Here is a 115,343-nt window from a genome sequence, read left to right on the forward strand (position 1 = left end):
GGCCTCATCAGGCCCATCCGCCTCAACAGCGGCGGTGGCATGATCCGTCGCCGCACTATCGCTGCACGCGCCCAGAATGACCGAGAGAATTGCGCCAGCTGATACCAGCCCGATTGGTCTATACATTCGTCTAACCCTCAGCCCTGTTCGTGTTGATCGCAGCGCTCTCCTGCGCGACCCATGATGTGCAATAGCCACTGGGGTTCGCCGCAAGATTATCGATGCCGCAGGTGCCGCAGCCACTCCCCGGCGACTTGAAGAAGGTGCAATTGGCGCAATCCTTCCCGTCGACCTTCGAGACCTCGACATATTTGCGACCGTCGCGCGCACTCTTCTGGGACGGTGTCAGCTGATCCGGCGCCGCGCAGCTCAGCGCCGCCTCACCCGATCCACCACAAGCCCCAAGCAGAGCCATCCCGGCGCCGGCAATTGCCAGTCCACCCAACACCTCGCGGCGCATCAGGCCGTTGCGCATCTTCAATTCTGCCATGGTCGATCTGCTCCCTGACTCGCGACAATATTGAGCCAGACGATCATGTCAATGACAACCGCACCAGTTAAATGTGATTTACTGGGATATCGACATGTTGGTGACACGACAAATAGCGCCATATGCAGCGTATAATGTACGCGTTTCTTGCGTTTTGCCACATGCACCATTTAAGCCGCAGCACTCGGTTATGGAATTTCAACGCCTTACGTCCTAGGTTCGTCTAGGAACTCGGCGAGGATGAGCGCTCTTGGTAGATCAGGATTGTTTGACGGTGGCAGACAAGGCGGCAGCTGACGCGCTGCCGAGCGCGACCCGAATCCTGCGGGCTGCGAATGATGCCTATAACGAAAATGCCGTCCTACCCCTGCGCCTTGGCACCGTGGCCGAGCAGGCAAATGTCAGCCGCGCGCTGATCTATTCCCACTTCCATGACCAGTATGAGCTGGTGCACAGCCTGCTTCTTTCGCATCTCTCGCTGATCGACCCCGCGATCTCAGCAGCCATGTCGAGCGAGACAGACTTTTCCGCGCTCGCGCACGCCCTCGCAGGCACCCTGTTCGATCACTACATCGCTCACGGCCTGATCCTCGCCAATGCGACGCAGGATGACTTCCTGAACCACAAGCTGCCCGCTCAATTAGCGTCGAGGCTATCGAGTGGGTTGAAAAATCTCGCCCAACATGCCCGCAAAGCATACGGTTTTGAGCGGCGCGAAGCCATCGCCGCAATCATACTCCTCGCGGTGATCCCGGAACAGTCTGCCCGTCTCGTCCGCATGGGACGTATCAGTGAGGATGTTGGCCGGGCCGGTGTTGCGCGCGGCATTCGCCTCGCCGTTCATACCTTCAGGCAGAGCTAGCCGAAGCAGGCTCGCCGCCAGCGCCCTCAATCGCGGACGAAATAAGGATTGGAAGACAGAGCCGTTCGGCCTGCTCAAGCTTCAAATTGTCTTCCGAGACCAGACCGCCGGCCCGCACCAGCAGCGCCGTCATGATCGACACAGACGCGATCGCTTCTTCAGTGTCGACATTCTTCTCACGCACAACCGACCGGATATGACGTTCCGAGGCGGGGGCGCGTATTTCGTCCCGCAACTTGTCGATCCGGTCACGCACTCCGGAATCCCTGACAAGGCGCTGGAGCAATGGCCCGCGCCTCGACACTTCGCGAAGATAGTTGATCGACGACAAGACCACTTTCGCAATCCGGGTGCCACCACGCTGAACGGAGGCACGGCGCGACATTTCAAACGCAACGACTTCCTCGAAGGCCAGATCAACAAGCAGGTCTTCCCGCGTCGAAAAGATATTGTGCGCCTGGGCCTCGCTCATGCCGAGCTGTTTGGCGATGGCCTTCAGGCTGATCTGATGGGTCCCGCTCGTATGGGCGATATCGCGCGCGCAATCGAGCATCATGCGGCGGCGCTCTTCACCTGACAGGCGCGTCCGGCGGCGCCGGTCACCTGCCGCGTCACCGCCGATCGTGACGACGCCATCTGGATCCGCGATCGATGTGGGCTTCTCCGCGCGTCCAGCTTCGCCCTTGCTGCGCCAGTAGCCCTTGGGCGGACGCTCAATTTCGAGGCGGTCGCAAATCTTGGCGAGCCCGTTTGGCGAAAGGCCAAACTCATCGGCAAGGACCGAGACCGGCCGCGACCAGACAAGGTCCAACAGTTCCGATCGCGTAAGCTCAATCTTTTTGCTCATCCGTTTTCCCTACACCCAACCGCCGCAAGGGCAAAACGCCTCTTGCACGCCACCTTCAAACCGGACGTAGGGTCATATCTGTGCCGCTCCCTCATGAGCCTTTAGGCTGACATCCAACAACAACAAGACATCAGGGAGAGATCGATCATGGACATTAAAGGCTATCCGCTCGAAGGGTTGAAAGTGCTGGATCTGTCCCGCGTTCTGGCGGGGCCCTTTGCGACGCGAATGCTGTCTGACCTCGGCGCCGATGTTATAAAGATCGAACCACCCGAAGGCGACGTGACCCGGCATTTCGGCAAGACCGATGACGGCGTTTCCGGCTTCTATCTCCAGCAGAATGTCGGCAAGCGAAATATCTGTATTGACCTCAAAGCCGACGGCGCCCGTGAGCTGGTGCTCGACCTTTGCCGTAAGGCTGACGTGCTGGTGGAGAATTTCCGCCCCGGCGTGATGAAGCGGTTCGGCCTCGATTGGGAGAGCGTGCACGCGGCAAATCCGAAACTGGTGATGCTGTCGATTTCGGGCTTCGGACAGACCGGCCCGGAAAGTGGCCGCGCGGCCTATGCGCCGGTCGTCCACGCGGAAACCGGTCTTATTTCGCGGCAGGCAGACATGAGCGGCGGCCCGGCCTATGACCTTCAATACTCGCTCGCCGACTCCTACAGCTCCTTGCATGGGCTCGTTGGCCTGCTCGCGGCGCTACGCGTCGCTGACCAGACAGGCATCGGCCAACACGTCGATATCGCGATGATTAACGTCGTCCACGCAACCGATGACTATGCCCATTGGGCGCTCGACAATGTCTGGCCAAAGCCTGCTGAAAACCTCGTTTGGGACGCGCCGGACGGAAAGAAGATCCTCATCTCATCTGACATGAAATGGATCTGGCGCGTCTTCTCAACCAAGGGCGGCGTGCAGGACCCGACGCCGGACGGCGCTGAGCTCGAAACGAAGGTCGCCGCCCGGCACAAGGCCGTCACCGAGCACATCCGCTCCTATCCAAGTTTCGACGCCCTCACCGAAGCGCTCGACCGGATGAATCTGGCCTGGGGGCTGGTGCGTAAATTTGGCGAGGAATCCTACGCCCAGAAGAGCGTCGGCCCGAATGGCATTCTCGTTGATGTCGTTGATGACAAGGGCAATCCGCGCCGCACGGTCCAGTCGCCCTACCGCTTCTCAGCCTCGAAGAGCGGCATTGAGACAGGTGAAAGGCCCCCGAAACGCGGCGAGCATAATGTCGCCGCGCTCGAAGACTGGCTGGGCCTGAACAGTGAAGACGTAAAACGCCTGACAGATGCGGGCGTCCTGCTCAGCGAGTAAGCAGGACACACCGTCTGGCTAGCTGATCATTGAGGTCATGCGGTTCTTGATGATGTCTTCCGCGTCGGAAACGATCCGATCGATGAGATCCTTCACCGTCGGGATATCATTGATGAGACCCTGGATCATGCCGGCTGACCAGATGCCATCATCCGCGTCACCCTTCTCCATCGCCGCGCGCCCGCGCGAACCGGCGACCAAGTGTACCACATCTTCAAACTTCGCACCGCCTTTGGATTCGATCGCGACGACTTCTTCGCTGACCTTGTTCTTCATCACACGCGCCGTGTTGTGCAGGGTCCGGAAGATGAGCTTGGTGTCGCGCTCCGTATTCTCGACCATCTGCTTCTTGAAATTCTCGTGGATCGGCGCCTCTTTCGTGACGCAGAAACGCGTGCCCATATTGATGCCATCTGCACCCAGCGCCAGCGCAGCAGCAAGGCCGCGCCCATCACCAAATCCGCCAGACGCCAGCATCGGCACTTTCACGACATTCGCGGCCGCCGGGATCAGGATGAGGCCCGGAATATCATCCTCGCCCGGGTGACCGGCACACTCAAAGCCGTCGATCGAGATCGCATCAGCCCCCATACGTTCCGCCGAGAGCGCATGGCGAACGGCGGTACATTTGTGGATGATCTTGATGCCGTGTTGCTTGAAGTGGTCGATATGTTCCTGCGGCTTGTACCCGGCCGTTTCGACAATCTTGATGCCGCCCTCAATGATGGCTTGTCGGTATTCGGCATAAGGCGGCGGTTTGATCGCCGGCAGGATTGTGAGGTTCACGCCGAACGGCTTGTCAGTCATCTCCTTGGTGCGCGCGATTTCCTTGGCGAGGTCTTCCGGCGTCGGCTGCGTGAGCGCCGTCAGAAAACCAAGTCCGCCTGCATTCGCGACCGGCGCAACCATTTCGGCATAGCCGACCCATTGCATGCCGCCCTGCGCGATCGGGTGCTCGATGCCGAACGCCTCTGTGAAACGTGTCTTGATTGCCATTCCTGTTCCTCCGGTAGTTTTTTCACGGGTCTGATGCCACTGCCCCGGTGATTGTAGAAGTCCTGACGCAGCGTGAAAGCCGACACTTTTCGTCATCACGCAAATGCTAAAGTGCGAAAAAGTCCGGCACTTGCAGTCTTGGCCAGGCATTTAGATCCGTCACTTCTTGACTTCGGCGGCCCGTGCCTCACCCCTCATCTTATCGCACGCAGTCCAGCACTCAGAAGGAGGGCCAATGCCAGCCTCACCCGCCCCATCGACAGCGAAAAGCCCGCTCAACCTGAATTTGGTGAGGGAGCAGCTTCGCAAGCTCGCGGCTGGCATCGAGAAGGATCCGCTGACGAACTCTGTCTTTGGCTATGCCCTGAACCTGTTGCAGGATCTCGAAAGTGGTCGGCGCACGCTTGGCGAGCTGACCGGCGTGGTTGACGAGCTACATTTCGAATTGCTGAAGGAGCGGGCGGATCGCTTCAGCGCACAGCATCAGTCTGTCGGCGTAGACGGCGATCCATGGGCATCGGTACGCCAGCAACTCGAAACGGCCGCAGGTAAGGGCGTCGACACCTTTCTGGACGGCGTCACGACGCTGAAGGGCGGCATCGTCTTTACGGCGCATCCGACGTTTGCGCTGTCGCGTCAGCTACGTGAAGCCTTCGCCGACTATGCAAGCGACCCGGACGCCGCCGCTTGCGAAACACTCAAAGCCGCCGCCATGGCCCCGAATGAGGACTGGCCGGACCAGATTACGCTGCTAAGCGAACATGCCGAAGTTCAGTCTGCCATCGCGAACGCCCGCGACGCGGCCAGGGCCTACGCCGCCCTGATCGTAGATGTTGCGCGCGACGCCTTTCCAGATCAGTGGCGAAACATTCGGCCCGTCCTGCCAACGCTGGCAAGCTGGGTCGGCTATGACCTCGATGGGCGAACAGACATTCACTGGTCCCAATCCATTGCCCTTCGGCTTTGCGAAAAAGCGATGCAGCTTTCATATTATGAAACCCGGCTGAGAGCGCTGGGCGACGACAAGACACTCGGCGATCTTGCCGACAAGGCCCGCGCAGCTCGAGATCACACCGAAGCTGCCGCCGAGCGCTTTGAAGGCGACTTGCAGAACGGCGACGTATTGGTCGAGGCTGCCAATTTCCTGACCGCAGAGAATGATGCCAAGCTTATCAAGGCTTCAGAGCTAACTGGGCCGCTCACAAAGCTTATCGAGGACGATGGCACACCCGCTGAGCTGGCCGCTGACCTGATCGTATTGCGCGCCGAAATCGATGCGCTGCAACTTGGCACCGCCCGGATTCACCTCAGGGTCAACGCCGCGCAGGTACGTACGGTGCTCTCCCGCGACCTTGGTCTCGAAACCGAGGATGAGACCCTCGGCCGGCTGGCGCTCAGCGAACTATCCAATATGGCGAAAGCGAACGCTGTTCGCCCGGTCAATTTCGCGGACCTCTTCCTTGAGCAGTCCACGGCACGCCGACAATTCATGATGTGCGCGCAGATCCTGAAGCACATCGATGCCGAAAGCCCGATTCGTTTCCTCATCGCGGAAAGTGAGAACCCGGCAACGGTCATGGGTGCCCTGCATCTTGCCCGCCAATATGGTGTGGACCATGCGCTGGATATCTCACCGCTCTTTGAAACACCCGAAGCGCTTGAAACCGGCGGGCGTTTTGTCGAGCGCTTGCTCGAAGAGCCTGCCTTCCTCGATTATCTCAAGGCGCGTGGGCATCTTTCCATTCAGCTTGGTTTTTCAGATTCCGGCCGGTTTATCGGTCAGGTCGCCGGCAATATGGCAATCGAGCGCATTCATAACCTCATCGGCCGCGCGTTGGGAGAAAAGCTGCCCGGCATCGGGCTTCTGGTCTTCAATACGCATGGCGAGTCGATCGGTCGCGGCGCTTATCCCGGCAATTTCGAACAACGTTTCGACCACCTCCTGACACCCTGGACGCGGGCTGGCCTGAAGCGGCGCGATATTCGCCCCATTCACGAAGTGAGCTTTCAGGGCGGCGACGGCTTTCTTCATTTCGGAACGACGCACCTCTCCGAAGCGACCTATGCTGCCTTCTGCGAACACGTGCTCGCCGACACCAGCGACGCGCTTGATGACCCCTTCTACAAGCAGACAGATTTCGTCTGGGACGCCTATCGCGCCTTGCGCGCCTGGCATGAATCCATGTTCGTCAACGATGACTACGCGCATCTTCTCGGGGACTTTGCGACCGGCTTTCTGGTCAAGGCCGGCTCGCGCCCCGTCAAACGTCCAGGCGGCGCTGCCGGGCCGTCAGCGATCCGCGCCATATCCAACAACGCCCTTCTTCAGCAGCTCGGCATTCCGCTGAACTCAGCCTGCGGCATCGGCTCAGCCACCCCGCGCGAGACAGACCGGATGATCGAACTGGTCAACGCATCGCCGCGCCTGCATTCCCTCGTCATGCTGGCCACCCGCGCCCGCATGCTGACCAGTCTGCCAACGCTTCGCGGATATGCCAGCGTGTTTGACCCGCAGGTCTGGCTCGCTGTCTCGCGGCATGGCGATATTGAGGCTGGCGAAAGTCTGCGCCAGGTCGCCAAAGCCGTCTCGGACTATGCGACCACGACCAGCCTGCGGCGTGTCGCCAATATTCTCAGTCTCGATCTTTTGAAGTTCGATGCATTGATCGCCGCCCTGGACGAAGCCCCGAGCGCCGATCAACGGCACGAAGAACGTCTCGAACTACATGCCCTCCACGCGATCCGTCAGGCGGTGATGATGTATTCGCTCAGCCTCGTTGGCGGGCTCAGCAATGTCTCCTCGCGCCACGACATCAGCCGCGAGGACATCCTGACGATGATCCTCGAACTACGCATCGACGAAGCCGTCGAAACGCTCGAAACTATCTACCCGGCTTCCAGAAATGATACGGACCTGATCGATGGTGTGTCCGAAAATGGCTTTGAATCCGGCGACACATCCGCCGCCGGCTATGATTCGATGCATCGAAATCTGATAGATCCGCTTCGCGTGTCAGGTGAGCTCATCCGCCGAATATCCGTTGCAAATTGTCATGCCTTCGGCGCCTGGGGATGACAAAAGCCTGTGCTTTCTGGCCTTTGAAAGCGTTCACTTCGCACGCCCAAACTGTTGCATTTGCAACAGACTCGATCATCTGGCACCGCTCACTGCTCGCATTCTCGACACTCGCCGGCAAAGTCTCGTTGATGGTGCGATTTATGCATTGATGCACCCTATGAAATGGAGTTTAGTTCACAACCAGAAGGGGAATTGGTGACTCATGACTCGATCACCGGGGCAAATGCCAGCTATCCCGGCTTCGATCTCCAGGATCGAAAGTCGACCGGCATTGCAGCCCTCGCGGTCACCGTCCACCGGTTTCCATATGTTTCCTGAGTTTTTAGGCGACCATGGTTTTACGCAGACGCATGGCTGCCGCTTCGCTTATATCGTTGGCGAAATGGCCCGCGGGATCGCGACACCCCGCATGGTCGTCGAAGCTGTCCGCGCCGGCCTTGTCGGCTTCTATGGAAGCGCCGGCCTGAAACCCGAAACAATCGCCGCTGGCCTTGATGAGATTGAGGCCGGCCTCGGCAAAGGTGCCCCGGCCTGGGGCGCAAACCTTATCCATTCGCCGCAGCAACCCGGATATGAACGCGCGATCGTTGACCTGTTCCTGGCGCGAGGCGTCGCGCGGGTCTCCGCTTCTGCCTTCATGCAGCTCTCGCCGGAGATTGTCCGCTACAGCGTGAAGGGCCTCAGTCGCAAACCGGACGGCTCGATTGCCCACACGACGCACGTATTTGCCAAGGTTTCCCGCGCTGAGGTCGCCCGCCAGTTCATGGCGCCCGCCCCGGATGCCTTGCTGAAGACGCTTATCGAAGCTGGCGACATTACAGAGGCTCAGGCTGAAATGGCCCGGCAAGTCCCGGTCGCGGCGGACATCACAGCCGAGGCAGATAGCGGCGGCCATACTGATAATCGCGCCGCCGGACCGCTCCTCTCCTCCCTAATTCAGGCCCGCCGCGAGACGTGTGAGCTTCATGGTCTCAATCCCGACGATATCCGGATCGGACTTGGCGGCGGAATTGGTACGCCATGGGCAGCTGCCTCCGCCTTCCAGATGGGCGCGGCCTATATCATCACCGGCTCGATCAATCAGGCCGCTGTTGAATCTGGCCTGTCGCTGGAAGGCCGCAAGCTGTTGGCTGATGCCGGCCCCGCCGATGTCGCGATGGCGCCAGCCGCCGATATGTTCGAGCAGGGCGTAAAGGTTCAGGTGCTGAAGCGCGGCACCCTCTTCGCGATGCGGGGCAATCGCATGCGGACGATCTATGACACCCGCGCCAGCTTTGAAGACTGCACGCCTGCCGAAAAGACCTTTATCGAGACCGCTCTTGGTGAAAGCTTTGAAAAGGCCTGGGCCCGCACAAGTGCTTTCATGGCGAGTAGCAATCCTCGCGAGCTTGCCAAGGCGGAGGCCGACCCTCGCCACAAGATGGCACTGGTCTTCCGGCGCTATCTCTTCTTTGGCGCGCAATGGGCGCGCGATGGAGATGCGACCCGGCTGCGCGACTACCAGATCTGGTGCGGCCCCGCGATGGGCGCCTTCAATGAGTGGGTCAAAGGCAGCCTGCTCGAAAAACTTGAAAACCGAAGCGTGAAGCAGATCGCGTGGAATTTGCTGGATGGGGCAGCAAAACTTTCCGCCCTGCAGGCACGCAGGGCCAGCGGTGAAAACATTCCACCGTCAGCCTTCGATTATCGGGCGGGGCTTTTCGATTAGAACTTGAACGAGGGGTTGTTCAAAAATGGGCAATAAGACAGGGCACAGGGGTGATATCGCGATTGTCGGCATGGGAGCCATGTTTCCCGGCCGCGGCGATACGCTTGGCTACTGGAAAGACATTGCAGAGGGCGTCGATACGCTCGGCCCCGTGCCAGCCAGCCACTGGCTGATCGAGGACTATTACGACGAAAATCCTCGCGCAAAAGACAAGACCTATGGGCGGCGCGGCGGCTTCCTCAGCCCGAAAGGTTTTGACCCCCTCGAATTCGGCATTCCGCCTAACCAGATCGAAGCCACAGACACCGCCCAACTGCTTTCGCTCATCGTCGCGCAACAGGCGCTTGATGAGGCAGAAGCTGCGACCGGCGGAACAATCGATCGCCAGCGCACCAGCTGCATTCTCGGCGTCGCCTCAGCCACCGAACTCGTCGGCCATATGTCCGGTCGCCTACAACGGCCCGCCTGGATCAAAGGCCTGCGCGATGCCGGCCTGCCCGAAAGCCAGGTTCAGGAGATCGCCGACCGTATTTCGTCCAATTTCTCCGAGTGGAAAGAAAGCACCTTTCCTGGCCTGCTCGGCAATGTCGTCGCCGGCCGGATCGCCAATCGGATGGACCTTGGCGGCAGCAATTATGTGACGGACGCGGCCTGCGCCTCCTCCCTATCCGCGTTGCATGGCGCCATTCATGAATTGCGCGCGGGTGATAGCGATCTTGTCCTCGCGGGCGGCGTCGACACGCTGAACGACATTCTGATGTACATGTGCTTCTCCAAGACGCCCGCGCTATCGCCAACAGAGGATTGTCGCCCCTTCTCTGCCCAGGCCGATGGCACGATGCTTGGTGAAGGCATCGGCATTCTGGCTTTGCGCCGTGTTGAAGACGCTGAACGCGATGGCAACCGCATCCATGCTGTCATCACCGGGATCGGCTCAGGCTCTGATGGCAAGGCGACCGCCATTTACGCCCCCCTGCCTCAAGGCCAGGCCCGCGCCCTGTCGCGCGCTTACGAGCAGGCCGGCTACGAGCCGCGCACAGTTGAGCTTGTCGAAGCGCATGGCACAGGCACCAAGGCCGGCGACGCCGCCGAAATTGGCGGTCTGAAGCTCGTCTTCGCGCCAGAAAATGATGATATCGAGGCCCCATGGTGCGCCATCGGCTCGGTCAAATCCCAGATCGGCCACACAAAGGCCGCGGCCGGGTCTGCCAGTATGATCAAGACGGCCATGGCGCTGTCCCGCAAGGCCTACCCGCCAACGATCAAGGTGGACCAGCCATCGGCCGCGCTTGCCGGATCGCCGTTTTACGTCAACCGCGACCTTCGCCCGTGGGTCCGCTCCAGCGATCACCCTCGCCGCGCCGCTGTCAGCTCCTTTGGCTTCGGGGGCTCCAATTTCCATGTGACGCTCGAAGAATATGTGGGCGAGGCTGCGGTTCAGCCAGCCCGCGTGCTACCAGCAGAACTGGTCATGGTCTCCGCACCCGACGCGGCATCTCTTGCCGCCGCCATTGAAGGCGCAGCCAAGCGGATGGTGTGGGAAGAAGACCTCGCAATCGTCGCCAGTGAGAGCCATCAGAGCTTCGATCCGGCGGCCACCTGCCGGGCAGCGATTACAGCCGCAGACATGGCTGAGTTTGAAACCAAAGCCAGCAAGATTGCAGGTCTCATCCGCGCAGGCACGGCGTCGTCCGCGCCGCCGCCACGAGGCACCAGCCTTTCGCTGAGCCCAGCAGCTCCCGGCAAGCTCGCCTTCCTGATGCCTGGTCAGGGCAGTCAGTATGTCGGCATGGGACGTGAGCTTGCCCTTGCCTTCCCTGAGGCGCTGGCCGCCTGGGACCTTGCTGCAAGCCACAAGAAGACCGGCAAACAGGCCTTACATAACCTCGCCTTCCCGCCGTCAGCATTCAGTCCTGAAGAGGCCGTCGCGCAGGCCGATACGCTGACCGCCATGGAGAACGCGCAGCCTGCGCTCGCCGCCGCAACGCTCGCCACACTCTCTATTCTCGGCAAGGCAGGCGTCCAACCGGACACCGCCGCCGGGCACAGCTTCGGCGAGATCATGGCGCTGCACGCAGCAGGAACGTTTGACGCAGAGGACGCGCTCACGCTCGCCAACAAGCGTGCAAAGCTGATGAGCAAGGCCGCCGCCGCAAGCGAAGGCGCGATGCTGGCAACCCAGGCGTCTGCTGAGACGCTGAAGCCCATCATTGCGGCGCATCCCGACGTCGTGATCGCCAATGACAATGCCCCCACCCAGACCGTTCTGTCCGGGCCTGTGGATGCCATCGAGGCGGCCCGCGTCGCGATAGAAGCGGCAGGTATCAAGGCGCGGCGCTTGCCCGTCGCCTCGGCCTTTCACTCGCCCATCGTGGCCGGAGCCGTAGCGCCCTTCCGCAAGACGCTGGAGAAAACAGACTTTACCAAAGCCGCGTTTCCAGTCTTCGCCAACGCCTCAGGCAACCGGTATCCAAACGCCTACGAAAAACAGCGCGATATTCTTGCCAAGCAGATCGAAAGCCCGGTTCGCTTCCGCGACATCATCGAGAGCATGCATGCAGATGGCGTGACGACGTTTGTTGAGGCGGGTCCCGGTACAGTCCTCACCGCACTCGTCGGACAAATCCTGCCCGGCAAGGCCGACGCCATTGCACTTGATGACAAGAAGGCAAGTGGCCTCGCGGCTTGTCTCGCCGGCCTCGGCAAGCTTGCCGTTCTCGGCCACAAGGTCGATTTCGCCGCTCTATTTGCCAATATGCCCGCGCCACAGCCGCGTAAGGCCCGGTCGAAATATGCCGTGGACCTCAACGGCGCCAACTACCGCAAACCCTATCCGCCTGAAGGCGGGGCAGCGGCCCTGCCAGCCCCCAATCCAGAAGCGCCAGCAACGCCTGAGCCCCAGCCAGCCAATTCGGAGCCTGCATCAATGGCTCCGCCTAAAGAGCCTCCTCCCAAACCGGTTGCCTCACCCGCCGCTCAGCCGGCACGCGCCCCCCTTCCCCAGATTTCAAAGCCCACCACATCAGGAGCTTCTTCCGTGAGCCAAACGCCATCTTCCCTCGCCAGTGACGCTGCAGAACGCATCCACGCCAATATGACGGCAGCTCATGCAGACTACCTCAACGCGCTAAAAGCGGCTCACACGCAGTATCTTTCTGCAACAGCAGCCTTGCTTGGGCAGGCATCCGTCGCCGCGCCCACAGATGCGCCTGCGCCCCGCCGTGAATATATAGCAGCGCCGCAACCAGCGCCCCAACCTCAGCCGGCACCTCAACCCCAGCCCGCGCCAACACCGGCACCTGTTGCGCCTAATCCCAACGGCAATGCACACGTCAATACGGCGCAGCCACAGCCGACGCCCACGCCAGCCCCTCGCCCTGTCGCCGCACCGGCGCCAGCGCCGCAGCCAAGCGTCGCCGCCGTTCAGCCCCCTGCCCCGGCAGCGGCCCCATCTCCCGCTCCTGCCGCTGACTTCACAAGTATCGTGACGGCGCTTGTCGCTGAGAAAACCGGCTATCCCGCAGACATGCTCGAAGCGGACATGGATCTCGAAGGCGAACTCGGGGTCGACTCGATCAAACAGGTCGAAATCCTGTCTGCCCTGCGCGAAAAAATGCCCAATCTGCCGGAAGTCGAACCGGAGCAGATCGCTGAGCTGCGCACGATCCGCAAGATATCCGAATTCCTTTCTCCGGCTGGCGCGGCCGCCGCAGCGTCACCGATTGCGACGGCGCCACCGGCCCCTGTCAGCAATGGAAATGGGAACGGCAACGGTCATCACGTGACGACCGCACCTGCCGCGCCGGCACCGCAGCGCGACATGTCAGAGCTGGTGCGCAATCTCATCGCCGACAAGACAGGCTATCCGCCGGAAATGCTCGAAGATGACATGGACCTTGAAGGCGAACTCGGCGTCGATTCCATCAAACAGGTCGAAATCCTCTCAGCGCTTCGCGATGCGATGCCAGACCTTCCTGAAGTCGCGCCAGAACAGATTTCCGAGCTTCGCTCTATCCGGAAGATCGCCGATTTTTTTCGCTAGGGGGCGCGCCAGCGCCTGAGCGCGCTGCCCGCCCCGCATCGCCGCAGGCAGATGCAGATCTTCTGCAAATGCGGACCGTTGCCTATGTCAGCCGCCAGGCCGTTGGACGGGTCACGCCGGGCTTACGCGAAGCCGGATTGATCGAATATATCGGCAATTATCCTGCCATTGCGCAGGTGGTGGTTCAGGCGATGCTCGAAGCAGGATTCGTCGTCCGGGAGGTCACTCAACCAAGCGGAAGCGCCGATGCGCTGGTGCTTGGGCATGGCCTCGCCGGCACGTATTCCGACAGCCATACCGGCGCGCTCGCGGCACTGTCGGCTCAAGCCGGACAGCTTGCAACAAAAGGCGGGACGGTCATTCTCCTGCAAGACACGGGCGGACGCTTCCAACCGGCCGATGAGCGCGCCTGGCGCGGCGGCCTCGCAGGACTCGCCAGAACGGCCACGCAGGAATTTCCGCTGGCAACAATCCGGCTGATCGATGTGGATTTTGCAGGGCTTGGCACGCGGCCTGCCGCCGACCGCCTTGTCGAGGAGCTCTTGAGCGGCGGCAATGCCGCCTGCGTTGGCCTGAACGCGAAAGGCCGACTGGTCCCCGACGAGCACCCGGCCTTCTTCCCGCCAAATCAGACCGCCCAGTTAACATCATCCGACACCCTGCTGGTGACAGGCGGTGCGCGCGGCGTGACTGCCGATTGCATCATTGAACTGGCGGCGCGCACCAAAGCGGGCTTCATCCTGCTCGGCCGCTCGGAGATCACGCCATGGCCGCAGGGCCTGCCACAGACCAATGACGAGAAAGAACTAAGAGGCCTGCTCGCCCGCCAGGCCAGCGCTGAAGGTCGCAAGGTCAAACCAGCTGACCTCAACCGAGACGCGCGCGCCTTGTTGTCGGGCGCTGAAATCCGCGCGACCTTATCCGCCATAGAACAGGCCGGCGGTCGCGCGCTCTACCTGCCGACAGACGTTGCTGACCCAGCCGCCCTGAAAAGCGCCGTTGACCAGGCCACGCAGCTTTTCGGCCCGATCACCGGCCTCGTGCATGGCGCGGGCGTCCTTGCAGACAAGCTGATCGCCGAAAAGACGTCCGAACAGGTCGCTCGCGTGTTCGCGCCCAAGATCGATGGTCTCGCCGCGCTCCTCTCAGTGCTCGACACCAGCACACTGAAGACAATCGCCTTCTTTTCTTCGGTCTCCGCCCGCTACGGCAATGCCGGTCAGGCCGATTACGCCATGGCGAACGAAATCCTCAACCGCATGGCCTGCTGGCTGAAAGCGAGCCACCCGCAAGCCGGGGTCACCTCAATAAACTGGGGCCCATGGGATGGCGGCATGGTCGATGATGGCCTCCGCGCAAAGTTCGCCGAGATGGGCGTGCCCCTGATCCCGCGCGATGCCGGCGCCCGCATCTTCGCCGATGCCGTGATGGCTGGCAGCAAATGCCCGGTCGAACTGATCGTCGGCGCTGGAATTGCCCATGACTAGGCCCCGGTTCGACCCCATCGCAATTGTCGGACGCGGCTGCGTCCTGCCCGGCGCGCTCAGCCCCGACGCGCTGTGGCAAGCCATTCTCGAGGACCGCGACCTGACGAGCACCGCTCCCGCCGGCAAATGGGGCGTCACCGACGCGGAACAGCACCAGCTCGGCTATCGCGGCGGCTTTGTCACTGGTTTCGACAAGGTCTTTGACCCATCCGCCTATGATCTCGACGATATCAACGCCGCCGATCTCGACCCGGTCTTCCAGTGGTTGCTCCACGCCGGCCGCGAAGCCCTGCTGGACGCTGGCAATCCGTCTGCAAAACGCTCAAAAACCGGCGTCATCGCGGGCAATCTTGGCTATCCAAGCCGCGCCCTGTCAGACCTTGCCGCCGACATCTGGATGGATGGCAGCTCCGCCGTCGCCTCCTACAACCGGTACAATACGGGCGGCCCGGCCCATCTGCTCGCGCGCGCCCTGAAAGCCAAAGGCCCTGCCTTCGCTCTCGACGCCGCCTGCGCCTCGTCGCTCTACGCCATCAAGCTCGCCTGCGACCGCTTACAGGATGGCAGCCTCGACCTCGTCATCGCCGCCGCCGTCAATGGCGCAGACAATCTCATCCTCCATCAGGGCTTCTCAGCCCTCAATGCGCTCAGCCCGACCGGCCGCTCCCGGCCCTTCGTCACTGGCGCCGATGGCCTCGTCCCTGCCGAGGGCGCAGCCGCCATCGTTCTCAAACGCCTTGCTGACTGCACCAAGGATGACCAGATCCACGGCGTCATTCGCGGCATCGGCCTCTCCAATGACGGCCGCCGAAAATCTCTGCTCGCCCCCGATGAGGGCGGACAGGCCGAAGCGATGCAGGCAGCGTGGGAGATGTCCGGTCTCGATCCCGCGCAGGATATCGGCCTGCTGGAAGCGCATGCCACGGGCACACCCACCGGCGACAAGGTCGAACTCGCCGCGACTGCCACGCACTTCGAAAACGCCGGAGAGCTTCCAATCGGCTCGCTGAAAGGCAATCTCGGACACCTGATAACCGCCGCCGGCATGGCAAGCCTCATCAAGCTGACCTTTGCGATCAATGAAGGCATCATCCCCCCAACGCGGCTCGATGGCGCGCCGCTCAAAGACTTTGACGGCGTCGAAATTCACCCCGCCAAGCGCACCTCATGGCCAGAGCAAAGACCGCGCATCGCCGCCCTCTCGAATTTCGGTTTCGGCGGCAACAATGCCCACCTCATCGTTTCGACGGTGGACGCGGTAAACACCAAACCGAAGAAGACAGAACGCTCCCACAAGCTGTCGCCGGTTTCCATCTGTGCGACCGGCCTGTCACTCGGCCCGGACAGAGGCGTCGCTGCCGTGCTTCAACGTATCCTGCGCCCACCACGCGCCCCGCGCGGCCCGATGCAGGAAACTCATGCCGATCCTCGTGCGCTGCGAACCCCGCCGTCAGACCTTGCCTCCGCCCAGGGCCTGCAAGTCGCGCTATGGGATGCTGTCGACGAAGCGCTAGCCCGCCATCCGGTTGAAGACGGCGCAAATGTCGGTGTCTTCACCGGTTTCTCCTGCGCACCTGAAGCCTCGCTCTGGATGCTGCGCGCCCGCCTTGCGCAAAGGCTTAGGCTTGTGCCGGAGACGCCAACAACTCAGGCAGATCGCAACGCCATCGCGCCGCCGCTGAAGCCCGGCGACGTGCTGGGCGCCATGCCAAATGTCTCGGCCAACAGGCTGAATGTGCGCGGCGACTGGCGCGCCCTCGGCTTTGCCGTGATGGAAGAGGAGAATTCCGGCCTCCGCGCGCTGGAGCTTGCCATCCGCGCGCTGGATGCTGGCGAAATCGACACCGCCATTGTCGCGGCTGCGGACCTCTCCAGCGAGCCAGTCCACAGCACCGTGACACAGGAAAAAGGCGGTGACGCGGCCGTCTGTCTCATCCTTCGCCGAAGCGACGGAAAAGACGACGGCGTCACACTGAAGTCGCTCAAACTGAAAGACAAATCGGCGACCGAGACACTCGTCGAAACCATCTACGGCCGCTCGCATGCCGCCGGCAGCCTCGCCCTCTTCGCGATCCACACAGAGTTGTTGCGCCGAGGGCTGGCGCTCTATCCGGAAGGCTCTGTGCCACGCCTGCGGAAGTCCGCGCTGCGCATTGATGCAGGTCATGCGCGGGCAAAACTCAAGGCAAACCCCAAACCTATGCCGGACTTGCTTCGCCCGTCCCCGCTCATCGCCACCTATGCCAGCGATACGCGCGCCGGACTGATCAAGGCGATGCAGGACGGGCTAGAGGCAAAGAGTGGTGCCGTCCGCCTCGCCATAGTCGCCGACAGCCCAGAAAAATTGCAGGCGCGCACCGAGGGAGCACTCTCCGCTCTAAACGCGGGTGGCGCCCCGGATGGCGAAGGCGTGCATTTTGGCGAAGGACTACCCGCCGGCGAGCTCGCTTTCGTCTTCACCGGCGCGGCGGCCGCCTATTCCGGCATGGGCCGCGACCTCTTCGCCGCGGTTCCGAAGCTCGGCTCGATGATGTCGCGCAAGTTTCCAGAAGCGCGCAATGTCGCCCGCTTGCTGGCGACAGATCTTTCCGGCGCCTATGACCAGTTGCGGGCCACCACCCTCCTCTCGCAGGCCCAGCATATGCTGCTCACGCGCCTACTCGGCCTCAAACCTTCCGTGGCCATGGGCCTCTCATCTGGCGAAACCAATTCACTCATCGCCTTCGGCGCCTGGCACGATGCCGACAGCCTGATGGGCACGATCGGCAAGAGCGGCATGTATGACCGCGACCTCGCCGGAAAATTTCGCACGGCTCAAAAAGCCTGGAACGACACCTCACCCGTCACGTGGGAAACCTGGCATCTGCAGGCTGACCTCCCCGCCGTCCGCAAGGCAGTCTGGGGCGAACCACGCTGCGATATCACCATCATCTATAGCGCGTCCGATATCGTCATCTCTGGCGAGAAGTCGGCATGTCAGCGCGTGATGAAGGCGCTCGGCGTTCCCGCCATTCGCGTGCCGCATGATCTCGTGGTGCACACGCCGATGATGGCCCCTTATGCCAAGACCTGGCGCAAACTGCATCGCCGCAAGACCAAGGCCCCGAAAGGCGTTCGCTTTTACGCCAACGCCACCGAAGCCGCCTATGAGCCGGACGCTGACACAGTGGCCGACATGCTGACCGGGCAAGCGATCAAGGAAGTCAACTTTCCGAAGACGTTGCGGACTGCCTATGCAGATGGCGTACGGACGTTCATCGAAATTGGCCCCCGCAACACGCTGACTGGCGCCATTCACGAGACGCTCGGCGAGGACGTGCTGGCCATTGCAAGCGATGAGTTTGGCAAACCGGCGCTCGCCTCGCTCGCCAATCTTGGCGCCAGACTGTTTGCCGCCGGACACGCGATCAAGGTGGACTGGCTGAAAGAGACGCTCGCCGACGCGTGCGCGAACGCCATCCCGATGAGATCGTCTCCGCCGGGACAAGTCAGCTTCCCGGCGCATATCACGCCGCCCACACGCCCTCAGCGGCCCGGCAATGCGCGGCGTACTCTGCCGCAAGCACCTGAAAGACCGCCATCAAACTTCAAGCCTGCGCCAGCGCTCGCCGTCACCGGGCGGCGCCTGCCAGTTGCGCCGGGCACAAGTTGGACGCCGCCATCCGTGCCGGTGGCCCGATTGGATCGGCCAACACCCTCGCCGGCCAAGCCGCAACCAGCCGCACCGGCCCCGAAGCCCTCTGTATCTGCAGCCCCGGCAACAACAGCGCGCCCATCAATTCAACCCTTGGAGCGACGCGTCCCGGTCGGACCATCCTTCACCCGCGCAGACATCGAGCACGCCGCCGCTGGCAATATCTCAGACGTCTTCGGCGAGGCGTTTGCCCCGCAGGACAAATACCGCCGTCAGGTGCGCATGCCGCGCCCGCCAATGCTGCTGTGTGACCGTATCACCGGCATTGATGCAGACGCGCTGGTGCAAGGCAAAGGCACGATCTGGACCGAGACCGATGTGACCGCTGACTGCTGGGCCGTCTGCGATGGCGTCATGCGTCCCGGCCCGCTGATTGAGGCCGGTCAGGCCGACCTTGCGCTCATCTCATGGATGGGCGCAGACATGCTCAACTGTTCCGACAGGGTCTATCGCCTGCTGGGGTGTGAACTGACCTTCCATGAAGGCGGCCTGCCACGCATCGGCGAGACACTGCGTTTCCAGATCAGCATCAAAGGCCATGCCGAGCTTTCGGGCGTGCGCATGTTCTTCTTCGAATATGACTGCTACGCCGATGACCGGCTGCTCCTGTCGGTGCGCAATGGTCAGGCCGGTTTCTTCACGGATGCCGAACTTGCCAACTCAAAGGGCGTCCTATGGGACGCGAGCAATGACCCAGCCCCGACAGCCAGCCCGCGCCTCGCCGATACGCCTGCTTCGGCCAAGCGTGCCTTCACCGCAGACGAGGTCGCCGCCTTCCGCAAGGGTGATACGTTTGCCTGCTTCGGCGCCGGGTTTGAGCGCGCCGCCCCGCATACGCGCCCTGCCCGCATTCCTGATGGGCGCCTGGCGCTCTTTGATGAAGTTGTCGCTTTCGACCCTGTGGGGGGCCCATGGGGGCGCGGATATCTGAAGGCGCGCCAGACAGTGCCGAACGATGCCTGGTTCTATGACGGCCACTTCCATGAGGACCCATGCATGCCAGGCACCCTCATGGCCGAGGCCGCCGTCCAGGCGCTCGAGTTTCATGTCGCCGCGCTCGGCCTGACGATTGATCGGGACAGCCACGGCTTTGAGCCTGCGCCCGGCGCGCCCGCCACCTTCTATTGCCGTGGCCAGGTCACGCCTGACGCCGACCATGACGTCACTTATGAGGTCTTCATCGATGAAATCATCGACGGTGAAGAACCCATTGTCTTTGCCAGCCTGCTCGCCCGCAGCGATGGCCGCAAAGTCTTCTACTGCCCCCGCTTTGGTGTTCGGCTGCGCCGACAATGGCCGAAGGCGTCCGGTCGCCAGCAAGTGCCGCACTACGTCAATGATCAATGCGATGTGCGCGGCGACGAAACCGCCCTGCAGCAATGCGGCTCCGGCGCACCAAGTGCCGCCTTTGGCTCAATGTATGCGCCGTTCGATACGCGCGGCGCTGTCCCGCGCCTGCCGCAGCAGCCTTATCACATGGTCAGCCGCGTCCTATCCGTGACAGGGCCTGCTGGGAAACAGGAAGCGGGCCTCACAGCCATCGCAGAATATGATGTGCCGCCCGATGCCTGGTATTTCGAAGACGGCGCCACGGGCTGCATGCCCTTTTCGGTCCTCACCGAAGTGATCCTCCAGCCCTGCGGCTGGCTCGCCTCCTATAGCGGCTTTGCCCTCTCAGGTGAGACCCGGTTCCGCAATCTCGATGGCAGCGGAAAGACGGCCCGGCAGGTGCGCCCCGGAGACGGTCTGATCCGCACGACCACGACGCTGACACGCTGTTCGCGCGTTGGCCCGATGACCATCGTCTTCTTCGAGCTTGAAGCCACGCTTGCCGACGGGACCCCGGTGGTCAGCCTGCAGACCAGCTTCGGCTTCTTCACCAAGGCCGCATTGGCGTCTCAAGCTGGCCTCAAGTCGACCGACGATGCCCGCGCCTTCCACGATGCGCCGGCGGACCCGCCAGACGAGTCCGAAACCTGCCTGCCAGTGTCTGCCCGCCGTCTGGACCTCTTCGACGTGATCGACCGGTTTGAACCAACGGGCGGCGAAACCGGCATGGGCCGCATCCGCGCGCGACAGGCCGTTGACCCGTACGCCTGGTATTTCAAGGCGCACTTCTTCTCTGACCCTGTTCAGCCCGGCTCCCTCGGGCTTGAGATGCTCGTCCAGCTGCTGGCCCGCGCCGCCGATCTGAAAGGCCTCGCCCATCGCTTCGACGAGCCTGTCTGGGAACCGATTGCCCCGGATGTTGACCTTTCATGGACCTATCGCGGTCAGGTCAATCCGACGGCAACGCAAGTGACCCCGATTGTCGAAATTGAATCGGTCGAAGAGCTTGATGAGCGAACCATCGTGCGCGGAAAAGGCACGATCTGGGTCGATGGTCTGCGGATTTACGAAATGCGCGGCGTCAGCGTCGAGATAGGGCCGAAAAAAGCACTGCTACGACACTCTGGCGCCACCCGGTTCTCGCGAGAAAATGGCGGCTGGGTCAATGCACATTGCCCCACCCACACCATCCCTGCTCTGCCGCTTCTCGCACAAGCCGGCATGGCGTTGCGGCAAGCGAAAGCGGCGGGATTTGACAGATATCCGATTGAATTGAAATCGTTTTCACCGCGTCGCTGGGCGAGTGTGAGTGCGTCTGGCCTCACCATAGAGATAACCGTTACCCCGGATGGACGCGCCGTCTTGAGGGGCCGAGACGGGCTTGGCGGCGACGCCGCCTGGTACACCGTCTCAAATGGCGAAATACACCGTCCTGTGCGCCCACCAGCGCCAAAAATCCGCGCGAAAAAGCATGGAAAGAAGCGCGCCGATCCCTATGCGTCTGCGGACCTTTTCCACGGCCCCGGCCTGCAGCCTGTCACAAGTATGCGCCGTGACCGGCATGGCTTTGAAGTTCTGCTAGACCTTGAAAGCGCAGAGACTCCCGGCGATCCATTTGACCCGGTCATCCTCGACGGCCTCGTCCACGGCCCCCCGCACGAAACGCCAGAAGAGTGGTTTCCGGCCGCAGAGAATTCCGCGATCTACCCCGTCCGGATCGAACGGCTGACAATTCTCTCCGACCTCCCTGAAACCGGCATCCTGACCGTCCGGGGTCAACCCGGAACACCCGACGGCGATGGCAATCTGCCAGTGATGATCGAGGCCTATCTGGGCGAGACGCTATGGGCGCGTCTCGACCTTGTTGAGAAGGCCTACCCGAAGGGGCCACTCGCGACGCTTAGTCCCCTGGACCGTAAGGCTTTTTTGACAGGCGCGTCGGCAGAAACTGTCGCTCCGCTGAGCCGCTTTCAAGATGGCCGCACCCTGCTCGCGCCCGCCGATGTGATCGCCTGCGACTGGTTACCCGGCACAGTTGCCGCCGCCTGGGGCGCTGAGGGACTTGTCGGGAGTGATCTGGTCAAAGCCGTTGCTGTGAAGGAGCATTTTGCTCGCAAATGGAAGATCCATCCGCAGCAGGTCAAACTCGACGCGCCCTTTGCCAGCGGCCCCGGTCACAAACGCCAGCGCTACAAGATCTCATTTACTACAGCAGCACGCTGCTGGGCCGTCGAGGACGACCCCTATGAGTGAGTTTGAACTCGTCACGGTGGATACGCGAACGCTGCCGCTCGTGCAGCATTTGCGATACCGCGTGTACTGCGCCGAAAAGCAATTCGCGATGCCGGGCGCCGACCATCAAGCGCGAATGCTGTTCGACGAAGCCGATCAGCTGGGCGTCACCTTTGCCCTGTTTGATGGGGCCGAACTTGTCTCGAGCGCACAGATCATTCCCGTCGATCCGCTCAATGCACCCGACAAGTTTGCCGTATTCGCGCTGGCCGAGGTTCTGCCCCATCCGGAAGCCAGCTGCGTGATCGTTTCAAAGCTTGTGACTGCGCCCGAGCGGCGGGGGTCCAAGACACTTGGACCTGTCATGCGGGGCGTTCTCGAATTTGTTGCCACCAACCAGCACCGCTACATCGCCATCCTCGCAGAAACTTCCATGCGGGAGTTCTATAAATCCATGGGGTTCGACGAATTGCGCGGCGGGATCGATGCCGCGCAATTCGGCATCGTGTCCTTGATGGTGTTTGATATGAAAGATGAGCGCCACCTCTCCGGCAAGTCGCTCGCCGGCTGGATGTTCAAATCCCTGTTTACGCGCTGAACGCCATCACGGCGACAGCGTCGCTTCCGACAGGAAGAAACCAGAGGCCCACCGACGTTTCATTGTCGAGAGGCCAGTCCTCGTCAGCGTCGCCCCTTAGAAAAACGTCCGGCACAAGCACGGACTTAGCGCCCCCTCGTAGGCCAACGCCGCGCCATTTGAGGACAGATTCTTTCGCGCACCACAGGCGATAGAAGCGGGCAAGGAGATCATCTTCATTCATGGCGGCCAGAACGCAGGCCCTCTCGCCCGGATTGGCGACCATATCCAGCATGGCCGCCACAGGGCGCTTAGCTTTTTTTTCGATATCCACGCCAACGCGGCCGGCGTCGCTGAATGCGGCAATGGCGAGCGGACCGGAACGCGACCAGCTGATGGAGGCGGACGGGTAGCTTTCGATTTCTGGTGCGGCATCGTCATGGCTCTGCAATTTCACATTCGAAATGCCAAGCTGCTCGCATGCGAGGTCTCGCGCCAGATGCCGGGCATGCAGAAAATCCTGACGTAATGGATCGGTCTTGAGCCGGGCGCTGCGCGCGCGCTCGAACTCATCCACAGGATCGAAGTCTCTGAGTGGCGCCGTCCGGTCAGAAAGTTTCCAGATTGGCCGCTGTGTCATCGCCTTGTTCAGGCGGCCTTGCAGTGCGACGTGGTTATCGAGTCGATGCAGTTGAGCAAGGCTGACATATCGCCCATTTTTCCGCCGTCCACGCAGCGCAAGGTGCGCTCATTCGATTCAAAACGGGCGACAACCGTCTCTCGTGCACGGCTAACACGGCTCTTCATTGTACCGGCCGCGCACCCGCAGATCGCGCCGGCTTCATCATAGGTCATCCCGGCAGCGACAACGAGAAGTAACGCATCACGCTGATCGGCAGGCAGAGCATAGATGATCTGCTCCATGCGGCCAAAATCCTGCCGCACTTCCTGCGACGCTTCGGTCACCAGAGCTGTTTCAGCAAATTCCGGATCGACCTGAACGTTCCGCCAGGCCCGGCGCATCATCATGTAATATTCGTTGCGGAGAATTCGGAAGATCCAGGGCCGCATGGGCTGGCTGGCATCAAAACTGTCGACCGCAGACCAGGCCCGCAAGCACGCATCCTGAACGAGATCATCGGCCAGCACCCTGTCCCGGCAGAGACTCCGGGCAAAAGCCCGCATCTCCGGCATGAGCGCCTCCAGGCGATCAACAAAACTCGGGGACTGTTCTCCAGCCGACACCATCACACTCCAATCCGGGCCGACTTATCGCCGTGTCCCTAAGACATCTTGCGCTCTTGCTCGCGCATTTTTTCGATGAGTGCCTTCAGCCTTGGCGGCGTTGGTTCATTCACCGTTTCCTTATAGACCTCGCGGAGCGCTTGCCCCACGGGTGGTTCCTTCATCCAGGGTGATGGCTGTCGGGAGGTGCCAGTCTTGGAGCTCCGGTCGGAAGCATTTTTCTTCGACAAGACCGAGTTTCTGATCAAGGGACACCTATTCCCCCTTCAATGCCATGACACCCCTTTGGTCGCAACTATTCCTGTAGCCGATAGAAGCCGGGAATCTCTTAATTTTCATCTAAGCAACTGACCCAAACTTTCATCAGGGGTGATATTTCTTGCGCCTTTGATGCGTCTTCTGGTCGCCATCGCTCCAGTCGGCTTTTCGGCGAACCAATATTGACGTTATGCTTAATGAGGCGTCTAAGGCCATTGAGCCGGAGAACTCTTGATGACCAACTCTGGAAAATCCAGGTCAGATGACCAGCGGCGATTTAAACGCATCAGTTCAATCAAGTCAGGACTTGTCCTGTTTGAGGACGAGTCAGCGCCGATACCGGTGAAACTCATCGACATGTCAGCCGCTGGCGCACGGCTCGAATTGGCAAGGCACCTGACGGCCCCGCCTCAATTCCAACTCGTCGTTCGCCCGGATGAGATTGGTGATCGAAAAGCGGTTAACTGTAAATTAAGGTGGCAAGACGGGTGCCAGGTGGGAGTCAGCTTTTACTAACGCTGGTTATTGGCGCATAGAGCATTAGCTGAACAGGAAAGGCGAAGATGTTCGCAAAACCTGTATTATTGATTGTTTCCCGGATCCGATTTGGCACGTATTTTCTTCATCCTTATCGCTGTTGTCATGCTGTCGCTTTCAAGCGCAGCCCAAACGGTCGACCTTGAATTCTCAGGAGACACGGTAGACGAGGATGTCAAAAGCGCGGTCCGTGAGGCCCTGCCAGAGGAAAGCAAGCCGAAGACCGCACTGGAAGCCCGCCGCCAGGGACGCCGCGCGACGAAGGCCATCAAGGCCAGGCTGAACAGTATCGGGCATTACGATCCAAAGATTGACCTTGGCATCACAAGTGAAGAGCCGCCAAGGGCGATTGTCCGCGTCGACCCAGGCCCACTTTTTACCATAGGCGAAGTGGACGTCACGTTTCGTGGAAGCAGCCCGAGTGAAGGCGAGAAACTTACTCTGAGAAGCGACCTGCCCGTTCGCGCCGGCAAGACCGCAATTCCCTCATCTGTTATCGATGCCGAACGATGGATCGTGAATTACCTTCGCGAGGAGGGCTATCCCTATGCGAAAGTTCTTGAACGGCGCGTTTTTGGTGATCGTGAAGGTGAAACCATCAGCGTCACCTATGACACACAGGCCGGCCCCAAAGTTGTGTTTGGCGAAACCATCTTCCCCACTGAGGGTGTCGTCACCAAGGCGAGTTATCTTCGCAAGCTGATCCCCTATGAAGAAGGAGATATCTACTCGCCCGACAAGCTTTCAGCTTTCAACTCGCGCTTGTCCGAAACGAGAATGTTCAAGGTAGCGCGGGCCAGTCTGGCCTCCAGTCCCACCGGGCTGACAGATACCGGCGCGGAAATACGAAATATCGAGGTCACACTGACCGAGCGAGCTCGCAATACGATTGCGCTCGGCGGGAGCTATTCCACCAGTGAAGGCTTTGGCGTGAACGCCGAATATACGCGCCGAAACCTTGCGGGCCGCGGCGATACCATCGTTGCAGACCTGACAGTCGCCGAGCTTGAGCAATCACTCGATGTTGTCTGGCGCAGACCAAACGAGTTCGGCTACGGGCGCGGACTGACCATCTCTGCCGGAATTGGTCAGGAGACAACGGACGCCTATGACAGGCAGTCGGCAACGATTGGTGTCGGCATCGAAGTCATCAAGAGCCCTCAGTTCACCTATTCCTATGGCGTACAAGGCGAAGTCGCGCACGAGAAAGACGAGTTCGGTGAACGCGACCTGCAAATCCTGTCCGTATACGGCGACGCCCGGATTGATAAGACCGACAGCCTGCTTGACCCGAGATCCGGCTGGCGCGCGAATTTGCGGGTCGAGCCGAGCTACACCTTCGGCGATAGCACAAATCCGTTCGTCCTGACCGTTGGCCAGGTCAGCGCCTATATCCCGTTCGACAAAGACCGGCGCTATGTGCTCGCTGGCCGCCTCAAGGCGGGTGCAACGCTCGGCGCAGATATTGAAAACCTGCCCGTCGATACGCGCTTTTATTCCGGCGGCGGCGGCAGTGTGCGCGGCTATGCCTACCAGGCGATCGGGCCACGGGCCGATGATGGGACACCGCTCGGCGGGACCTCGGTTATCGAGGCATCGATCGAAGGGCGCTATGCTTGGCGACCGAATATTGGCTTCGTTGCTTTTGTGGATGCCGGCAATGTGTCGACCAATCAATTCTCGGATTTTGGCGATGCACGATTGGGCGCTGGACTGGGTGTTCGCTATTCAACCCCCGCCGGCCCCATCCGGTTTGATATCGCGACGCCTCTGAACCCGACTGATTTCGACGATCCCATACAGATCTATATTTCGATCGGGCAGGCCTTCTGATGTCAGACCAAACGACCACCCCCACGAAACAGAAGCGACGCCGCCCAATCCTGAAATGGGGCCTGTTTGTGCTCGGCGGTCTGTTCGCATTGTTGATCCTGCTTTTGCTGTTCGGCCGGTATGCGGCGCAGTCCAGCTTCGGGCGCAATTTCGTAGAAGCTCGCATCGAGGCCGCTGCCCCTTCCGGTCAGGACATAGAGGTGGAGGATCTCACCGGCGACCTGCTGGGGACGTTCCGGATCGGGCGACTAACCATTGCTGACGAGCAAGGCATCTGGCTCGTCGCAGAAAATCTTCTGATGGACTGGAAGCCGCTCGCCCTTCGCAATCGTGCGTTGCGTGTAGAGGCGCTTGAAGCGGACCTTATCCATGTCCTTAGACGACCGCAGCTTGTGCCGTCTGACAAGCCTAAGAAAAACGGCGGCTCCATGCCGCTTCGCGCAGGCGATATCGAGAAGCTGAGAATTGGCGAATTTCGTTCTGACGAGGGCGTGCTGCCCCGCGCGCTTTCACTTGAGATCGACGGGGCTGGCCGCGTTGGCCTGAATGGAGGCACGACGCAGCTGTCAGTGCTGCCCCTGGATGGCAAGGGCGACAGACTTTCCGCGGACCTCAAATGGTCCGATGATTTCAGGCTACTCGGCAATCTGCAGCTTGATGGACCGGCTGGTGGCCTCTTTGCCAGCCTCGCCCGCCTGGAGGAAAGCCAGTCCATTTCAGCCACCATCAACGCCGAGGGAGAACTGCTCGACTGGCGCGCCGATGCGGACGTGTTGATCGATGCGGATAATGTATTTGCCCTCAAAGCTTCTGCCGAAGGCCAGACCATCAATTTCGACGCAATCGTCCATCCCGGATTGCATCCGCTGACCGCCAGCGTCGCCGAAACACTCGGTGACACGCTGGATATCAACGGCAAACTGATGCGCGAGGGAAAGACGCCGGTCCTCGATGTGACGGCCAACGCCGACGGTCTGGAACTAACCGCACTCGCCAACCAGACCGAGGACGGCGGCTATAATGCAGATATCAACCTCACCGCAGACACCCCATCGCGCTATGCAAAACGGGACAACATAAAAGTCGGCCGCGCCGTCATTAACGGCAATCTTGCTTATTCCGACGGAACGGCAAGGTTTGACGGCGACATGCGCGCTTCCAATGTCGATGTGCCGTCCTTCAAGGCGGGCGCTGTATCCGGCCCGGTCATTCTCATCTACGGCGATCAGGCCGTTTCGGTACGCACGACATTGACGGGCGAAGGCGCGGTCCTCCCCGGCACGGCGGGGCAGATCGCTGGCGCGCAGCCGATCGTGAAAACCAATGCCCGCTATGACCTTCAGAGCGGCACGCTTGAATTGCGAGAGGCAAATATACGCGGCGAGGCAGGCCGCGTGGCGGCAGCAGGGTCGGTTTCCTTGCGCCCTGCCCTAAGCGCCGATCTAGCCGGCAGTTTTCAACTGAACGGTGCTAAGGCCGGACTGGCTCGCCCAATCAATGCGGCAGGACAGTTTGAGGCCCAGCGCGCCGGCGGCGGCGTGACCCGCTTCAACACGCAGATCAACGCAACAAATCTTGGCGACTTGCCTGCCCCGTTAAAGGACTGGGCCAGCGACCAAGCCATCATAAACGCCGCGGGCACGCTTCAGTCAGACAATTCGGTCGACATCAACCGGTTCTCCCTGACAAGCGGCAGCCTGCAAGCCACCGGCAATGGTCAGCTCTCCAGCAATCAGGTTCTCTCAGCTTCGATGGACCTCAACGCTGGTGATGCATCGGTCTCGGGCTTCGATATTGACGGGATGTCCGCCCGCGCAAACGCATCCGGCCCGCTCGAAAATCTTGATTTCGTCGTCGCGGTGGACGTGCCGACAATGTCCCGCGGCGAGTTGAGTTTTACAAATCTTCGGCTTGGCGCAGACGGCAATTATGCAGATGGCGCGCTGGTGACGAACGCCTCGCTGGATGCAGAAACGTCAAATGGACCGCTGGACCTGACCTCTGATATCCGCCTCGACGGCGGCAACTGGCAGGTCAATGATCTTGAAGGTCACTGGGGTGATCTTGTTGCGGACGCCAGCCTCAGAGGCTCAGGCGGCGATGTTTCACAGATCAGGGGCGATGCAGACGTCAAGGGCTCGCTGCCGGATGGTCTTCCAGCCAAGAGCATTGATGCCAGTGCAATCATCAACGGCCAGACGCTCTCTCTCGACGCGACCCTGGAGACAGTGACGTTTGGTCCAACGCGGGCAGACGCCCTTGTTATTCGTGCGACAGGCCAGCCAGATAATGCCGACATTCTCATCGACATGGATGGCCGTTCGGAAATCAATGGACTGACCTACCCGACAAGCATTGACCTCGATGCCAATGTGAAAGGCGCAACACGTGGCGCCCTCGACGTCACGGCGTCACTGTCAGCCCTGATGGGCGACATTGGAATCACCACCGAAGACCCCATCCGGTTTACGCAATATGATGATGGATATGAGGCGTCAGCCCAGTTCGCAGCCCTGGGAGGCACGCTGGCTCCATCGCTGACAACGCGTGGAACCACAGCGATTTCGCTCAATGGCGAAGGCCTTCGCATCGCCCCCCTCATGTTGATCGCGGGACGTCCTGCGCTGGACGGCGCCCTGGATATAAACCTTGATTGGTCGGAGACGGAGAGCGGCGGGCTTTCCGGGCCCTTGCGCGCCGATATTGAAAGTGTCGCCCGCCCGGGATCTGACCTGCCACCAATCGATATTTTTCTGGAAGGTCAACTCACACCTGACCTTCTGGACCTCGTCGTTCGCGCACTCGACAATCAGGAACTTGAAGGTCGGATCGAAATCGATGTGCCGGTGAAGACATCGCCTGCCCCACCTTTTATCAGTCGGCAGCAAGGCGCCAGCATGCCGTTCACCGCCGCTATCGATGGCCAGATCGAAGCTATCACCGCTTTGCTCGTGCCACCTCAGATGCTGGTCCAAGGCGTGGTTGATGTGGACCTCAAAGGCACCCTGCCAAATCTGGATGAAAGCTTTACCGGCCAATTCAGCGTGCGCGAAGGCGTTTTTGAACAGGGCGAGCTCGGCCTTGTGATGAATTCGATCGCAGCAGATGCAAGTCTCGGCAACGGCGTTGTTACGCTAAACTCATTCAACGCAAATGGGCGCACCGGTGGCACACTCAGCGGCAATGGGACGATGTCGCTCGATGGGTCGGGCGAAAGCGATCTTGAGATCAAGGCAAACAAGCTGGTTGTCTCGGAACGGCGTGAAGGGTTCGCCAAGGTCAGCGGCACGATGACGGTGACGCAAAAGCCGGAACTTCTGGAAATCATCGGTGATCTCACCGTCGATGAAGGCGAGATCAATCTTGACCGCTTGCCGCAGGGCGGCCCGGCAACGCTTGATGTCTCATTCAAGCAGCCGGACGACAAAAAGGTGGAAGAAAAGCCGCAAGCGTCCACTAATCTCGACATTCAGCTCTCTGCGCCGGGCCGGATCGATGTTCGTGGGCGCGGGGTAAATGCTGAGTTGGCCCTGGATGCCGACATCAGTGGCCCGCTCGGCAGCCCCGTCATCACCGGCGAAGCCAGCATTGTGCGCGGACGCTTTGATCTGCTCGGCAAACGCTTTCAGTTCTCCGACAGCACCGTCCGCCTGTTGCCTGAACTCGGCAATTCAAGGCTGTCGATTACGGCGTCTCACGAAACCCGCGATGACATCACCGCCATTCTCAACGTCACCAATACGATTTCACGGCCTGAGATCCAGCTGACGTCAAACCCGGAATTGCCTGAAGACGAGGTTCTGTCGCGTGTTCTGTTTGGACGCTCGCCTTCACAGCTGACTGCCTTGGAAACCGCCCGGCTTGCAGCGGCCCTGGCACAGCTGTCGGGCGGCGGCGGCTTTGACCTGCTAGGCGGCATTGAACAGGCCCTCGGCCTCGACACATTTGATGTTGGCAGCGATGCCGGTGGCGGCGTGGAAGTCACCAGCGGCAAATACCTGTCCGAAGATGTCTATCTCGAAGTGCGTTCCGGCGCAGCCGGGGCCCCGGGCATCGGGATTGAATGGACCCCGTTCAAGAATATCGAGATCGAGGCCGCCACAAATGCTGGCGAAGAACAGGGCCAGGAACTCTCAATCCAGTGGAAAAAGGATTTCGATGATCCCCGCTGATTGTCATTTCTCCCAATAGTACGGGGTCCGCTTGCGATCACCCGTCAGCGTCTCATTCATCGATGGCGTCTCGTAAAGGCGGCCATTCTGCATGACGTGGGTGATTTTCTCTGTGTTGCGGATGTCGTCCAGCGGGTTCGCGTCCAGGATCACCAGATCGGCCAGCTTGCCGGCCTCCAGCGAGCCTATGTCCTTCCAGAAGCCGAGCGCCTGAGCGGGCGAAACCGTCGCCGTTTTCAGAACATCCAGAGGCTCCATGCCGCCGCGGGCGAAGGACCACATCTCCCAATGCGCCGCAAGGCCCTCTTCCTGTCCGTGCGCGCCGATAGACACCTTCACGCCGCGCTCGGCCAGCTTGTCAGCTTCACGAGCGGCGTATTGATCAACAAAATCAGCTTCGGGCGCCTTTGTGCGACGAACGTTTGCAGGCTGTAGAATATGCGGTGGCACGTGCCGCGAGAGAATCGGGTGGGTCCAGACATCCGTCTTATAGCGCCAATAAGGATCACCCGCGAGACCGCCATATGTGACGACCAATGTTGGCGTATAAGCCACTGAGGTCTGCGCCCAGAAGCTCAGCACGTCCTCATAGAGGACACGCTGGGGAATATTATGTTCAACCGAGGAATTGCCGTCCTGAATGAGGCTCATATCCATCGTGAACAGTGAGCCGCCCTCAGGGACGACGAGGAGCCCCTCTTCCTTGGCCGCCTTCACGACCTGCTGCCGCTGGTCCCGGCGCGGCTGGTTGTAATTCTTGATGCCGTGCGCGCCTTGCGCTTTCAGCCGGTGAACATGCGCGAGCGCGTCTTCATAAGTCTGGATATCAGCGAACCCACCCGGCGCTTTGGCACCATAGACGACCTCGCCTGTCGTATAGATGCGCGGCGCCAGTATCTCGCCCGCGCGCTGGAGTTCTGATGCGGCGAAGCTGTCGTCGGAATTGGAAGGATCAAAAATCGTCGTCACCCCCAGCGCCAGATGCGCGATGGCCGACCAGTTCTGGTTCGGGATAATACCGCTATCCGCGAGCGGCCCATGCGCGTGCGCATCAATGAAGCCTGGCACAATCGTCTTGCCCGAAAGATCCAGAACTTGCGCCGCCTCCGGCACTGTGACAGAGGCGCTATCGCCAATCTCGACAATGCGATTGGACCGAATGATGACAGTGGCGTTCTCGATGATGCCACCATCTTCGCCAGCCATGGTGATCACGCGAGCATTGGTAAGCGCGATCTGCCCATCCGGCTTGTCGGCCTTTGCCTGTATGGCAAGGGAGACGCCAGTAGTTGGCGGCGTGAACGTCTCTGTGTCTTCTCCGGCGGGTGCCGACCGGAACATGTCATCAAGGGACGCGCTGAACAGCTCCGGACCAAGCGTCCAGTTGAGCTGCTGGCCATCATCAGACCATGAGAAATAAGTTGCGCCGCCTTCGCTGGCTTTCACAACAGGAAGGGCTGAACCGGTCTTACCGGCGCCAACCGCCTGTGGGCCAGGCAGCAACGGCGTCACATAGGCCGCATAATTGTCCCGGAAGGCAACATGCTTGCCATCAGGGGCAACCTTCCACTCAACAACGAGATCGGCCTTGCTGTGAATGCGCTCATCACCGCCCGATAGATCCATGCTCGCAAAGGATGAGCCGCCCTGTTCGCGCTTGGCGAAATAGATCCGGTCATTCCGGTCTGCGAATTGCGGACCATAGCCGGAACGGCTGACGAGGCTTTGTTCTCCACCCCTCGCATCAATTGTGTAGATACCGGTCTCATCCGACCAGAGGTCTGAAAGGAGATAGCCCCCACCGCCGCGCTGGAACGCGATCGTGCGACCATCAGGCGAGAAAGACGGATTTGAATAATGGCCCGGACGTGTGGTGATTGTACGTGCATTGCCACCCGCAGCGTCCACCACTTTGAGTTGCCCAAGCCCATCATCTGTCCATGCGACATAAACCAGTTGGCGACCATCTTTTGACCAGGACGGGAAGAGCTCACGCTCACCGTCAGGCGAACTGGTGAGCCGGCGCGGCGTGCCCTTCGGCAGAGACTTTACGTAGAGTTTCCCAAGCGACTGGAAGACCACGCTATTGCCGTCTGGGGCAACTTCCACATAACGCGGCATCTGCGTCGAGAATGTGTCCGGCGCGACAGCGACCTCAGGCCTTGGCGGGTCAATAACATCGCGCGTATCGCTCACGCGGAACGGGATCTCCCGCGCGGCGCCATCCATACCGACTCTTTGTATTTTGCCACCCGCCCAGAACACAATCTCCTGGCTGTCCGGCGTCCAGTCCATGCTGGGATAGACACCGTGAACGGCCCAGGTCTCCTGCATGTCCTGATCGAGATCAGCGTACAGAGCGGTAATCTCTCCAGACTTTAAATCTTTGACGTACAATCCGGATTTGCCACGCTCGCGGCGAATGAAGGCAAGCTTTGATCCATCGGGCGAAGGTGTTGGGCGTACGGCGCCGCCCGCCCCCGACACGGCCGTTGTGACCTCACCATCTTCAATCGAGTACCGGTCAATTTCAAAAAGGGACCCATTGGAGTCCTGGGCATATTCAAAAATCGGTCCGGATGAGGCGTTTCGCGTATAGTAGACTTGGCTCCCATCAGAACTGAAGACGGGCTCACCAAGTTCTTTCTGGAGGGCATCGCTTGCTTTTTCGACGAGGGCGACGCCCCCACCGCCACTGACATGATAGAGCCATATCTCACCCGTTCCGAGCGATCGAGACGTGGTAAAATGTTTGCGCGCAGCGATATATTGGCCATCAGGGCTCCAGTCCGGCGCATTGAGGAGTCGAAAATCTTCTTTAGTTATCTGACGCTTATCGCTGCCGTCAGCATTCATCACCCAGATATTGTCACCACCTCCGCGATCGGAGGTGAAGGCGATCCGTTCTCCGTCCGGAGAGAAGCGCGGCTGCATCTCGAAAGGCAACCCTTCAGCGATCCGGGTCGCGGTACCGCCCGTGATTGGCATTGTGTAGATGTCGCCGAGAAGGTCGAAGGCAATGGTCTTCCCATCCGGCGACAGGTCAACATTCATCCAGGTGCCTTCGGTGACATCAATGGCAACTTCGCGGGCTTCCATTGGCGGATTTGCGACATCCCACTTCTCATCCTCCGGTTTGTCCTGCGCAATTGCGGCTGCGAGCGGCACGAGCGACACAGCAGCAATACTGATGAGATGACGCATGAAATTCCCTCCAGACTAGACACATCTTCACCGTCCTTCGTGCTGCACGGGAGTTCAAGTCATTTGTTGCGAGGTTTGCTGCGCCAAAAATTTAAGCAAAAAAAAGCCCCCGGTCGAAACCAGGGGCTTTATTTGGGTGCGGGAGGGCGCACCCAACAAAAGAGTAAGCTAGTAATTCCTTTTATTTCAGAGGGTTAGAGGTTTCCCTGCGAGCAACGATCATTCAAAGTTCCGGCAGGCGCCGGCTGATGCGTGCCAGAATATCGTCAAAGAGTGCAGGCTCCCTGTAGTAAAGCGCTCGTGACTTCGCATAAGCGTCCGCGTACGCCTTTCGCGTTTCTGCGTCGCTCAACAGAAAGGCTTCGTTCCTGGTGAGGTCCGGTTCATCTGCCTTGCGGAACCTTTTGGCCTTGTGGTCCTTGTACGCGTCTGTTCCGATGAACTCTTTCACTGAGGCGTCAGCGAGCAGGCAGTACACGTCATAATAGTGGCGCATGAAATTGACAGGCATGTCGCCGTCCGCCTGCTGCTTTCGGAATTTCGTTGAGATGGTCTGGAGCTTTTCGACAAAAGTATAGCCCGGCTCATAGCAAGGCACATCGACCGCGCGGGTGTCGGTCAGGTCTGCAATCCCACTCTCGACTGCAAGTTCGTAAGCCCAGGACGAAATCGTACATGGCCGGTTCGGCGCCACCTGGTCGAACCCGACTTCGAGCAGGATGCCTGCCTTCAGCCCTTCTGGCAGTGGATTCACCGACTCATACTTCAATCGAATGCCTGCGCCGCGATAGTGGCGTGTGTCGTCGAACTCTTCGTCGCGGACCACTTCGATAATGCCAGGAATTTTGATGGCTTCGGCCAGACCGTTGAAGAATTCGAGACGCGCCTTTACCTGCGCAGGCTTGTTGTGGTTTGGGCCATACTGGAGGTCGGTCTCTGGGTGGATCAGGATGTCGATGTCTTCCGAAAAACGGTCGATGAGGCCGTATCCCTTTGACAGCGAAGTTCCGCCTTTCAGCTCAAACTTATAGTCAAGCTGCTGCAGTCCCCAGAGGCAGTGCATCAACCAGTAGTCTTTTTCGATGAGGCCCGGATCGATAGTGTTGTTTCGCGCAGCAACAGCGATGAGGTCGGCAAAATCAGGCAGTGCGTGCAGGAGGGTCACGCGGCGGTTGCCTGATCAGGGTTCAATACAGGCTTGAGGAGCCTTGCAGCCCGCGCCGATCCGAAATCCTTCACCGCACGTGACAGTCGCGCGCGGTCCATACGTCGCGCACGCCTAAGTGCCTTGGGAAGCACTGCTGCCTTTTCCTCGGGAAGCCGATCGAGGTTGTGCAACAGATCCACCAGGAGGAATTCTTCGCTGAGGTTTGAAGGAACAGAGGTCCGCATGCGGAAGTCATAGCGTCGGCCATCCAGCTCGAAATGGCCGTGCCGTTTGCGATTATAAACTACCGGCTCATTGTAGAGCTGCGTCGTTCCCAATTCGAGGCTGTTATAGGCGTTTGGCGAAACCATAAGAAACCGGTCATCCCCCAGGAATGACTCAACCAGCTTCTCCGGCTTGGCGGGTGCCTGCCCGAACCGAGTTTTCTTCGGAGCCATATAGAGCCCTGCCCCAACCTTTTCGAGGCGTCCTTCGTCAAGCAGCTGTCCAACATGTCGATCGACAGCGTTTGACCAGGTCGCAAGCTCCTTGCGCCGGTACACCTGTCCGGGGCGCAATTTCCTTTTTAGTTTTGCAAGCGCGGTCATGTTCTGTCTCCATCACCCACAATATAGGGGTCATGCTCCATATTATGCAACATTTCTTATTAAAAAGTCATGCACAACAAAGACAATAAATACTCTCGACACAGGTGCAAGATATTGATTTTACGATGTTTTATAGAATGAGGAAGCAGGTCTCTTAATCACCGGAATGGCACAATCCGTACTAAACAAAAGGGTCTGGGGTCCAATTTATTTATGAATTGAAGCTCGTACGCAGCGAAACCAGGTTGCCCTTTCGCCAAGAGCCGACAATGGATTCCGAACCGCGAGTGACGCGCCCAGTAATCGTGCTTGAAATTAAATTAATTCAACGCACTATGGCACTCAAAACTTCGCTTGTTGTGCAGATTGTTTGCAATTTGTAGTGCAAACTGTGGTGCAGCCCTTTCGTGTTGTCAAAGTTCGACGCTGCCTATCAACGACATTCACATCGCTAACATGATTTGCTGGCCGTTCAAATTCGCGCTGGAGCGTAGCCATGCAACTTTTCGCTCGGGACTGACCCGCGGGTCTGGGTTGATCCTGCTCCGTTACGACAAACCTTGAGTGCTCAGAGGTTCTTTCTTGATTTAAACCCCTATGGGGTATAAGTGGTAGTCATGAACTTTGTTGTCGCAACTCTCGTGACGGTATTTTTCAGCCTGTCGCAGGTGCTCTGCGCGTGTCCCGTCGATATGTCGGCGACGAATAGCATGGCAACCGAGTTCACCGCTCATTCTCACCAGGCGCCCGCCGATGGGCCTGAGGCGCCCTGCGATGATGAGACTGATCACTGCAAGCTTCAGACAGCAACGGTCGCCCAAGCCGACAAGACGGCGAACCCGGTCCAGCACGTATTAGGCGATACGACGCCCATCGGGCTTGCTACACCCTCATGGCAACACGCATGGAAGCGCGTCGTCAATGTCCGCACGCCCTGGCCTGAGGTCCGAAGTTACCTGCTGCAACAAACGCCAGTCACATTGAAGGTGCGTTCCCTGAGCTGATTTCGTGCGTCGCTGCATTAGCAGCCCGATTGCATAAATTCACCTCATGGAGACGATTATGTTGAACAGACGACGTATGTTGCAGACGGTGCTCGGCACCGGCGCAACCTTGGGGGCAAGCAGCCTCCTGCCCGCTTGGGCAAAATCTTCCAGCAACGGAAACCTTGGTGTGCCCTCACTTTCGGGCACGCGCTTCGACCTCGAAATCGGGCAGTTCCCGGTCAGGCTCAACGGCAAAGTCGGTATGGCAACCGGAATCAATGGCACACTTCCCGGTCCGCTCTTGCGGTTGCGCGAGGGCGATGACGTTACAATGAACGTCACCAACCGGCTTGCCGAAGACACTTCGATCCATTGGCACGGACTGCTTGTCCCCTTCCATATGGACGGCGTGCCGGGCGTCAGCTTCCCGGGCATCAAACCGGGCGAAACGTTCAAATATCAGTTCAAGGTGCCGCAAAATGGCACTTACTGGTATCACTCCCATTCTGGTCTGCAGGAACAACTCGGCCATTACGGTCCGATCGTCATAGATCCGGCAGGTACAGACCCAGTGGCTTATGACCGGGAATATGTGCTCGTCCTCAGCGACTGGAGTTTCACGCATCCGCACCGGATCTTCGACAAGCTCAAGAAGAATGCCGAGAGCCTGAATTTCAACCGCCCGACCCTGTCGAACCCAACCGGACTTGGCGGCATGTGGGGGCAGATGCGAATGAGCCCGCGCGATCTCGCAGACGTGACCGGCGAAACCTACACCTACCTGATCAATGGCCATTCGACGGCCGATAATTTCAATATGGTCTTCCAGCCGGGCGAGCGGGTTCGCCTGCGCATTATCAACGCCTCCGCCATGACCCTCTTCAATGTCCGCCTCCCGGGCTTGCCGATGACGGTGGTCCAGGCCGACGGTCTGAATGTCCAGCCGGTTGAGACCGACGAGTTCCAGATGGGCGTGGCCGAGACGTATGATGTCATCATCGCGCCGACCGAAGCGCGCGCCTACGCCTTTGTTGCCGAATCGATCGACCGCTCCGGCCAGGCCGTCGCCACGCTCGGCCCGCGTGCCGGTATGCGGGTCGATGCGCCTGCGCTTCGAGCTGTGCCGATGCTGACCATGCGGGACATGGGAATGGCCCATGGAGACATGGCGGGCATGTCAGGCATGGGGAGAATGGATCATGGTCCGGACACCGCGACGGCCGGGGACGACATGAAAGGCCACGACATGGGTGCCATGTCGATGATGCCCGATCCTCATGGTCCGGCGGTCCAGCCCGTCAAGATTGAAGCAGATATAGAGCGCGGCCCCGGTGTCGCAAAAGTATCAGGCATGACGATGAGCCGCTTGGGCGAACCCGGTCTCGGGCTTGATGATGTCCCCCACCGCACGCTCACCTACAACCAGCTTCGCGCGCTCGACATGAATGAGGACCATCGCCCGCCTGGCCGCGAAATTGTCATTCATCTGACGTCGAACATGGAACGCTACATGTGGTCGTTCGACGGTGTAAAATTCTCCGAGGTAACCGAGTCAATCAAGTTCTACGAGGGTGAACGTGTTCGCCTGACGCTCGTAAACGATACAATGATGCCACACCCGATCCATTTGCACGGCATGTTTTTCGATCTCGTGAATGGCGGTGGTCATCACATGCCGCGCAAGCACACAGTAACGGTCAAGCCTGCAGACAGGGTCAGCGTCGACATCACCGCAGAACATGTCGGTGACTGGGCGTTCCACTGCCATCTGCTTTACCACATGCACGCTGGCATGATGCAGGTCGTCAGCGTCATTCCGCCAGCAGACGATACGACACCAGCTGAAAAAATGCCGGCAGGTCAGATGAATATGCCCATGGACCATCACGGCATGAACCATGGGGAGGGAAAATCATGATGAAACCGAATTTGGCAGCCCCTCTCCTCCTCGGCTTCGCGCTCTACGCGACCGGCAGCGCGTTCGCGGAAGACACAAATCAAACCCCGCCCTGGGATCAGGCCGACGCCATCTACGGCGAGGATGCAATGGCGGACGCTCGCCGGGACGTTCTTGCGGAAGGCGGAGACCAGAAGAGCTTCTACATCCTCTTCAACCAGCTCGAGGCTCAGATGTCTGACGAGGGCGACAGTTTGTACTGGAACGGACAGGCTTGGTATGGGGGCGATATCAACAAGCTCTGGTTCAAGAGCGAGGGCCGCGCCTCTCTGAATGGAGAGGGCGTGGATGATGCCGAGATCCAGGCGCTCTATTCCCGCGCGGTTGCGCCTTTCTGGAATGTTCAGGCGGGCGTTCGCTACGACATCGAACCGGATAGTCTCGCGCATGGGGTCGTCGCACTGAATGGTCTGGCGCCCTACTGGTTCGAAGTCGACGCTTCCGCCTTTCTCAGTGAAAAAGGCGATGTAACGGCCCGCATCGAGGCTGAATATGAGTTGCTCCTGACCCAGCGGTTGATCTTGCAGCCTCGGATCGAAGCAAATCTTTCCGCGCAGGACATACCGGAAAGGGAAACGGGCGCGGGACTTAGCACACTCGATGCCGGCTTGCGGCTTCGTTATGAAATCAGGAGGGAGTTTGCGCCTTATGTCGGCGTCGAATGGCAAAGCGCCTTCGGTGAGACACGCGACATGATCAAAGCCGCAGGCGGTGAAGGCGACGATATCGTCTTTCTCGTGGGCCTGCGGACCTGGTATTAGGAGAACAAAATGGGCGGTTTCATAGAACCCAATATTCACCCCGTGCTGGTGCATTTTACCTATGCCCTCGGCACATCTGCAGCCTTGGCATATGTGGCTGGCCTCCTCGTACCTGCAGGCCGCTGGCGCGACAGCCTTCGACCGGCCGCCGACTGGATGCTGGCATTGGCTGCCTTGGCGGTTCTGGCCACCATCGCGGCCGGGTTTCAGGCCTATTACAGCGTTGCTCACGATGCGCCGTCCCATGAAGCGATGACAACCCATCGCAACTGGGCTGTTCCCACGGGCCTCGCATTACTGGCCCTCGCCGGTTGGCGCTGGCTGAGAAGGGCCTCGTCGCCCGGCCCGGTATTTGCGATCAGTGCCCTGGCGGTGGCAGGTCTTTTGACGGTTACAGCGTGGTGGGGAGGCACAATTGTCTACAAGTACGGACTTGGCGTGCAGACCCTTCCTGAAGCCAGCGGGCCAGGCCACGATCATGATCATGGCGGCGGAGCCGGTCATGGCGACCAAGGCACCGTAAATTCAACAGACGATCATCAAGACGCTCACGGAGCGCCTCCATCCGACACGATGGATGGATCATCGGCGAGCGGCGATGGACATGATCACGACCATACCGACGGTGCAGCTGATCGAGAAATGTCAGGCACGGTCCCCGCCGGACACGACAACTCCGACGGCCATCACGACACCAAACCGGTCTCGACTGATGAACAGGCGATCCTGGATATCATGGCCGCGATCGAAACCGGTTGGGAGACCGGCGATGGCGAACTGTTCCGACAGAACTTTCTCGACTGGTCAGGCGCCCGGTACTTTGAGTCAGGCGGCGAGAATACTGGCCTGCTCGACCTTGTCGAAAATCATGTCGAGCCCGAAAAAGATACCATTCCGGATCTCGAACTCGACTTCTCGAATATAGACGTGCAATTCGAGGGAAGTGACTTTGCATGGGTTGTCGCGGACACAGCGATCAGTGGAACGTTCAGCTCCGATGGCGAACGCCTGGAGCGTATCGGGAAACAAACGGTGCTGTTCCGCAAGGTCGCCGGCACCTGGCAGGTCATTCACACGCACTCGTCCTCCCGTGCGCCGCGATAAGGAGGAAATCCAAACTGCCGCTTGCCGGCCAAGTTGAAAAGCAACCGGCAAGCGGCGATGATATTGAATATACCCCCTAGGGGTATTATACTATGACTGTCCTACTTGCTCTTGCCTGGACCGCTGGAGGTCAGAATGAAAATTATCCCCGTCGGACACTCGCTGTCTCTGTTCCTGCTCGTCAGTTATTTGCTGTGCGTCGGCTGGGGGAGTGTGACGCCGTCCAGCCTTCACATGCATCCAGCATGGCAGGATCTACTGCCCGGATTTGAGTTTGGAACGCTGACTGGTTTCCTGATCGGCCTTGTCGAGAGCTATCTCTATGGCTGGTACATCGCCGTTCTGTTCGTTCCCTTGTTCAACTTCTTCAACCGAAACAGCAGCGCATAAAAGTGATGCATACCCTCATCCTGTGAAGCACTCCTGCTGAAAGAGTCAGAGCCATGACCAACGACACTTCTCACGCCCATTCCGGACATGCGTGCCATCACAACGATCAGGCCGCTCCAGAGAAGCCCGATGATGCCTATGACAAGGTTCCGATCGGCTATGCCGGCACCGTCTGGACCTGTCCCATGCATCCGCAGGTACGCGAAACTGCCAATACAGGCTGCCCGATCTGCGGCATGGCGCTCGAACCGGAAACGGTGACGGCCGAGCAGGATACCAGCGAACTGGATGACATGACGCGGCGCTTCTGGGTCGCCCTTGTCTTCTCGGCGCCACTGCTCGCCTTTGTCATGGGCGAAATGATTCCCGGCAGCCCGCTCAGGCACTGGATTGATCCGACATGGAGTGTCTGGCTTCAGGCCCTGATCGCGACTCCCGTTGTCGTTTGGGCCGGCTGGCCTTTCTTCGTGCGCGGCTGGCAATCCGTGAAGCGACGCAACCTCAACATGTTCACCCTGATCGCGATGGGCGTCGGCGTGGCCTATATTTATTCCCTGGTCGCAACATTCGCGCCCGGCATATTTCCCGATTCATTCCGTGGGCATGGCGGCGCGGTAGCAGTCTACTACGAGGCGGCCGCCGTCATCGTTACGCTGGTTTTACTTGGCCAGGTGCTCGAACTGCGCGCGCGCAACGCCACCTCAGGAGCCATTCGTGCACTGCTGGAGCTTGCCCCTGCTACTGCGCGCAGGATTGCTGACGATGGCAGCGAACAGGATGTCGATCTCGCGGATGTAAAGTCTGGCGACAAGCTGCGGGTCCGGCCAGGTGAGAAGATCCCGGTCGATGGCGAGGTCGTCGACGGCCATGGGTCGGTTGACGAGTCCATGGTCACCGGCGAACCCCTGCCCGTCGAAAAAGCCGCTGGCGCCCGTGTGACCGGCGGCACGGTCAACGGAACCGGGTCGCTCGTTATGAAGGCGACACATGTGGGCGAAGACACGCTCTTGTCCCAGATTGTCCGAATGGTTGCCGCCGCTCAGCGGTCCCGAGCTCCAATCCAGCGGCTCGCTGATCTCGTCGCTGCCTGGTTCGTTCCGGCTGTTATTGGAATTGCAATCCTGACCTTTGTCGTGTGGGCCGTGTTCGGACCCGACCCGGCGATGGCTTTTGCGATCGTGAATGCCGTTGCCGTCCTGATCATCGCATGTCCCTGTGCGCTAGGTCTGGCAACCCCGATGTCGATCATGGTCGGCACGGGCAAGGGCGCGTCCAACGGCATCCTGATCAAGAATGCTGAAGCGTTGGAGACGCTTGAGAAGGTCGATACGATCGTGGTCGACAAGACCGGGACGTTGACGCTCGGACGCCCCGAACTGGTACGCGTCCAGCCAGGCGAAGGCTTCGACGAAGCCTCGTTGCTTAGTCTCGTAGCCGCGGTGGAACGTTTGAGCGAGCACCCACTTGCCGACGCGATCGTGCGTGGCGCAAAAGGCAAGGGCGCGCCTCACAAGGATGCGCACGGATTTGAATCCGTCACTGGCGAAGGTGCGCAGGCAAGCGTCGACGGCCAAACCGTCGCCATCGGCAACAGAAAGATGATGCAGCGGATCGGGGGCTGGTCTGACGACCTCGGGACACGCGCTGACCAGTACCGCACCGAAGGCCAGACGGTTATGTTCGCCGCCGTCGACGGAAAACCGGCAGGCCTTGTCTCTGTGGCGGACCCGATCAAGGAGACGACACCGGAAGCCATCAGACGTCTTCATGCCGAAGGGTTGAAGATTGTGATGTTGACAGGTGACAATGAGACGACAGCACGCGCGGTCGCCGACAAGGTCGGCATCGATGAGGTTCACGCCGACGTCTCGCCTGAAGACAAGCATCGGATCGTGTCCGAACTCCAGAAGAACGGTGCCCGCGTGGCCATGTGCGGTGACGGCATAAATGATGCGCCCGCGCTCGCTCAGGCGGATGTCGGAATCGCCATGGGAACCGGAACCGATGTGGCCATGGAGAGTGCCGGTGTAACGCTTGTGAAAGGCGATCTGATCGGGGTCGCAAAGGCCCGGGAGCTCAGCCACGCCACGATGCGCAACATCCGCCAGAACCTGTTCTTCGCGTTCTTCTACAATACGCTTGGCGTGCCGGTTGCCGCTGGCATTCTGTATCCCTTCTTCGGCTTGTTACTGAGCCCGATGATCGCGGCGGCCGCCATGAGTTTCAGCTCCGTATCTGTTATCGGCAACGCCTTGCGGCTGAGAACCCTTAAACTCTAATTTTCCGGAGCACAGACATGTCCAGACCACTTGCTATGAGCGCGCTCGGTGCGCTGATGATTGCAGCCCTGATAGCGGGCGTGATGCTCTTCTCCGCGTCACCCGCAGCCAACGCGCAAACAGTCACTGTACACAAGACGCCATGGTGCGGTTGCTGCGCCGCCTGGGTGGACCACCTGCATGACGAGGGTTTCTACGTCATCGTGAAAGAGGAAGAGGACCTGACACCCATTCGGTCACGGCTTGGTGTTCGGGATGAACTGATGAGTTGCCATACCGCAGAAGTCGACGGATATGTCGTTGAAGGTCACGTTCCCGCTCGGGAAATACGACGCTTGCTCGAAGAAAAGCCTGACGTCAACGGCGTCTCGGTGCCCGGCATGCCGCAAGGCTCTCCCGGCATGGAAACACCGAACGCGCCAGATCGGTATGATGTCATCATCTTCTCTGGAGAGGATGCCAGGACATATGCCTCCTATCGGGGAACGCAATTGGTCTCCGAACAGGCAAGACCATGAGTGAGGATGACTACAAGCAAGGGTCACTGACGCTGGCGGGCACCGTCGCCATGGGGACGGGCGTGATGATCGGTGCCGGCATCTTTGCCCTGACCGGTCAGGTCGCTGAATTTGCAGGCGACCTGTTTCCGCTCGCCTTCCTCACGGCAGCCATCATCAGCGGCTTCAGCGCCTATTCCTATATCAAGGTCTCCAACAAGTATCCTAGCGCCGGCGGCATCGCGATGATACTCCAACGCGCTTACGGCCCGTCTACCGTGACCGGAAGCGCCGCCCTGCTGATGGCGTTCTCGATGATCATCAATGAAAGCCTGGTCGCCCGCACGTTCGGTACGTACACGCTGCAGCTGTTTGGCGTCGAGGGCGGCATATTCGTCCCCTTGCTGGCAATCGGACTGATTATCCTGGCTTTCGTGATCAATATTGCCGGTAATCAGGTGATCGGCGGCGTATCGAAGGTCACGGCTATTCTCAAGATTGGTGGCATACTGATTTTCGCGCTTATTGCGATCTGGGCTGCCGGATTCAGCTTCCAGCCAGCAGCAGACGGTTTCGCTGACAGCACATCTGCCGGTGGGTTCCTGGCCGGCGTCGCGCTCGCCATCCTGGCCTATAAGGGATTCACCACCATCACGAACAGTGGCGACGAGGTGAAGCAACCGACCCGCAATGTCGGGCGGGCCATCATGATCTCACTTGCGATCTGCACTTTCATCTATCTCCTTGTCTGTTTCGCTGTCGGATCAACCCTCACTGTCTCGGAGATTGTTGCGGCGAAGGACTATGCTCTCGCCGAAGCGGCCCGGCCAGCACTTGGAAACTATGGATTGTGGTTCACAGTAACGATTGCGATCATCGCGACAGCTTCAGGCCTGCTTGCCAGCTTGTTTGCCGTCTCCCGCATGCTCGCCATGCTGACCGACATGAACCTGATTCCGCATAGACATTTCGGCATGCCCGGAACGGTACAGCGTCATACGCTCGTCTATACGGTTGTGGCTGCCGGATTGCTCGCGGCTTTCTTCGATCTCAGTCGCATCGCTTCGCTTGGCGCAATCTTCTATCTGGTCATGGATATCATCATCCATTGGGGCGTCTTCCGGCATTTGAGAAAGGATGTCGGCGCCGCACCTGCAATCCTTATCTGTGCGATAGCGCTCGATGCCGTCGTCCTGATCGCCTTCCTCCTCCTGAAGTGGCAAGCCGATCCAGTCATCATCCTGATCGCGGCTTTCGGCATGGTTGTAGTCTTTTCATTCGAGCATTTCTTTCTGAAACGTCTCCGCGACAATCCTCCCGGAGAGGAGTCCGGAAACGACCAGCACAAAGCCCATTCATGATCATTGCAACCTTGATCGGACTGCTCACTTTTGTGCTGGCAAGCACGGTGCATTATCTCGCACTGGCGCATCTGCACCGACGCCTGAACCATGAAGCGCGTTCAGGTCTCCCGATCGTTGTTTCGGGTATCGTAGGTGCAGGCCTGGCGCACCTCGCTGAGGCAGCGCTCTATGCAACCAGCTTTACGCTACTGGATGCCTTTGACTTGGGTGGTTTCAAGGGCGGGCAAGCGGACGGGTTCATGGACATATTCTATTTCTCCCTCGTCAACTACACATCGCTTGGGCTGGGCGATATCTATCCAACCGGACATTCGCGGTTCCTGGCGGGACTGGAATCACTCAATGGTTTCCTGCTGATTTCTTGCTCGGCATCCTTCATTTTCCTCCTGATGCGAAACCAAATGGATGGTCCAACTTCAGGCGGAATTCGAGCATCGGATTAACTCGGAACCTGTTCACACACTTCTCCGTTAGTCGTGGAAATACCCCACCACTGTATAAGGAGGATGTTGAAAGTGGATATGAAGAACAGTTATTGGCGGTTTGGCGCAATGATCATCACATCGATGATCGTGATGTTTGGGCTGATGTACCTCAACACCTATGCGTGGGAGCATGTTCGCTGGAGCGAAACGCGCTTCTACATGGCCTTCATCATGGGCGCCGCGATGGCCGTCGTGATGCTGAGCTTCATGCTCAACATGTACAAGGACAGCCGGATCAATTTCGGCATTTTCATTGGCGCTGCGGTCGTGTTCGTCCTGGCCCTCTGGCTGGTGCGCAGCCAGAGCACTGTCGACGACCGGTCCTACATGAAAGCGATGATCCCCCACCACTCCATTGCCATCATGACAAGTGAACGCGCCGGCATCGAGGATGTCCGTGTGCGCGAGCTTGCCGACGAGATCATCACGGCGCAGCGCCGCGAGATCAAGGAAATGGAATGGCTGATTTCCGACATCGCGGAGAATGGCCCGGCATCGACGGAAAGGGAGGCGGCGAGCCGCCCCGTTCCCCCCTTTGAAGGCACGCTCAATCCAGACGACGCTGCCGGGGCAGCCATCGCGGAGGACTAACGCGCCTTCCACGTCCAGTCAGACCCATTCGATCCCGAAAAGGAGCGAAACAGAATGAGACTTGAAAAGATCAAGACACAGGGCCTTGCCCACCTTTCCTACTTCCTGAGCGCCGATGGCGAAGCTGCGGTCATCGATCCGCGGCGTGACATCGACATCTATCTGGACCTCGCCCGTGAGGAAGGCTCTGTCATCAAGCACGTCTTCGAAACCCACCGGAACGAGGACCTGCTCTCAGGCGCCCCTGTCCTGAAGGAAGAGACTGGCGCAAAGGTCTGGCACGGGCCGAACCCTGAAAAGCCGATCCAGTATGCAGCCGAAACGCGGGAAGGCGACACGTTCGAGATTGGCGGCGCGCTCCTGAAGGTGCTTGAAACGCCCGGGCACACCGACGACAGCCTGTCCTACGTGCTTTATGACAAGAGCTTTGAGGAAGGCCCGGTTGGCGTGTTCACGGGCGATGCCCTGTTCATTGGCGATGTCGGGCGCACGGACTTCTATCCCGACCGCAAACGCGAAGTCGCCGGCCTGCTCTATGACAGCCTGGAGAAACTGATGAGGCTCGGCGACCAGTGCCTCGTCTATCCCGCGCATGGCGCCGGTTCGGTTTGTGGCTCGGGCATGGCCGACCGGGAGTTTTCCTCCATCGGCCATGAAAAGCTCAACAATCCGAGCCTGCAGATCGATGACCGGGAGGCTTTCATCGACGCCAAGGTAGCCGAGAACCACTACATCCCGCCATACTTCCGGCGCATGGAAGAGGGCAATATGGAAGGCACCGAAGATGCGCCGCCGGCGCCCCTGCCCGCCTCCCCGGCCAGGTTGCTCGATCCGGGCGATGCGGTCTGCCTCGATGTCCGTGGCATATTCGACTTTGCCGGCGGACACCGCACGGGCTCGCTCTGCATCCCGGATGACATGCTTGCCGCCTTCGCGGGCTGGTTGCTGCCAGGCGACAAACCGGTGCTGCTGGTAGCGCGCGATGACGACCAGGCGGTCGATGCGGCCACCACGCTTCAGCGGATCGGCTTCGACAATGTGAGCGGATTTGTCAGCGGCGCCATGCCCGTGGCGGTCCAGAACGGCCCGCTCGACACACTCGACTTCGTCGATACCGAAACCGTCGCCGCGCGCGTAGACAACCCGCCGGCTGGCTGGACCCTGCTCGATGTCCGGGCCATCGACGAATATGAGAGCGGCCATATCAAGGACAGCAAGCACGCTTATGTCGGCAAGCTGCCTGATGCGGCCAGTGACCTCGACCCGGACAAGCCCGTCACCGTCATGTGCGGAAGCGGCGCCCGGGCCACCATTGCCGCCTCGCAGCTCATGCGGAAGGGGTTCTCCGAGGTCGATGTCTATATCGGCTCGATGAAGGCGTGGACCGCAGCTGGAAATGCCATTGAGTGATGACTGTCAGTCCATCTTGGGCTGAACCTTTCGTTTCTGACGCATAAAGAGACTGGAAATTGCTTCACGAGGTCCCCATATGGATACCCTGTATGGGGTATTTGCCATGAAGACTGAAACCAAAGAGGCCGCGACCCGAAGGCTTGCCCGCATCGAGGGACAAGTGCGCGGCATCACGAAGATGGTGTCCGACGATCGGTATTGTATTGATGTCATTCGTCAGGTGCAGGCTGTGAAGGCCGCGCTTGTCGGCCTCGAGGCCGTTATCCTGGATGACCATATCGCAACGTGTGTGGATCATGCTCTGACCGGAAGCAATGTCGATGACCGGCGTGAAAAGGTCGAGGAACTTGTTGCTGTGCTTGGTGGCCGCAAGAAGTAGCGGCCTCACAGTTTGTTGAAATGAAAGTTTTAATCTTTTCACGTATTTGAACAATGATGCAGTTTGTGACCCGCCTCCTGACACTGTTTGCCGCTGCCTTCATGGCGGCTCATCCGGTCATGGCGTGTCCATTGATGGTCGGGACCTCCGAAACCGCGCCGACTGAAATGAGCAGCAATCACCCCTGTAATGACATGGCGATGGAAGCCATGGCCGACACCGGGCATACAGATCAGGCATCATCGTCTGATTGCCCCGCGGGATACGACTGTGCACCCATGCTTATCCAGGCGCACAGTGACGCCAATCCAGTTGCACCTGTTGCGAATGTAGACGCAGAATTTGCTGCGGTTCTCGCTAACCCACCAAAGGCATTCCTGCCAGAGCGCGAAACGCTAAAGACCGGGCCTCCACCTCGGCTGGATATCGTCCAGCACACGCCAATATCGCTAAAGCAGCGCTTCCTGAATTGAGAGCGATGACCTGCGGCCGCCACAGCAGCCCGTCGTCATCGCTTCTCACAATTCAGAAGAGCCCGTTTTATCATGCCCCACATTTCAAGAATGCTGCTGGTCGCAGCGTTTGCCGCTGTGCCCCTGGCGGCGGTTGCCAACGCTCAGAGCTTTGCCGAGCTTGAAGCCCGTCTCGAGGCCCATCCAAGCCTCTCCGCTCTCGGTTACGATGCCGAGGCCGACCGGGAGCGTGCTGTCGCCTCAACCGCACTCCCGGACCCCGTCGTATCCCTCGGGATCAACAACTTTCCGATTTTCGATCCCTCGTTCGACAGTTACTTGCCGACCAATAAAGCCGTTGGTATCCGGCAACAATTTCCGAGCTTCGCGGGCCGTGAAGCCCGCGCCGGTGAAGCCCGGGCGATGTCAGCACAGACCGAGGCGGTTCGCGATGCCCGTTATGCGGCCTTGCGCGCCGAACTCATCGCTCTTCTCGCTGACAAGACTAGACTGACCAGGCAGAGATCCCTCGCCGAAGCGCGAAACGCCAAATACGACGAGCTTGTCGACATTGTCGAGGCCGAGATCGATGCGGGCCGCCCGGCCGTCTATCGCCTTGCCGAAATTGAAAGCGAACGGGCAGAAGTTTCCCGGACGCTTGTTGATCTTGACCGGCAGGAAGCCGAGACCGATGCGCGCCTGATCGAACTCGTCGGACTGGTCCCTTCGACCGGCCTCCCTCCCCTGACTGAAAGAGACTGGTCCGGCGCAGCGCTTGAGTTCCACACCGTACGCATTGCCGACGCGGCCGTCCGCGTTACCGATTACGGTATCGACGAGGCCCGCGCGGCCTGGAAGCCAGAATGGGGGGCCCAGCTCACCTATCAACAGCGCGATGAAGGCGCGATGTTCGCGGGGGATGACTGGGTCTCCGGTATGGTGACTTTTACGGTTCCGCTCTGGGCCGAAAGGAAGCAGGCACCGAACTTGCGCGCCGCAAAGGCTGAGCGGGCCGGCGCCGAGCAACGCTACCAGGCTGCCGCGCGGAATGCGGCGGCCCAGTATGCGTCCCGGGACGCCATTATACGCGCGGCCGATGCCAGTATCGACGTGCTGCAGGTCAAGATTGCTGCCGTCGAAGACGAAGTCGAGGCCCAGCTGATTGCTTATGAATCCGGTGTTGGCGGTTATGCGCCGATCATCGACGGCGAGATCGCCATTCTCAAACTCCGGGCGGAAATCGAAGCTGAAACGGCCCGCAAGGCCGCTGCGATCGCACGCCTGAATGCCCTCCTGGTGACACAATGAAAAAGACATTCCTGATAATGGGCACCGCATCTGCCGCCCTCTTGCTCGCCGCATGCGGCGCACCGGGCGGATCACCGGGCGGCCAGGGTGAAAAACCGAACGCCTCGAGCGAGACGCAACGATACACCTGCCCCATGCACCCGCACTATATTTCGACCGATCCGGACGGCACCTGCCCGATCTGTGGCATGGACCTGGTGCCTGCCGACAAGACCCAGGAACCGACGAGCTCAACAGGGGAAATCCTGTACTACAAGCATCCCATGGGTAAGCCGGACACCTCGCCTGTTCCGAAAAAGGATTCCATGGGCATGGATTACATCCCGGTTTATGCCGATGACACCGGATCGGGCGTGGCCGTCTCGCCGGAAATGATCCAGACCATGGGGATCCGGACATCACCTGCCGAGACCAGGGATTTCAGCCGTGTACTGAGAGCCTTCGGCACGGTCGAGACCAATGAACGGCTCGAAAATGTTACCGTCTCGCGGCTAGAAGGCTGGATTGAGAATCTGGCGGTCAATGCCGAGGGCGACACCGTCCGCCCCGGCAGTCTCCTCTACCGGATCTACAGTCCGGACCTGATCGCCGCGCAGAAAGATTATCTGAACTCGTTCAGGATCGGTAACGAAGCGCGCATCGCGTCGGTTCGCCAGCGCCTGCGCTCCCTTGGCATGCAGAATGCGGCCATCGACCGGCTGACCGAAACCCGCCAGGTCATTGAACGTGTTCCGGTTTACGCAGAAGCCGGCGGCACGGTTGCCGAGCTCCAGGTCCGCAATGGCGACTATGTCAAACCCGGCACGCCTATATTACGCCTGCAATCCTATGCCGATGTCTGGGTCATTGCCTCGGTGCCGGAGAGCGATTTGCCTCTGGTGGAAACAGGCATGCAGGCCGAACTCGATTTTCCGAGCGCGCCCGATGCCCCCGGCAAAGGCGAGGTCGACTATATCTATCCGACAATCGACCCGAAAACCCGTACAGCCGACGTCCGGATCGAAGTGGACAATGCGTCGGGCTATCTTCGCCCGGGCGCCTATGCGGACATAAGGCTGAATATCGGCGGCCGACCGCGTCTTTCGGTTCCAAGTGAAGCCATTTTGCTCGGTAGCGAGGGCGCCCGTGTCGTCATCGCCGAAGGCAATGGCCGCTTCTCCGGACGCGCCGTGCAAACCGGCATTTCGGCCAATGGCCGGACCGAAATCCTGTCGGGTCTGGAAAGCGGCGACATGGTCGTCGCCAGCGGGCAGTTCCTGCTCGATAGCGAAGCCAACCTGAAAGAAGGCCTTGCCAAGCTGGAAGCTCCGGATGCGAGCGCGGCCAGTCCGGAAACACCGCTCTCCGATATTCCGGTGGAAAGTAAAGCCCTCGCCGAAATCGATCACTTCACTGACATGGCGCTCTACTTCCACGAGGCCCTGACAGACGGGTATGACATCGATCCGCTATTCGTGGACCCGGCGCTCGCCCTGGTGCCAGTGCTGCGGGACCGTTACGCGAACACGAAACTGGCACCGGTCATGGATGCTACGCAAACCGCTCTCGCCGTCGCGCAGGACGCCACGGACCGCGAAGACCTTGCCACACAACTCTCAGACCTGGTCGAGGCCTTGAAACCCTGGCTGCTGGAAGGCGCACCTCAGCATTACAGCGAGGCTGGTCTGGTGCTCTACCGGGACACCGCAACGGGCCGGTACTGGCTGCAGGAAGAAGCGAAACCAGCCAATCCGTACAGCGCAGATGGAGCCGAACGGATTGACTGGCCCAACCCGATGGCCGGCATGTCGATGACGACCAATGACAGCGAGACTGGCGCTGACCAGGCCCCTGGGCATTCGGGGGACAGTCATGACTAAACGAAACGACAGAGACCTCGCGGGGCAAGACCCCTCCAAATCATGGGTGGCAATGCTGATCTCCTGGTCGGTTTCCAACCAGCTCATCGTCCTCATGCTCGCCGCTGCACTGGCTGTGACCGGGTGGATGGCGATCCAGCGCACGCCGCTCGATGCAGTGCCGGACCTGACAGATACCCAGGTCATCATTCGCACCGATTTTCCTGGCCAGAGCCCGCAGATTGTCGAGGACCTCGTCACCTATCCACTATCGACGAACCTTCTCGGTCTGCCGAAGACCAAGGACGTGCGCGGCTCCTCAATGTTCGGCACCAGTTTTGTGTATGTCATATTTGACGATGATGTTGACCTCTACTGGGCCCGCTCGCGCGTTCTCGAAGCCTTGTCCCGGCTGGGGTCCGAACTCCCGGAAGGCGCCGTACCCCAGATCGGACCGGATGCGACCGGCGTTGGCTGGGTCTATCAGTATGCCTTGGTCGACAAGACCGGCAAGACCGATCTCGCCGAGCTGCGTTCACTCCAGGACTGGTTCCTGAAACTTGAACTCGCCGGAGTGGAAGGGGTCTCTGAAGTCGCTTCGGTCGGCGGTTTTGTCCGGGAATACCAGGTGCTACTCGATCCCAATCGCCTGAGAAGTTACGACCTGTCGATCACCCGTATCCGTGACGCGGTCCGCGCAGCCTCAAGCGAAGTCGGTGGCCGCGTGCTCGAACAGGGCGAAACGGAATATGTCATCCGCTCATCAGGCTATGTCGATGAGAAGCTTGATCTCGAACAGGTCGTGGTCAAGGCAGAGGATGGCACCCCCGTCCAGCTGAGCCATGTCGCCCGGATTGTCGAAGGCCCGGCCCTCCGGCGCGGCATTGTCGAACTCAATGGCGAAGGCGAAACGGTGTCCGGCATCGTGGTGATGCGCGATGGCGAGAATGCGCTGTCGGTGATCGAACGTGTGAAGGAGAAACTTGATAGTCTCCAGCGCGGCCTGCCGGAAGGTGTCGAGATTGTCACTGTGTATGACCGCGCGCCACTCATCGAGGGTTCGGTCGATTATCTGAAAGACAAGCTGATCGAGGAAGGCATCGCGGTTGCGCTCGTCATCCTGATCTTCCTCCTCCATGTAAGGTCGTCTCTGGTTGCCATCATCACCTTGCCGCTCGGAGTGCTCGGCGCGTTCCTGATCATGTCCTGGCAAGGTGTCACAGCGAACATCATGTCACTTGGCGGGATCGCCATCGCGATCGGCGCCATGGTCGACGCCTCGATTGTGCTTGTCGAGAATGCCAGCCGGAAACTGGCGGATCTGGGACCGAAACCCGATCCGAGCGTGCGCCGCCAGGCGCTGGTCGAGTCGGCTCAGGAAGTCGGCCCCGGCATATTCTTTTCACTCCTCATCATCACGGTCTCCTTCCTGCCCGTCTTTGCCCTGACCGGTCAGAGCTTCAGGCTCTTCAGTCCTCTTGCCTATACCAAGACCTATGCGATGGCCTTCGCGGCCATTCTGTCGGTGACACTTGTCCCGGTTCTGATGCTGTACCTGATGCGGGGTCGGTTCCGGCGCGAGGAAGCCAATCCCCTGAACGCCTTCTTCGTCTGGGCCTACAAACCGCTGCTCCATCTAGCCCTGAGGTTCAAATGGATCACGGTCGCCCTTGCGCTCGCGCTGACGGCCACCGTCATCGTGCCGGTCCAGAGGATCGGCTCGGAATTCATGCCGGCCCTTTATGAAGGCGAGCTCCTCTACATGCCGACCACCCTGCCCGGCGTGTCATCCACCAAGATGCGGGAGATTCTTGGCCAGACAAACCGCGTCATCAAGACCGTGCCAGAAGTCGATCGTGTCTTCGGCAAGGCCGGGCGCGCCGATACCGCAACCGATCCAGCGCCACTCACCATGATCGAGACCTGGATCAAGCTGAAACCGAAGGAGGATTGGCGGCCAGGTGTGACGGTCGAGGACATCACCGATGAGCTCGATGCCAAGCTGCAAATGCCCGGCCTCGTGAATTCATGGGGCTATCCGATCAAGATTCGCATGGACATGGTTTCAACAGGTGTGCGCACGCCCATTGGCATCAAGGTTACGGGCGATGATCTGACAGAGATTGAGACCATTGCCCGGGACATAGAAGCGGCCATTTCGGACGTACCCGGAACGCGCTCGGCCTTCGCCGACAGGGTCATGGGCGGAAAATATCTCGAGATCACGCCGGATAGGGGCGAACTCGCCCGGCGGAATATCGACATGGCAGCCTTCCAGTCCGTGATCCAAACCGCCCTGGGCGGCATGACACTCTCCCAGTCTGTCGAGGGCCGGGAACGCTATGACATCATCCTGCGCTATGATCGGCCATTTCGTGAGAGTGCCACAGACCTGGAAGAGATACTCGTGACCGCCCCGTCCGGCGCCCATATCCCTCTCAGCGAACTGGCGGACATTTCCTATGCGGAAGGCCCGCCAATGATCCGATCGGAAAATGCCAGGCTGACTGGCTGGGTTTTCGTCGATATCGCGGACCGGGACATGGGCAGCTATGTTGCAGACGCCGGACAGGTGATTGCCAACGCCGTCGACCTGCCTGCGGGATATGCGGTGGAGTTCTCCGGACAGTATGAACAGATGCAGGAAGCGAATGCGCGGCTGAAGATCGCCATTCCAGCTGCGATTGCACTGATCTTCCTGCTGCTGATGCTACATTTCGGTCGGCTCGACCGGACCCTGATCATCATGGCCAGCCTGCCATTCGGCCTGGTCGGCGGAATGTGGGCCGTCTGGTTGGCAGGCTACAATCTGTCAGTAGCCGTCGCGGTCGGTTTCATCGCCCTGGGCGGCATCGCGGTCGAGACAGCCGTCGTGATGCTGCTCTATATCGACGCGGAAGTCCGCAAGGCGAACCCGTCTGACAGGAGCCAGCTTTTCGCAGCTGTCAGCAAGGGCGCGGCCATGCGCGTCAGGCCGAAGTTGATGACGGTCACGACCATTTTTGCAGGTCTTGCCCCGATCTTCCTGACCGACGGCCTCGGATCGGACGTCATGCGCCGGATTGCCCTGCCCATGCTTGGCGGCATGGCCTCAACCCTCATCCTCTCCCTGATCGTGATCCCGGCCATCTACTACATCCGGGTCGGGCTGCAGATTCCATCAGATTTACCCCGGGCCGAACCGGATAACCGGGCCGGCTCATTCACCCCCGAAGGAGAAAAACCATGACGAGACACCTGTTGAAAATTCCGCTTTTGTTTCCACTGCTTCTGAGTAGCGCCATGCTGCCGGCGGCCGCGCAGGATCGCTCATCAGGCAGAATGATGATCGACGGCGGCATGATGGGTGGCGGCCTGTTCGGCACGGTGTTCATGCTGCTTGCTGTGCTCCTCCTCCTGCTCGGGATCGCTGCCCTCATCAAATATCTGAGGTCGAAATAATAGTCCCGTGTCCATCCACCCTATTCCCCCGTCCCGGCGCGCATCGGGGGCCTCTGTTGAAAGCCGCGCCTGACAATCAAAAAGGAAGAAAACGATGAAAACCCTCGTCAGAAAGACAGCAGTCACAGGCGCAATCCTCGGACTGGCCCTGATTGGTCCGGCGCTCGCCCAGGAGGCCGGCATGAAAATGGACAGCATGAAAGACATGGACATGTCCGGCATGAGCTGCTGCGGCGACATGGCGCCCGGCTTTGGCGTCATTAACGGCGTCGATCTGGATGCCCGAACCGTCAATATTTCACACGATCCGATCAAGAAGATCGGCTGGGGTGAAATGACAATGGACTTCGAGGTCGGCGGAATGGTTGCGCTCGACAAATTCGAGAATGGCGACAACGTCCATTTCATGCTCAAGCAGGACGACAGCGACAATTATGATATCGCCATGATGATGCCGATCGGCGGCGATCCGGATGCTTTCAAGCAATCCATGATGTCGATGATGAAAGGCGACGGCATGATGGACTGCAACATGGGCGGACACGGATCCATGTCCGGCATGTCAGGCAAGGATCATGACGACACCGATCACTAGCCGGTCCTCTGTTTCAAGCCAAAAAGATCGTAAATCAGGTTCCGGCCGCGTTCCGCGGCCGGAATGCCTGCGTCTCCCGATAAGTTCACCAGGAAATCCCAATGACTCAAAGAATTCTGATTGCTGCCTTCTTGTTAGGTTCCGTTTCCCTGACAGCCTGCAGTGACCCCGAAAGCCGAACGCCGCCAGCATCCGGCCCTGCGGACCAGACCAGGCCTGAACCGTTCGAACAGGCAGATGAAGCTATGCCCGGCGATACTGGACGGGCCACGGGCAGGATCACATCCCTTGATCGCGAAGACGGCCGGGTCACCATCGACCATGGCCCTTTCGAAGGCATCGCCATGGGCGCGATGACCATGAGTTTCGCTTTAATGGGCGATCTTGAGCTGACTGACCTCTCTGAAGGCGATGACGTGATCTTCCAGGTCAAACGGGGCCGGGACGGTTCTCATCGCATCATGGAAATTTGCAGCATTCCCGCGAATGGCCGCGACTGCCCGGACCAAGAAACGGTCTATCCGGACAACCCTCCAGATCAGTAAGGCGGCATACTCCGGCACTGTCCCCGATCGAGCTAAAGGGAAGACGATAAAGACCCGTTTCGCCATAGCGTCAAACTGGCATGCGCGGACCAAAAAGAATAACCGCAGCCCCGATCAGACAGGTTACAACCCCTATCAGATCCCAGCGGTCGGGACGAACCCCCTCAATGGTCCATAGCCAGATGAGCGAGGAAGTTATGTAAACCCCACCATAGGCGGCATAGGCGCGCCCGGCTGCAGACGCTTCCACCAGTGTCAGCAGCCAAGCGAATACAACAAGGGATATCATCCCCGGAACCAGCCAGAAAGCGGACTTTCCAAGCCGCAGCCAGGCCCAGAATGCAAAACAACCGGCGATTTCGGCGGCTGCCGCGCCAGCATAGATCAACAACGTCGCGCGAATATCCATGGCTGGGACGTTACCTGATCTGGCTGGACTGGCGAGGCCCCGTTGCGGTTAAAATTGGTTTCAGCCTGCGCAGCATGAAAGCTTCGCCACGTCCTTGTCGAACGTCTGTGCCGCCAATTTTAACCCTTCAACAGTTGTCAGGTATGGAAAAATTGTCTCGCCAAGCGCCTTGCTCGTCATGCCGAACTTCAACGCCATAGCCAGCGTCTGAATCGCATCAGACCCTTCGGGCGCCGCGATCTGTCCGCCCAGGAGGCGGTCGGTCTTCGCATCCGCGACCAGCTTGATGACGCCGCGGGTATCGCGGGCGGCGGCGGCGCGTGCCACGTGGTCCAGCGTCAGCACGCTGGTCTTGACGTCATGACCGGCTGCCTTCGCCTGCACCTCGGAAAGGCCGACGCCGGCGACCTGCGGATCGGTGAACACGACCCAGGGCATGGCCGCATTGTCATAGCGCAAATCCTGAAGCCCGAGCGCATTGTTGGCCGCCACCTTGGCCCCATAAGCGGCCATGTAGACGAACTGGTCGCGATCGGTGACATCACCCGCTGCCCAGACGCCAGGCCGCGTTGTGGCCATGTCGGCTCCGACCTTGATCGATCCACGCGCATCGGTCTCGATGCCGAACTCGCGCAAGCCGAGGTCTTCGGAATTGGCCACCCGGCCTGTGGTGGCCACAAGCCGCTGCGCGGAGAGGGTCACAGGCTTTCCACCCCGTTCGATTGTCAGCGTGACGCCGCCGTCACTCCGTCTCACCGATCGGTAGGACAGGCCGGTCTCGACCGCGACCCCCTCAGCCTTCAATGCGTCGGTCAACGCCTTGGCCACTTCCGGTTCCACGCCGGGCAGAAGGCGCGAACGCGTGACCAGTGTAACCTTGACGCCCAGCCGCGACGCCATCTGCGCCAGTTCACAGCCAATATAGCCGCCGCCCAGGACCAGGATGCTTTCGGGCTGATCGGGCAGGCTGAGAAGGTCCCAGGAATCGAGCGCCTCCACGGTCTCGATCCCGTCAATTTCCGGCAAGAAAGGGCGCGAGCCGGTGGCGATCAGAACCTTCGGTGCAGCGATGATCCGCCCGCCGACCTCAATCCCGCCTTCGATCAGGCGTGCGGCACCTTCCTCGATATAGGTGACATTCTCATAGGAAGGCAGCAGGTCGATGTATTTTTTCTGGCGCATCTCGTCGACCAGATCGGCCGTGCCCTTGACGACCGCCGACCAGTCCACGCTCTGCGCACAGGGCTCAATGCCCGGAAACCGTGCCGCCGCTGTACCAGCATGCACCGCTTCACCGGCCCGTATCATCGCCTTGGACGGCACGCAGCCGACATTGACGCAGGTGCCGCCGATGGTACCATGCCCAACCATGGCCACGCGCCTGCCGGCCTCGGCCGCGCTAATCGAAGCCGAAAACCCGGCCGAGCCAGCACCTATGACGATGAGGTCATAGCTGTCGTCGCCGTTTTTATTGACGGAGCAGCAATCGCCTGTCTTTACGGTTTGATTCATTATTTCTTCCTTGGCTTGTGACCAGGCATGGCGACGCGGCCTCGATCAAGTATTCAAAATCACACCATCGACCCGATGTCGGAGGCGTGGCCGGGATCAGGTTGAGGCCGCTGTCGCCGCATTCGCCTGCGGCGAAGACCGCGGGATCGCTCGTACGCATCGATGTGTTCACCTGGATGCCCCGCCGAGTGCACTCGGCGCAGGCAGCTTCAAGGTTCAGCCTGTCCATTTTTGGTACCCGGCCGGGGCTGAGGCACATGCTCATTGATGCAAAACAAGAAGGTGTCGCAATGACGGTACCGGCCAGACCCGTTATCAGCAGTTTTCGGTCAGTCCATTTTGACATCAAAGTGAAAGCCTTGTGTGAAAATCTGACGATGTATGCGAACATCGACTGGCAGGTGCCTCATCAGGATATTCCAGATGCTGCGTGTTCAACCGTCCGTAACGCTTGCCGGGTATCCTACATCGGTTGAAGCCGCAGCGATCAGCTCAGGCGTTGTCGCCGCCGTATCGTAAACCACTTCTGCGGTCCTGGCCGCATAATCGATATCGACAGATTTAACGCCCTCGACACGCATCATCGCTTTCCTGACAGCAATCGGACATGTCGCGCAGGTCATGTTTCCGATCGTAAAACGGGCTGTCGCCTGTTCGACCTCCACCGAGGCATCCGGAGCATTCTGCGCGCCGGCGACTGCGAGCCCCCCCGCGAGTGCCAGACCTGCCAGTCCGGCGATCATCCATGTGCGTTTCATACTTGTCTCCCTGGCTAGTAAAATAACGGTGCCCATACATCGATGGTCAAGGCCGCCAGCACGACAAGCGCGCCGCTCCACAGGGCGACCTGCTTGACGACTGACGACTGCAAACGGGCGCAATAGCTACCATCCTCGCAGACACTGGTTTTTCGAAAATAGACATCCCAGAACCCAGCCGCGAGAAATCCGATCGCGACCAGAAGAAAAAGGGGCTTGTAGGGTTCCAGCGCCGTCAACTGGCCAATCCACGCTCCGGAAACACCGAGACTGATCAGCACAAGCGGCACGATGCAGCAGGATGATGCAAGGAATGCCCCCAGCATGCCACCGGCAACAAGCCACCTTGAGCGACGCTCATTTGCTGGGCTGTTTTCCGTACCTGCCATGACCAGCTGTTCCCATTGCTTTATTGATCATGATCACGTTACGCTCTGTAGTTGGTACAGACACAAGCGGGTATTTCATCATGGCCATCACATCGCCGCGAGCAGCACTCAAACGGGCTGAACTGGCCGGGCGGCTCGGCTGCAATCTTGAAACGATCCGCTATTATGAAAAGATCGAATTGCTGCCCGAACCAGCCCGCACGGCAAGTGGCCACCGGCTGTATTCGAATGAAGATCAGGTACGACTGCGTTTCATATTGCGAGCCCGCAGCCTCGGCTTCTCCGTGGAAGATGTACGCTCGCTACTTGGCATCAATGATGGCAGGCCGAGCTGCGCGGAGGTCAGGGCGCTGGCAGAAGCACATCGGGGCGATATCCGTAAACGCATCGCCGATCTGAAGCAGATGGATCGACGGCTCGGCGAGATCATGGCTGGTTGCACCGGCGCTGAAACACCCGATTGCGCACTCACCGACAAACTGTTCGAAGATAGCTGACAAAAGGGGCTCCTGCATCTGCCGGAGATGCAAATGATGGACATCCACGACACCATCACCGCTCCGCATCGCCTCAATGACGGTACCGATGTCAATGTCCGGCGGACTGCCTAGCCACAACATGTGGATCGGCCCGCCGATTTCGCGGAACGACAGGCAGAGAATGTTACCGCGATACCGATCGTCACGAACGGATCGAACAGTATTCAGTCATAGATGAGGATGAGCGCGTCGCCCGCAACCACGGCTACAGATGCGAGTGCGTCGGACAGATTGTGAAGGAGGAGCGCCCGGATATTCACGCTCCCATTCTGCACCGAATAGATCAGGAGGGCTGTAAGCTCTGCAATGACCAGCGCAACACCGCCAAGAATAACGATCGTCCAGCCACCAACGGCGGGCGGATCAGTGATCCGTATGACAGTCTTATTGACCAGATGGCAATGGAGACCCGACGATCATCGCTCGCGGGATCAAGATCGTCATGATCATGTGCGTGGCTCAGGATCGGCCTCCTCTTCCAGCACCTTGCGCTTGCACTCGAGATACGCGCGTCGCCGCGCGTGTACCGCGTTTTTTACGCGGCTCTTTGGTGGTATCAGGCCGCATTCCTCCTGCACCTTGGCCGCCTGCTCACTTGAAAGGGCCCCCATCACGTTGTCGAGACTCTCGCAGCCGGCCAGGGCTGCGAGAGAAACGGACATGACCGCGAAGCGAAGTTCACGATGGATGAACATGCTCGGCCTCCAACAAGGAATGGTGCGCGTCGGGCTTTGGTGCGAACCAGCGGTGAAGGGCGGGTAGCACCAGCAAAGTTAGCACGGTCGAGGAGACCAGCCCGCCCATGACCACCGTGGCCAGTGGCCGCTGCACTTCAGCACCGACACCACTTGCGAAGAGCAGCGGCGCAAGGCCGAGCGCCGTCGTAAGGGCGGTCATCAGCACAGGACGTGCCCGCAAGCCTGCCGCCTCGACGGCAAGTTCATCGCGACCACGGCCCTCCCTGGCAAAATCATCCATGAAACTGACCAGCACCATGCCATTGCCGAGCGCGATACCGAACAGGGCAATAAAGCCGACCGTCGCAGGCACCGAGATCGGCAGGCCTGCAATCCAGAGCGCCATCGCCCCGCCGGTCAGCGCCAGCGGAATGTTGAGCAGGATCAGGATGGCCGATTTCATGCGCCCGAACGTCAATAGCAGGATCAGGAATACGATACCGAGCGTGATCGGGATCACGACCGCGAACCGCGCATTCGCTTCCTGCTGGAGTTCGAACTGTCCGCCCCATTCGACGCGATAACCAGCCGGCAGGTCGAGCTGGCTGGCGACCGATTGCTGCGCATCAGCGACATAGCTGCCAATATCGCGTCCTCTCACATTGAGCTGAACGGTGATGAATCGCTCACCATTCTCGCGCGTGATCTGACGTGGACCGACAATCTCCCTGATGTTTGCCACGCTTTCGAGTGGAACCCGTGCGCCGCTGGACGATTCCAGAATAATCCGTCCGATGGCCGCGGGCGTGTTGCGGTCCTCTTCGGCATAGCGCACGATGACGGGAAACTGGCGCACTCCCTCAAAAACGGCACCAGCCTCTGCCCCGCCGACGCCGGAACGCAAGGCATCGAGCGCCTCCTCCACGCTCAGTCCATACCGGCCGAGCGCAGGACGGTTGAGCGAGACCACAAGCTGCGGCGCGCCGGTGATCTGATCGGCCTGGACGTCGGTCGCCCCAGAAATTTCCTGAAGAATGGACTGCAAGTCCTGCGAGCCTTCGAGCAGGACCTCCGTATCCGGACCGAAGATCTTGACCGCCAGCTGCGCCTTTGTGCCGGTCAGGAGCTCATCAACCGACATGGCGATTGGCTGGCCGACATTAACCCTGACGCCTGGAAAGCCGCCGAGATTCTCGGAGATCGACGCCCGGAGTTCATCCGGGCTGATGCCATTGCGCCATTCGCTTCGGGGTTTGAGCGCCACGAAGGCCTCGATGCTGTTCACCGGGTCGGCATGCGCGCCGACTTCCCCACGGCCGATCCGGCTGACAATGGAACTGATCTCGGGGAAGGCTTCAAGCAGTCTTGTCTCGATGCGGGTCGACGTTTCCTTTGCTTCGGTTAGCGAGATGGACGGGGCCATCGTCACACGCAACAGGACATCGCCTTCCTCCAGCGCAGGCGTGAACTCCGAGCCAAGGCGTGTCGCTGAGAGGCCCCCAACCAGAAGCAGGACGCCTGCTAGCCCGACCGCCGCGAGACGTCGCCGGACGAAGAAGGCCGCAAGCGGCTTGATCAGCGAAACAAGCCGGCTGTCGCTCTCCTGGCTATTGCTCTTGGGCGGACGCATGAGGCCGAGCGCCATCGCCGGAGCGATGAGCGCGGCATAGATCAGCGACCCTGTCATGGCGAGCGCGGCAGAAGCGGCGAGCGGCCGAAACGTCTTGCCTTCAGTGCCCTGTAGCGAAAAGAGCGGCAGGAAGACAATGATCACCACGAGGACGGCAGCAATCAGCGGCGCGATCACTTCGGCGCTCGCTCGCGCGACCGTCGTGCGGCTATCTTCACCCTCGCGTCGTTCGCGCAAGCCGCGATCCACGTTCTCGGCGATGACGATGGCGCCGTCGACCATCATCCCGATGGCGATCGCCACCCCGCCCAGCGTCATCAGATTGGCCCCGATGCCGAGGAATTTCATCGCGATGAAGGCAAAGCCGACCGAGAAGGGTATGGCCATGACAACCACGAGGCTTGGACGCCAGCCGCCGAGGAACAGGAAGACGATGACGGCGACCAGGAGCGCGCCCTGCCAGAGCGCGGTCGTCACGGTCGCAGCCGCCTTTTTCACCAGCGTGCCCTGATCATAATACGGAACGGCTTTGACGCCATCCGGAAGCGACTGGTTGATCTCGTCGAAGCGCGCTTGCGCGTTCTCGATCACCTCAGACGTGTTTGTGCCATAAAGTTTCAGGACGAGACCGGCGACGGTCTCCCCTTCGCCATTGGCAGTTGCGAGCCCCTGCCGGACGCCGCCGCCGATGGCGACTTCACCGAGGTCGTTGACGCGGACGGTTCGTCCATCCACGGTCTTGACCGGCGTTTCACGCAGATCATCGAGAGATCGAGCGAGCCCGACCCCGCGCACCGTGTACTGTTCGGCGCCAATTTCGATGAATTGCGCGCCGGCCGTCCGATTGGCGCTCTCCAGGGCGGCAATCACCTCGCCGACGCTGAGGTCATAGGATGTCAGCTGATCGGGATCGAGGCGGACCTGGTACTGCTTCTCGAAACCCCCTAGTGACAGAACCTCCGTCACCCCTTCAACCGACTGGAGCGGATACTTGATCATCCAGTCGGCAATCTCGCGCAGCTCAACCAGCGACCGCTCGCCGGTCTCATCGACGAGCCGATAGTACATGATGATACCAAGGCCGGTCGAAATCGGCCCCATCTTGGGTGTGCCGAAACCGTCGGGAATGGCGTCGGCGGCCTCGCCGAGGCGCTCACCGACGACCTGGCGGGCAAAATAGACGTCCGTGCCGTCCTCGAAATAGATATTGATGACAGACAGGCCAAAATTGGATGTCGAGCGGATCTCGTCGACCTTGGGGAGGCCGGACATGGCCGTCTCGATCGGATAGGTGACATAGCGTTCGACCTCTTCGGGCGACAGGCCTTCAGTTTCGGTGAAGACTTGGACCAGAGAAGGTGAGGGATCGGGAAAAGCGTCGACAGGCAGGCTGCGAAAGGCAAACAGCCCCCCGATCGACAGGGCGAGTGCGGCAATGGCGGCAAGCAGCCGGCCACCCGCAAGGCGGTGCATCAAATTGATCATTTTGCGGGTCTCCTAGTGTGCGTGGCCGTCGCCGAAAGCGTCTTTTTCAAGCTGCGCTTTCAAGGTGAAGGCGCCCTCGGCAACGAATGCTTCGTCGGCCTCGAGCCCGGAAATGATCTCGGTATAGCCCCTCGCGCTGTCCCCTGTGCGGACCTCGCGCGGTTCGAACCCGTCATCCGTTGGCACGAAGACCGACATCCTGTCTTCAACACTGACAATCGCATCGGAGGGAACGCGCACGACGGGGCGCCCCTCTCCCGTGTCGATCCGCGCCGTTACGAACTGACCGGGCTTCAGCCTGTGTTCGGCATTGTCGACAATGACCCGCGCGGTCGCGGTGCGGGATGCCTCACTGATGACAGGCAGGACATTTGAAATTGTCCCTTCGGCCAGGACGCGGCCATCTTCCTGCTGGAATGTCACAGTCTGGCCTTCGCTGACCTTGCCGAGATCTTCCTTGTAGACGGCGATGTCGGCCCAGACGACGCTATCATCGATGATGACAAAGATGGGCGCGCCGCCAGCCGATACGGTTTCTCCAAGAGAAACGCTCCGCTGAATCACCTCTCCGGCAAGGGGAGCCGTCACATAGGCTTGTGCAAGCGACCCATCCGCAGCCTCATTAAGCTTGTCCAGTGTGCCATGACCAATGCCGATCGCATGAAGCCTGTTTTCAGCAGCTTCCCGGCCGGCATTAGCTGCAGCGAATGCCGCACGCGCCGACTGCAGATCAGCCTCGGCGGTGATTTTCTGCTCCCAGAGGTTTTCCTCACGCTCAAGCTCGGCTTGCGCGAGGCGCTCGGCGCTCAGGGCATTCAGATAATCGGCCTTTAGGCCGGCGAGTTCACGACTGGTCAGCCGGGCAAGCGTGGCGCCGGCTTTCACGATATCGCCTTCGCCTGCATAAAGTTGGGCAACGGTGCCCTCGACCTGTGGCGAGACCCTTGCGACACGGTCCGCATCGAAACGGATCTCGGCCGGCAGTTCCAGCTGGCCCGAAACCGCTCCGGTCTGGGCTCGCCCGGTCCGGATACCGGCAGCTTCCGCCTCCTCGGCGGTCAGCTCGACATGATCGCCGCCTTCACCTTCGTGTTCGGTATGACCGCCTCCTTCTTCATGTCCCTCATGATCGTCGCCATCGGCCTCATCATGGCTTTCATGCTCCTCATCACTACCGTCTTCGTGGTCGTCATGGCCATCTTCGGCTTGTGGGGGCGTCCGGTTTGCACCAGACGAATCGGAGGCGTCACTGCCGCAAGCACCAAGATACAAAAGCGCTGGCGAAAGCAGCGCCGCATAGAATAAATTCAGTTTCATTGGATCTCTCCTTCGAACGGCGCGGCGCCAATCAGCGCACGCAACCGCAGCGTGTATGTCTGGAGCGCCAGCCGGGCTTCGATTACGGCGGCGCGGGTTTTAATCAGACTGCGCCGCGCATCGAGCGTGGCGGTCAGGTCGAACTTGCCAACCCGGTAGCCCTCTGCCGCAGCTGTATAGGCTTCTTCTGCGAGCGGCAGCGCTTCGCCCTCGAGACGCTGCAAGCGAGACTTCGCAGCCCGCACCTGCGCGGCGAGGCTCGCTTGCTCGGCCCGCAACCTTGCCTCAACAGTCTGTGCTGATAGCTCGGCACTCTGGGTACGTAATCCCGCCGCCCGCGTTGCGTCCTGATTGCGGTCAAAGACCGGCAAAGGAACACTGACACCCGCCAGAAACGCGCTATCGCCCGTGTCCTCAAATCTTCGGACACCAGCCGATACGGTTATATCAGGCCATGCGCCGGCGCGGGCCCGGTCCGTCGCCGCGCTACGAGCCGTCGCTCCGGCCTTAGCCGCCGCAAGTGACGGATGAACGCCAGAATCTGGTTGAGCCGACCCACCCGCCGGATCTGTTACGATTTCCGCAGTGCCAGACAAGACAAAGTCGATCTCTGGACTACCCCAAACGGACGCAAGCGCTAGCCCTTTGGCTTCGACCTGGCCCCGCGCACCATCCGCAACCGCCTGAAGCGCTGCTGCTTCAGCCCGCGCGCGCAGCAACTCAGGCGGAGCCGACGCTCCAGCGTCCACGCGGCGCTGGACGACGCCGGAGAACTCGGATGCGAGATCGGCTGAGGCCTGAGCGACCTCGGCCATGTCGTAAGCGGCACGAAGTTCCAGATAGAGTTCCCCTGCGAGTTTCTGAGCTTCTAGGCTTCGTACAGAACATTCGGCACTCGCCAATGCGGCTTCAGCTCTGGCGGCCCGCTCGGAAAGTCTTCGTTTATCGCCAAGCTGTAAGGTCTGCGCCACTACCAGGGTCGTCTCGTAGGCATTGAAGCCTTCAAGCGATCCGCTGCCGGCAAAGTTCTCGGTTTCGACAGACAGAGATGGATTAAGCCAACGGCTCGCCTGATCGGCGTCGGCCGATGAAGCTTTCGCCTCGAGAGCCGCCGTCAGAACTTCAGGCGAAGCATTGGCGGCGCGAGCAATAGCCGCGTCGAGCGTCAGTGGTCGGGATTGATCATAGTCAGTCGCGCCGACATAGACAGAACTACACCCTTGCGCATTGGCCGTACCGGCCATGACCGGCAGGGCGAGCGCGGTGATCGCGCTGCATATAAGAATTTTCATTTTTGCTGGTTTCCTCGTCCAGATTCAACGACAGCGAGGCCGTAGCCACGCAAAATATTCCTGTGTCGTTGGTCTAGGCGCGAGGAGGACGGTAAAGACCGTCTGGGCGGAGGTTCTCGAGAAAAGAACCGCCAGGCAACAAATGTTTTGTCTGCACGACAGACTTCGGAGCGCCGCTTAGATCGCCGCCGCCTATCAGATGGAAATGACAGCTTCCGCACTGATGCGCGGTATGGTCATGACCTTCATGCGATGGCTCCTTATCAGGGGCATCTTGGGCCAGCTCACTCGTAGAACATTCCTCTGCGGCCTGATTGCCCGGATGCATGATATCCGCCGCAGCCGTCATCGGCGCAATAACAAAAGCTATCGCCATCACCATGACGAGCAACCTTCGTAAACACGTTATGACTTGGAACGAAAACATGATTGCTGGGCTAGCTACTTTCTTTTACGATCGGGTAAACAGGCTCACTCTCTTTTTAGCACCTCCAGTCACTGGAGGGTCAAGCGCCTCTTGACGGAAGCCCTGCAAGCACCTCGGCGCCATCATGCTGTTCGTGCAAGCAATTCTCGTGCTGGCCAAGGGCAGCGAGCACAGAGCAGGATCCGATCTTGCCGCCTTCGCAAGCGCGGATCATGCGCTTGAGCTCGGCCTCGAGCGCCTCCAATTGGGTCAGCCTGCGGCGAACCTCGTCAAGCTGGCGACGTGCAATCTGGTCAACCAGGACGCACTCCCTGCCTGGCTCTACCTGCAGCGAAATCAGTTCCCTTACCGCTGAGACGGGAAACCCCAGATCCCTTGCATGACGTATAAAACGGAGACGCTCTACAGAGTCCCCTGCGTACAACCGCTGTCCGCTTGCGCTGCGTTGCGGCTCGTCGAGCAGGCCAATGGATTCATAATAGCGGATTGTCGTGACTTTTACGGACGTCGCCCCTGACAGTTTTCCGATCGTCATCAAGGCCATGATAGCGCCCCTTGCCCCTCTAGTTACTGTAGACTGCAGGAAATAACCCTGACGGCTGAAAACACAAGCGCAGGAGGCAACATGAGTGGCGATACGACAATCCAGATACTCGGCATTGCCACAGGTGGCGCAGTTGCTGTGATTCCTATTTGGTCTGCAGCCTTCCCCGCGCAGAGAATTTGGCTCCCGCAGCGTTATTCGCGTTTTGTGGCACCAATCATCTGGATGGGTACGATCACGAGTTTCGGAGCGGCGCTGTCGATTGGGGCTTCAGGTAGGGGAACCGCTCCCGTACCCTGCTGGGCGATATTCGGCCTCGGGTTTGCCCCTCTCATCATCGCGAATATGGTGGTTTGGCGCGCAGATTTCCGGTTCGGTTTCGACGAGACACCAGGAGCCAAGGGCACACTTGCCACCTCAGGGCCCTACCGCTACTCCAGCTATCCTCAATACGCTCGCAATACCAAGCTTTCTAACGGAGACGCTTCGATAAAATTCTTACGGTGCATCTCCCCTCACAGACAACGCATGGTAAAATCATAGGATGGGTAGCGAAGACTTGAAAATCGAGACGTCAGACGAGCGCCGAACTCTTCAAATCGTACTATGGCTAAACATACTCATAGCCATTGGCTTTTTTGTCACAGGCTGGTTCGGCGACTCCAATGCCCTCCTGGCGAACGGGCTGGATAATTCCTCGGACGCGATTGTGTATGGCTTGAGCCTGCTTGCACTTACACGTTCGCAGATCTGGAAACGCAACGCCGCTCGACTGTCAGGTGGAATGCTTCTTGTATTTGCCGTCGGCGTCGCCGGCGACGCAATCCGTCGATACTTTGAAGGATCTGAACCCCTCGGTCTCATCATGCTGGCAATGGCCGCGATTGCAGGTGTTGTAAATCTGATCTGTCTCTGGCTTTTGAAAAAAATAGAAAAGAAGGATGTAAACCTGCGAGCCGCTACAACATTTAGTTTCAATGACTTCATCTCGAATGGGGGGATCATTCTCGCGGGCGTAATCGTACTGTGGACTGGGTCCAACTGGCCAGATCTGCTTGTCGGATTGGGAGTCGCGGCGATTGCGGTATATGGTGGAATCGATATTCTGCGCGATGCGCATGCTGATAAGCATCAGTCAGGATGATGCCCCAAACCCGGAATGAAACAAGTGCGTAAAATTCTCAAAATGGTGCGCGCGCAGCGTCACTGGGCCTCGCATGATGGGTTCCCAAGCGTTACCGTAACAAATATTTACTCGATCAACTTTCTATTCCGGCATTGAATTTGCTTTCCCTGTTGAGTTGAATATCTCTTGGGAAACGAGGACAAATGTCCCGGCTGGCAGATCATATAAGTGCTTATGACTACACATGGTTGTTGTCAGACAGCAGATGGGCCTGGGAGTTCCTGCGCCGAAACCGCCGGTTTCTTGAGGACTCGTCGCTTCCTTCCGCGAGTGAGCTTAGTTTCGCTCCCGCCTGCCATCAGATCACCCTCGTGCGCCCTAGAGCCCCTCAGGCGCTTGCTGAGCGATGGGGGCTCGCCTTCTTCCCGGATCCAGAGGATAGCGGCCTTGAAGCCGACGCGTTCTGGTCGGGAGGTCTCTATCCGAGGCGGGTTCACATGCAAGTTTCTCCGAGTGGTCCTAATGAATCCTGTGAATTCTATGATCGCACTGTTGGCATCTGCAGGATAACGCACTTCACCGACCTCGCCGGCCGCGAACAATTTCTTCTCAAGGGAAATGGCTGCGTCATTCAGGTATTCTGCACGGGCATGTCACTTCTGGCCCGCGAACCTGTCAAGCTCAGCTTCATCATCGACAGTCTCGACGAATTCCAGGCCAAGCTGAAAACGCTCCAGCGCGCTCAGCGTGTCTATGACCCGCAAGCAGAGGCGGATATCCCGGAATGGACTCGCCATTCCTTGGCCCTTCGCAATGCACTGGTCGCACTCGATTGTCATGATGCCAAACTCTCATATTTTGAGACGGCGGGGTTCATATATGGCGAAGAACGGGCCCGCGAAGCCTGGGACAGCCCAAGCCGAGCGATGAAAGACGAGATGAGACGTGCCCTTGCCCGCGGCCGGGACCTGCGGGACGGCGGTTATGCAACGCTTCTCGGACCCGTCGAAAACGCGCTTCTTTTAGCCTGAAGTAGAATTTTGGCACCTCTTTTGCAGCACCCGCTTGTGAAGGAGGCACCTGATGAGTCCCGCCGACACACCCTCGGTCCGTATTGATCTGGATGACTACGCCTATACTTGCCGACTCTCCAGAAGTCGCTGGGCTTGGGAATTTCTTCGGCGAAATAGCGAATTCAGGCAAGCCGCCCTGCGGGCTGGCGACTCACAGATATCTGAAAAGCCAGCCTGTCATGGCATCCGGCTGCTCCGGCCGCTATGCGACCAGATCGACGCTGAGAAATTCGGCTTGGTTTTCTTTCCCGACATAGACGCGAATGGCTATGAGGCCGACGTCTTCTGGATCCCTGCCCTCTATGCTCGCGCCCTGACCATGCAGGTCGTACCGCGTCATCCGAGCGAGCGCGACGATATTTTCGATCAGACGATCAATGTGTGTGAAGTCACTCACCTCACAGATCGCGTCGGCCGGGAATACCTGATGATCCGTGGGCACGGCCACAGCATCCAGGTCGCTTGTTCTGGTCTGTCACTACTCAGCGTCGAACCCGTCCGCATGAAACTGATCATCGATAATGTGTCGAGCATGGACGAAACACTTAAAGTCATCGGCAAGGCTCAGCGTATTCTTGGCAAGGACGATTCGAGTTTCAACGACACCTGGACACGCTCATCGCTTGCGTTTCGCAATGCGCTCATTGCGCTCGATGCGTATGAGACCGGTCTAACTTATTTTGAAACCGCTGCCATCATCTATGGCGAGGATCGCGCCACCGAAGCCTGGCAGAGCCCCAGCCGGGCCATGAAAGACGAAATGCGCCGCGCCCTCGTGCGAGGACGTGAACTCCGGGATGGCGGATACAGGGACCTCCTGACTGCACAGACCTGAGCAGATCCAATTTGGCATCAGACCTTGATCCGGCGATCACCCCTCGCTGACGCGAGGGGGCTGTTTCGCGGGCGGCACGCCGCCAGCGGCCCGGCTCGTCTCCGGACCTCTGGCCTGCCCTTCCGGGCAGCCCAGCGGCATGCGGGTGTCTCGCCGGTGATCGCGCCAGCCTGCGCTTCCCACTGCAATGCAGAGGGGTCACAGGCTGCGTGGCCTTTGAAAGCGGACCTATGACGTTTTCGATGATCGTCTGACGGTGAAAGCTGAAGCGCATTGCAGCCTGGTCCGCATCGGTCTTCCTGGCGTCCATGACAATCTCCCTCTCAGACGGAGGTGGGCGAACGACCGGTCTGCCCGGACCCGCCGCTTGCGCAAGGCGCCGGGACTGAAGGTGTCTGGAAGCGGTCGCAGCGTCCTACCTTTCCGCCTTGCCCAACCGGCTAATGGGTCCGGCCTGCCGGCCTTCTCGCCGCCCACCCCCGCCTGATGCGGGAGGGACATTTGGGCGGGGAGACGAGACTGACGCCATGACCACACCGCAACCTTCAGCCCCCCTTGCGGCAGACGCTGCACCCACACCTGAAACCCGCCCCCGTATCTATGTGGCCTGTCTTGCCGCCTACAATAATGGCTGCCTGCACGGGCGCTGGATCGACGCGACGACGCCTGATGAGGTGATGGCCGAGGTCTGCGCTATGTTGGCGGCGTCGCCGCTGCCCGATGCCGAAGAATGGGCAATCCATGACTATGAAGGCTTCGAAGGCGCGCACCTGTCGGAATATGCGAGCTTCGAGACGGTCTGCAATCTGGCCGACTTCATTGCCGAACATGGCAGGCTCGGCGCACTGGTCCATCGCCATTTTGGCGACGACCTTGAGCAGGCCGAAGCGTCCTTCGACGATTATGCAGGCACCTATGCGAGCCGGGCAGACTTCGCCGAGGACCTGCACCGCGACACCGGCACCGAAATTCCCGCAGCCCTCGAATACTATATCGACTGGTCGGCGCTCGCCCGCGACATGGAGCTGGGTGGCGACATCATGGTGTTCGAGACAGGGTTCGAAGACGTTCACGTCTTCTGGACGCGATGAGCGCCATGGCGAGATTTCAGGCAAGACCGCGCGAAGATGGCCTTGGCCCCTATCGCTGGGCGCATGTCGTGAAGACCCCGCAAGGGTTCGCGCAGGGCACGATCTATCACCAGTCCGGTGACGAGTTCGACGAGGCAGAGGCGCGCGAGCTGCGCGCACTCTGCGACCGAATGGGATTCGAGCTTCGGAGGGCGTCATGAGCTTTACCGAGCACTTCGATGCCTACGCCTGCGAAGGCGATGCGATCAGTTGCGAGGCAAAGGGCTTCATTGTCACGGCCCGGATTGTTGCCGATGACTGCCTCGATGCGCCGGACCAGCGGCAGGATGGGTTCTGGCCGTCGCTCTACAAGGATGCGCCCGGCTTCATCGGGCCGGGCAACAGCTTCCGCCAGCGCTTCGCCGAGGCGCAGGCCAAGGCGGAAGCCGTCATGGAAGCATGGCGCAAGAGCGAGTGGTTCTATTGCGGGATCGTGCTTTCGGTCGAGCGCGACGGCATTGAACTGGACCGTCATGCCGCCAGCCTCTGGGGCGTCGAATGCAACTATCCCGGCACGGATAACAGCTATCTCACCACGGTTGCGAACGAGCTGCTGCCGGAGGCGCTGGACGCAGGGCGTGCCGCAGCCTCGCGGCTTGCGGCGACCGTGACAGGCTGGGCCGCGACATGAGCGCGGCCCGCACCCTCACTGAATTGCTCGGCCCACGGCCCCGCATGACGCTTGTCATTGCCGAGGCCCAGGTCGCCGAAATCTGGGTCGAGGGCCGCGCGCCGCTGATCACGATCCGCGATTATGACTGGGGCGAGACCGACCCCCAACCAAGCCGGGACGCGGACGGCTTTCCCTTCACCAAGATCAACTGGAGAGGCCCCGCGTGGGCGCTGGGTCTCTCGCTTTACCCGCCAGAAAAGGAGACCTCCATGGCACAGCCCGACCTCAAACACATCCCGCTCGACGAGCTTCGGATTTCCAAACTCAATATGCGGCATGGGCGCAAGAAGCCGGACGTATCCGACATTCTGCCGTCCATCCGGGAGAGCGGATTGCGTCAGACTTTGCTCGTTCGCCGCGAAGGCAAATATTATGGCGTCATCGCCGGACGCCGCCGTTTTTTTGCGCTCAAAGAAATCGCGAAGGAGACAGGCGAGGTGCCGTTCGTTCCATGCGCGATCATGACTGAAAAGGATGCGGCCTCCGCGATTGCGGCATCTGTCATCGAAAATGTCGGACGCCTGCCTGCGACAGAAATGGAGCAATATGAGGCGTTCAAGCGCCTCAACGATGAAGGCAAGGCGCTGGAGGATATAGCCAGCTTCTTCGGAGTGACTGAGCTTCTGGTGCGCCGTGTGCTCGCGCTTGCTTCGCTCGACGAACCGATACGGAAACTCTACGCCGAAGACGAACTGGACCGCGAAACGATCCGCGCGCTTACGCTTGCGACGCCAGAACAGCAGGCCGAATGGCTTCGCCTCTTCCAGAGCGAAACCGAACGCGCCCCGATGGGGCGGTCGTGCAAGGCTTGGATCACGGGCGGGACCACGATCACCACCGACAAGGCCTTGTTCGATCTTGATGCCTATGAAGGACAGGTCACTGCCGACCTCTTTGGCGAGCATGGCGTCTTTGCGGATGCGGATCAGTTCTGGCAGGCACAATCCGCCACGATTGCCGAGCGGGTCGAGGCCTACAAGGAAGACGGCTGGAGCGATGTCATCTGCCTTGAGCGCGGCACTTACTTCCACCGATGGGACCATGTCCAGTGCGCCAAGGAAGACGGCGGCAAGGTCTTCATAGAAATCCGCCATGACGGGACGGTTCAGTTCCATGAGGGACAACTGACCTCTGCCGAGGCTCGCAAGCGGCAGCAGTCCGCGAAAGGTGAAAGCGACGCCGTTCCGGCAGCCGTTCGGCCAGAAATGTCCGGCCCGCTTGCGGAATACATCCTGCTTCATCGCCACGCTGCTGCTCAGGCGAGTTTGGCCACATCACCCGCGATTGCTCTCCGCTTGATGGTCGCGCATGCGATGGCGGGGAGCGCGCTCTGGGACGTGCGTCCTCACGAGCTTCGCGTCCGGAAAGATGAGACGCAAGCGAGCGTCGAAGGCTCGGCATCTGTGGCTGCACTCGCCGAGGCCACAACTCAGACCGACGCCCTTTTCAAGGCGCTGAACGTCAATCCGGCCCTTCGCCGGAACGGCGACGACTACCGCCTGTGCGAGCTTTTTTCCGCCCTTCTAGCCATGTCGGATGAGGAAGTTTTGCAGGTGCTGGCGAGTGTTATGGCCCGCACGATTGAGGCCGGGAATGGCATTGTCGAAGCAGTCCTTCATGTCTGCGGCACCGACCTTTCGGCGGCTTGGAAACCAGACGAGGCCTTCTTCGATCTGACCAAGGACAAGCGCGCCATCAATGCAATGATTGCGGGTATTGCGACCCTGTCGCTCTCGGAATCGTGCCGCGCCGAGACGGGCAAGGCGCAGAAGCAGGTGCTTGCGAACCGGATCAGCGGGGAGGGTTGCGACGCCAATCCTGACTGGCGGCCGGGCTGGATGCAGGTGCCACCGACACGCCATGTCGAGGGGGCCGGGTCACCGCCTGCCGATGCGTGGACACGGGTCGCAGGTCTGTTCAAAGCGGAGGCAGAAGCCACGCCCGACGAGACGCTTCAAACGCAACAGGACGCTGCCTGAACATTCGTCTCCTGTTCAGCCAGCTTGAGGAGCCGTCCGGTGCCTGTCACCGGGCGGCTTTCTGCTTTCTGGGGCTGGGGATTGTGGCTCCGATACCTGGGCGACCCATGAAAATGCCTTCACAAAAAATCGCGAGTCTTGAGGTCTCGATGGACAATCGAGACGCGTGTGATGAGGGGTCTGATTTCTTCGCGCAAAGCATGTCACGGACCCCTTGCTCCCGTCTTTGCCTTTATGACCTGGACGCGGACTGAGCGGCCATGAAACCGCCTGCGGCGAAGAAATTTCCCCGCCGCTTTGCGGCTCCTCGCGCAGCAAATTTCATCGCCTCAGTCGGTGCTCCGCATGCGCTTCGCCCCTGACGGGTTCTGGCCGCTCAGCCCCCGTCCGGGCGGTCCGGCGTCGACGGGGACAAGGGGTTCCCGGAGACGTAGCCAAGGAAAGAAAAGGAGACCCCCATGGCAAACGCACTCGGATATGTCAGCGAGACCAAGTCCGGCTTTGAAGGCACCCTCGCAATGATGAACCTCTCTGCCGCAATCCGCATCGAGAAGAATGCGGAAAAGACCGAAGAAGGACATCCGGACTACCGCATCTATGCCGGTGAAACCTCGACCGAAATCGGCGGCGGCTGGATGCGCAAGTCGAAGGCATCGGGACGCGATTATGTCTCGCTGACGCTGGCAGACCCGCAGATCGGACCGCGCCGGATCTTCGCGAACCTTGCCCCGGTCAAGGGCAAGAAAGGCCGGCACGTCATCCTCTGGAACGCGCGCGACTAGGGTAGATCACAGCCTTGCCAAGCCGCTCCGGAGACATCTCCGGAGCGGTCTTCTTTCATGCCGAAAGGGTCTGAGACGAAGGTGCTGATACGCCTATCAGCACTGCATTCTAACGTGAGGTTTCTCTGGGAATTCAAGGGTGTCGCGAGCGTGTGGTGCAAGTTCGACACTCTTAATCTGAGGATGAGTTGGCAGTCTGTCAGGGCTTCGAGTTGCGTAGAAGAAAGGAGAAGCAACGCTATGACAGAGACAAATAGAAGTGGAGAGGAGCTTCGACCCAAATCAAACCTCCCAACCCCGACCGAATGGATGAACACGGATGAAACCGCTGACCATCTCGGCCTCAAACCGAAGACCCTGGTCAATATGCGTTCGCTGGGAACAGGCCCGGTTTATCACAAGATCGGCGCCAAGGTCTGGTATCGCGGCAAGGACATCATCGCTTACACTAATGGACGTAGGTTCATGGGGACAGGCCTTCGCGATGAGTCGTAGAACCGCGTTGTTAGGCATGGGATACGGGCTAGGCCTCATGGTCTCCGCCAGCATTATCAACCGGTCCGACTTCATCTGGAACCGGACGGAAAGCGTGCCCAAGGGTCTTTACTTTGTTGACCGGTCGGCGCGAATTTCGACAGGCGATCTGGTAGCGTTTGCGCCCTCGGATGAGGTTCGACATTGGCTGAACGATGAGGGAATTGTTGGCGCCGACTGGCCCTTGTTGAAGCATGTTGCGGGCCTGTCCGGTGACGAGATTTGCAGATGCGATACGCAGGTCTCCATCAACGGGGTCACATCTGTTGATGCGCTCAAAGTAACCGAGTCCGGCAGCGCCCTTCCCGCCTGGCAGGGCTGTCAGACCCTCAAAGCCGGCGAAGTTTTCCTGCTCAACTCTCATCCCCTGTCAGTCGATGGACGATACTTCGGCGTTCAGGACGGCGCGCGCATCATTGGCGTCGCCAGGTCCATATGGACTTATGGCGACCGGTCGGCTGAGGTTCAGGCGACCGTCAAAGCGATAGATAGCGGGACGGGAATGGATTCTGTGTCCCGGAGGGCAAGATTAAGGGAGTGTCACCCGGCGACACTTAACCCATTGTCTGCACATCCTTTTTTGTGTGACCCGGCGCCGGAAGACGGGTGCACGGATTTGCAATCCGCTGCGCGCTAGGAGCCATGAGCGACGATTTCGACTTCGTTCCTCGACTCGGGAAGATCAGGTCGCAGGGCAAGGTAAAGACCCAGCTGAAGCGGCTGAAACGTGTCGTCGCGAAGGGGCGGCTTGGCAGCCGTGGCCGCAAATCCCTGGCACCGGGCGCTGTGCGTCATGCAGGGCGTGGAAAAGTACAGGCCGCCCTTGCTGGCCATTGGTCAAACCAGCGGGCCCGGCGCGTCATTGTGAAAGTCCATATTGCGCGGGCAGGCCCGACCGGCGCGGCGAGTTTTACAAAGCACGTCGCCTACATCCGCCGCGAAGGTGCCGGGCGCGAGGGCGAGCGCGGAAAGCTCTATGACCGGAGCGTCGATGAGGCCGATGCTAAATCGTTTAACGAACGCGCTTCTGAAGACAGGCGGCAGTTCAGGCTGATCGTCTCTCCGGAGGATGCCGAGCGGATGAAGGATCTGACGCGGTTCACGCGGGAGTTCATGAGCCAGGTCGAGAAGGATCTCGGCCGCCGGCTCGACTGGGTGGCTGCCAACCATCACGACACAGCGCAGCCGCATGTTCATATCGTGATCCGCGGCGGCAATGCGCGAAATGGAGAGCTGCTGATGGACCGCAAGTACATCACGCACGGATTTCGGGCGCGGGCGCAGGAGCTCGTAACGCTCGAGCTTGGCCAGCGGCGGCTGCGGGAAATGGCTGCGGCGAGGTCGAACGATGCCGAACGTGAGGCGCTTACGGCGATCGATCATGACATTGCGCGGTCGCTGACCGATGGTCGTTACACACCAGAGAGTGAACGCGGCGGATTATCGAGGTTCGATGGTGCGGTCGTTAAGCGGCGTCTGCGGTTTCTGAAAACGCTCGACCTTGCGGCACGACACGAGAAGGGCAGCTGGGCTATGCAAGACGGTTGGCAGGATACGCTGCGGGCCCTCGGCAGGCGCGGAGACATGGTTCGGTCGCTTGCCAATCTTGAGGGCCGGAAAATCGATGCGTCGCGTCTCCATGCCCTGCCCCGTGATTTGAGCTCCGCTGGCGAAATCCTGGGACGGCTGGCCGCCACCTTGCCGGGTGACGAATTGCGGAATGGAACAACGGCACTGATCGAAGGCCTCGATGGTCGGGTTTGGTCAGTAGAGATGACCGAACAGGAAGCGGGTCAATTGCCGAAGGCGGGCGGCTTTTTGTCTGTGGCGCGCAAAGCCGTTGAACCGAAGCCTGCGGATCGGACGATTGCTGCGATCGCCGAGCGAAACGGCGGCGTGTATTCGGACGACTTGCACTCAGCAGTGGACCCGACTAGTTCACCGGCGTTCCGGCTTGCCCACAAACGACGGTTGGAAGCGCTGAGAAGGCTCGGTGTTGTCGACAGGAATACGGATGGGACGTGGTCTATCCCAGGCAAATTCGAGGAGCGCGCCCTTCAAGTTGAAGCGAGGAGTCAGACCCTCGCAATCAATGTTCGCTCCTGGCTACCTCTTGAAAAGCTGCCCGAGCGGCATGCCGAAACATGGCTTGATCGGATGGACACCGAGCTGCTGGAGGGCTCAGCGGGACCGTTTGCGGACGAACTCCGGAAATCGCTCAAGATCCGGAGGGCTTGGTTGCAGAGCAAAGGGTATGCGCTGGATCAAAATGGACAGCTGGCACGCGAAGACGCTGAGCGTCTCAGGAGAGAAGAATTTCAAACTGCGGTAGCGAGCGAAGTTAAGCGATTAAAATTACCGTACGACGATATCAAGATTGGCGAAAGTGTCCAAGGGAGGTACGCGCGCAACCTCGACCTCGCTCAGGGGCGCTTTGCAATAATTGTTTCAGATGATCACTTCACCTTGGTGCCCGTATCGGGGGGGCATATGAAGTTCTACGGTCATCACGTATCGCTTCTACGGTCTGAACACCGCATAGGTTGGAATCTTACGAACTATCGATCAGTTACTCGCTAATGCGGCAGCAGCACTCGACCAAAATGGGCGGAGTACTGGTCAGCCGTTCGAGAAACTGTCGCGCAGAGGACAATACTTCATGGTGTTGCAGCACTTCACGCCGGTTGCGATCAGATCTTGAATGAACTTCTTCTCCCGCCTCCTTCGTTCATGCTCCAATATGACCAACCGCTCAATTATTGATCGGTTTGGACATTCCGCACGCAGGATATTCTTGTGCTGCCTGTGGCAACCATCAATACAAAGTTGAACATCACACGACTTTTTTTGAAGTGGGTGGTGCTTTCTCTTGCATCCTCGTGGGCAAGGTTCGCGCACATTCACAACCCGGGACTTGTCTTTCGTCAACCGCGGGAGAGTTCCAGCCAGCCAGCCGGAATGTCGGAAAATCGAATAGCGAATTTCCTCAAGCCAGCCGTCAGGCAGGGTGAGAGACTCCATAGCCAACTGTACCTCAGCGGCGTCCCCGTGGCAGAGTCCTCCATCAACAGGCCAAAGGCGGCGCTTTGAAGCGTAATCCTGCCGCGCGAGGAACCATCTAAGTGCGCCCCACCATTCATTGGCTTGGTCATGATCGTAAATTTGAGCCGTTGAATTCAGAAAAAGGCAAAACGACGAATTCGGATTTATATGCCTTTCTACACAACAAGCAGGCAACAAGGCATGTTGGGGATCTTCGCGAACTTGAATGCGTTTGGCGGCAACAAGTTCTATTTTCAGAGCATATTCACGTGTTGGAGCACCATCAATGCCGCATGGCTGACATTTCGTTTGGATAGCCTCGGGATCGACGGTCGATATGTAACTCCATGCTGGATTGTTTGCAGCAAGGTATTCAAGGCTATTCATCTGTGAGTGCAGTGGGCTCGCGGCGGCTCTGTCCTGGCCGGCGTGTGTGACCGAAGATATGCTGGTGCCGCAGGTTCTGCACTAAAGTCAGAAAGTGCCGTAGCAACTTCAGAAAAAGAAATATCGGATGCAACGCCATCATCTCCAAACAGATCACGCAACTTCGCGGGAAGGTGTCGCATGGCAGTTGGCCCAAATTTGCTTTGGTTCCTTTCCTCGCAATCGGATTGCATCTGTTCGGACAAAGTTGTCGCAACACTGGATGCAATTCTTACTGAGCGGATGCCTCGAATTCCAATACGAGTAACAGGTGTTTGGCCAACTTCCATTCCGATATTGAGTCCAAGCTGATCGACGCATTTCAACTCTTGCTGACAGAGCGAAAATGATGAGTGCAGCCCACCCGCACATTTTGCCCCACTCTCGACGGTAGCGCGCATGTCAGTATCTAGCTTCGTCCCCTCAGCTAGTACGCCGTGAATGCAATCACCAATGAACCTGACTTTCCGGCCTCCGAAATCGTGCTCGAACACGTTTTGCAGCTCTGCTCGAATGACAAACAGGGCTTTCACTGCGTCAGCAATCTCTCCAGCTGCTATGCAGCTGTCGATGTAAGCCGTGTAGCCTGAAATATCTGCATAAGTCGAAAGTAGCGCCATTCGAATGGAGTTGCTTGGCGACAAATCTTCAAACTTGATGTCACTCAGCGGCGGTTCTTTGTGGTGGAACGCAAACCTTGGGTCAGTGAAATCCATCGCTTCGCTTTTGCGGACTTCATCCTGCCATTCCGTAAGAATAGAACGAGGTAGACCTTCATCCGTGGAGAGCCTACTGCGTGAAACTTCCTGGAAATAATCTTCATTGAGTTGGTCGGAAAATACCAATTCACCCATTGGAGTGAGGCTCAGCATAGCGCGCACCCGGTCTGACAGGTAAATTCCAGGCTGGTCGCCATCGGCAAGCTTTGCGGCATGGTTTGCGGCACTTCCCAGAAAGAGCGGCTCCTGTTCAAGCGCCGTGCCATTGTTGATTGCGACGCAGCGCCCAATATCGACGCCAATTCTAAAACGCGCTGTCAGGTTACTATTCGCAAGTGCCTTGTTCGCTTCATCAGCTACAGCCCGAAAGTCTCGAATGAAGTCGAATGCCTCGTCGAGTGTTTCCCGAGTGACGCCCGTGCCGGACCGATCAAGGACAACCGCGTGCATCCTCGATCCGTGGAAATCTATGCGTTGAGCGGGCGACCGCTCAGTCACACGATCACAGGCGCTGTAGTAAAGGTGAAGGAACCGTAGAGCTCGTTCATGACTGGCTTCAGTTTCGCGTCCTTCTGACAGTCGGTACTCATCATAGTTTGTGATCTTGATGTAAACCTGAACTGTGTCGACCGTGACCGCCGTACCTTTTGGCAGGTCAAACAGCGGTTGAGTAGTTCTGCCGCCATCTTCTACGAGTTTCTGCCTGCGGCGTTGATACTGAGGAAAATATTCGTCAGCGAACCGCCGAACTTCGACAGTCGGAGCATCATCTATTAGCGCCCGTATACGCGCGCGCGCCGCTTGTTCGTTCCAGGACATAGCCGATCACCTCTTCGCATTCTGCTGTGGCAATCTGCCATCAGCCCCAACTTCCGTGTATATTGCTATTAAATAGGATCATGCTATTTTATGTCAATAGCTTCGAATCGCTTCTGAAGCCAATATTTGTGGGGTATCCAGGTTGTGACCAACAAAGATCCAAAAGCAGCCGTTCGGCGCCGCTTTATGTTCATTGAATTCAATTTGTTGTGGGAACGAAGCATCGGCCGAAGGCGGCTACAGGAGCAGTTCGAGATTTCTCCTCAGCAGGCGACCAAAGACCTAAGCGGATACGCGGATACTTGCCCAGGCAACATGATCTACGACACTCGGCTGAAGACGTACGTACCATCTCCAAGATTTTGTCCCCAATTTATCGAAGGCGACGCTTCGGAATATTTACTTCAGCTCGAAATGTTGATCTTGGGCTACCGGGAACGCGATGAAGTTTGGATTGATATAGTGCCCACTGCGGACGCGGTTAGAATATCATCACGACCAATCAAACGGGAAATACTGCGATCAGTCTTGGACTCGATTCAAAGCAGAAGGCCTATAGCCGCCCGTTATGTATCGCTAAGTTCGGGGGCAGAAGCAGAGCGCCATCTGCAGCCACACGCAATGGCGACTGACGGCCATCGATGGCACATGCGTGCATTCGATATCGACAAAGAACGCTACTCAGATTTTGTGCTTTCCCGAGTGGAAACCATACGTACACTTAATCATCACCCGGCCAACGCGCCTAAAGATGAAGCGTGGAATACCTTTGTTCCGGTCATCCTAACAGTAGACGAAGAGCTCGAGGAACGTCAGCGGAACCGCCTCGAATATGAGTACAATATGATTGATGGCGAACTATGCTTGGAAGTTCGTCAAGCGATGCTCTTTTACTATTTACGAAACTACGGTTTCAATCCTCGCCCAAGATCAGGAAGGGCGATAACTAATCTGAGCAGTTACAGTCTCAAACTAAAGAACATTGATGAGGTGACGGCGTGCTTGAACCGACGAAGCTCTTGAAAATGATCAGCATGAAGTCAAAAGCTGAGAACCCTACAGAGCTCGACAAAATCCAGCACGAGAGCCGGATTAGGCGTGTATTAGCGAGCAATCGATTGGTGTCTGGTGACTCTGATCTCGTCGAAAACTTGTTTGATGAAGGGGCCTTCCAGCACTTTCGCAAAGGTAGCGAAATTATCACCCAAGGCTGCGCCGACAATCACGTCTACTTTCTGATTTCTGGAAAAGTAGATGTACTGATTAATGGATCAGTTCGAGACGAAAAAGCGGCCCCAGATACCGTCGGAGAATTAGCAGCTCATAAGCCATTCAAGCCCCGTACGGCCACTGTGCGCGCGGCCACGGACTTGGAAGTCCTTCGTGTCGAATGCAAACAATTCGCATCTTTGGTCGATGGCGATTCAGAGATGGAACGCAGACTAGGCGACCTTACAGGTGAGATGCTTCATGCGCGCCTAGCAGATAATGTTGAGCCAAAAGGCAAGTTGTCCACCGATTGGGTGACCATGTCGGTCTTGGTCGGAGCTGGCTGCTGGTTAATTCTAGCTGTGATACTAAAAACTCAATTTGGTTTTTCGTTTGGCGTGTCAGCGCTTATCGGAGCTATCTTTGGAGCGATGGCCAGCATATTTCTATTGATGAATAATCCCAAGTTCTTTTACCGATCAATGTTTCGCCTCACTCTATTGGCCGGATTGGGGTACGCCACTTTTGGCGGAATCGTAGTTGCTGGTGGCACCAGATTAGAAATCCTGCCAGGCACATCCGGTGACCTCGGTAGCTACATCATCACTCTGATTTTTGTCTTTCTGATCTGTATGCTCTGCGTTTGGAAAGATAAATCATCTTAGCTTGTGCCCACCTCACCGTTCTGGTGAGTAGAGAAAAGCGGATCACCTAGCTTCTCGAATGTGATCGGAAAGCTGAGTTCATCCTAAATGAAGAGTTTTTGTTCCCTCTTCATCCCGCGAAATCCATCGGTTCGAAACGGCGAAAGAGAGTAACTTTTCAGCCTGTCGAACGAGAATTTTTTTCATCACTCCCACCAAGTTCCTCCTTGGCCAGTTTCTGCTGACGCTTTTGCTAATCACCTGTTCGGTGTGGATCGCGACGCAATGGGTGGCGGAGGTTCTTGACCATCAGCCTCGCTTGGGCGGTCCTTGGTTCGAACTAGCGGGTCAGCCTGTCTACAAACCCTGGCGGCTGTTCCAGTGGTGGTATGCCTATGACGCTTATGCGCCGAATGTATTTGCGCGTGCGGGTTTGATTGCCTCGCTGGGCGGCATCGCCGGGATTGTGATGGCGATCATCGCGTCGCTCTGGCGGGCAAGACGCGAGAAGAACGCGACGACTTATGGCTCCGCGCGCTGGTCATCGGTTCGGGATGTCCGACTATCCGGCCTGCTTGGCTCGTCAGGTGTGGTGCTGGGACAGTTCAACGGACGCTATCTCCGGCACGCTGGCGCCGAGCACGTAATGGCCTTTGCGCCAACCCGGTCGGGCAAGGGTGTGGGCTTGGTGATCCCTACCCTTCTTTCCTGGACCGGCAATGCGATCATTCATGACATCAAGGGAGAGAACTGGGCACTGACATCGAATTGGCGATCGAGCTTCTCTCGCTGTGTCCGTTTCGATCCGACGGATTTGTCGAGTTCGCGGTTCAATCCACTGCTGGAAGTGCGGCTCGGCGCGCACGAGGTTCGGGATGCGCAGAATGTGGCAGACATTCTGGTCGATCCGGATGGATCCCTCGAGCGGCGAAGTCATTGGGACAAGACGGCGCATTCACTGCTGGTTGGTGCAATCCTGCATGTTATCTACGCTGAAGATGATAAGTCGCTCGCGGGCGTGGCGACCCTGCTGTCCGATCCGGCCCGGCCGATCGATGACACGCTGGAGCGAATGCTTGAGGCGAACCATCTGGGAAGCCGTGACCGGCCATTGACGCATCCGGTTGTGGCGGAAGCAGCGCGAGAACTCCTGAATAAGTCTGAGAATGAAAAGTCGTCGGTCGTGTCGACGGCGATCTCGTTCCTGGGGCTTTACCGCGACCCGGTCGTGCAGCGGGCGACATCCGGCTCGGATTGGCGGATCGAGGACCTGTTCCGGGGAGAGATTCCAGCATCGCTCTACCTAGTCGTTCCGCCGTCTGATCTCTCACGGACCAAGCCGTTGATGCGGTTGATCCTCAACCAGATTGCGCGCCGGCTTTGTGAAGAGTTGCCACATGGGCAGGACCGTCGGCAGACCCTGTTGTTGCTGGATGAATTCCCGGCGCTCGGACGGCTGGACTTCTTCGAGAGTTCGCTGGCCTTCATGGCTGGGTATGGGATCCGTGCCTTCCTGATTGCCCAGTCCCTGAACCAGGTCGAGAAGGCCTATGGGCAGAACAATTCGATCCTCGACAATTGCCATGTCCGGATCGCCTTCGCGACGAATGACGAGCGCACGGCCAAGCGTATTTCCGACATGCTTGGCACCACGACGGAGCAGCGAAACCAGAAGAACTATACGGGACATCGGCTCGCGCCCTGGCTCAGTCATGTCATGGTCTCACAGCAGGAAACTCAGCGTCCGCTTCTGACGCCTGGCGAAGTAATGCAGATGCCGGCCGATGATGCGCTGATCTTTCTGGCGAGCCATCCGCCGATCCGCGCAAAGAAACTCCGCTACTATGAAGATAGGAATTTCATCGAGCGGGTTGGTGCACTGCCGATTGCTGCTGCCGATGCGGATACGTCTCGGCTGAGCGGCTATCACCGATCTGGAGTGTCGCACGCTGACGGGGAGTCAGGCGGGCTGACGCGATCGATTGGCCCTGACATCGGCGATGAGGATGGGATCTCGCAGGATATTGCGACGGATGAAGAGCACGCGCCGCAGCAGCGCGGCAGCATTCAGGACCAGATCGCGCGCTATTACCTTCAAGTCCAGGAAAATGGCGGACGGGAGCTTTAGGGTATGCCACGCAATCCCAGACTTCATATCCGCGTGTCAGAGGCGAACCATCGCAAAGTGAAGCAGTTCTCTGCCGAACATGGTGTCCACGTCGGCACGCTGGTCGACGAAGCTTTGACCCTGTTGTTTACACCGCCTGAAGACCGGCCCGATGCGGCGATTATTCAGCGGCTGGAACGAGTCGAAGATCAGATCGAGAAACTAGAGACAGGCATCGCCTTTCAAACAGACCTGCTAATCGAGTTCATTTTCGAATGGTTGAGACAGCGGCCGGGCAAGAACCCGCTCGAAACACAGGCAGATGCGGCGCGGGCTCGAACTGAGTTAGAGGCGCTGACCAAGCGGGTTGTCGACCGCTCCAATCCGCACATCTGGAACTAAGGATCGAAGCTTAGTTATCCTCCGCAAAATAGCAGCATTACTTTAGATTACTTCCCGAAATCGCATGCGCAACGACCGTCCAAACCCCGTTGTCAAATTCAAGACCAACATCCCCGCTGTCTCCGGGAGGTTTAGTTGGTGTCGCTATCAGGCGTTCAAAGCCCTTGACCGCGGCTAAGCGCGGAGCGCTGGTGAAGAGCAATTCAGGTCCGCTTTGCGGTGTAGCGATATTCTCGATGAAAATGCGGAAGACATCATTCGGCCGGTAGGGTGAACGCACTTCATGGGACAGGAGCATAAAAGCGCTCTGCAGGTCGACCTTGCCCTTACACTGTTCGAGGACGCGGTAGAAATGGGTATTATTACCACCATGGTGGGCAATCTGAACGACATTCAATGGGTGCATCGCATCAAGCAGTTGCCGGTGGTAGGGCTTGTTACCTGATGGTTTGAAGTCCACGCATCCTGTATCGCCGGAGATCAGGATACCCTGCTCATCGGAACGAAGATGGATCACATAGCTGAGCTGATTGCTCTCGGTAATGCTCTTCAGTGGAATTGTCTTGTAGAGCGCAAATGCAATTTGGCGTGCCACAGGAAGTTTCGCGCGATGCTTGTCGATTAGGCCGTTTGATGGGGCGAGCAGAATGAGTTCGAGACCATCGCCTGCACCACTTTTTGCACCAACAAGACTTTCGCTGGCTCCGTGCCACGCAAAGCGCCGCGGCACGCCATCCTGAATGGAGCGCGCAAACATCGGAACCTTCTTCTTTTTTAGAGCGATAACGACCTTGTTCAGTTGCGCCGCATTAATGGCGTTCTTAGCATGCGACTTACGCAACAGATCGAGACGTGTCAGCGCAGTCGTCGGTTGGATGGCCCCGATAATCGGTTCGAAGCCTAGTCGGATCGGCGCGCGGGTGTGGATTCTCCAGGCGAGATACTCAAGGGGATCCTCGGCTCGGATAGGATCAAGAAAGTCGGCGGTCCCTTCATCCAAGGGCTCATAGAGCATTACCGGCTCGTCCGTTACCGCGAAAGCGGCGTGGTCTATTGGAACGGATGTGTCTCGTTCAAGCAGTCTTTCATCTATGTCCGCGATTTCTTGCAGGAAGAACTGATCGGGCGGCATATTATCCCACTGGCGACGTCCGGCCTCCCGATCAGCCTCCTCATGGTTGCGCGCAAAGAGAAGAATATCTCCATCGCCAGTCTCTATGGCGGTCTGCAAATCGTCGGCGACCCGGCGAATGTCGAGAACGCGCCGCTTTTGTTCGGCAAGGTATCGCTCTAGTGTCGGTTGCCGTTTCTGCTCGGGATCCGCATCGAAATCCCGTGCGAACTTGATAGCTAGTAGATTGCTGTCTTCGAGTGGACGCTCGGGAATCGTTTCTTCAGTATCGTCAGCAACTGGCGGCATCCAAGCCTCATCAATACTGACTTGCTCTGACTCAATAATCGCCACCATCCGGTTGAGATGATCGGAATCATAGTGGGTACCGATCAACAGGTTGAGTCGAATGGGGTCATCCTCTCTAGTATTCAACGCACCCCGTAGTTTCTGCAGGATATAGTCGTGCGCGAAGCCTCCACCATGCACTCCCGCGTCGGCCAAGATATTTATTGGACGCTGCGCGTTATCCTGGAACTGCATCAAGATCGACGCGCCCAGATCGACATGGAACATGTCCAGCTTGATCATTTGCTCCCTCCCACTCGACCACACTAATCCGGCATCTTCGCACACTCCACCAACAATCTCTCATAAATAGAAATTTGTCTTGCCAGCATTGTCTGTCCCCGATCGTCGGTCCAGCTCACCCAACCTCCTGTAAGGTCCTCCGGCCCCAACTGTGCAGCACTGTTGAGTGCCCTGATGCTGGTCCCATCACCGATGAGGACCACTTGCCGCCATGTCTGCCCTGCCCCAGCCCAGCGAGACCGAGACGCGCCGTACGGCGATGCTCCGTACGGCCTTTGACGGTCCGGTCGGCGCGGCATTGGCAGCGCCGGACACGATCGAAATCCTCGCCAATCCGGATGGCTCGGTCTGGGTCGAGAAGGCAGGCTTTGGTTTGCGCCGGGCATCAGAGACGCTCGGCCGTGCTGAACGCGAACGGATCATCCGGCTGGTCGCGTCCTCTGTCGGTGAGGCTTGCGACCGGGCCTCTCCCATAGTGTCTGCTGAACTGCCGGGCTCTGGCGAGCGGTTCGAAGGTATTCTACCGCCGGTGTCTGAAGCGCCCTGCTTTGCGATCCGCAAGCCTGCGGGCCAGCCCATTGCACTCGACACCTATGTCGAAACCGGCGCGCTGACGCCAACGCTCTGTGTCGGGCTGCGGCAGGCTCTGGAAGACCGGCTCAATATAGTTGTTGCCGGCGGGACATCCTCGGGCAAGACGACCTTTGCCAATGCTTTGTTGTCCGAACCGGTTCTTTCAGAGGACCGGATCATCATCCTGGAAGACACGCGCGAACTCCGTTGCTCAGCAGAGGACGTGACGCAGCTCAGGACGCACCGGTCCGGCATCACACTCCGCGATCTCGTGCGCTCAACCATGCGGCTCCGACCTGACCGGATCATCGTCGGCGAGGTGCGCGGCGGCGAAGCGCTCGACCTTCTCAAGGCCTGGAATACCGGCCATCCGGGCGGGATCACCACGCTTCATGCGAACTCAGCCTCCAGCGCACTCACGCGGCTCGAACAGCTGGTCGAGGAAGCGACGACTGCCCTTCCCCATGCCCTGATTGGCGAAGCGGTCGACGTGATCGTCTTCATGTCCCGCGCGAGCGGCGCGCGCCGCGTCGAGCAGGCACTCCGGATTACCGGCTTTGACGGCGCCGAATACCGAACCGAGCCGCTGGCTGCCCCTTTTCTCAACATTGTCAATTAAGGAGACCGACCGATGTTCTACGACCAGATAAAGGCCCTCAACCGATCGCTTCACGCCGGCGTACTGCTGGCTTCGGTGAGCATGATATCGCTCCCCGCCCATGCCGCGGGCACGGGCATGCCCTGGGAAGGCCCGCTCGACCAGATCCTGCAATCGATCGAAGGCCCGGTCGCCCGGATTGTCGCGGTGATCATCATCACGCTGACCGGGCTGACGCTCGCATTCGGAGAGACCTCTGGCGGATTCCGCAAACTGATCCAGATCGTGTTCGGCCTGTCGATCGCCTTTGCGGCCACATCGTTCTTCCTGACCTTCTTCAGCTTCGGCGGCGGCGCGGTGCTCTGATGCTCGACGGCTACGAGATCCCCCTCCACCGCTCGCTCGCCGAACCCATCCTGATGGCCGGCGCGCCACGTTCGGCCGCCATCGCCATCGGGACGCTGTCAGCCGCTTTGGCCCTCGGCTTCCGGCTCTGGATACCGGGGCTTGTGGTCTGGGTGGCGGGACACTCGCTCGCCGTCCTCATGGCCCGGTCCGATCCGGATTTTCTCGCCGTCGCAATCCGGTCTGCCCGTCACAAGGAACATCTTTCATGCTGAACCTTTCCGAATACGCGGCGAAACCGGCACACCTCTCAGACTACCTCCCCTGGGCGTGCCTCGTCGCGCCGGGCGTCGTCCTCAACAAGGACGGCGCCTTCCAGACAAGCTTCCGCTATCGCGGCCCCGACCTTGAAAGCTCAACGGAAGCCGAACTCGTTGCGGTGACGGCGCGGGTCAACAATGTGCTCCGCCGGTTCGGATCGGGCTGGGCGCTGTTCTTTGAAGCGGTCCGGCAGGAGGCCGAGAGTTTACCCGAAAGTGCGTTCGGCGATGCGGCAGCCTGGCTGATCGAGCAAGAGCGGCGCGCATCTGGCGAAGAGACCGGGGCAAGGTACGAAAGCACCTACTACCTCACCCTGCTCTGGCTCCCGCCGGCCGATGCGACGGGCCGGGCGGAGAAGGCGCTGATCGAACGGCCCGAAAAGCGGGACGGCGAAGACTGGCGCCAGCGGCTCGAGCAATTCCGGACACGCGCCGCGCAGACGCTGGACCTGCTCTCGACAGCATTGGATGAGATCCATCCGCTCTCGGATGCAGAGACGCTCACCTATCTCCATGCCTGCATCTCATCGAAACGCCATCCGGTCGCTGTGCCAGACTTGCCGGTCTTTCTGGATGCCGTGCTTGCCGACGAATCCTTCGATGGCGGACTTGAGCCTCGCATTGGCAATGTTCATCTTGCAACGCTGACCCTGCTCGGCTTTCCGACATCAACTCTGCCGGGCATGCTGGATGAGCTCAACCGGCTCGGCTTCTCCTATCGCTGGACGACGCGCTACATCGCCATGGACAAGGCCGAAGCCGAAAAGCTCCTGGCCAGGAAGCGCCGACACTGGTTTGCGAAGCGCAAATCCGTTGGCGCAGTTCTCCGCGAAACGCTGTTTAACGAACAGGCTGCCCTGCTCGACAATGATGCGGACAACAAGGCCGCTGATGCCGATGCGGCGCTTCAGGAGCTTGGCTCCGACCTCGTTTCCTATGGCTATGTCACGACCACGCTGACCTTGATGGGCGAGACGCGTGAAGAGGTCGAAGCCCGCAATCGCGCGGTCGAGCGCGTGATCAATGGACGCGGGTTCACCACGATCAGGGAAACCCTCAACGCAGTTGAAGCCTGGCTCGGCTCCCTGCCCGGCCATGTCTACGCCAATGTCCGACAGCCCATCCTGCATACGCTGAACCTTGCCCATCTCACCCCTATCTCCTCGGTTTGGGCGGGCGATCAATGGAACAGCCATCTTGGTGACCGCGCCCTCATTGAGGCGCAGACCGAAGTCACCACGCCGTTCCGGCTCAACCTGCATGTCGGCGATGTCGGCCATACGCTGATCATCGGCCCGACAGGCTCCGGCAAATCGGTGCTCCTGTCGCTCCTCGCGGCGCAATGGCAACGATACGAGGACGCGCAGGCCTTCATCTTCGACAAGGGCCGTTCGGTGCGGGCGGTGACGCTCGCCATGGGCGGCACCTGGTTGCCGCTCGCGGGCGATGAGCGTCCGGCGCTGCAACCTCTGAAAGACATCGATACCGAGCGCGGCGCGAGCTTTGCCGCAGACTGGCTGCTCGGCCTGATCGAAGCCGAAGGCGTGACGGTCACGCCGGACCTGAAGTCCGTCTTGTGGGACGCGGTGCAGTCACTGGCTTCAGCGCCTGTTGCCGAACGGACGCTGACAGGGCTCAGCCTGATCCTGCAATCCGATACGCTGAAAGCGGCGCTCCATCCCTACACGCTGGAAGGCGCCCATGGGCACCTGCTCGATAGCGATGCCGAAGACCTCGACTTGTCATCTGTAGCCTGTTTCGAGATGGACGAGCTGATGCAGACGCCGTCTGCGGTCGCGCCGGTCATTACTTATCTCTTCCACCGGCTGGAAGACCGGTTCGATGGCAAGCCCACCCTGCTCATTCTCGATGAGGCCTGGCTGTTCTTGGATCATCCGGTGTTTGCGGCGCGGCTGCGCGACTGGTTGAAAACGCTACGCAAGAAGAATGTTGCGGTCATGTTTGCGACCCAGTCGCTTGCTGACATTGAAGGCGCCTCCATTGCGCCCGCCCTGATCGAGTCCTGCCCGACGCGGATATTCCTGCCGAATGAGCGCGCGCTCGAGCCGGGATCACAATCTGTCTATCGCCGCTTCGGCCTCAATGATCGTCAGATCGACATCATCGCGAAGTCCGTACCGAAGCGCGACTATTACTATACCTCGCCGCTTGGCTGCCGCTTGTTCGAGCTTGGCCTTGGCGAAGTCGCGCTCGCTTTTTGCGGCGCCGCCTCCCCTGCCGACCAGAAGCAGATGGATGGGCTTCTTGAAGCCGGCGCAGGCGCGGGCTTCGCCCAGGGCTGGCTGGAGCTGAAACAGCTCGGCTGGGCCGCTGACCTGCTCGGCGACTGGCCGGATGCCGCTGGCCGATCCCCCGCCCAGATGGCTGCCGAATAGGAGTCCCGATCATGAAACGCCTATCCCTTTCCATTGTAGTGTCTGCCTTTGTCTGCGCAGCACCCGTAACCGTATATCTGACCCCGCCAGCAGCCGCACAGCTCGCAGTCTATGACCCGGCCAATCATGCCCAGAACATCTTGCAGGCCGTACGGGCACTTCAGGAAATCGATAACCAGGTTCGCCAGCTCACCCATGAGATCGACATGATCGAGAAAATGGCGCGGGATTTGGAAACCCTGCCTGTCGAAGTTGCCCGCGCCATCATTGCCGACCGCATCCGCCGCATCGGAGAACTCATGCGCGACGCCGAAGGGATTGGCTACGGCGTCGAGGAGGTCGAGGAGGAGTATGAGAACCTCTATCCTGAAACCTATGGCGACACACCGCCTCAGTCCGATGTACTTGTAGAGGATGCGCGCGCCCGCTGGCGCCAGTCGCGCAATGCCCACAAGCACACGCTCCTCATGGTCGCTGAGACCGTGCGCAACAATGCCGAGGATTCCGAGGCACTGACCGGCTTGGTGGATGAGAGCCAGACAGCCATCGGCAATCTCCAGGCCCTGCAGGCCGGCAACCAGATCGGTGCACTCTCGGCCGAACAGCTGATCCAGATGGAAGCGCTGATGGCCGCCCATTACCGGGCCATAGCCTTCGACCGGGCACGTGAGCTTGAAGAGGCCGAACGCGGCCGGGCCCGTCTTAAATCCTTCCTCGGAGACTGACCCGTCATGGAAGAGATGGGCGTCATCGACCGGTTCCTCGAAACCTTCATTGCCTATATCGATTCAGGCTTCGGCCTGCTTGCCGGCGATGTCGCTTACCTGACAACCACACTGATAGTCATAGACATCACGCTCGCCGGTCTCTTCTGGGCGCTGTCGCAGAATGCCGACGTCATGTCGGGCCTCCTCAAGAAGGTGCTCTATGTCGGCTTCTTCGCCTTCATCATCGGCAACTTCACCCTGCTCGCCAACATCGTGTTCGAGAGCTTCGCGAGCCTCGGTGTGAAGGCGGGCTCCAGCACGCTGACGGCAGGCGACCTTATGCGACCGGGCTATATTGCCGGGGTTGGGTTCGAGGCGGCAGAACCCTTGCTGGCCGAAATCGGCGACATGCTCGGCCCGATCAGCTTCTTTCACAATTTCATCCTGATTGCCGTAATGTTTCTTGCCTGGGCGATCATCCTCGTCGCCTTCTTCGTACTCGCGGTGCAGCTTTTCGTGGCGATCCTGGAGTTCAAGCTAACGACGCTGGCTGGGTTCGTGCTGATCCCGTTCGCGCTCTGGAACAGGACCAGCTTTCTCGCCGAACGCGTCCTCGGCAATGTCGTCACATCCGGTATCAAGCTCATGGTCCTCGCTGTCGTCATTGGCATCGGCTCGACCCTCTTTACCTCCATCACCGATGCTTTCACCGGCCCGGGCGACGTCACCCTTGCGCAAGTCATGGGGACCGTTCTGGCCGCCATCGTCTTTCTCTGGATGGGCGTGTTCGCACCGGGCATTGCGTCAGGCCTTGTCACCGGGGCACCGCAGCTTGGCGCCGGTTCGGTCGTCGGCACAACAGCCGCTGTGGGTGCGGGCGCGATCCTCGCAGGCACAGGCACAATCGCTGCTGGACGCGCCGCAATTGGCGGGGCGTCGGCAGCGGTCAAGGCCGGGGCCTCAATGTCGGGCGCGGCTCGCACCTCGTATGACCTTGGACGGCTTGGTTCCGGCGCCACCGGCTGGCGCGGGCATCTCGCTGGAGCCACAGGTATGGCGCAGGCTGGCTCGGACGCCATGCGGCGCATGGCCGGACGGCCCTTGCAAGGCGCCCGAAATGCTTACAGGCGCGGCAGTGAAGCCGCCTTTGCGGCAACCGGCGGGAGCACAGCATCTACGGGCGTCAGCGATGCCGGAACCAGCGGTTCAAGCCCGGCCTGGGCCCGGCGCCTGCGCACAGAACAACGCCTGCAGCATGCCGGCGCGATCACTGTGCACGCTCTGAAAGATGGCGACCGCGGCATGGCTGGTGAGAACCCGAAACTTCAAAGAGACGAGGACTGATCCCATGTTCAGGCGAACTTCCACCCATTACGGGCAAAGCCCGCATCCCGAAACGCCTTACCAGAAAGCCGGCCAGATCTGGGATGACCGGATCGGATCTGCCCGCGTACAGGCCAGGAACTGGCGGCTGATGGCACTCGGGTTGCTGGTCCTTCTGACGGCCTCTTCAGCCGCCCTTGTTTGGCGCAGCCTGCAATCCACAGTGACGCCATATGTGGTCGAAGTGGACGACACAGGCTCTGTGAAAGCCGTCGGCCCTGCCCTCGCCAATTACGACCCGACCGATGCGCAAGTCGCCCATCACCTCGCCAACTTCATCTCCGATGTCCGCAGTCTTTCCATCGATCCGGTCATTGTCCGGCAGAACTGGTTGGCGGCCTATGACTATGTGACCGACAAGGCCGCCATCACGCTCAGCGATTATGCCCGCGACAATGACCCCTTCGCCGAGATCGGACGTCGCTCGCGCAGTGTCGATGTCGTAAGTGTCGTCCGCGTCTCGGACGAGTCCTTCCAGGCGCGCTGGCTTGAGAAGACCTACGAGAATGGCGCGCTGACCGGCGTCAAACGGTTCACCGGCCTCTTCACCCTGATCCACTCCCCGCCGCGCGATGCGCCGACGCTCCGCGCCAACCCGCTCGGCCTCTACATCCACAGCCTCAATTGGGGCGAAGACCTTGTCACAGGAGACAACCCATGATCCGCACTCTCACACTGGTATCCACACTTGCCCTTGCCACCGCCTGCGCCAGCGTTCCGGAGGCCGCGCCGATCGAGCCGGAACTGTTTGTCGCCGCCGCGCAGGTCGAGGACGCAGAGCCCCGTCCTGTCGAGATCGTCGAAACACCAACACCTTTGCCGCTTCCCGGCCAGATGAAACCGGTCGACGGGGTCAAGCGCACGGTAACCCGTGTCTATACCTCGCCCTCCGAGACGATCCGCAAGGGCACATCAGAAGCCCGGATCGAACCGTCCGTGGACGGCTATGTAAATGCCATTCAGGTCTATCCCTATACAGAAGGGGCGCTGTACAGATTGTATGCCGCGCCGGGACAGGTCTCCGACATTGCGCTGCAGCCCGGCGAGACGCTGGTCTCTGTCTCGGCTGGCGATACGGTGCGCTGGATTGTGGGAGATACATCCTCCGGTTCAGGCGGAACAGCACGCGCACATGTTCTGGTCAAACCGATCGGCGCCGGCCTCTCGACCAATCTCATGATTGCGACAGACCGGCGGACCTATCATCTGGAACTGGAGAGCGGTGACGGCACCTATATGGCGGCGTTGTCTTGGCGCTATCCGGCCGACGAGCTCTCGCAACTCATCTCTCGCAACAGCGTAGCGCTCGCGCGGGAAGAGACATCAATCATGCCGGGTGTTGCACTCGACCGGCTGGACTTTGATTACCTGATCGATGGTGACCGTCCAGACTGGCGACCCGTCCGCGTGTTCGATGATGGGCGGCAGGTTTTCATCCAGATGCCGGAAGGGTTGTCGACTATGGAGGCCCCGCCCCTCTTTGTCCTTGGCGTTTCTGGCGAGGCCGAACTCGTCAATTATCGCCTCAAGGGCAATTACTACATTGTCGATCATCTCTTCCGGGCCGCTGAGCTTCGCCTTGGTGAGAAATCCCAGACCGTGGTGCGGATCCGCAAACGCGAACCGAGGTCTGGTCTCGCGAGCCTGTTCGGGAGCAAGGGATGAGCGAGCCAGCCCCTTTCCCGCAGGAGGCCGATGCCCTGAAACTGCGCGCGCGGCCGCGACCCGTCACACGGATCAACCGGAAAGTCCTGATGGTCGGCGCCGGGCTCGGTGTGCTGGGGCTCTTTGCTGCCGCCTCCATTGCGCTCGATCCGCCCAAGGCCGCCGATCCCGCGGATCGCCAGGAACTTTACAACACGGCCACGAAGCGCGCGCCGGATGGACTGGCAGAACTTCCCTCGTCGTATGCGACCTGGACGCCGTCGCCCGGAACGCCAAAGCTTGGCGCACCCATGGCCGGCGACCTCGGCGGGACAGTGGTTTCGGAGGAACGCGAATGGGGGCTCGATCCGGAGTGGGATGTCGCAGCCTCGGATGATTTCAGGCCCTCGCCTGAAGATGAAGCCCTTCGGGCCGAACGTCTTGTCGCGGCTAAGCTTGCCGACGCAGCGGGCAAATCCTCCGTATTCTTTGACATTGGCGCTGGGCCGAGCATCGGGCCGGCATCCCTGCCGTCTGCCGGAGTTCCGGCCTCGTTCGGCTCTGAGCTGCTGGCGCTCGCTAGCCAAAGCGCCGGTGCCTTGCCGACAGGTCCAGGTAAGGATGACAACTTGCAAGCCCGCAAGATCGCCTTCGCGGACGAGGCACGCGATGGGGCGATTTACAACCCGCATGATCTCGAGACACCGGTCTCGCCCTACCAGGTCATGGCGGGCACGCTTATCCCGGCTTCGCTTGTGACAGGCCTCAACTCGGATCTGCCAGGTTCGGTCATCGGGCAGGTCACCCAGCCGGTCTATGACACCGTCACCGGAGCTTATCTTCTCATTCCGCAGGGTACCCGGCTGATCGGGCGCTACCAGTCCGAAATCTCATTCGGCCAGCAGCGCGCACTATTGATCTGGGACCGAATGATCTTCCCGGATGGCAGTTCTGTGCAGATATCTGAACCTGCCGCAGACAAGCAGGGTTTTGCGGGCCTTTCTGACCGCACAGACCATCACTGGGACCGGGTATTTGTCGCCGCTGGTCTTGCGACCGTTCTCGGCATCGGCGCGGAACTAGGATCAGACGAGGATGATATCGAACGTGCCATACGGCGCGGGTTCGGCGACAGCGTGTCTGAGGCCGGGGAGCGCGTCGTTGATCGCAACCTCGGCATCCAGCCGACCCTTCGTATCCGGCCCGGCTGGCCGGTGCGGGTCATCGTGACGCGTGATCTCGTGCTGCGGCCTTATTCTCAGGGAGGCCGCTGATGAGCCTTCGCATTGCCCAACTGCCGGATCGCACGCCGGTCAAACTGACCCTCTCTGTTGAACCCGATCTCGCGTCCGCGCTTGCCGACTATGCGGCGATCTATGCCGAGACCTATGGCGCCGAAGAGAAACCCGAAACCCTGGTTCCTGTCATGCTGGAAACCTTCCTCGCATCGGATGCCGGGTTCAAGCGGGCCCGCAAGGCCCTTCATGCCAGAGCCAGCAAAGGAGAATAGCAATGGCGACAATTGGCACCTTCAGCCAGAAGGATGGCAAATGGACCGGGACGATCCGGACCATGACAATCAATGTGAAAGCCCAGATGGTCCCGGTGACCGAGAAAGCCGAAGGCGGCCCGGACTACCGGATCTTCGCCGGAGGCGCAGAACTCGGCGCCGCCTGGCGCGAGGAAAGCAAGGATGGCGAAACTCCATACCTGGCCGTCAAGCTGGATGATCCGGGGTTCGAGAAGCCACTGAGAGCTGCCTTTTTCGAGAAGGAAGAAGATGGCAGCGGCGTGCTGGTCTGGAACCGTCAGAAGCTGAACTAGATCAGCTTCTGCCTATCGGACCGTGAACCGCAAATACCCCAAACTCGTGTCTCGCGGTCGCCTTCCAAAGGCGATCGCGAAGCCAACTGAACCTCCCGAGGACGAATTTTCTGGGGAAATAGCCCCATCTTGGGCGATTGATCTCGCCGAAGCGCTTGCGCGATATCATGCGAGGTTGGCATATCGGAAAGGGTCATGACCCTAAAAGCCGCCATCTACGCCCGCTACTCGTCGGACCTTCAGTCTATTCGTTCAATCGAAGACCAGATTGCTCTTTGCCGACAACACCTAGAACAGAAATCCTGGACCGAAACCGTCGTCTATTCAGACCGCGCGATCTCGGGCGGCGCAATGGTTACGCGCCCCGGTATACAGGAACTGATTAGGGGCGCCGCGAACGGTCACTTCAATGTCGTTGTATCAGAGGCGCTCGACCGCATTTCCCGCGACCAAGCCGACACAGCCACAATCTACAAGATCCTCGCCTTTCACGGCGTGTCGATCGTCACGCTTTCCGAAGGAGAAGTCGACTCGATGCATGTCGGCTTCAAGGGCGTGATGAATGAGATGTTCCTGCGCGATCTGGCGAAGAAGACGCGCCGCGGTCAGACTGGTGTTGTGAATTCAGGTAGATCGGCCGGAGGACATTGCTACGGTTACGACATCCTACCGGGTGAACAGAATGGCATCCTGACCATCAACGACGAAGAAGCTGAGACCATCAGACGGATCATGCGTCTGTTCGTTGAAGGAAAATCTCCGCGAAGCATCGCGGCCATGTTGAATCAGGAAGGTGTCGCAGCACCGCGCGGTTCAGATTGGCGCGCCTCAACGATCAATGGACAGGTGCATGCCGGCAACGGCATCCTGAACAACGAACTCTATATCGGTCGCCGCATCTGGAACCGCAGGCATAAGGTCACGGATCCCTTCTCCGGCAAGAAGCGTATGCGGGCAAACCCCGAAAGCGAATGGGTCATCAATGAGGTGCCGGACCTTCGGATTGTTGATAATGAACTCTGGCAGGCTGTGAAGCTTCGCCAACAAAGGCACTCCCGCAAACGTGGTGGAGCGAAGCGGCCAACACGGCTCCTGTCGGGGCTTCTGGAATGTACTGTGTGCGGCGGTCCAATGTCGATTGTCTCTCAGAACAGGTACGGTTGCTCGACAAGGCGCGAGAAGGGTACCTGCTCGAACAATCGAACCATTGCGGCCAAAGAACTGGAAGAACGCGTCCTTGCAGGACTGAACAACGCTCTGCTTCATCCGGACGCGCAGAAGGCGGCCGCACGCGAGTTTCACGCAGAACTCGTTCGTCAACAAAAGGCGACTGGGAGCGAGCGGTTTCAGCTTGAGAAGGCTATCGCTGAAGCCGGCAGGCGTATCGACCGGATTGTCGATGCGATTGCTGAAGGAGTCGCGACCACTGCCCTCAAGCAAAAGCTGGTCGCCCTGGAAGCAGAAAAAGTCGAAAACGAGGGCAAACTTGCGGCAATGGGCAGCGAGCCCGTTGTGAGCGTTCATCCGAACGCGGGCGAGCTCTATGCCGAGCTTATCGGCTCACTTGTGGAAGTGGTTTCGGACCCGTCTCCGGATGCTGACGAGGTCCGATCCGTCTTGAGGAAGACCATCCAACGGATTTGCCTTGAGCCGCGCAAAAATGAGAGCGGCTATAACCTTGTTATAAAAGGCGATTTGGCCGCCCTGATTTCTCAGGACGGCCAAACTACTCTTATGATGGGTGCGGGAGCAGGATTTGAACCTGCGACCTTCAGGTTATGAGCCTGACGAGCTACCGGACTGCTCCATCCCGCGTCAATTCTTGTCGAAAGCCTCAAAAAGAGACCCCCGAAAACACAAATCCGGCCACAATGGGCCGGACTGCGTCGCAAACTGGCAATTACGGCCAGTCACGTCCCGCCCGGAGGCGGCTATTGTGAGGAAAAGACTTTGTCTGCAAGGTTTATCTCATTTACACATCGCCCGTTTCAGCGGACCCGGCAGCGACTTACTCTCCCACGCCTTAAGACGCAGTACCATCAGCGCTAGGGGGCTTAACGACCGAGTTCGGAATGGGATCGGGTGGGGAACCCCTGCCATAACCACCGGGTCGGCGGAAACGGGCAATGGTGTAAAATCCAACATGTCACTTCATAACCACTTGGTTTGAGGTGTTTTTGATCTGAAAGCCGTTGTGGAGGTGCATTCACCACCACACACGAAGCTTCGCAAGATCAAGCCTATCGAGCAATTAGTACTGGTTAGCTCCACGCCTCGCGGCGCGTCCACACCCAGCCTATCGACGTCGTAGTCTACGACGGCTCTCAAGGGAAACCTGGTTTTGAGGTGGGTTTCTCGCTTAGATGCATTCAGCGATTATCCCGTCCATACATAGCTACCCTGCTGCGCGGCTGGCGCCACGACAGGTCCACCAGAGGTATGTCCATCCCGGTCCTCTCGTACTAAGGACAGATCCTCTCAAGTTTCCAACACCCACGGCAGATAGGGACCAAACTGTCTCACGACGTTCTGAACCCAGCTCACGTACCACTTTAATCGGCGAACAGCCGAACCCTTGGGACCTGCTCCAGCCCCAGGATGTGATGAGCCGACATCGAGGTGCCAAACGATGCCGTCGATATGGACTCTTGGGCATCATCAGCCTGTTATCCCCGGAGTACCTTTTATTCGTTGAGCGATGGCCCTTCCACTCGGGACCACCGGATCACTATGACCGACTTTCGTCTCTGCTCGAGTTGTCACTCTCGCAGTCAGGCAAGCTTATGCCATTGCACTCAACAGACGATGTCCGACCGTCTTGAGCTTACCATCGCGCGCCTCCGTTACTCTTTAGGAGGCGACCGCCCCAGTCAAACTGCCCACCATGCTGGGTCCCGTCCCCATCCAGGGGAGCGGTTAGACATCAAAAAGAATAAGGGTGGTATTTCAACGGCGGCTCCACTCAGACTAGCGCCCGAGCTTCAAAGCCTCCCACCTATCCTACACATATTATTTTTAATGCCACAGCAAAGCTGCAGTAAAGGTTCACAGGGTCTTTCCGTCTGACCGCGGGTACCCCGCATCTTCACGGGGAATTCAATTTCGCTGAGTCGATGCTGGAGACAGTGGGGAAGTCGTTACGCCATTCGTGCAGGTCGGAACTTACCCGACAAGGAATTTCGCTACCTTAGGACCGTTATAGTTACGGCCGCCGTTCACCGGGGCTTCAATTCGGAGCTTGCACTCCTCCTTTTAACCTTCCGGCACCGGGCAGGCGTCAGACTGTATACGTCGCCTTACGGCTTCGCACAGCCCTGTGTTTTTGATAAACAGTCGCAACCCCCTGGTCTGTGCCCCTCATAGCTGGTTGCCCAGTATGAGGCCTCCTTCTCCCGAAGTTACGGAGGTAATTTGCCGAGTTCCTTCAGCATCGTTCTCTCAAGCGCCTTGGCATGCTCTGCCAGTCCACCTGTGTCGGTTTAGGGTACGGTCTTGCGGGAGGGCTATTTCCAGGGACTTCCAGGCCGCCTTCCCAATCCAATAAGGGAAGACAACTTTCGAAATCCGTCACACACTCCCAGGCCACAGAATATTAACTGTGTTCCCATCGACTACGCCTTTCGGCCTCGCCTTAGGGGCCGGCTAACCCTGCGCAGATTAGCTTTACGCAGGAACCCTTGGACTTTCGGCGAGAGGGTCTCTCACCCTCTTTATCGCTACTCATGTCAGCATTCTCACTTCTGATACCTCCAGCACACCTCACAGTGCACCTTCACAGGCTTACAGAACGCTCCGCTACCGCTCCAATGGAGCCCACGATTTCGGTATATAGCTTTAGCCCCGTTACATTTTCGGCGCAGGGTCGCTTGATGAGTGAGCTGTTACGCTTTCTTTAAAGGATGGCTGCTTCTAAGCCAACCTCCTCATTGTCTAAGCAACCCCACATCCTTTCACACTTAGCTATAATTTGGGGACCTTAATCGGTGGTCAGGGTTGTTTCCCTCTTCACGACGGACGTTAGCACCCGCCGTGTGTCTGCCAGATATTACTTCCAGGTATTCGGAGTTTGGTAAGGTTTGGTAAGACGGTGAGTCCCCCTAGCCCATCCAGTGCTCTACCCCCTGGAGTATTCATCTGACGCTCTACCTAAATAGATTTCGCGGAGAACCAGCTATCAGCAGATTTGATTGGCCTTTCACCCCTAGGCACAGGTCATCCGAGTACTTTTCAACGTACAACGGTTCGGCCCTCCAGTGAGTGTTACCTCACCTTCAGCCTGCCCATGCATAGATCATCTGCCTTCGGGTCTAATGCTACGTACTCAGTCGCCCTATTCAGACTCGCTTTCGCTACGCCTACACCTATCGGCTTAAGCTTGCACGCAACACTAAGTCGCTGACCCATTATACAAAAGGTACGGTGTCACTCCGAAGAGCTCCACCTGCTTGTAGGCATCCGGTTTCAGGTACTGTTTCACTCCCCTCGTCGGGGTGCTTTTCATCTTTCCCTCACGGTACTAGTTCACTATCGGTCGGTAAGGAGTACTTAGGCTTGGAGGGTGGTCCCCCCATGTTCAGACAGGATTTCACGTGTCCCGCCCTACTCTAAACGGTCTTCATCTTACGGATACGGGACTATCACCCACTACGGTTGAGCTTCCCAGCTCATTCTCCTTGTTTCAGACCAGGCCTGGTCCGCGTTCGCTCGCCACTACTAACGGAGTCTCAATTGATGTCCTTTCCTCCGGGTACTTAGATGTTTCAATTCCCCGGGTTTGCTTTTCAACACCTATGTATTCAGTGTGAAATACCTCTCTAGTGAAATGAAAGACCTCAGGCCGACACGAATGCCAGCCTGTAGTCCTCCATCTCGGAGGTGGGTTTCCCCATTCGGAAATCACGGGATCAAAGGGTGCTCTCGCCTCCCCCGTGCTTATCGCAGAGTGCCACGTCCTTCATCGCCTCTTACCGCCAAGACATCCCCCGGATGCCCTTTTGACGCTTGATCTCATTCGAAACTCGTGTGCGGAGGTGAACGCACTAAGCGCTCACGCCCACAACACTAATATTTCAGATCAGACATGTTGGTTTCTTGCAGACTGACCCTTTGGCGAAGGCTGTTACGTCATACTCCTATGACACCTTCGTTGTTCGGCTGAAGCTGGCATCACCAGAACCTGGAATACAGGTTCGAGCGGCGATACGAGCCGGATCAGTCTTTCCCTCACGATAACAAACATCCCGGACACGAAGTCCGGAAACTTATAAACTTCTTTCATTCGCCTTTGGCTTGGTGGAGCCTAGCGGGATCGAACCGCTGACCTCCTGAATGCAAATCAGGCGCTCTCCCAGCTGAGCTAAGGCCCCAAAACCAGTAATATTCGGCTGCATAGGGCCCGGCGCACTCCCATTGGGTCGTGGTGGGCCGAGATGGAGTTGAACCATCGACCTCACGCTTATCAGGCGTGCGCTCTAACCACCTGAGCTACCGGCCCTAACCATGGGACCCGGGGGCTCGCTGAACTATGCCGCCCAGCTGGCCGGCACGGCGAATGAAGGAAGAGAAACGAAGACGGCACAAATGACCGCATATGTTTTGCTGTCAGAGCAAGCTCTGCAGCGATGTCAAAAGAGCTTTCGAAGTCTGGCGAGCCAGACAATCAGAAAGCATCCTTAGAAAGGAGGTGATCCAGCCGCAGGTTCCCCTACGGCTACCTTGTTACGACTTCATCCCAGTCGCTGAACCTACCGTGGCCTGCTGCCTCCGAAGTTAGCGCACAGTCTTCGGGTAGATCCAACTCCCATGATGTGACGGGCGGTGTGTACAAGGCCCGGGAACGTATTCACCGTGGCATGCTGATCCACGATTACTAGCGATTCCAACTTCATGCCCTCGAGTTGCAGAGGACAATCTGAACTGAGACAGCTTTTTGGGATTAGCCCATTGTCACTGCCATTGTAGCACGTGTGTAGCCCCGCGTGTAAGGGCCATGAGGACTTGACGTCATCCCCGCCTTCCTCCGGCTTAGCACCGGCAGTTTCCTTAGAGTGCCCACCCAAACGTGCTGGCAACTAAGGATAAGGGTTGCGCTCGTTGCGGGACTTAACCCAACATCTCACGACACGAGCTGACGACAGCCATGCAGCACCTGTGCACCTGCCAACTAAATGAAGGAAACCATCTCTGGTAACCAAACAGGGCATGTCAAACGCGGGTAAGGTTCTGCGCGTTGCTTCGAATTAAACCACATGCTCCACCGCTTGTGCGGGCCCCCGTCAATTTCTTTGAGTTTTAATCTTGCGACCGTACTCCCCAGGCGGAATGCTTAATGCGTTAGCTGCGTCACCTGCACGCATGCGCGCAGACAACTAGCATTCATCGTTTACGGTGTGGACTACCAGGGTATCTAATCCTGTTTGCTCCCCACACTTTCGCGCCTCAGCGTCAGTACCAGTCCAGTTAGCCGCCTTCGCCACTGGTGTTCCACCGAATATCTACGAATTTCACCTCTACACTCGGTATTCCGCTAACCTCTCCTGGTCTCTAGGCTACCAGTTTCAAATGCAATTCCGAGGTTGAGCCCCGGGCTTTCACATCTGACTTAATAGCCCGCCTACGCGCGCTTTACGCCCAGTAATTCCGAACAACGCTAGCCCCCTTCGTATTACCGCGGCTGCTGGCACGAAGTTAGCCGGGGCTTCTTTACTAGGTACTGTCATTATCATCCCTAGCGAAAGAATTTTACAACCCTAAGGCCTTCATCATTCACGCGGCATGGCTGCATCAGGCTTTCGCCCATTGTGCAAGATTCCCCACTGCTGCCTCCCGTAGGAGTCTGGGCCGTGTCTCAGTCCCAGTGTGGCTGATCATCCTCTCAGACCAGCTATAGATCGTAGTCTTGGTAGGCCTTTACCCCACCAACAAACTAATCTAACGCGGGCCGATCTTTCACCGATAAATCTTTCCCCCGGAGGGCGTATACGGTATTACCACTCGTTTCCAAGAGCTATTCCGTAGTGAAAGGCACGTTCCCACGCGTTACTCACCCGTCTGCCACTATATCGTTCGACTTGCATGTGTTAAGCCTGCCGCCAGCGTTCGTTCTGAGCCAGAATCAAACTCTCAGGTTGAGTGCTCGATCTGACGTAAACCGTTCCATGAATTTGAAACGGCAATTGCTGTTGCAATTTGCGTTTTGACGGGAAACCCTTTTCACAAAACAATCGGCCGAAACCGAAAGTAGTGAAAGGTATTTCCTTGAAACGCATCGTCATGATCGCATTGGACCCCTGCGGGTCCGCTAGCCATTCATGCCGCCTGCGTTTCTCTTCCTAATTCCTGCGATGTCAAACAACCTAGGCCGGAGCCCTTTTTGCCTCGGCGGAACAATCTGTCCCGCTTCGGAAGTGGCGGCTTATATGGTCCGCCGTATTCCCCGTCAACACCCTTTTCAGCGCTTTCTGCAGAGAGTTACAGTTGCCTGCAAAACCTACAAATTTAACCGCAGAACCCTTCACCAAAACCGCAACATGTGCGGCCCGATCCGGGTGGGCGTCTCCAGAAGAGAGGCGGCATATATGGGCCACACTCACCCCCGTCAACTCCCTTTTCTGCGCTTTCTACAGTGAGCTGCAGTTGCCTGCAAAACCTGTAAATTCAAGCACATAACCTTTCAACAAAGTCACCATAAAGGCGACTTGATCCAGGCGGGCGTCTCCAGAAGAGAGGCGGCTTTTATGGGCCACACTCACCCCCGTCAACACCCTTTTTTGTACTTTCTACAGTGAGCTGCAGTTGCCTGCAAAACCTGTAAATTCAAGCACATAACCTTTCAACAATATCGCCATAAAGACGACTTGATCCAGGTAGGTGTCTCCAAGAGAGAGGCGGCTTTTATGGGCCACACTCACCCCCGTCAACTCCCTTTTTTGCACCGTCTGCAGCTCGTTGGCACAAGGCCTCAAAACTCCAGAAATCAAGCACAAACCGTTTCGCTGAGGATCATCGATCCCCATCAATCCGGCGGGTCTTTCCAGAAGAAGGGTGGCTTCTATGGGCCAGCCCGTCCCCCGTCAACAACCCTTCTGCACTTGCCTGCAGAAAGTTCAGCCGAAGCCTTTTTCCTGCAAATTTGGCGCAAAACGCTGCCCTGTTGAGCCGAGATTAACCGGCCCCTCATGGACAGAGGCGTTTCAGATGGAACAGACCATATAGAGTCTGTTCGGCCCTCTTGGCAACCCCTAAAATCACTGCCTGCCGCTTTTATTGGCCCTTGATGTAGTCGGCCATCGCGTCGGCTTCGGCTTTGGTTGCCTGGATCTTCCATTTCACAAGGTCGCCGATCGATATAATACCGGCCAGCTCCCCGTCACGTATGACGGGTAGATGGCGAATACGCCGGTCCGTCATACGGCCGAGGCACTGATCTATTGTTTCGGATGGATTGGCCGTGATGACGCCGCGCGTCATTGAGTCCTCCACGGACATGGTCAAAGCCTCCGGACCGTGCCGGGCGACCTGCCGCAGGATATCGCGCTCCGAGAGCACACCCGCAAGTGTGGTCCCACTCATCGCAACGACCGCCCCGATCTTTGCATCATCCAGCATGCGAGCCGCCTGGCTCAATGTACTGGCGGCATCAATCGTCTGAACTGCACCACCCTTGGATTTCAGGATCTGCTCAATAAGCATCTTATCGTCCTCCTTATATATGTTGTTCTTATTATTCCTTCTTCATAACACAGGCAGGCGCATGCGCGAAAGCGGGCGCCCGGCGCCTCTTCGTCCCGGATCGGGACACAATTTCTCTTTTTTCCGCGAAAATAGCGCCTGTTAGCGTTTATTCGCCTCATAATTGTTCCCCAGAGGCGCGAAAACGGGACGCTCGCCTCTCCTGAACTGGCACGCGCATTGCAGACCGTCTGCCCATCAACCCCAAAAGGGATCGGCAGATGAAACTTATGACTTCAACCTCGTACGGCCTGTTCGGCCTTGTTATTGTCGCCTCGGCTGCTTTCGCACCGATGGCTGACGCTCAGGCCGCATCCAGCGCCTCGCAGTTCGAACGTCCTTACGGCTTCGGATACGGACAGGAAAGCTCGCCATTTACCGCCGCTTCACGTGATGCGAGTAATAATCGCGTCATTATCAACGGCTTGATCAATGGCGGCACCGGTCTTGGTACTGGTCTCTACACGGGTTGGGGCCAGACAGATGGGGCACCTGGCATGATCGGCAGCGGAACGGCCGTCGGCAACCAACTCAACGTGATCACCAACGGTAGTTACAACACCGTGATCATCGATTCGACCCAGATCAACAATGGCGACCAGACGGTCATTCTCAACGGGGAGCTCAACCTCAATGATTAACTTCGCATCTTTTTCCAAGAGCGGACGCAAGAGCGCCTCGGCCGCCATACTTGCCAGCACCATGCTTGCAACGGCTTGTGTCTCGCCAATCGCTGGTCCGGACGGCAACTATGCCAAGCCAATTGGCAATGCGCCTGTGACCGCAAACCCGACGCCTTACTCTGAAGGCTTGGTCTGTATGGGTCACTATGCCCGTCAGACCGGATATGCCGCACCCCGAATCGCGGTTGGCCGTATCCTCGACTATACGGGCAAGGCTGACTTTGAGGGCGGTCGCCGCGTCACGCAGGGCGCGTCCCTGATGGCCATCTCCGCTTTTGCAAAAGCTGGCGCCCGTCTCGTCGAGCGATTCGATACGTCGGTTTCCGAGCTTGAGCTGAAATACGCCAACAACAAGCTCATCGGCGACGATATTCCTGATGATTTCCGCAAGATCACAGCCGGCTCCATCCCTGGCTCCGACTATTATCTTGTCGGCGGCATCACAGAGCTGAACTACAATATCCGCTCGGTCGGCGCTGAAGCCTTTGCCGGTGACCTCGATCCGACAGATACAAAAGGCTCCATCGGCGCAAAACTCTACGTCATCAATGTGGGCCTCGATCTTCGTCTCGTTGAGACCGAAAGCCTCGAAGTTGTCGATGTGATCTCTTATCAGAAGCAGATCATCGGCCGGGAAGTTTCCGTAGGCGTCTTCGATTTTGCCAATGGCAACGTGTTCGACGTTGGTATCGGTGGCCGCGCCCAAGAACCTATCCAGCTGGCGATTCGCTCAGTTCTGGAGCGGGCCGTTCTTGAAATGATGGCAAATCTTTATGCCGCGCCATCCGCAGATGTCTGCTCGCTGACTGCCGGCGCCATCTCGACCAATGGAATCACGGGCGACTTCGTCCCGGCCGGTGCGCCGCTGGAAGAATATAATGGACCGTCGCGTCAACAGGCCTCCGCCTGGCATGACCGCCGCGATCCAGCCCTGCGTGGTCGCAACTAAAAGCGGCCCGCAACGTCCCCTCTCACACGCCAAGGAGGCTTGAGATGACCCGTCCCGGTTTAAAACTCGCCAGCCTGACTGCCCTTACCCTCGCTCTGTCGGCAAATATTGCCCAGGCGCAGGAGCAAAACCCGAACTCGGGAACGATTGACCAGGTTCAGCTGGGCGATGTGTGGTCGAATATCGACGTATACGTCCCGGAACACACCCCTGACGTGGTGGCCACGTCGACAGCGTCAGGCAACCTCGCCGCCGCTGTGCGGAATGCCGGAGATGTCGATAGCGATATTACACAGCAGTTCGATGCCGATTCGGTCGCGACAAGCAGCCTCGGCGGTTATTCAGCCGGTACAGCCATCCAAACGACCACAGCTTACGGCAATGCGGCTTCGAGCGGCACGTCCTACGGCTATAACAGCTATTACGCGCAGCAGTCGGCGTCCGGAAACGTCACCGCCTACTCGCGCACCGATCTTGAGCAAGCGAATCAGATCGCCAGCGCGACCACAGCCATGGCGAACGTGTCATCGACCGAAAATAATTTCGGCGAAAGCATTTCGGACCAGACGCAATATAGCTCAGCCAATGTCTACGCAGAGACAGATGCAGACATGTGCTGTGATGGCACATCTGCAACTTTCGCAACCACGGCCGGCGCAAATGCGACGTCTGCAACCGGTTATACCAACACCAGCTACAATCGCGCGCTTCAGAAAACTGAAGCTGGCAGCTCGGTCACAGGCGTTACCGACGTCTATATGGGCTACGGCACCAATGTGACTGCGGCCACCAACAGCTTTGGTAACTCTGCCACGGTCCATAATGAGTGGGGCTACGCCGCTCTTGGCCTCAGCGGTGCTGAGACCCAGCAAGAGAATAATGCGGACGTTGACGCGCAGACTTACGTAACGCTCGACCATTGGGATGGATATGCAAACGCATCCGCCTATGGCGTTGGTAACTCTGCACTCCTGTCCAATGTCGGCTCTGACACCGCTATGTATGCAGATCAGAACAATACTGGCACGGTCACCAGCCAGGCGAGCTTCACCGGCGAATCATGGACGGGCGGCGCTGGCATCATGAGCTCGACCGCAATCGGCAACGCCGCGACGGCGACCGTCTGCAATTATTGCAGCGATGCTGCAGTTGGCGGACGAATCAATCAGACCAATTCCGGCTCAGTCTATGCGCAAGGTTCAACGAGCACCACTTATGGTGGCTCTGTCTACGGCTCTGCCAGCGCTGTAGGTAACTCAGCCACAATCCAGTCATTCGGCGACTAGGGACAGTCCCGACTGAGGATCTGCCGATCCAGATCCCTCTGCTGCCCTTGGGCAGCAGAGGGATTTTGATATTGGACCGGCATTTCGCTCACCGTTCAGTAAGCCCTTCGAATTGAGCGGCTACAGAATCACTCCGATTCAGTGCCTTCTACGACTTCAGTTTCGACAAACTCACAGTCTTTTTCGACAGCGACCTCTCGCGCAGCTTTGGCATAGCTGCGGGCATAAGGAATATTCATCGGATTCATCATCGAGCGCTGCGCACCGGCGATTTCTTTTTCGAGTTCATCGCAGCTCTGACGTGAAAAACGAGCCTTGTTGCCCCCTTTGGCCAACGCGCCGCTAGCCGCAGACCCTGCAATCGCAGAGCCCGCAGCTCCAGCTACCGTCCCGCACCCAGCCAAAGTTGCAAACAGGCCGCATGATGCGGCAGCCACTAAAAGCGGTTTGATGTTCATGATAAACGTCCCTCAGATAATTGGTTGATACTTCAACCTGCTATCTTCCTGACATCTGGAGCCGTCCATCACCCTCAAGGGTCAGGCACCCTGTTTTCGACGCCATGGCCGCCGGAAAATTAGATTCGCCGAACCTGCAGAACCGTCTAGTTTGACGACAATGCTGACACGACTTTTTCTCGCACTTATTGCCGTCCTTTATTTCGCCTTCGGCACCTGGTCCCTTTTTGACCCGATCGGGATGACGTCGAGACTTGATGTCGATGTCAGCGGCCCGAACGGTATTTTTGAAATGCGCGGTGTCTTTGGAGGCGTCAGTCTGGGCGCTGCTTTGCTTGCGGCCGCAGGTGCAGTGATGCCAGCGCGATATGAACGCCCTGCCCTGTTGTTCCTGGTGGCGTATATGGGTGGCTACACACTGTCCCGCATTGTGTCATTTTTTCTAGGCGACGGGCCGACCTTCAGCGGCTGGTTTTTTGCCGGATTCGAAGTTCTGGCATTCATTCTTGCCGTAACTGCGCTGATAACCCGCCGCGAACCCTGACAAAAAAAGCCCCATCGCAAGCGACGGGGCTTCTCTTATTCTGACATGAGTGGATCGCGGCTAGAAGTTGACCTTCAACTCAGCGCCATACATGCGCGGCGTGCCGGGATAGACAGCGTTCGTACCCGTTTGCTCCGGAACGCCGAAGGCCGCAAAGTTGTAGTATTCGTCGGTCAAATTCTCACCAAAGATCGAGAACTCCCAAGTGCCATCAGCTGACTGAATGCCCGCACGTGCCCCAACCAGGACGTACGCGTCATTGTCAGTAAGCCCCTGCGACGTCACCGACAGCGCCGTCTCGGAATTATAGCGAGCATTCAGGTGCACAAGACCGCGCAGCGAATCGCTAATATCGAACAGATAAGTGCCCGAACCGGTCACGACATGTTCTGGAACATTGACCAGCTGAACGCCGCCAGGTGCCAACAATTGAAGCGTGCCCGTGCCTGACGGCACGAGGATGTCATTCTTGCGCTCCGCAATCGTGTAGGCATAGCCGCCCTGGATCGTCAGACCATCCATTGGAGCCAAAGATGTGTCGAGTTCCAGACCATAGCTCTCAACATCGGAGTTGAACGTCCGGAAGTTGGTTCCGGTGAACAAATTCTCCTGAAAGTCGGCGACTTCCTGATAGAAGATTGCGCCGTTCAGCGTGGCATTGAGGTTTGGATAGCTGGTTTTCCAACCAATCTCGTAGGCATCAACCGTCTCGGAATCGAAAAGAAGATCCGATGGCTGCGGCCCGTCGCCGCCAAAGATGACGCTGTCAAAGCCGGAGCGGTCAAGATTGTAACCGCCGGATTTGAAACCACGCGAATAGGACGCATAGGCCATGATGTCTGGCGTGAATGCATAAGCCAGTTTGGCCGTGCCGGTCAGCGTCGTTTCGTCAAAGCTGTCGCTATCGGAAACGCTGAACTCGCTATTGATGGCCGGGTTACACACAAGCAGGGCCAGCTGGCCCAGCGCGGCCGCAACGCCTGGCTGTGCAGCAAAGAAGTTACAAGGCGTTACATTACCGTCGAGATCGTACTCGACTTTCTTCTCTTCATAGTTCGCACGAAGACCAACCGTCGCCGTCAGCTTGTCGGTCAACGAAATCTCATTGTGCGTGAAGAGCGCAAACGCGTTGGTCTTCTGCTTGAAGTTATCCGTGTTCTGTCCCTCTCCCGGCTGAAAGCCAGGAATAAAGAAAGGCACGGTGCCCGGTGTTCCTGGCGCAGCGGGTGCGCCAGTCAGCGGATCAATGTTGCCGAGGAGTGACGGAACGACCGTACCTGTCGGATCAAGGCTACCAAAGACCTGTCCACCCGCGGCGCCAAACGCCACGAGGTCGGTGTACAGATTCGCCTGCGTACCAACGCGGATCGTGTCGTCATAATTGGTTTCCTGGTTCATGTAGAATGCACCAACCAACCAGTCGAGCCGGCCATATGTGTCCTGCAGACGAACTTCCTGCGTGAAGACCTTGTCGCCGATTTCAGTACCATCGCGATAGGCCCGGTCGATGCCGGAGAAGTCGATGTCCTGATCGCGCAGGGCCTTCCAGTCACGATAAGCTGTGATCGAAACGAGGTTGGCATCGCCAAATACCCGATTGCGATACTCTGCCGAGAAACCGAACTCTTCAACATCATCAGAGATATCGCGGTTTGGCGAAATCGCGGCTTTCAGGTCTTTAGGCGGCGTCGGCGAAATACCAACAAGTCCAGCCATGGCCGCGCCAGCATTTACGGCAGCGCCCAGTGGGCCCGGATTGAAGTTCACGCTGACACAGCAATCTTCGTCGGTTTGCCCATAGTCACCAATGACGCGAAGGCTTGCATCGTCTTTTTCGAACAGAAGCTGACCGCGCATCAGGAAGCGGTCGAGATTGTTGAACTCGCGACTGGAATTCACATCATCGATATAGCCATCGCGCACACGGCGAAGCACATCGACCCGCCCGGCAACATTCTCGGAGATCGGCCCGGTCACCATGAGCTCGGCGTCATACATATTGTAATTGCCGACGCCGACCTTGGCATATCCCTCAGGCGCAAATTGCGGTTTTGCTGTATTGATCGAGACCACACCAGCCGACGTATTTCGCCCAAACAGCGTGCCTTGTGGCCCGCGCAGAACTTCCAGGCTCGCAAGTTCGGGCATTTCCGAGAGCGCAATACCGGTCTTGGTACGGAAAACACCATCGATCACGACGCCGACGGCAGGCTCAAAGCCCGGATTGTTCGACCCGGTTCCGACACCGCGGATCGAGATGCTCGTGCCGGACGCGGCCGACTCAGTCTGCGAAATTTGCACAGATGGCGCAATCTGCTCGATATCGTTGAGGCGAGCGACGCCTGTGTCTTCGAGCATTGATGCGTCGAAAGCGGTGACCGAAACAGGCACATCCTGAACCGTGACGCCAGACCGGCGCGTCGCCTCGACAACTACAGCGTTAAGCCGACGCTGAGTGTCGGCCCCTTCTTCTTCCTGCGCACTGGCCGTCAGACCCGGAAGCGCCATCAGGGCACTAAATCCGACGCTCGCGCACAACGCCAACTTCATACCGCGCGCACTCGCGTTCTTTCTGGGAGCTAACTTCATCTAACGTCTCCGATTCTGTTGATTTTATTATTATCCCAAGTCCAAATAGGACTCTCCTCAGGACTAGCAAAGCTATGCACAGATGCAAGTAACCAAGCTGCATCTGCGGCATTGTTGCAGATTATTCATTAAATAATGAAAAAAGCGCCCCGCATGTTTGCGAGACGCTTTTTCCTGAACTTATTAAAGGTGACGTCTAGTAGACGCCTTGGCCCACACCGCCGTCGAACACCATTGGTCCGCCAGCTGATTCGCGCACTTTCTGCACTTCGCGGGTCACCTGTTTCATCACCGTGCGGGTCTGCGGGACACAGCGTTGCTCGGCAAATTGAGCCTCTATGATCTTGATTCCGGGCCCGTGCCGACGCAGCAGCGACCGTTCATTACAATCGCGCTGAGGAATTTGTGGTTTACAAGCCAGCTTGCCGCCATTTCCATACACAAGCGCCTCGCCCTTGTCGCAAGCCATTGTCTGGCCGTGATCGAAATTGGCATGACCGTCGACGACTTCACCAAGCGTGACCTGCATGCGTGTCCCGGCAACACACCGGAAAACTTCACCGCTATAGCCCGTGGAAATGTTCTGACCGCCATCGACCTGTGACGCAGGGTGCGGCGATCCGGTGTCGTCGAGGCAGACGGCCTGAACCGCGCGCACGGATGTGCGGTACGCAACCTCGTCGACGCAATACTCTTCAGTCGTGGGCACGTTTTCGGTCACCGTTTCGGTGTAGGTTTCTGCGGCGCCAACAACGTTCAGCTTGCCAATGGAGGACGTTGCGACCGGGGCTGGGCCACCAAAGCCGCCACCGCCGCCCGCATAGGCGACCACATCGCTTGAAGCGCTCGCGCCAGCGGTCACATTCAGATAGCTTTGAGCGGAGAAATTCAGTGTGCCACCATTGACGTTCACATTGCTGCCACGGATCGAGATGTTCGGTCCTGCAACGTTCACACCTGGTACAATGACACCGTGGCCCTTACCGCCCTGGCAGCATGGAGATCCCCCCCCATTATAGCTTGGCGGCGGTGGCGGAGGCGCCGGTTGGCATGTATTGCAGCCGCCTGATCCACCGGCGAAGGCTACGCCAGACAGTATCAGAATGGTTGCTGCGCCTGCGCCGGCGAACAATGTGTGTCGTGTTGAAACGCGCATGAACTCTCTCCGTGGCTCTTCGCGTGTTGAGAAGCACAGACCGTGCCATTTCTCGCTTCATCCGCGAAAAAAGTGTCGATCTCGTCAACAGGGTCTCTCAGAAAGGGAATCCAGTTGGCCCGCCATTTGCGATGGACCCGTGCAGAGCCGCCAGGCAGCGGCAACGTGAAACAGTATAAATAAGAATAGCAGGGCCGCATGCTGGAACGTACACTACATCCCAATAGTCAGACCCTGCTCACCGCCTGGCAGCGCATGAATGTTGCCGCGCTGGACACCCCCGCCGGTCCGACAACCCGCGAACATCCCGATTTGATCGCGCGTCTCTTTGTGATTCAGGAAGAGACAGAGAATGACTGGGTGTTCCGCACAGCCGGTGACCAGATCCAGGAATGTCTTGGTCGTCAGCTCGCCGATTATGATTTTCTGACATTCTGGTCTGGTTTCGACCGGCAGATGCTTCAACCGCTCCTCAAGACAATCTCTCAGGAAGGGATGCCCGGCGTGGTTCGGGCTCGCGGAGAAGCCCTGACTGGTGAGCGGGTTGATGTTGAGCTGATCCTCGCACCACTTGCCCAGACGCCGCACCTTAAAGGCGGGTCTCGCATACTGGGCCTTTATCAAACGCTGGGCGGCGAAAGCTTTCTGCGCGGTCGGCCCATCTGGCGTCACCGTCTGACGGCCGTCTTCCCGCCAGACGTACGAACAAGTGAGCCGCGCCTCAAACTGGTCGCCAGCAACGATTAACCGTCAATGCGGACCAGGCCCGACTTGAATCGCTTCCAATTGTCGACATAGACCTGCGAAGACGCGGCAATCATTTGCGCAGCGCCCTCATCAAGCTCACGTACAACCTTGCCGGGCGAACCCATCACAAGCGAATTGTCCGGAATTTCCTTGCCTTCGGGAATGAGCGAGTGCGCCCCGATGATACAGTTACGTCCAATTTTTGCGCGGTTCAGGATTGTGGAGCCGATGCCAATCAGTGTGCCGTCCGCAATTGTGCAGCCGTGCAGCATGACCATGTGTCCGACGGTTACATTCTTGCCGATGGTTAGCGGCACGCCATGATCAGTGTGCAGGACACAGCCATCCTGAATGTTTGAGTTCTCGCCAATCTCGATTGGATCATTGTCGCCGCGTACAACAGAATTGAACCAGATGCTGGCATTTTCGCGCAGAATCACGTTGCCGAGCACTGTCGCGTTCTCCGCAACCCAATAGTTTCCGGTATCCGGCGTGCTCGGTTTGACGCCATCGAGTTCATAAAGTGCCAATTTTGCGGTCCTTCCCTGTCATGAATATTTCTTGCGCGTCCTATCTGGTTAACAACGCATTAACCTTGCTAGTCTCTAATTGTGAAGAGATTCGGGAGGCAAGTGCCGATGGTCCATAGACCGTCTCAGCCAATAGCACCACCCGGCCCCGCTAGAGGGCCCGGAGCCTCCGTTTCCCCGTTTTCCGTCGCCGCCCGGCATGTTTGCCCGGCGGTTTTTTTGTGCCCGAAAAGGAGATCCTCACATGGGTAAAAGAACCTCTGCCAAGCGTCAGAAAGCCAATGCAGATCTGGAGGCCATGGGCTTCTTCGAGGAAATGGGCGGAACATCAAAACAGGAGGCCCGCCTCTACGCGATACAGGGCGGCTGGCACCCCGATGACGGCCAGAAGATTCGCAATCCAAATACACCGCGCGATCAGCGCTATCAGAAAACCGTAAAACCGCGCTCGGAAAATCAGGCGCGTCTGATGAATGCGCTGGAGACCAAGTCCCTTGTCTGCGCGCTCGGCCCGGCCGGCACCGGCAAGACCTACCTTGCCATCTGCAAGGCGGTCGAAGCGCTTCAGAAAGGCAAAGTCGCAAGGATCATCCTGTCACGGCCTGCAGTTGAAGCCGGCGAACAGATCGGCTTTCTCCCCGGCGCCATGGAAGACAAGCTCGCGCCATACCTTCGCCCGCTCTATGACGCACTCGCAGACCGGCTATCGCCAGCACAGCTGAAACATATGATGGGCGAGGGCCTGATCGAGATTGCGCCGATCGGCTTCATGCGCGGGCGCACGCTCAACAATGCATTCGTCGTCATTGATGAGGCGCAGAACTGTACCTACACACAGCTGAAAATGCTGCTGACCCGGCTTGGCTGGCACTCGACAATGGCGGTGACGGGCGACCCGAACCAGTCAGACCTCCTACCTCACCTGTCCGGCCTCGCCCAGGCGGCTGAAAAACTTGAAAACCTGTCAGACGCGGAAGTCGTCTACCTGAAAGGCCAGGACATCGTCCGCCATCCACTTGTTGCGGAGATGCTGGAAGTTCTCTGACGAGCTTAGACTGCCAAAAAATCAGCGGGCGGCCAGAAATGGTCGCCCGTTTTTAGTCTTCGGGGTCAAAGATTTGATCGTACAGCCAGGCCCCGGCTTCGCTGACGCTCTGGCGATCAATATCAACCTTCGAATTGGCCTGGCGCATCAGTTCAGTGCTGATTGCGCCGTCCAATGGCTGCAGGGCATTCAGAAGCGCTGTATTCTCGCGCGCACCCGGTGAGACCAAAACGAACGCGTCATAGGGCGGCAAAACAGACCGCGTGTCTTCAAGCAGTGTCAGGTCATACGCATCGATCCGCCCGTCAGTCGTATAAGCCGTGATCAGTCCGACTTCGCCGTTCCGGACGGCGTCATACATGAAGGCAGAATCCATGCTGCGCGGCGTGAGACTATCGAGGCCATACGTGTCTCGCGTCCGCGCCCATTCCGAGCGCCCGAAAAATTCCGGATCGCTTGCGATGGAGAGCGGCTTTCCAGCAAGATCATCAATCGTCGACAGACCAAATTCGCTCGCCGTCTCAGCGCTGGTTGCCAAGGCATAGGCATTTTCGAAACCGAGCTTTCCAAACGCAAGAACGCCGCGCTCGTCGAGCAACC

Annotated in this window: 94 protein-coding genes, 3 tRNA genes, 3 rRNA genes and 1 pseudogene (2 of these 101 running past the window's edge); 64 read left to right on the plus strand and 37 right to left on the minus strand. The window is 58.8% G+C overall.

Annotated elements, in window-relative coordinates; translation table 11 throughout:
• On the minus strand, positions 1–126 hold the beginning of the coding sequence (locus B8783_RS09425) for a hypothetical protein (protein WP_084419916.1). 1,224 nt of this gene lie to the left of the window's left edge; the window shows 126 of its 1,350 coding nt (coding positions 1–126); its start codon is at positions 124–126; the stop codon falls past the left edge of the window.
• Between the two features lie 4 nt (positions 127–130).
• Positions 131–490: a hypothetical protein gene (locus tag B8783_RS09430; RefSeq protein WP_084419917.1), complete on the minus strand. Its 360-nt coding sequence runs from the start codon at positions 488–490 to the stop codon at positions 131–133.
• A 274-nt stretch (positions 491–764) separates the two neighbouring features.
• Between B8783_RS09430 and B8783_RS09435 the strand changes: the two genes are divergently transcribed.
• A complete protein-coding gene (locus B8783_RS09435) occupies positions 765–1,352 on the plus strand; it encodes a TetR family transcriptional regulator (protein ID WP_169711766.1) in 588 nt (195 codons plus the stop codon).
• On the opposite strand, the gene B8783_RS09440 is transcribed toward B8783_RS09435, so the two are convergent.
• Positions 1,339–2,199: a TetR/AcrR family transcriptional regulator gene (locus tag B8783_RS09440; RefSeq protein ID WP_084419919.1), complete on the minus strand. Its 861-nt coding sequence runs from the start codon at positions 2,197–2,199 to the stop codon at positions 1,339–1,341. The two genes, B8783_RS09435 and B8783_RS09440, sit on opposite strands and share 14 nt — an antisense overlap.
• Positions 2,200–2,346: 147 nt before the next feature.
• Here B8783_RS09440 and B8783_RS09445 point away from each other — a divergent pair, with 147 nt between their 5' ends.
• The gene (locus tag B8783_RS09445; protein WP_084419920.1) at positions 2,347–3,522 is read left to right on the plus strand and encodes a CaiB/BaiF CoA transferase family protein; all 1,176 of its coding nucleotides are present in this window, start codon (positions 2,347–2,349) and stop codon (positions 3,520–3,522) included.
• A gap of 18 nt (positions 3,523–3,540) precedes the next feature.
• Here B8783_RS09445 and B8783_RS09450 read toward each other — a convergent pair whose 3' ends face one another.
• Complete coding sequence (locus B8783_RS09450; protein WP_084419921.1) at positions 3,541–4,518, minus strand: NAD(P)H-dependent flavin oxidoreductase; 978 nt, start codon at positions 4,516–4,518, stop codon at positions 3,541–3,543.
• Positions 4,519–4,753: 235 nt separating this feature from the next.
• On the opposite strand from B8783_RS09450, the gene B8783_RS09455 reads away from it, so the two are divergent.
• The 6 genes from B8783_RS09455 to B8783_RS09480 all read left to right on the plus strand — a co-directional run bounded on the left by B8783_RS09455 (position 4,754) and on the right by B8783_RS09480 (position 22,687).
• Complete coding sequence (locus B8783_RS09455; protein WP_084419922.1) at positions 4,754–7,594, plus strand: phosphoenolpyruvate carboxylase; 2,841 nt, start codon at positions 4,754–4,756, stop codon at positions 7,592–7,594.
• Positions 7,595–7,820: 226 nt separating this feature from the next.
• Positions 7,821–9,305 (plus strand): PfaD family polyunsaturated fatty acid/polyketide biosynthesis protein, encoded by a 1,485-nt coding sequence (locus tag B8783_RS09460; protein WP_233355872.1) that lies wholly within the window; start codon positions 7,821–7,823, stop codon positions 9,303–9,305.
• A 25-nt stretch (positions 9,306–9,330) separates the two neighbouring features.
• Positions 9,331–13,347 carry a type I polyketide synthase gene (locus B8783_RS09465; RefSeq protein ID WP_084419924.1) on the plus strand — a complete coding sequence of 1,339 codons (4,017 nt, stop codon included), beginning with the start codon at positions 9,331–9,333 and terminating at the stop codon, positions 13,345–13,347.
• A 68-nt stretch (positions 13,348–13,415) separates the two neighbouring features.
• The gene (locus tag B8783_RS09470; RefSeq protein ID WP_084419925.1) at positions 13,416–14,834 is read left to right on the plus strand and encodes an SDR family NAD(P)-dependent oxidoreductase; all 1,419 of its coding nucleotides are present in this window, start codon (positions 13,416–13,418) and stop codon (positions 14,832–14,834) included.
• On the plus strand, positions 14,827–22,110 hold the full coding sequence (locus B8783_RS09475) for a beta-ketoacyl synthase N-terminal-like domain-containing protein (RefSeq protein WP_084419926.1): 7,284 nt from the start codon (positions 14,827–14,829) through the stop codon (positions 22,108–22,110). The genes B8783_RS09470 and B8783_RS09475 overlap by 8 nt, the downstream gene beginning before the upstream one ends.
• Complete coding sequence (locus B8783_RS09480; RefSeq protein ID WP_084419927.1) at positions 22,103–22,687, plus strand: N-acyl amino acid synthase FeeM domain-containing protein; 585 nt, start codon at positions 22,103–22,105, stop codon at positions 22,685–22,687. Before B8783_RS09475 ends, B8783_RS09480 begins: the two co-directional genes overlap by 8 nt.
• Here the strand turns inward: B8783_RS09480 and B8783_RS09485 are convergent.
• The 3 genes from B8783_RS09485 to B8783_RS18725 all read right to left on the minus strand — a co-directional run bounded on the left by B8783_RS09485 (position 22,677) and on the right by B8783_RS18725 (position 24,060).
• A complete protein-coding gene (locus B8783_RS09485; RefSeq protein ID WP_084419928.1) occupies positions 22,677–23,306 on the minus strand; it encodes a 4'-phosphopantetheinyl transferase family protein in 630 nt (209 codons plus the stop codon). The two genes, B8783_RS09480 and B8783_RS09485, sit on opposite strands and share 11 nt — an antisense overlap.
• Before the next feature lie 8 nt (positions 23,307–23,314).
• Positions 23,315–23,860, minus strand: a complete 546-nt coding sequence (locus tag B8783_RS09490) for a sigma-70 family RNA polymerase sigma factor (RefSeq protein WP_169711767.1) — start codon at positions 23,858–23,860, stop codon at positions 23,315–23,317.
• Positions 23,861–23,949: 89 nt separating this feature from the next.
• Positions 23,950–24,060: a NepR family anti-sigma factor gene (locus B8783_RS18725; protein ID WP_169711768.1), complete on the minus strand. Its 111-nt coding sequence runs from the start codon at positions 24,058–24,060 to the stop codon at positions 23,950–23,952.
• A 343-nt stretch (positions 24,061–24,403) separates the two neighbouring features.
• On the opposite strand from B8783_RS18725, the gene B8783_RS18845 reads away from it, so the two are divergent.
• The 3 genes from B8783_RS18845 (at position 24,404) to B8783_RS09510 (ending at position 30,711) form a co-directional block, all read left to right on the plus strand.
• Entirely contained in the window at positions 24,404–24,685 is a 282-nt protein-coding gene (locus B8783_RS18845) for a PilZ domain-containing protein (RefSeq protein WP_084419931.1), read from the plus strand.
• Positions 24,686–24,775: 90 nt separating this feature from the next.
• Positions 24,776–26,539: an autotransporter assembly complex protein TamA gene (locus tag B8783_RS09505; RefSeq protein ID WP_084419932.1), complete on the plus strand. Its 1,764-nt coding sequence runs from the start codon at positions 24,776–24,778 to the stop codon at positions 26,537–26,539.
• Positions 26,539–30,711: a translocation/assembly module TamB domain-containing protein gene (locus B8783_RS09510; RefSeq protein ID WP_084419933.1), complete on the plus strand. Its 4,173-nt coding sequence runs from the start codon at positions 26,539–26,541 to the stop codon at positions 30,709–30,711. Before B8783_RS09505 ends, B8783_RS09510 begins: the two co-directional genes overlap by 1 nt.
• A gap of 3 nt (positions 30,712–30,714) precedes the next feature.
• Here the strand turns inward: B8783_RS09510 and B8783_RS09515 are convergent, their stop codons facing one another.
• The 3 genes from B8783_RS09515 to B8783_RS09525 form a co-directional block, all read right to left on the minus strand.
• Positions 30,715–33,915, minus strand: coding sequence for an amidohydrolase family protein (locus tag B8783_RS09515; RefSeq protein ID WP_084419934.1), 3,201 nt, complete (start codon positions 33,913–33,915; stop codon positions 30,715–30,717).
• A 223-nt stretch (positions 33,916–34,138) separates the two neighbouring features.
• Positions 34,139–35,080 carry a nucleotidyl transferase AbiEii/AbiGii toxin family protein gene (locus tag B8783_RS09520; protein WP_013301472.1) on the minus strand — a complete coding sequence of 314 codons (942 nt, stop codon included), beginning with the start codon at positions 35,078–35,080 and terminating at the stop codon, positions 34,139–34,141.
• Positions 35,077–35,670, minus strand: a complete 594-nt coding sequence (locus B8783_RS09525; RefSeq protein WP_084394437.1) for a hypothetical protein — start codon at positions 35,668–35,670, stop codon at positions 35,077–35,079. Before B8783_RS09525 ends, B8783_RS09520 begins: the two co-directional genes overlap by 4 nt.
• Before the next feature lie 617 nt (positions 35,671–36,287).
• Between B8783_RS09525 and B8783_RS09530 the strand changes: the two genes are divergently transcribed.
• From B8783_RS09530 to B8783_RS09620, 19 genes are all read left to right on the plus strand, one after another.
• Positions 36,288–36,674 carry a hypothetical protein gene (locus B8783_RS09530; RefSeq protein WP_034813575.1) on the plus strand — a complete coding sequence of 129 codons (387 nt, stop codon included), beginning with the start codon at positions 36,288–36,290 and terminating at the stop codon, positions 36,672–36,674.
• A 58-nt stretch (positions 36,675–36,732) separates the two neighbouring features.
• Positions 36,733–38,574 (plus strand): copper resistance system multicopper oxidase, encoded by a 1,842-nt coding sequence (locus B8783_RS09535; RefSeq protein ID WP_034827486.1) that lies wholly within the window; start codon positions 36,733–36,735, stop codon positions 38,572–38,574.
• Positions 38,571–39,374 carry a copper resistance protein B gene (locus B8783_RS09540; RefSeq protein ID WP_034813580.1) on the plus strand — a complete coding sequence of 268 codons (804 nt, stop codon included), beginning with the start codon at positions 38,571–38,573 and terminating at the stop codon, positions 39,372–39,374. Before B8783_RS09535 ends, B8783_RS09540 begins: the two co-directional genes overlap by 4 nt.
• A gap of 9 nt (positions 39,375–39,383) precedes the next feature.
• The gene (locus tag B8783_RS09545; protein WP_084419935.1) at positions 39,384–40,478 is read left to right on the plus strand and encodes a DUF2231 domain-containing protein; all 1,095 of its coding nucleotides are present in this window, start codon (positions 39,384–39,386) and stop codon (positions 40,476–40,478) included.
• 135 nt (positions 40,479–40,613) lie between these two features.
• Positions 40,614–40,868, plus strand: coding sequence for a hypothetical protein (locus B8783_RS09550; RefSeq protein WP_084419936.1), 255 nt, complete (start codon positions 40,614–40,616; stop codon positions 40,866–40,868).
• 53 nt (positions 40,869–40,921) lie between these two features.
• Complete coding sequence (locus tag B8783_RS09555) at positions 40,922–43,147, plus strand: copper-transporting P-type ATPase (RefSeq protein WP_084419937.1); 2,226 nt, start codon at positions 40,922–40,924, stop codon at positions 43,145–43,147.
• Between the two features lie 17 nt (positions 43,148–43,164).
• Complete coding sequence (locus tag B8783_RS09560; protein WP_034827461.1) at positions 43,165–43,665, plus strand: DUF411 domain-containing protein; 501 nt, start codon at positions 43,165–43,167, stop codon at positions 43,663–43,665.
• Positions 43,662–45,005 carry an APC family permease gene (locus tag B8783_RS09565; RefSeq protein WP_084419938.1) on the plus strand — a complete coding sequence of 448 codons (1,344 nt, stop codon included), beginning with the start codon at positions 43,662–43,664 and terminating at the stop codon, positions 45,003–45,005. The genes B8783_RS09560 and B8783_RS09565 overlap by 4 nt, the downstream gene beginning before the upstream one ends.
• Positions 45,002–45,451: an ion channel gene (locus B8783_RS09570; protein ID WP_084419939.1), complete on the plus strand. Its 450-nt coding sequence runs from the start codon at positions 45,002–45,004 to the stop codon at positions 45,449–45,451. Before B8783_RS09565 ends, B8783_RS09570 begins: the two co-directional genes overlap by 4 nt.
• 78 nt (positions 45,452–45,529) lie before the next feature.
• On the plus strand, positions 45,530–46,084 hold the full coding sequence (locus B8783_RS09575; RefSeq protein WP_034827488.1) for a DUF305 domain-containing protein: 555 nt from the start codon (positions 45,530–45,532) through the stop codon (positions 46,082–46,084).
• Positions 46,085–46,138: 54 nt separating this feature from the next.
• Positions 46,139–47,494: an MBL fold metallo-hydrolase gene (locus tag B8783_RS09580; protein ID WP_084419940.1), complete on the plus strand. Its 1,356-nt coding sequence runs from the start codon at positions 46,139–46,141 to the stop codon at positions 47,492–47,494.
• Between the two features lie 106 nt (positions 47,495–47,600).
• Positions 47,601–47,876, plus strand: a complete 276-nt coding sequence (locus B8783_RS09585; RefSeq protein WP_034798806.1) for a metal-sensitive transcriptional regulator — start codon at positions 47,601–47,603, stop codon at positions 47,874–47,876.
• 56 nt (positions 47,877–47,932) lie between these two features.
• Positions 47,933–48,349, plus strand: coding sequence for a hypothetical protein (locus tag B8783_RS09590; RefSeq protein WP_198943684.1), 417 nt, complete (start codon positions 47,933–47,935; stop codon positions 48,347–48,349).
• A 72-nt stretch (positions 48,350–48,421) separates the two neighbouring features.
• Complete coding sequence (locus B8783_RS09595) at positions 48,422–49,636, plus strand: TolC family protein (RefSeq protein WP_034827470.1); 1,215 nt, start codon at positions 48,422–48,424, stop codon at positions 49,634–49,636.
• On the plus strand, positions 49,633–51,495 hold the full coding sequence (locus B8783_RS09600) for an efflux RND transporter periplasmic adaptor subunit (RefSeq protein ID WP_169711769.1): 1,863 nt from the start codon (positions 49,633–49,635) through the stop codon (positions 51,493–51,495). The genes B8783_RS09595 and B8783_RS09600 overlap by 4 nt, the downstream gene beginning before the upstream one ends.
• On the plus strand, positions 51,488–54,703 hold the full coding sequence (locus B8783_RS09605) for an efflux RND transporter permease subunit (protein WP_084419941.1): 3,216 nt from the start codon (positions 51,488–51,490) through the stop codon (positions 54,701–54,703). Before B8783_RS09600 ends, B8783_RS09605 begins: the two co-directional genes overlap by 8 nt.
• Positions 54,700–54,915, plus strand: a complete 216-nt coding sequence (locus B8783_RS09610; RefSeq protein ID WP_013301490.1) for a hypothetical protein — start codon at positions 54,700–54,702, stop codon at positions 54,913–54,915. The genes B8783_RS09605 and B8783_RS09610 overlap by 4 nt, the downstream gene beginning before the upstream one ends.
• 94 nt (positions 54,916–55,009) lie before the next feature.
• Entirely contained in the window at positions 55,010–55,510 is a 501-nt protein-coding gene (locus tag B8783_RS09615) for a copper-binding protein (protein ID WP_084419942.1), read from the plus strand.
• Between the two features lie 101 nt (positions 55,511–55,611).
• Positions 55,612–56,055, plus strand: a complete 444-nt coding sequence (locus B8783_RS09620; protein ID WP_233355733.1) for a copper-binding protein — start codon at positions 55,612–55,614, stop codon at positions 56,053–56,055.
• 70 nt (positions 56,056–56,125) lie between these two features.
• Here the strand turns inward: B8783_RS09620 and B8783_RS09625 are convergent, their stop codons facing one another.
• Genes B8783_RS09625 through B8783_RS09645 form a run of 5 tightly spaced genes read right to left on the minus strand, consistent with a single transcriptional unit; the run spans position 56,126 to position 59,123 of the window.
• The gene (locus tag B8783_RS09625) at positions 56,126–56,464 is read right to left on the minus strand and encodes a YnfA family protein (RefSeq protein ID WP_084419943.1); all 339 of its coding nucleotides are present in this window, start codon (positions 56,462–56,464) and stop codon (positions 56,126–56,128) included.
• A gap of 60 nt (positions 56,465–56,524) precedes the next feature.
• On the minus strand, positions 56,525–57,976 hold the full coding sequence (gene merA, locus B8783_RS09630) for a mercury(II) reductase (RefSeq protein ID WP_084419944.1): 1,452 nt from the start codon (positions 57,974–57,976) through the stop codon (positions 56,525–56,527).
• Entirely contained in the window at positions 57,933–58,367 is a 435-nt protein-coding gene (locus tag B8783_RS18610; RefSeq protein WP_084333201.1) for an FAD-dependent oxidoreductase, read from the minus strand. Before B8783_RS18610 ends, merA begins: the two co-directional genes overlap by 44 nt.
• Positions 58,368–58,410: 43 nt before the next feature.
• On the minus strand, positions 58,411–58,734 hold the full coding sequence (locus B8783_RS09640; protein ID WP_034798642.1) for a heavy-metal-associated domain-containing protein: 324 nt from the start codon (positions 58,732–58,734) through the stop codon (positions 58,411–58,413).
• A gap of 14 nt (positions 58,735–58,748) precedes the next feature.
• A complete protein-coding gene (locus B8783_RS09645) occupies positions 58,749–59,123 on the minus strand; it encodes a mercuric transporter MerT family protein (protein ID WP_034813607.1) in 375 nt (124 codons plus the stop codon).
• Between the two features lie 80 nt (positions 59,124–59,203).
• Here B8783_RS09645 and B8783_RS18615 point away from each other — a divergent pair, with 80 nt between their 5' ends.
• Entirely contained in the window at positions 59,204–59,620 is a 417-nt protein-coding gene (locus B8783_RS18615) for a MerR family transcriptional regulator (RefSeq protein ID WP_034798637.1), read from the plus strand.
• A 9-nt stretch (positions 59,621–59,629) separates the two neighbouring features.
• On the opposite strand, the pseudogene B8783_RS18850 reads toward B8783_RS18615, so the two are convergent.
• From B8783_RS18850 to B8783_RS09685, 7 genes and pseudogenes are all read right to left on the minus strand, one after another.
• Positions 59,630–60,036, minus strand: a pseudogene (locus tag B8783_RS18850) (cation transporter); the annotation flags it as partial.
• Between the two features lie 72 nt (positions 60,037–60,108).
• Positions 60,109–60,357 (minus strand): hypothetical protein, encoded by a 249-nt coding sequence (locus B8783_RS09660; RefSeq protein ID WP_034813609.1) that lies wholly within the window; start codon positions 60,355–60,357, stop codon positions 60,109–60,111.
• Positions 60,341–63,454 carry an efflux RND transporter permease subunit gene (locus B8783_RS09665; protein ID WP_084419945.1) on the minus strand — a complete coding sequence of 1,038 codons (3,114 nt, stop codon included), beginning with the start codon at positions 63,452–63,454 and terminating at the stop codon, positions 60,341–60,343. The genes B8783_RS09660 and B8783_RS09665 overlap by 17 nt, the downstream gene beginning before the upstream one ends.
• A 12-nt stretch (positions 63,455–63,466) precedes the next feature.
• Positions 63,467–64,771 (minus strand): efflux RND transporter periplasmic adaptor subunit, encoded by a 1,305-nt coding sequence (locus B8783_RS09670; protein WP_084419946.1) that lies wholly within the window; start codon positions 64,769–64,771, stop codon positions 63,467–63,469.
• Positions 64,768–66,063 carry a TolC family protein gene (locus tag B8783_RS09675; RefSeq protein ID WP_084419947.1) on the minus strand — a complete coding sequence of 432 codons (1,296 nt, stop codon included), beginning with the start codon at positions 66,061–66,063 and terminating at the stop codon, positions 64,768–64,770. Before B8783_RS09675 ends, B8783_RS09670 begins: the two co-directional genes overlap by 4 nt.
• A gap of 73 nt (positions 66,064–66,136) precedes the next feature.
• Positions 66,137–66,490 (minus strand): DUF2946 family protein, encoded by a 354-nt coding sequence (locus B8783_RS18855; RefSeq protein WP_370223639.1) that lies wholly within the window; start codon positions 66,488–66,490, stop codon positions 66,137–66,139.
• 79 nt (positions 66,491–66,569) lie between these two features.
• On the minus strand, positions 66,570–67,034 hold the full coding sequence (locus tag B8783_RS09685) for a MerR family transcriptional regulator (RefSeq protein ID WP_084419948.1): 465 nt from the start codon (positions 67,032–67,034) through the stop codon (positions 66,570–66,572).
• Positions 67,035–67,578: 544 nt separating this feature from the next.
• On the opposite strand from B8783_RS09685, the gene B8783_RS09695 reads away from it, so the two are divergent.
• The 11 genes from B8783_RS09695 to B8783_RS09740 all read left to right on the plus strand — a co-directional run bounded on the left by B8783_RS09695 (position 67,579) and on the right by B8783_RS09740 (position 77,746).
• Positions 67,579–68,178 (plus strand): cation transporter, encoded by a 600-nt coding sequence (locus tag B8783_RS09695; RefSeq protein WP_013301506.1) that lies wholly within the window; start codon positions 67,579–67,581, stop codon positions 68,176–68,178.
• Positions 68,179–68,363: 185 nt separating this feature from the next.
• The gene (locus B8783_RS09700) at positions 68,364–69,191 is read left to right on the plus strand and encodes a DNA -binding domain-containing protein (RefSeq protein ID WP_084419950.1); all 828 of its coding nucleotides are present in this window, start codon (positions 68,364–68,366) and stop codon (positions 69,189–69,191) included.
• 52 nt (positions 69,192–69,243) lie between these two features.
• The gene (locus B8783_RS09705; RefSeq protein WP_013301508.1) at positions 69,244–70,068 is read left to right on the plus strand and encodes a DNA -binding domain-containing protein; all 825 of its coding nucleotides are present in this window, start codon (positions 69,244–69,246) and stop codon (positions 70,066–70,068) included.
• Between the two features lie 527 nt (positions 70,069–70,595).
• Positions 70,596–71,159 (plus strand): antirestriction protein ArdA, encoded by a 564-nt coding sequence (locus tag B8783_RS09710; protein ID WP_084419951.1) that lies wholly within the window; start codon positions 70,596–70,598, stop codon positions 71,157–71,159.
• Positions 71,160–71,164: 5 nt separating this feature from the next.
• Positions 71,165–71,359 carry a hypothetical protein gene (locus B8783_RS09715; RefSeq protein ID WP_013301510.1) on the plus strand — a complete coding sequence of 65 codons (195 nt, stop codon included), beginning with the start codon at positions 71,165–71,167 and terminating at the stop codon, positions 71,357–71,359.
• Positions 71,356–71,829, plus strand: a complete 474-nt coding sequence (locus B8783_RS09720; protein ID WP_084419952.1) for a hypothetical protein — start codon at positions 71,356–71,358, stop codon at positions 71,827–71,829. Before B8783_RS09715 ends, B8783_RS09720 begins: the two co-directional genes overlap by 4 nt.
• Positions 71,826–73,850 (plus strand): ParB/RepB/Spo0J family partition protein, encoded by a 2,025-nt coding sequence (locus B8783_RS09725; protein ID WP_084419953.1) that lies wholly within the window; start codon positions 71,826–71,828, stop codon positions 73,848–73,850. Before B8783_RS09720 ends, B8783_RS09725 begins: the two co-directional genes overlap by 4 nt.
• 458 nt (positions 73,851–74,308) lie before the next feature.
• Complete coding sequence (locus B8783_RS09730; RefSeq protein WP_013301513.1) at positions 74,309–74,632, plus strand: DUF736 domain-containing protein; 324 nt, start codon at positions 74,309–74,311, stop codon at positions 74,630–74,632.
• A 240-nt stretch (positions 74,633–74,872) separates the two neighbouring features.
• Complete coding sequence (locus B8783_RS18495) at positions 74,873–75,127, plus strand: helix-turn-helix transcriptional regulator (RefSeq protein WP_013301514.1); 255 nt, start codon at positions 74,873–74,875, stop codon at positions 75,125–75,127.
• Entirely contained in the window at positions 75,117–75,803 is a 687-nt protein-coding gene (locus tag B8783_RS09735; protein WP_169711770.1) for a S26 family signal peptidase, read from the plus strand. The genes B8783_RS18495 and B8783_RS09735 overlap by 11 nt, the downstream gene beginning before the upstream one ends.
• Positions 75,804–75,808: 5 nt before the next feature.
• A complete protein-coding gene (locus B8783_RS09740; protein ID WP_084419955.1) occupies positions 75,809–77,746 on the plus strand; it encodes a DUF3363 domain-containing protein in 1,938 nt (645 codons plus the stop codon).
• A 39-nt stretch (positions 77,747–77,785) separates the two neighbouring features.
• On the opposite strand, the gene B8783_RS18350 is transcribed toward B8783_RS09740, so the two are convergent.
• Both B8783_RS18350 and B8783_RS09750 read right to left on the minus strand, forming a co-directional pair.
• The gene (locus tag B8783_RS18350; RefSeq protein WP_139792319.1) at positions 77,786–78,595 is read right to left on the minus strand and encodes an E2 domain-containing protein; all 810 of its coding nucleotides are present in this window, start codon (positions 78,593–78,595) and stop codon (positions 77,786–77,788) included.
• Complete coding sequence (locus B8783_RS09750; protein ID WP_084419957.1) at positions 78,592–80,172, minus strand: nucleotidyl cyclase domain-containing protein; 1,581 nt, start codon at positions 80,170–80,172, stop codon at positions 78,592–78,594. Before B8783_RS09750 ends, B8783_RS18350 begins: the two co-directional genes overlap by 4 nt.
• Before the next feature lie 144 nt (positions 80,173–80,316).
• On the opposite strand from B8783_RS09750, the gene B8783_RS09755 reads away from it, so the two are divergent.
• The 4 genes from B8783_RS09755 (at position 80,317) to B8783_RS09770 (ending at position 84,534) form a co-directional block, all read left to right on the plus strand.
• Positions 80,317–81,195 carry a WYL domain-containing protein gene (locus tag B8783_RS09755; RefSeq protein WP_139792320.1) on the plus strand — a complete coding sequence of 293 codons (879 nt, stop codon included), beginning with the start codon at positions 80,317–80,319 and terminating at the stop codon, positions 81,193–81,195.
• A complete protein-coding gene (locus B8783_RS09760) occupies positions 81,171–82,046 on the plus strand; it encodes a cyclic nucleotide-binding domain-containing protein (protein WP_139792321.1) in 876 nt (291 codons plus the stop codon). Before B8783_RS09755 ends, B8783_RS09760 begins: the two co-directional genes overlap by 25 nt.
• 184 nt (positions 82,047–82,230) lie before the next feature.
• The gene (traG, locus tag B8783_RS09765; protein WP_084419960.1) at positions 82,231–84,153 is read left to right on the plus strand and encodes an IncP-type conjugal transfer protein TraG; all 1,923 of its coding nucleotides are present in this window, start codon (positions 82,231–82,233) and stop codon (positions 84,151–84,153) included.
• Positions 84,154–84,156: 3 nt separating this feature from the next.
• A complete protein-coding gene (locus B8783_RS09770; protein ID WP_084419961.1) occupies positions 84,157–84,534 on the plus strand; it encodes a hypothetical protein in 378 nt (125 codons plus the stop codon).
• 37 nt (positions 84,535–84,571) lie between these two features.
• On the opposite strand, the gene B8783_RS09775 is transcribed toward B8783_RS09770, so the two are convergent.
• Positions 84,572–86,236, minus strand: coding sequence for a ComEC/Rec2 family competence protein (locus B8783_RS09775; protein WP_084419962.1), 1,665 nt, complete (start codon positions 86,234–86,236; stop codon positions 84,572–84,574).
• A 211-nt stretch (positions 86,237–86,447) separates the two neighbouring features.
• Here B8783_RS09775 and trbB point away from each other — a divergent pair, with 211 nt between their 5' ends.
• From trbB to B8783_RS18860, 12 genes are all read left to right on the plus strand, one after another.
• Positions 86,448–87,428 (plus strand): P-type conjugative transfer ATPase TrbB, encoded by a 981-nt coding sequence (gene trbB, locus B8783_RS09780; protein ID WP_084419963.1) that lies wholly within the window; start codon positions 86,448–86,450, stop codon positions 87,426–87,428.
• An 81-nt stretch (positions 87,429–87,509) separates the two neighbouring features.
• Positions 87,510–87,773 carry a TrbC/VirB2 family protein gene (locus B8783_RS09785; RefSeq protein ID WP_233355873.1) on the plus strand — a complete coding sequence of 88 codons (264 nt, stop codon included), beginning with the start codon at positions 87,510–87,512 and terminating at the stop codon, positions 87,771–87,773.
• On the plus strand, positions 87,773–88,027 hold the full coding sequence (locus B8783_RS09790; RefSeq protein WP_084419965.1) for a VirB3 family type IV secretion system protein: 255 nt from the start codon (positions 87,773–87,775) through the stop codon (positions 88,025–88,027). Before B8783_RS09785 ends, B8783_RS09790 begins: the two co-directional genes overlap by 1 nt.
• On the plus strand, positions 88,021–90,468 hold the full coding sequence (trbE, locus tag B8783_RS09795) for a conjugal transfer protein TrbE (RefSeq protein WP_084419966.1): 2,448 nt from the start codon (positions 88,021–88,023) through the stop codon (positions 90,466–90,468). Before B8783_RS09790 ends, trbE begins: the two co-directional genes overlap by 7 nt.
• A gap of 11 nt (positions 90,469–90,479) precedes the next feature.
• Positions 90,480–91,193, plus strand: coding sequence for a P-type conjugative transfer protein TrbJ (gene trbJ, locus B8783_RS09800; RefSeq protein ID WP_084419967.1), 714 nt, complete (start codon positions 90,480–90,482; stop codon positions 91,191–91,193).
• Positions 91,194–91,199: 6 nt separating this feature from the next.
• Positions 91,200–92,519 (plus strand): P-type conjugative transfer protein TrbL, encoded by a 1,320-nt coding sequence (gene trbL / locus B8783_RS09805; protein WP_084419968.1) that lies wholly within the window; start codon positions 91,200–91,202, stop codon positions 92,517–92,519.
• Positions 92,520–92,523: 4 nt separating this feature from the next.
• The gene (gene trbF / locus B8783_RS09810; protein WP_035552024.1) at positions 92,524–93,219 is read left to right on the plus strand and encodes a conjugal transfer protein TrbF; all 696 of its coding nucleotides are present in this window, start codon (positions 92,524–92,526) and stop codon (positions 93,217–93,219) included.
• The gene (gene trbG / locus B8783_RS09815) at positions 93,216–94,223 is read left to right on the plus strand and encodes a P-type conjugative transfer protein TrbG (RefSeq protein ID WP_084393366.1); all 1,008 of its coding nucleotides are present in this window, start codon (positions 93,216–93,218) and stop codon (positions 94,221–94,223) included. Before trbF ends, trbG begins: the two co-directional genes overlap by 4 nt.
• Positions 94,220–95,476 carry a TrbI/VirB10 family protein gene (locus B8783_RS09820; RefSeq protein ID WP_084419969.1) on the plus strand — a complete coding sequence of 419 codons (1,257 nt, stop codon included), beginning with the start codon at positions 94,220–94,222 and terminating at the stop codon, positions 95,474–95,476. Before trbG ends, B8783_RS09820 begins: the two co-directional genes overlap by 4 nt.
• A complete protein-coding gene (locus B8783_RS09825) occupies positions 95,476–95,712 on the plus strand; it encodes a DUF2274 domain-containing protein (protein ID WP_084393364.1) in 237 nt (78 codons plus the stop codon). Before B8783_RS09820 ends, B8783_RS09825 begins: the two co-directional genes overlap by 1 nt.
• 2 nt (positions 95,713–95,714) lie before the next feature.
• On the plus strand, positions 95,715–96,026 hold the full coding sequence (locus tag B8783_RS09830) for a DUF736 domain-containing protein (RefSeq protein ID WP_013301538.1): 312 nt from the start codon (positions 95,715–95,717) through the stop codon (positions 96,024–96,026).
• A gap of 195 nt (positions 96,027–96,221) precedes the next feature.
• Positions 96,222–97,808 carry a recombinase family protein gene (locus tag B8783_RS18860; RefSeq protein ID WP_370371246.1) on the plus strand — a complete coding sequence of 529 codons (1,587 nt, stop codon included), beginning with the start codon at positions 96,222–96,224 and terminating at the stop codon, positions 97,806–97,808.
• Here B8783_RS18860 and B8783_RS09845 read toward each other — a convergent pair.
• The 7 genes from B8783_RS09845 to B8783_RS09880 all read right to left on the minus strand — a co-directional run bounded on the left by B8783_RS09845 (position 97,765) and on the right by B8783_RS09880 (position 104,717).
• Positions 97,765–97,841: transfer RNA gene (locus B8783_RS09845), tRNA-Met, on the minus strand. The two genes, B8783_RS18860 and B8783_RS09845, sit on opposite strands and share 44 nt — an antisense overlap.
• Before the next feature lie 180 nt (positions 97,842–98,021).
• A 5S ribosomal RNA gene (rrf, locus tag B8783_RS09850) occupies positions 98,022–98,136 on the minus strand.
• Positions 98,137–98,256: 120 nt separating this feature from the next.
• A 23S ribosomal RNA gene (locus B8783_RS09855) occupies positions 98,257–101,033 on the minus strand.
• Positions 101,034–101,316: 283 nt separating this feature from the next.
• Positions 101,317–101,392: transfer RNA gene (locus B8783_RS09860), tRNA-Ala, on the minus strand.
• 51 nt (positions 101,393–101,443) lie between these two features.
• Positions 101,444–101,520, minus strand: a tRNA-Ile gene (locus B8783_RS09865).
• Positions 101,521–101,702: 182 nt separating this feature from the next.
• A 16S ribosomal RNA gene (locus B8783_RS09870) occupies positions 101,703–103,156 on the minus strand.
• Together the 16S, 23S and 5S rRNA genes with 3 tRNA genes alongside form the textbook arrangement of a ribosomal RNA operon.
• A 1,132-nt stretch (positions 103,157–104,288) precedes the next feature.
• The gene (locus tag B8783_RS09880; protein WP_084419971.1) at positions 104,289–104,717 is read right to left on the minus strand and encodes a CBS domain-containing protein; all 429 of its coding nucleotides are present in this window, start codon (positions 104,715–104,717) and stop codon (positions 104,289–104,291) included.
• 260 nt (positions 104,718–104,977) lie between these two features.
• Here B8783_RS09880 and hfaA point away from each other — a divergent pair, with 260 nt between their 5' ends.
• From hfaA to hfaD, 3 genes are read left to right on the plus strand one after another with little or no spacing between them, the layout of a single operon-like run.
• Positions 104,978–105,397, plus strand: coding sequence for a holdfast anchoring protein HfaA (gene hfaA / locus B8783_RS09885; RefSeq protein ID WP_084419972.1), 420 nt, complete (start codon positions 104,978–104,980; stop codon positions 105,395–105,397).
• Positions 105,390–106,388, plus strand: a complete 999-nt coding sequence (gene hfaB / locus B8783_RS09890; RefSeq protein WP_084419973.1) for a holdfast anchoring protein HfaB — start codon at positions 105,390–105,392, stop codon at positions 106,386–106,388. The genes hfaA and hfaB overlap by 8 nt, the downstream gene beginning before the upstream one ends.
• Before the next feature lie 44 nt (positions 106,389–106,432).
• Positions 106,433–107,674 (plus strand): holdfast anchor protein HfaD, encoded by a 1,242-nt coding sequence (gene hfaD, locus B8783_RS09895; protein ID WP_084419974.1) that lies wholly within the window; start codon positions 106,433–106,435, stop codon positions 107,672–107,674.
• A 128-nt stretch (positions 107,675–107,802) separates the two neighbouring features.
• On the opposite strand, the gene B8783_RS18355 is transcribed toward hfaD, so the two are convergent.
• Entirely contained in the window at positions 107,803–108,132 is a 330-nt protein-coding gene (locus B8783_RS18355) for a hypothetical protein (protein ID WP_139792322.1), read from the minus strand.
• 160 nt (positions 108,133–108,292) lie between these two features.
• Here B8783_RS18355 and B8783_RS09905 point away from each other — a divergent pair, with 160 nt between their 5' ends.
• The gene (locus B8783_RS09905) at positions 108,293–108,676 is read left to right on the plus strand and encodes a DUF4345 family protein (RefSeq protein ID WP_084419976.1); all 384 of its coding nucleotides are present in this window, start codon (positions 108,293–108,295) and stop codon (positions 108,674–108,676) included.
• Between the two features lie 60 nt (positions 108,677–108,736).
• Here the strand turns inward: B8783_RS09905 and B8783_RS09910 are convergent, their stop codons facing one another.
• Both B8783_RS09910 and B8783_RS09915 read right to left on the minus strand, forming a co-directional pair.
• Complete coding sequence (locus B8783_RS09910; protein WP_084419977.1) at positions 108,737–111,265, minus strand: TonB-dependent receptor; 2,529 nt, start codon at positions 111,263–111,265, stop codon at positions 108,737–108,739.
• Positions 111,266–111,461: 196 nt separating this feature from the next.
• Complete coding sequence (locus B8783_RS09915) at positions 111,462–112,421, minus strand: hypothetical protein (RefSeq protein WP_084419978.1); 960 nt, start codon at positions 112,419–112,421, stop codon at positions 111,462–111,464.
• Positions 112,422–112,619: 198 nt separating this feature from the next.
• On the opposite strand from B8783_RS09915, the gene B8783_RS09920 reads away from it, so the two are divergent.
• On the plus strand, positions 112,620–113,168 hold the full coding sequence (locus B8783_RS09920; protein WP_084419979.1) for a PAS domain-containing protein: 549 nt from the start codon (positions 112,620–112,622) through the stop codon (positions 113,166–113,168).
• On the opposite strand, the gene B8783_RS09925 is transcribed toward B8783_RS09920, so the two are convergent.
• Positions 113,165–113,698 carry a gamma carbonic anhydrase family protein gene (locus B8783_RS09925; RefSeq protein WP_084419980.1) on the minus strand — a complete coding sequence of 178 codons (534 nt, stop codon included), beginning with the start codon at positions 113,696–113,698 and terminating at the stop codon, positions 113,165–113,167. The genes B8783_RS09920 and B8783_RS09925 overlap by 4 nt on opposite strands.
• A 244-nt stretch (positions 113,699–113,942) precedes the next feature.
• Here B8783_RS09925 and B8783_RS09930 point away from each other — a divergent pair, with 244 nt between their 5' ends.
• Positions 113,943–114,743 carry a PhoH family protein gene (locus B8783_RS09930; RefSeq protein ID WP_084419981.1) on the plus strand — a complete coding sequence of 267 codons (801 nt, stop codon included), beginning with the start codon at positions 113,943–113,945 and terminating at the stop codon, positions 114,741–114,743.
• Positions 114,744–114,795: 52 nt separating this feature from the next.
• On the opposite strand, the gene B8783_RS09935 is transcribed toward B8783_RS09930, so the two are convergent.
• Positions 114,796–115,343, minus strand: partial view of an ABC transporter permease/substrate-binding protein gene (locus tag B8783_RS09935; RefSeq protein ID WP_084419982.1) — the 3' end only. 1,018 nt of this gene lie beyond the right edge of the window; 548 of the gene's 1,566 nt are visible here — the last part of the coding sequence; the start codon falls outside the window, past its right edge; the stop codon is at positions 114,796–114,798.

This window comes from Henriciella litoralis (assembly GCF_002088935.1).
Lineage (GTDB): Bacteria > Pseudomonadota > Alphaproteobacteria > Caulobacterales > Hyphomonadaceae > Henriciella > Henriciella litoralis.

What these genes read in the sequence shown, in the direction of transcription:
- B8783_RS18615 (WP_034798637.1), top strand. Translation starts at nt 59,204, where the DNA reads ATGGCCATCACATCGCCGCGAGCAGCACTCAAACGGGCTGAACTGGCC.
- B8783_RS09450 (WP_084419921.1), bottom strand. Translation starts at nt 4,518, where the DNA reads ATGGCAATCAAGACACGTTTCACAGAGGCGTTCGGCATCGAGCACCCG.
- B8783_RS09605 (WP_084419941.1), top strand. Translation starts at nt 51,488, where the DNA reads ATGACTAAACGAAACGACAGAGACCTCGCGGGGCAAGACCCCTCCAAA.
- B8783_RS09620 (WP_233355733.1), top strand. Translation starts at nt 55,612, where the DNA reads ATGACTCAAAGAATTCTGATTGCTGCCTTCTTGTTAGGTTCCGTTTCC.
- B8783_RS09515 (WP_084419934.1), bottom strand. Translation starts at nt 33,915, where the DNA reads ATGCGTCATCTCATCAGTATTGCTGCTGTGTCGCTCGTGCCGCTCGCA.
- trbF (WP_035552024.1), top strand. Translation starts at nt 92,524, where the DNA reads ATGTTCAGGCGAACTTCCACCCATTACGGGCAAAGCCCGCATCCCGAA.
- B8783_RS09775 (WP_084419962.1), bottom strand. Translation starts at nt 86,236, where the DNA reads ATGATCAAGCTGGACATGTTCCATGTCGATCTGGGCGCGTCGATCTTG.
- B8783_RS09710 (WP_084419951.1), top strand. Translation starts at nt 70,596, where the DNA reads ATGACCACACCGCAACCTTCAGCCCCCCTTGCGGCAGACGCTGCACCC.
- B8783_RS09785 (WP_233355873.1), top strand. Translation starts at nt 87,510, where the DNA reads ATGATATCGCTCCCCGCCCATGCCGCGGGCACGGGCATGCCCTGGGAA.
- B8783_RS09670 (WP_084419946.1), bottom strand. Translation starts at nt 64,771, where the DNA reads ATGAAACTGAATTTATTCTATGCGGCGCTGCTTTCGCCAGCGCTTTTG.
- B8783_RS09610 (WP_013301490.1), top strand. Translation starts at nt 54,700, where the DNA reads ATGACGAGACACCTGTTGAAAATTCCGCTTTTGTTTCCACTGCTTCTG.
- B8783_RS09525 (WP_084394437.1), bottom strand. Translation starts at nt 35,670, where the DNA reads ATGACCGCGCTTGCAAAACTAAAAAGGAAATTGCGCCCCGGACAGGTG.
- trbG (WP_084393366.1), top strand. Translation starts at nt 93,216, where the DNA reads ATGATCCGCACTCTCACACTGGTATCCACACTTGCCCTTGCCACCGCC.
- B8783_RS09740 (WP_084419955.1), top strand. Translation starts at nt 75,809, where the DNA reads ATGAGCGACGATTTCGACTTCGTTCCTCGACTCGGGAAGATCAGGTCG.
- B8783_RS09480 (WP_084419927.1), top strand. Translation starts at nt 22,103, where the DNA reads ATGAGTGAGTTTGAACTCGTCACGGTGGATACGCGAACGCTGCCGCTC.
- B8783_RS09540 (WP_034813580.1), top strand. Translation starts at nt 38,571, where the DNA reads ATGATGAAACCGAATTTGGCAGCCCCTCTCCTCCTCGGCTTCGCGCTC.
- B8783_RS09580 (WP_084419940.1), top strand. Translation starts at nt 46,139, where the DNA reads ATGAGACTTGAAAAGATCAAGACACAGGGCCTTGCCCACCTTTCCTAC.
- B8783_RS09490 (WP_169711767.1), bottom strand. Translation starts at nt 23,860, where the DNA reads ATGCCGGAGATGCGGGCTTTTGCCCGGAGTCTCTGCCGGGACAGGGTG.
- B8783_RS09530 (WP_034813575.1), top strand. Translation starts at nt 36,288, where the DNA reads ATGAACTTTGTTGTCGCAACTCTCGTGACGGTATTTTTCAGCCTGTCG.
- B8783_RS18855 (WP_370223639.1), bottom strand. Translation starts at nt 66,490, where the DNA reads ATGTTTTCGTTCCAAGTCATAACGTGTTTACGAAGGTTGCTCGTCATG.
- B8783_RS09700 (WP_084419950.1), top strand. Translation starts at nt 68,364, where the DNA reads ATGTCCCGGCTGGCAGATCATATAAGTGCTTATGACTACACATGGTTG.
- B8783_RS09905 (WP_084419976.1), top strand. Translation starts at nt 108,293, where the DNA reads ATGCTGACACGACTTTTTCTCGCACTTATTGCCGTCCTTTATTTCGCC.
- B8783_RS09770 (WP_084419961.1), top strand. Translation starts at nt 84,157, where the DNA reads ATGCCACGCAATCCCAGACTTCATATCCGCGTGTCAGAGGCGAACCAT.
- B8783_RS09510 (WP_084419933.1), top strand. Translation starts at nt 26,539, where the DNA reads ATGTCAGACCAAACGACCACCCCCACGAAACAGAAGCGACGCCGCCCA.
- B8783_RS09790 (WP_084419965.1), top strand. Translation starts at nt 87,773, where the DNA reads ATGCTCGACGGCTACGAGATCCCCCTCCACCGCTCGCTCGCCGAACCC.
- B8783_RS09820 (WP_084419969.1), top strand. Translation starts at nt 94,220, where the DNA reads ATGAGCGAGCCAGCCCCTTTCCCGCAGGAGGCCGATGCCCTGAAACTG.
- B8783_RS09830 (WP_013301538.1), top strand. Translation starts at nt 95,715, where the DNA reads ATGGCGACAATTGGCACCTTCAGCCAGAAGGATGGCAAATGGACCGGG.
- B8783_RS09445 (WP_084419920.1), top strand. Translation starts at nt 2,347, where the DNA reads ATGGACATTAAAGGCTATCCGCTCGAAGGGTTGAAAGTGCTGGATCTG.
- B8783_RS09675 (WP_084419947.1), bottom strand. Translation starts at nt 66,063, where the DNA reads ATGAAAATTCTTATATGCAGCGCGATCACCGCGCTCGCCCTGCCGGTC.
- B8783_RS09460 (WP_233355872.1), top strand. Translation starts at nt 7,821, where the DNA reads ATGCCAGCTATCCCGGCTTCGATCTCCAGGATCGAAAGTCGACCGGCA.
- B8783_RS09470 (WP_084419925.1), top strand. Translation starts at nt 13,416, where the DNA reads ATGCGGACCGTTGCCTATGTCAGCCGCCAGGCCGTTGGACGGGTCACG.
- B8783_RS09590 (WP_198943684.1), top strand. Translation starts at nt 47,933, where the DNA reads ATGCAGTTTGTGACCCGCCTCCTGACACTGTTTGCCGCTGCCTTCATG.
- B8783_RS18845 (WP_084419931.1), top strand. Translation starts at nt 24,404, where the DNA reads ATGACCAACTCTGGAAAATCCAGGTCAGATGACCAGCGGCGATTTAAA.
- B8783_RS18860 (WP_370371246.1), top strand. Translation starts at nt 96,222, where the DNA reads ATGACCCTAAAAGCCGCCATCTACGCCCGCTACTCGTCGGACCTTCAG.
- trbE (WP_084419966.1), top strand. Translation starts at nt 88,021, where the DNA reads ATGCTGAACCTTTCCGAATACGCGGCGAAACCGGCACACCTCTCAGAC.
- B8783_RS09640 (WP_034798642.1), bottom strand. Translation starts at nt 58,734, where the DNA reads ATGAAACGCACATGGATGATCGCCGGACTGGCAGGTCTGGCACTCGCG.
- B8783_RS09555 (WP_084419937.1), top strand. Translation starts at nt 40,922, where the DNA reads ATGACCAACGACACTTCTCACGCCCATTCCGGACATGCGTGCCATCAC.
- B8783_RS09705 (WP_013301508.1), top strand. Translation starts at nt 69,244, where the DNA reads ATGAGTCCCGCCGACACACCCTCGGTCCGTATTGATCTGGATGACTAC.
- B8783_RS09730 (WP_013301513.1), top strand. Translation starts at nt 74,309, where the DNA reads ATGGCAAACGCACTCGGATATGTCAGCGAGACCAAGTCCGGCTTTGAA.
- B8783_RS09735 (WP_169711770.1), top strand. Translation starts at nt 75,117, where the DNA reads ATGAGTCGTAGAACCGCGTTGTTAGGCATGGGATACGGGCTAGGCCTC.
- B8783_RS09825 (WP_084393364.1), top strand. Translation starts at nt 95,476, where the DNA reads ATGAGCCTTCGCATTGCCCAACTGCCGGATCGCACGCCGGTCAAACTG.
- B8783_RS18355 (WP_139792322.1), bottom strand. Translation starts at nt 108,132, where the DNA reads ATGAACATCAAACCGCTTTTAGTGGCTGCCGCATCATGCGGCCTGTTT.
- B8783_RS09475 (WP_084419926.1), top strand. Translation starts at nt 14,827, where the DNA reads ATGACTAGGCCCCGGTTCGACCCCATCGCAATTGTCGGACGCGGCTGC.
- B8783_RS09615 (WP_084419942.1), top strand. Translation starts at nt 55,010, where the DNA reads ATGAAAACCCTCGTCAGAAAGACAGCAGTCACAGGCGCAATCCTCGGA.
- B8783_RS09485 (WP_084419928.1), bottom strand. Translation starts at nt 23,306, where the DNA reads ATGACACAGCGGCCAATCTGGAAACTTTCTGACCGGACGGCGCCACTC.
- B8783_RS09595 (WP_034827470.1), top strand. Translation starts at nt 48,422, where the DNA reads ATGCCCCACATTTCAAGAATGCTGCTGGTCGCAGCGTTTGCCGCTGTG.
- B8783_RS09465 (WP_084419924.1), top strand. Translation starts at nt 9,331, where the DNA reads ATGGGCAATAAGACAGGGCACAGGGGTGATATCGCGATTGTCGGCATG.
- B8783_RS09920 (WP_084419979.1), top strand. Translation starts at nt 112,620, where the DNA reads ATGCTGGAACGTACACTACATCCCAATAGTCAGACCCTGCTCACCGCC.
- B8783_RS09725 (WP_084419953.1), top strand. Translation starts at nt 71,826, where the DNA reads ATGAGCGCGGCCCGCACCCTCACTGAATTGCTCGGCCCACGGCCCCGC.
- B8783_RS09930 (WP_084419981.1), top strand. Translation starts at nt 113,943, where the DNA reads ATGGGTAAAAGAACCTCTGCCAAGCGTCAGAAAGCCAATGCAGATCTG.
- B8783_RS09545 (WP_084419935.1), top strand. Translation starts at nt 39,384, where the DNA reads ATGGGCGGTTTCATAGAACCCAATATTCACCCCGTGCTGGTGCATTTT.
- merA (WP_084419944.1), bottom strand. Translation starts at nt 57,976, where the DNA reads ATGAATCAAACCGTAAAGACAGGCGATTGCTGCTCCGTCAATAAAAAC.
- B8783_RS09750 (WP_084419957.1), bottom strand. Translation starts at nt 80,172, where the DNA reads ATGTCCTGGAACGAACAAGCGGCGCGCGCGCGTATACGGGCGCTAATA.
- B8783_RS09685 (WP_084419948.1), bottom strand. Translation starts at nt 67,034, where the DNA reads ATGGCCTTGATGACGATCGGAAAACTGTCAGGGGCGACGTCCGTAAAA.
- B8783_RS09550 (WP_084419936.1), top strand. Translation starts at nt 40,614, where the DNA reads ATGAAAATTATCCCCGTCGGACACTCGCTGTCTCTGTTCCTGCTCGTC.
- trbJ (WP_084419967.1), top strand. Translation starts at nt 90,480, where the DNA reads ATGAAACGCCTATCCCTTTCCATTGTAGTGTCTGCCTTTGTCTGCGCA.
- B8783_RS09645 (WP_034813607.1), bottom strand. Translation starts at nt 59,123, where the DNA reads ATGGCAGGTACGGAAAACAGCCCAGCAAATGAGCGTCGCTCAAGGTGG.
- B8783_RS09600 (WP_169711769.1), top strand. Translation starts at nt 49,633, where the DNA reads ATGAAAAAGACATTCCTGATAATGGGCACCGCATCTGCCGCCCTCTTG.
- B8783_RS09440 (WP_084419919.1), bottom strand. Translation starts at nt 2,199, where the DNA reads ATGAGCAAAAAGATTGAGCTTACGCGATCGGAACTGTTGGACCTTGTC.
- B8783_RS18610 (WP_084333201.1), bottom strand. Translation starts at nt 58,367, where the DNA reads ATGTTCGCATACATCGTCAGATTTTCACACAAGGCTTTCACTTTGATG.
- trbB (WP_084419963.1), top strand. Translation starts at nt 86,448, where the DNA reads ATGTCTGCCCTGCCCCAGCCCAGCGAGACCGAGACGCGCCGTACGGCG.
- B8783_RS09695 (WP_013301506.1), top strand. Translation starts at nt 67,579, where the DNA reads ATGGGTAGCGAAGACTTGAAAATCGAGACGTCAGACGAGCGCCGAACT.
- trbL (WP_084419968.1), top strand. Translation starts at nt 91,200, where the DNA reads ATGGAAGAGATGGGCGTCATCGACCGGTTCCTCGAAACCTTCATTGCC.
- B8783_RS09715 (WP_013301510.1), top strand. Translation starts at nt 71,165, where the DNA reads ATGGCGAGATTTCAGGCAAGACCGCGCGAAGATGGCCTTGGCCCCTAT.
- B8783_RS09880 (WP_084419971.1), bottom strand. Translation starts at nt 104,717, where the DNA reads ATGCTTATTGAGCAGATCCTGAAATCCAAGGGTGGTGCAGTTCAGACG.
- B8783_RS09455 (WP_084419922.1), top strand. Translation starts at nt 4,754, where the DNA reads ATGCCAGCCTCACCCGCCCCATCGACAGCGAAAAGCCCGCTCAACCTG.
- B8783_RS09665 (WP_084419945.1), bottom strand. Translation starts at nt 63,454, where the DNA reads ATGATCAATTTGATGCACCGCCTTGCGGGTGGCCGGCTGCTTGCCGCC.
- hfaD (WP_084419974.1), top strand. Translation starts at nt 106,433, where the DNA reads ATGACCCGTCCCGGTTTAAAACTCGCCAGCCTGACTGCCCTTACCCTC.
- B8783_RS09660 (WP_034813609.1), bottom strand. Translation starts at nt 60,357, where the DNA reads ATGTTCATCCATCGTGAACTTCGCTTCGCGGTCATGTCCGTTTCTCTC.
- B8783_RS09430 (WP_084419917.1), bottom strand. Translation starts at nt 490, where the DNA reads ATGGCAGAATTGAAGATGCGCAACGGCCTGATGCGCCGCGAGGTGTTG.
- B8783_RS09720 (WP_084419952.1), top strand. Translation starts at nt 71,356, where the DNA reads ATGAGCTTTACCGAGCACTTCGATGCCTACGCCTGCGAAGGCGATGCG.
- B8783_RS09915 (WP_084419978.1), bottom strand. Translation starts at nt 112,421, where the DNA reads ATGCGCGTTTCAACACGACACACATTGTTCGCCGGCGCAGGCGCAGCA.
- hfaB (WP_084419973.1), top strand. Translation starts at nt 105,390, where the DNA reads ATGATTAACTTCGCATCTTTTTCCAAGAGCGGACGCAAGAGCGCCTCG.
- B8783_RS09560 (WP_034827461.1), top strand. Translation starts at nt 43,165, where the DNA reads ATGTCCAGACCACTTGCTATGAGCGCGCTCGGTGCGCTGATGATTGCA.
- B8783_RS09910 (WP_084419977.1), bottom strand. Translation starts at nt 111,265, where the DNA reads ATGAAGTTAGCTCCCAGAAAGAACGCGAGTGCGCGCGGTATGAAGTTG.
- B8783_RS18495 (WP_013301514.1), top strand. Translation starts at nt 74,873, where the DNA reads ATGACAGAGACAAATAGAAGTGGAGAGGAGCTTCGACCCAAATCAAAC.
- B8783_RS18350 (WP_139792319.1), bottom strand. Translation starts at nt 78,595, where the DNA reads ATGAATAGCCTTGAATACCTTGCTGCAAACAATCCAGCATGGAGTTAC.
- B8783_RS09535 (WP_034827486.1), top strand. Translation starts at nt 36,733, where the DNA reads ATGTTGAACAGACGACGTATGTTGCAGACGGTGCTCGGCACCGGCGCA.
- B8783_RS09575 (WP_034827488.1), top strand. Translation starts at nt 45,530, where the DNA reads ATGAAGAACAGTTATTGGCGGTTTGGCGCAATGATCATCACATCGATG.
- hfaA (WP_084419972.1), top strand. Translation starts at nt 104,978, where the DNA reads ATGAAACTTATGACTTCAACCTCGTACGGCCTGTTCGGCCTTGTTATT.
- B8783_RS09565 (WP_084419938.1), top strand. Translation starts at nt 43,662, where the DNA reads ATGAGTGAGGATGACTACAAGCAAGGGTCACTGACGCTGGCGGGCACC.
- B8783_RS09625 (WP_084419943.1), bottom strand. Translation starts at nt 56,464, where the DNA reads ATGGATATTCGCGCGACGTTGTTGATCTATGCTGGCGCGGCAGCCGCC.
- B8783_RS09585 (WP_034798806.1), top strand. Translation starts at nt 47,601, where the DNA reads ATGAAGACTGAAACCAAAGAGGCCGCGACCCGAAGGCTTGCCCGCATC.
- B8783_RS09570 (WP_084419939.1), top strand. Translation starts at nt 45,002, where the DNA reads ATGATCATTGCAACCTTGATCGGACTGCTCACTTTTGTGCTGGCAAGC.